General features: G+C 36.0%; 102 protein-coding genes and 2 riboswitches (1 of these 104 only partly in view). Of the genes, 86 read left to right on the top strand and 16 right to left on the bottom strand.

The window, feature by feature from the left end:
- The 10 genes from ATZ35_RS15190 to ATZ35_RS15145 form a co-directional block, all read left to right on the top strand.
- Positions 1 to 720 carry the 3' portion of a phosphotriesterase family protein gene (locus ATZ35_RS15190; protein ID WP_208927981.1) on the top strand. The gene continues 168 nt to the left of window position 1, outside the view, so 720 of the gene's 888 nt are visible here — the last part of the coding sequence; its start codon lies off the left edge, out of view; it ends in the stop codon at positions 718 to 720.
- 2 nt (positions 721 to 722) lie between these two features.
- Positions 723 to 1817 (top strand): aminotransferase class V-fold PLP-dependent enzyme, encoded by a 1095-nt coding sequence (locus ATZ35_RS15185; protein WP_208927980.1) that lies wholly within the window; start codon positions 723 to 725, stop codon positions 1815 to 1817.
- A gap of 5 nt (positions 1818 to 1822) precedes the next feature.
- Entirely contained in the window at positions 1823 to 2746 is a 924-nt protein-coding gene (yhfZ, locus tag ATZ35_RS15180; RefSeq protein ID WP_208927979.1) for a GntR family transcriptional regulator YhfZ, read from the top strand.
- Positions 2747 to 2759: 13 nt separating this feature from the next.
- Positions 2760 to 3113: a PRD domain-containing protein gene (locus ATZ35_RS15175; protein WP_208927978.1), complete on the top strand. Its 354-nt coding sequence runs from the start codon at positions 2760 to 2762 to the stop codon at positions 3111 to 3113.
- A 13-nt stretch (positions 3114 to 3126) separates the two neighbouring features.
- Positions 3127 to 4278 carry a YhfX family PLP-dependent enzyme gene (locus tag ATZ35_RS15170; protein WP_208927977.1) on the top strand — a complete coding sequence of 384 codons (1152 nt, stop codon included), beginning with the start codon at positions 3127 to 3129 and terminating at the stop codon, positions 4276 to 4278.
- A 2-nt stretch (positions 4279 to 4280) separates the two neighbouring features.
- Entirely contained in the window at positions 4281 to 5492 is a 1212-nt protein-coding gene (locus tag ATZ35_RS15165; protein WP_208927976.1) for a phosphopentomutase, read from the top strand.
- Positions 5493 to 5745: 253 nt separating this feature from the next.
- Positions 5746 to 6099 carry a hypothetical protein gene (locus tag ATZ35_RS15160; RefSeq protein WP_208927975.1) on the top strand — a complete coding sequence of 118 codons (354 nt, stop codon included), beginning with the start codon at positions 5746 to 5748 and terminating at the stop codon, positions 6097 to 6099.
- A gap of 31 nt (positions 6100 to 6130) precedes the next feature.
- Positions 6131 to 7855 (top strand): metallophosphoesterase family protein, encoded by a 1725-nt coding sequence (locus tag ATZ35_RS15155; RefSeq protein ID WP_208927974.1) that lies wholly within the window; start codon positions 6131 to 6133, stop codon positions 7853 to 7855.
- 371 nt (positions 7856 to 8226) lie between these two features.
- Positions 8227 to 10908, top strand: coding sequence for a P-loop NTPase fold protein (locus tag ATZ35_RS15150; protein WP_208927973.1), 2682 nt, complete (start codon positions 8227 to 8229; stop codon positions 10906 to 10908).
- Position 10909: 1 nt separating this feature from the next.
- Positions 10910 to 13456, top strand: coding sequence for an amidohydrolase family protein (locus ATZ35_RS15145; RefSeq protein ID WP_208927972.1), 2547 nt, complete (start codon positions 10910 to 10912; stop codon positions 13454 to 13456).
- A gap of 871 nt (positions 13457 to 14327) precedes the next feature.
- Here the strand turns inward: ATZ35_RS15145 and ATZ35_RS16845 are convergent.
- Together ATZ35_RS16845 and ATZ35_RS15135 are read right to left on the bottom strand one after the other, a co-directional pair.
- Positions 14328 to 14705 carry a hypothetical protein gene (locus ATZ35_RS16845; RefSeq protein ID WP_244148177.1) on the bottom strand — a complete coding sequence of 126 codons (378 nt, stop codon included), beginning with the start codon at positions 14703 to 14705 and terminating at the stop codon, positions 14328 to 14330.
- Positions 14706 to 14709: 4 nt separating this feature from the next.
- The gene (locus ATZ35_RS15135) at positions 14710 to 14970 is read right to left on the bottom strand and encodes a hypothetical protein (protein ID WP_208927971.1); all 261 of its coding nucleotides are present in this window, start codon (positions 14968 to 14970) and stop codon (positions 14710 to 14712) included.
- Positions 14971 to 15500: 530 nt separating this feature from the next.
- On the opposite strand from ATZ35_RS15135, the gene ATZ35_RS15130 reads away from it, so the two are divergent.
- From ATZ35_RS15130 to nox, 22 genes are all read left to right on the top strand, one after another.
- The gene (locus tag ATZ35_RS15130) at positions 15501 to 16358 is read left to right on the top strand and encodes a MerR family transcriptional regulator (protein ID WP_208927970.1); all 858 of its coding nucleotides are present in this window, start codon (positions 15501 to 15503) and stop codon (positions 16356 to 16358) included.
- Positions 16359 to 16881: 523 nt separating this feature from the next.
- Entirely contained in the window at positions 16882 to 17157 is a 276-nt protein-coding gene (locus ATZ35_RS15125; RefSeq protein ID WP_208927969.1) for a BMC domain-containing protein, read from the top strand.
- Between the two features lie 29 nt (positions 17158 to 17186).
- Complete coding sequence (locus ATZ35_RS15120; RefSeq protein WP_208927968.1) at positions 17187 to 18191, top strand: DMT family transporter; 1005 nt, start codon at positions 17187 to 17189, stop codon at positions 18189 to 18191.
- A 1-nt stretch (position 18192) separates the two neighbouring features.
- Positions 18193 to 18477 carry a hypothetical protein gene (locus ATZ35_RS15115; RefSeq protein WP_208927967.1) on the top strand — a complete coding sequence of 95 codons (285 nt, stop codon included), beginning with the start codon at positions 18193 to 18195 and terminating at the stop codon, positions 18475 to 18477.
- A 12-nt stretch (positions 18478 to 18489) separates the two neighbouring features.
- A complete protein-coding gene (locus ATZ35_RS15110; RefSeq protein ID WP_208927966.1) occupies positions 18490 to 18786 on the top strand; it encodes a BMC domain-containing protein in 297 nt (98 codons plus the stop codon).
- 17 nt (positions 18787 to 18803) lie between these two features.
- Positions 18804 to 19124, top strand: a complete 321-nt coding sequence (locus ATZ35_RS15105; RefSeq protein ID WP_208927965.1) for a BMC domain-containing protein — start codon at positions 18804 to 18806, stop codon at positions 19122 to 19124.
- A gap of 3 nt (positions 19125 to 19127) precedes the next feature.
- Positions 19128 to 20564, top strand: coding sequence for an aldehyde dehydrogenase family protein (locus tag ATZ35_RS15100; protein ID WP_208927964.1), 1437 nt, complete (start codon positions 19128 to 19130; stop codon positions 20562 to 20564).
- A gap of 24 nt (positions 20565 to 20588) precedes the next feature.
- Entirely contained in the window at positions 20589 to 23129 is a 2541-nt protein-coding gene (gene cutC, locus ATZ35_RS15095) for a choline trimethylamine-lyase (RefSeq protein WP_208927963.1), read from the top strand.
- Positions 23130 to 23146: 17 nt separating this feature from the next.
- Positions 23147 to 24097 carry a choline TMA-lyase-activating enzyme gene (gene cutD / locus ATZ35_RS15090; protein ID WP_208927962.1) on the top strand — a complete coding sequence of 317 codons (951 nt, stop codon included), beginning with the start codon at positions 23147 to 23149 and terminating at the stop codon, positions 24095 to 24097.
- A gap of 18 nt (positions 24098 to 24115) precedes the next feature.
- Positions 24116 to 24460 (top strand): BMC domain-containing protein, encoded by a 345-nt coding sequence (locus tag ATZ35_RS15085; RefSeq protein WP_208927961.1) that lies wholly within the window; start codon positions 24116 to 24118, stop codon positions 24458 to 24460.
- A complete protein-coding gene (locus tag ATZ35_RS15080) occupies positions 24457 to 24888 on the top strand; it encodes a EutP/PduV family microcompartment system protein (protein WP_208927960.1) in 432 nt (143 codons plus the stop codon). The genes ATZ35_RS15085 and ATZ35_RS15080 overlap by 4 nt, the downstream gene beginning before the upstream one ends.
- A gap of 14 nt (positions 24889 to 24902) precedes the next feature.
- Positions 24903 to 26045 carry a 1-propanol dehydrogenase PduQ gene (locus ATZ35_RS15075; protein WP_208927959.1) on the top strand — a complete coding sequence of 381 codons (1143 nt, stop codon included), beginning with the start codon at positions 24903 to 24905 and terminating at the stop codon, positions 26043 to 26045.
- Entirely contained in the window at positions 26045 to 26605 is a 561-nt protein-coding gene (locus tag ATZ35_RS15070; protein WP_208927958.1) for a hypothetical protein, read from the top strand. Before ATZ35_RS15075 ends, ATZ35_RS15070 begins: the two co-directional genes overlap by 1 nt.
- The gene (eutJ, locus tag ATZ35_RS15065; protein WP_208927957.1) at positions 26577 to 27416 is read left to right on the top strand and encodes an ethanolamine utilization protein EutJ; all 840 of its coding nucleotides are present in this window, start codon (positions 26577 to 26579) and stop codon (positions 27414 to 27416) included. Before ATZ35_RS15070 ends, eutJ begins: the two co-directional genes overlap by 29 nt.
- Before the next feature lie 372 nt (positions 27417 to 27788).
- Positions 27789 to 28082 (top strand): BMC domain-containing protein, encoded by a 294-nt coding sequence (locus tag ATZ35_RS15060; RefSeq protein WP_208927956.1) that lies wholly within the window; start codon positions 27789 to 27791, stop codon positions 28080 to 28082.
- On the top strand, positions 28076 to 28339 hold the full coding sequence (locus tag ATZ35_RS15055) for a EutN/CcmL family microcompartment protein (protein ID WP_208927955.1): 264 nt from the start codon (positions 28076 to 28078) through the stop codon (positions 28337 to 28339). Before ATZ35_RS15060 ends, ATZ35_RS15055 begins: the two co-directional genes overlap by 7 nt.
- A 15-nt stretch (positions 28340 to 28354) precedes the next feature.
- Entirely contained in the window at positions 28355 to 28963 is a 609-nt protein-coding gene (locus tag ATZ35_RS15050) for a EutQ-related cupin domain-containing protein (RefSeq protein WP_208927954.1), read from the top strand.
- Positions 28964 to 28966: 3 nt separating this feature from the next.
- Positions 28967 to 29500, top strand: coding sequence for a BMC domain-containing protein (locus tag ATZ35_RS15045; protein WP_208927953.1), 534 nt, complete (start codon positions 28967 to 28969; stop codon positions 29498 to 29500).
- A gap of 10 nt (positions 29501 to 29510) precedes the next feature.
- The gene (locus ATZ35_RS15040; RefSeq protein WP_208927952.1) at positions 29511 to 31031 is read left to right on the top strand and encodes an acetaldehyde dehydrogenase (acetylating); all 1521 of its coding nucleotides are present in this window, start codon (positions 29511 to 29513) and stop codon (positions 31029 to 31031) included.
- Positions 31032 to 31051: 20 nt separating this feature from the next.
- Complete coding sequence (locus ATZ35_RS15035) at positions 31052 to 31705, top strand: phosphate propanoyltransferase (RefSeq protein WP_208930508.1); 654 nt, start codon at positions 31052 to 31054, stop codon at positions 31703 to 31705.
- A gap of 27 nt (positions 31706 to 31732) precedes the next feature.
- Positions 31733 to 32014: an ethanolamine utilization microcompartment protein EutM gene (gene eutM / locus ATZ35_RS15030; RefSeq protein ID WP_025868624.1), complete on the top strand. Its 282-nt coding sequence runs from the start codon at positions 31733 to 31735 to the stop codon at positions 32012 to 32014.
- Between the two features lie 216 nt (positions 32015 to 32230).
- Positions 32231 to 33562, top strand: a complete 1332-nt coding sequence (gene nox / locus ATZ35_RS15025; protein WP_208927951.1) for a H2O-forming NADH oxidase — start codon at positions 32231 to 32233, stop codon at positions 33560 to 33562.
- Positions 33563 to 33707: 145 nt separating this feature from the next.
- On the opposite strand, the gene ATZ35_RS15020 is transcribed toward nox, so the two are convergent.
- A complete protein-coding gene (locus tag ATZ35_RS15020) occupies positions 33708 to 34472 on the bottom strand; it encodes a MurR/RpiR family transcriptional regulator (RefSeq protein ID WP_208927950.1) in 765 nt (254 codons plus the stop codon).
- Positions 34473 to 34737: 265 nt separating this feature from the next.
- On the opposite strand from ATZ35_RS15020, the gene ATZ35_RS15015 reads away from it, so the two are divergent.
- From ATZ35_RS15015 to ATZ35_RS14970, 10 genes are all read left to right on the top strand, one after another.
- Positions 34738 to 36156, top strand: coding sequence for a PTS transporter subunit EIIC (locus ATZ35_RS15015; RefSeq protein ID WP_208927949.1), 1419 nt, complete (start codon positions 34738 to 34740; stop codon positions 36154 to 36156).
- Positions 36157 to 36170: 14 nt separating this feature from the next.
- Positions 36171 to 37667: a sulfatase gene (locus tag ATZ35_RS15010; protein WP_208927948.1), complete on the top strand. Its 1497-nt coding sequence runs from the start codon at positions 36171 to 36173 to the stop codon at positions 37665 to 37667.
- A 100-nt stretch (positions 37668 to 37767) separates the two neighbouring features.
- Positions 37768 to 38607: a formylglycine-generating enzyme family protein gene (locus ATZ35_RS15005; protein ID WP_208927947.1), complete on the top strand. Its 840-nt coding sequence runs from the start codon at positions 37768 to 37770 to the stop codon at positions 38605 to 38607.
- A 32-nt stretch (positions 38608 to 38639) separates the two neighbouring features.
- Positions 38640 to 39746: a radical SAM/SPASM domain-containing protein gene (locus ATZ35_RS15000; RefSeq protein ID WP_208927946.1), complete on the top strand. Its 1107-nt coding sequence runs from the start codon at positions 38640 to 38642 to the stop codon at positions 39744 to 39746.
- Between the two features lie 185 nt (positions 39747 to 39931).
- Positions 39932 to 40924, top strand: a complete 993-nt coding sequence (locus ATZ35_RS14995; protein ID WP_208927945.1) for an alpha/beta hydrolase — start codon at positions 39932 to 39934, stop codon at positions 40922 to 40924.
- 513 nt (positions 40925 to 41437) lie between these two features.
- A complete protein-coding gene (locus ATZ35_RS14990; RefSeq protein WP_208927944.1) occupies positions 41438 to 41884 on the top strand; it encodes a MarR family winged helix-turn-helix transcriptional regulator in 447 nt (148 codons plus the stop codon).
- The gene (locus tag ATZ35_RS14985) at positions 41884 to 44265 is read left to right on the top strand and encodes an ABC transporter ATP-binding protein (protein ID WP_208927943.1); all 2382 of its coding nucleotides are present in this window, start codon (positions 41884 to 41886) and stop codon (positions 44263 to 44265) included. Before ATZ35_RS14990 ends, ATZ35_RS14985 begins: the two co-directional genes overlap by 1 nt.
- A gap of 15 nt (positions 44266 to 44280) precedes the next feature.
- A complete protein-coding gene (locus tag ATZ35_RS14980) occupies positions 44281 to 46122 on the top strand; it encodes an ABC transporter ATP-binding protein (protein ID WP_086279139.1) in 1842 nt (613 codons plus the stop codon).
- A 271-nt stretch (positions 46123 to 46393) separates the two neighbouring features.
- Positions 46394 to 46561: riboswitch (M-box (ykoK) riboswitch) on the top strand.
- Between the two features lie 256 nt (positions 46562 to 46817).
- Positions 46818 to 48398 carry a phosphatase PAP2/LCP family protein gene (locus ATZ35_RS14975; protein ID WP_208927942.1) on the top strand — a complete coding sequence of 527 codons (1581 nt, stop codon included), beginning with the start codon at positions 46818 to 46820 and terminating at the stop codon, positions 48396 to 48398.
- Positions 48399 to 48492: 94 nt separating this feature from the next.
- Positions 48493 to 49464, top strand: a complete 972-nt coding sequence (locus ATZ35_RS14970) for a diaminopimelate dehydrogenase (protein WP_208927941.1) — start codon at positions 48493 to 48495, stop codon at positions 49462 to 49464.
- Between the two features lie 237 nt (positions 49465 to 49701).
- On the opposite strand, the gene nrdI is transcribed toward ATZ35_RS14970, so the two are convergent.
- A complete protein-coding gene (nrdI, locus tag ATZ35_RS14965) occupies positions 49702 to 50154 on the bottom strand; it encodes a class Ib ribonucleoside-diphosphate reductase assembly flavoprotein NrdI (RefSeq protein WP_208927940.1) in 453 nt (150 codons plus the stop codon).
- A 220-nt stretch (positions 50155 to 50374) separates the two neighbouring features.
- Between nrdI and ATZ35_RS14960 the strand changes: the two genes are divergently transcribed.
- Positions 50375 to 50836 (top strand): DUF8821 family protein, encoded by a 462-nt coding sequence (locus tag ATZ35_RS14960; protein WP_208927939.1) that lies wholly within the window; start codon positions 50375 to 50377, stop codon positions 50834 to 50836.
- 104 nt (positions 50837 to 50940) lie between these two features.
- Here the strand turns inward: ATZ35_RS14960 and ATZ35_RS14955 are convergent, their stop codons facing one another.
- Positions 50941 to 52032, bottom strand: a complete 1092-nt coding sequence (locus ATZ35_RS14955; RefSeq protein WP_208927938.1) for a zinc metalloprotease — start codon at positions 52030 to 52032, stop codon at positions 50941 to 50943.
- Positions 52033 to 52182: 150 nt separating this feature from the next.
- A riboswitch (TPP riboswitch) is annotated at positions 52183 to 52281 on the top strand.
- A 53-nt stretch (positions 52282 to 52334) separates the two neighbouring features.
- On the opposite strand from ATZ35_RS14955, the gene thiT reads away from it, so the two are divergent.
- From thiT to ATZ35_RS14925, 6 genes are all read left to right on the top strand, one after another.
- Positions 52335 to 52937 (top strand): energy-coupled thiamine transporter ThiT, encoded by a 603-nt coding sequence (gene thiT, locus ATZ35_RS14950; RefSeq protein WP_208927937.1) that lies wholly within the window; start codon positions 52335 to 52337, stop codon positions 52935 to 52937.
- 123 nt (positions 52938 to 53060) lie between these two features.
- Positions 53061 to 53600: a sigma-70 family RNA polymerase sigma factor gene (locus ATZ35_RS14945; RefSeq protein ID WP_208927936.1), complete on the top strand. Its 540-nt coding sequence runs from the start codon at positions 53061 to 53063 to the stop codon at positions 53598 to 53600.
- Positions 53593 to 54519 carry a hypothetical protein gene (locus ATZ35_RS14940; RefSeq protein WP_208927935.1) on the top strand — a complete coding sequence of 309 codons (927 nt, stop codon included), beginning with the start codon at positions 53593 to 53595 and terminating at the stop codon, positions 54517 to 54519. The genes ATZ35_RS14945 and ATZ35_RS14940 overlap by 8 nt, the downstream gene beginning before the upstream one ends.
- A 37-nt stretch (positions 54520 to 54556) precedes the next feature.
- Positions 54557 to 55225 (top strand): hypothetical protein, encoded by a 669-nt coding sequence (locus ATZ35_RS14935; protein ID WP_208927934.1) that lies wholly within the window; start codon positions 54557 to 54559, stop codon positions 55223 to 55225.
- 245 nt (positions 55226 to 55470) lie between these two features.
- Entirely contained in the window at positions 55471 to 56772 is a 1302-nt protein-coding gene (locus tag ATZ35_RS14930; protein ID WP_208927933.1) for an MFS transporter, read from the top strand.
- Positions 56773 to 57008: 236 nt separating this feature from the next.
- Entirely contained in the window at positions 57009 to 58430 is a 1422-nt protein-coding gene (locus tag ATZ35_RS14925) for a hypothetical protein (RefSeq protein ID WP_208927932.1), read from the top strand.
- Between the two features lie 76 nt (positions 58431 to 58506).
- Here ATZ35_RS14925 and ATZ35_RS14920 read toward each other — a convergent pair whose 3' ends face one another.
- A complete protein-coding gene (locus tag ATZ35_RS14920) occupies positions 58507 to 58905 on the bottom strand; it encodes a VOC family protein (protein WP_208927931.1) in 399 nt (132 codons plus the stop codon).
- A 238-nt stretch (positions 58906 to 59143) separates the two neighbouring features.
- Here ATZ35_RS14920 and ATZ35_RS14915 point away from each other — a divergent pair, with 238 nt between their 5' ends.
- The 3 genes from ATZ35_RS14915 (at position 59144) to ATZ35_RS14905 (ending at position 62890) form a co-directional block, all read left to right on the top strand.
- The gene (locus ATZ35_RS14915) at positions 59144 to 60682 is read left to right on the top strand and encodes a zinc ribbon domain-containing protein (RefSeq protein WP_208927930.1); all 1539 of its coding nucleotides are present in this window, start codon (positions 59144 to 59146) and stop codon (positions 60680 to 60682) included.
- 233 nt (positions 60683 to 60915) lie between these two features.
- Positions 60916 to 62106, top strand: a complete 1191-nt coding sequence (locus tag ATZ35_RS14910) for a glycoside hydrolase family 3 N-terminal domain-containing protein (protein WP_208927929.1) — start codon at positions 60916 to 60918, stop codon at positions 62104 to 62106.
- Between the two features lie 10 nt (positions 62107 to 62116).
- A complete protein-coding gene (locus ATZ35_RS14905) occupies positions 62117 to 62890 on the top strand; it encodes a zinc ribbon domain-containing protein (RefSeq protein WP_208927928.1) in 774 nt (257 codons plus the stop codon).
- A gap of 51 nt (positions 62891 to 62941) precedes the next feature.
- On the opposite strand, the gene ATZ35_RS14900 is transcribed toward ATZ35_RS14905, so the two are convergent.
- From ATZ35_RS14900 to ATZ35_RS14885, 4 genes are all read right to left on the bottom strand, one after another.
- Positions 62942 to 63793 (bottom strand): MurR/RpiR family transcriptional regulator, encoded by an 852-nt coding sequence (locus ATZ35_RS14900; RefSeq protein WP_208927927.1) that lies wholly within the window; start codon positions 63791 to 63793, stop codon positions 62942 to 62944.
- Positions 63794 to 63900: 107 nt separating this feature from the next.
- Positions 63901 to 64740: a Cof-type HAD-IIB family hydrolase gene (locus ATZ35_RS14895; protein ID WP_208927926.1), complete on the bottom strand. Its 840-nt coding sequence runs from the start codon at positions 64738 to 64740 to the stop codon at positions 63901 to 63903.
- Positions 64741 to 64766: 26 nt separating this feature from the next.
- A complete protein-coding gene (locus ATZ35_RS14890) occupies positions 64767 to 65150 on the bottom strand; it encodes a VOC family protein (protein ID WP_208927925.1) in 384 nt (127 codons plus the stop codon).
- A gap of 167 nt (positions 65151 to 65317) precedes the next feature.
- A complete protein-coding gene (locus ATZ35_RS14885; RefSeq protein ID WP_208927924.1) occupies positions 65318 to 65947 on the bottom strand; it encodes a hypothetical protein in 630 nt (209 codons plus the stop codon).
- Between the two features lie 367 nt (positions 65948 to 66314).
- Between ATZ35_RS14885 and ATZ35_RS14880 the strand changes: the two genes are divergently transcribed.
- The 17 genes from ATZ35_RS14880 to ATZ35_RS14800 all read left to right on the top strand — a co-directional run bounded on the left by ATZ35_RS14880 (position 66315) and on the right by ATZ35_RS14800 (position 86608).
- A complete protein-coding gene (locus tag ATZ35_RS14880) occupies positions 66315 to 67814 on the top strand; it encodes an Lsa family ABC-F type ribosomal protection protein (protein ID WP_208927923.1) in 1500 nt (499 codons plus the stop codon).
- Between the two features lie 330 nt (positions 67815 to 68144).
- Positions 68145 to 70223 carry a hypothetical protein gene (locus tag ATZ35_RS14875; RefSeq protein WP_208927922.1) on the top strand — a complete coding sequence of 693 codons (2079 nt, stop codon included), beginning with the start codon at positions 68145 to 68147 and terminating at the stop codon, positions 70221 to 70223.
- A gap of 270 nt (positions 70224 to 70493) precedes the next feature.
- Positions 70494 to 71195, top strand: a complete 702-nt coding sequence (locus ATZ35_RS14870) for a DUF969 domain-containing protein (RefSeq protein WP_208927921.1) — start codon at positions 70494 to 70496, stop codon at positions 71193 to 71195.
- A complete protein-coding gene (locus ATZ35_RS14865) occupies positions 71192 to 72136 on the top strand; it encodes a DUF979 domain-containing protein (protein WP_208927920.1) in 945 nt (314 codons plus the stop codon). The genes ATZ35_RS14870 and ATZ35_RS14865 overlap by 4 nt, the downstream gene beginning before the upstream one ends.
- Positions 72137 to 72423: 287 nt before the next feature.
- Entirely contained in the window at positions 72424 to 73068 is a 645-nt protein-coding gene (pcp, locus tag ATZ35_RS14860) for a pyroglutamyl-peptidase I (protein WP_208927919.1), read from the top strand.
- A 153-nt stretch (positions 73069 to 73221) separates the two neighbouring features.
- Positions 73222 to 74394: a hypothetical protein gene (locus tag ATZ35_RS14855; protein WP_208927918.1), complete on the top strand. Its 1173-nt coding sequence runs from the start codon at positions 73222 to 73224 to the stop codon at positions 74392 to 74394.
- A complete protein-coding gene (locus tag ATZ35_RS14850) occupies positions 74391 to 75008 on the top strand; it encodes an MptD family putative ECF transporter S component (protein ID WP_208927917.1) in 618 nt (205 codons plus the stop codon). The genes ATZ35_RS14855 and ATZ35_RS14850 overlap by 4 nt, the downstream gene beginning before the upstream one ends.
- Positions 74983 to 75678: an energy-coupling factor transporter transmembrane component T gene (locus tag ATZ35_RS14845; protein ID WP_208927916.1), complete on the top strand. Its 696-nt coding sequence runs from the start codon at positions 74983 to 74985 to the stop codon at positions 75676 to 75678. Before ATZ35_RS14850 ends, ATZ35_RS14845 begins: the two co-directional genes overlap by 26 nt.
- The gene (locus ATZ35_RS14840; protein WP_208927915.1) at positions 75678 to 77105 is read left to right on the top strand and encodes an ABC transporter ATP-binding protein; all 1428 of its coding nucleotides are present in this window, start codon (positions 75678 to 75680) and stop codon (positions 77103 to 77105) included. Before ATZ35_RS14845 ends, ATZ35_RS14840 begins: the two co-directional genes overlap by 1 nt.
- 13 nt (positions 77106 to 77118) lie before the next feature.
- A complete protein-coding gene (locus ATZ35_RS14835; RefSeq protein ID WP_208927914.1) occupies positions 77119 to 77454 on the top strand; it encodes an antibiotic biosynthesis monooxygenase in 336 nt (111 codons plus the stop codon).
- A 241-nt stretch (positions 77455 to 77695) separates the two neighbouring features.
- A complete protein-coding gene (locus ATZ35_RS14830) occupies positions 77696 to 80323 on the top strand; it encodes a glycoside hydrolase family 38 N-terminal domain-containing protein (RefSeq protein ID WP_208927913.1) in 2628 nt (875 codons plus the stop codon).
- A gap of 21 nt (positions 80324 to 80344) precedes the next feature.
- Positions 80345 to 81667 (top strand): PTS sugar transporter subunit IIC, encoded by a 1323-nt coding sequence (locus ATZ35_RS14825; RefSeq protein ID WP_208927912.1) that lies wholly within the window; start codon positions 80345 to 80347, stop codon positions 81665 to 81667.
- Between the two features lie 87 nt (positions 81668 to 81754).
- Positions 81755 to 82552, top strand: a complete 798-nt coding sequence (locus ATZ35_RS14820; RefSeq protein WP_208927911.1) for a MurR/RpiR family transcriptional regulator — start codon at positions 81755 to 81757, stop codon at positions 82550 to 82552.
- A gap of 14 nt (positions 82553 to 82566) precedes the next feature.
- The gene (locus ATZ35_RS14815) at positions 82567 to 83838 is read left to right on the top strand and encodes a glycoside hydrolase family 125 protein (RefSeq protein ID WP_208927910.1); all 1272 of its coding nucleotides are present in this window, start codon (positions 82567 to 82569) and stop codon (positions 83836 to 83838) included.
- Positions 83839 to 83849: 11 nt separating this feature from the next.
- Positions 83850 to 85223 carry a glycoside hydrolase family 1 protein gene (locus ATZ35_RS14810; RefSeq protein ID WP_208927909.1) on the top strand — a complete coding sequence of 458 codons (1374 nt, stop codon included), beginning with the start codon at positions 83850 to 83852 and terminating at the stop codon, positions 85221 to 85223.
- A gap of 107 nt (positions 85224 to 85330) precedes the next feature.
- Entirely contained in the window at positions 85331 to 85693 is a 363-nt protein-coding gene (locus ATZ35_RS14805) for a hypothetical protein (protein WP_208927908.1), read from the top strand.
- A 156-nt stretch (positions 85694 to 85849) separates the two neighbouring features.
- Complete coding sequence (locus ATZ35_RS14800) at positions 85850 to 86608, top strand: class I SAM-dependent methyltransferase (RefSeq protein ID WP_208927907.1); 759 nt, start codon at positions 85850 to 85852, stop codon at positions 86606 to 86608.
- 85 nt (positions 86609 to 86693) lie between these two features.
- On the opposite strand, the gene ATZ35_RS14795 is transcribed toward ATZ35_RS14800, so the two are convergent.
- The 3 genes from ATZ35_RS14795 to ATZ35_RS14785 form a co-directional block, all read right to left on the bottom strand.
- Positions 86694 to 87128, bottom strand: coding sequence for a universal stress protein (locus tag ATZ35_RS14795; RefSeq protein WP_086444286.1), 435 nt, complete (start codon positions 87126 to 87128; stop codon positions 86694 to 86696).
- 127 nt (positions 87129 to 87255) lie between these two features.
- The gene (locus ATZ35_RS14790; RefSeq protein WP_208927906.1) at positions 87256 to 88557 is read right to left on the bottom strand and encodes a murein hydrolase activator EnvC family protein; all 1302 of its coding nucleotides are present in this window, start codon (positions 88555 to 88557) and stop codon (positions 87256 to 87258) included.
- Between the two features lie 257 nt (positions 88558 to 88814).
- A complete protein-coding gene (locus tag ATZ35_RS14785) occupies positions 88815 to 89642 on the bottom strand; it encodes a helix-turn-helix domain-containing protein (protein WP_208927905.1) in 828 nt (275 codons plus the stop codon).
- A 284-nt stretch (positions 89643 to 89926) separates the two neighbouring features.
- Here ATZ35_RS14785 and ATZ35_RS14780 point away from each other — a divergent pair, with 284 nt between their 5' ends.
- From ATZ35_RS14780 to ATZ35_RS14715, 14 genes are all read left to right on the top strand, one after another.
- The gene (locus ATZ35_RS14780) at positions 89927 to 90490 is read left to right on the top strand and encodes a hypothetical protein (protein WP_208927904.1); all 564 of its coding nucleotides are present in this window, start codon (positions 89927 to 89929) and stop codon (positions 90488 to 90490) included.
- 181 nt (positions 90491 to 90671) lie between these two features.
- Positions 90672 to 92738: a heavy metal translocating P-type ATPase gene (locus ATZ35_RS14775; RefSeq protein ID WP_208927903.1), complete on the top strand. Its 2067-nt coding sequence runs from the start codon at positions 90672 to 90674 to the stop codon at positions 92736 to 92738.
- Positions 92739 to 92848: 110 nt separating this feature from the next.
- Positions 92849 to 94327, top strand: coding sequence for a helix-turn-helix domain-containing protein (locus tag ATZ35_RS14770; protein ID WP_208927902.1), 1479 nt, complete (start codon positions 92849 to 92851; stop codon positions 94325 to 94327).
- Between the two features lie 60 nt (positions 94328 to 94387).
- A complete protein-coding gene (locus ATZ35_RS14765) occupies positions 94388 to 95299 on the top strand; it encodes an aldo/keto reductase (RefSeq protein ID WP_208927901.1) in 912 nt (303 codons plus the stop codon).
- Between the two features lie 309 nt (positions 95300 to 95608).
- Positions 95609 to 98254 carry a DNA polymerase I gene (gene polA / locus ATZ35_RS14760; RefSeq protein ID WP_208927900.1) on the top strand — a complete coding sequence of 882 codons (2646 nt, stop codon included), beginning with the start codon at positions 95609 to 95611 and terminating at the stop codon, positions 98252 to 98254.
- Between the two features lie 97 nt (positions 98255 to 98351).
- On the top strand, positions 98352 to 99188 hold the full coding sequence (mutM, locus tag ATZ35_RS14755; RefSeq protein WP_208927899.1) for a DNA-formamidopyrimidine glycosylase: 837 nt from the start codon (positions 98352 to 98354) through the stop codon (positions 99186 to 99188).
- 3 nt (positions 99189 to 99191) lie between these two features.
- Positions 99192 to 99785 carry a dephospho-CoA kinase gene (gene coaE / locus ATZ35_RS14750; RefSeq protein ID WP_208927898.1) on the top strand — a complete coding sequence of 198 codons (594 nt, stop codon included), beginning with the start codon at positions 99192 to 99194 and terminating at the stop codon, positions 99783 to 99785.
- 317 nt (positions 99786 to 100102) lie between these two features.
- Positions 100103 to 100588 carry a transcriptional regulator NrdR gene (nrdR, locus tag ATZ35_RS14745; RefSeq protein WP_086279183.1) on the top strand — a complete coding sequence of 162 codons (486 nt, stop codon included), beginning with the start codon at positions 100103 to 100105 and terminating at the stop codon, positions 100586 to 100588.
- 12 nt (positions 100589 to 100600) lie between these two features.
- Positions 100601 to 102007, top strand: coding sequence for a replication initiation and membrane attachment family protein (locus tag ATZ35_RS14740; protein WP_208927897.1), 1407 nt, complete (start codon positions 100601 to 100603; stop codon positions 102005 to 102007).
- Positions 102007 to 102936, top strand: a complete 930-nt coding sequence (gene dnaI / locus ATZ35_RS14735) for a primosomal protein DnaI (protein ID WP_086279185.1) — start codon at positions 102007 to 102009, stop codon at positions 102934 to 102936. Before ATZ35_RS14740 ends, dnaI begins: the two co-directional genes overlap by 1 nt.
- 144 nt (positions 102937 to 103080) lie before the next feature.
- The gene (locus ATZ35_RS14730) at positions 103081 to 103557 is read left to right on the top strand and encodes a hypothetical protein (protein WP_208927896.1); all 477 of its coding nucleotides are present in this window, start codon (positions 103081 to 103083) and stop codon (positions 103555 to 103557) included.
- 543 nt (positions 103558 to 104100) lie between these two features.
- A complete protein-coding gene (clpB, locus tag ATZ35_RS14725) occupies positions 104101 to 106704 on the top strand; it encodes an ATP-dependent chaperone ClpB (RefSeq protein WP_208927895.1) in 2604 nt (867 codons plus the stop codon).
- Between the two features lie 170 nt (positions 106705 to 106874).
- Positions 106875 to 107321 (top strand): MarR family winged helix-turn-helix transcriptional regulator, encoded by a 447-nt coding sequence (locus tag ATZ35_RS14720; RefSeq protein ID WP_208927894.1) that lies wholly within the window; start codon positions 106875 to 106877, stop codon positions 107319 to 107321.
- Between the two features lie 171 nt (positions 107322 to 107492).
- Positions 107493 to 107897 carry an organic hydroperoxide resistance protein gene (locus tag ATZ35_RS14715; protein WP_086444292.1) on the top strand — a complete coding sequence of 135 codons (405 nt, stop codon included), beginning with the start codon at positions 107493 to 107495 and terminating at the stop codon, positions 107895 to 107897.
- Between the two features lie 43 nt (positions 107898 to 107940).
- On the opposite strand, the gene ATZ35_RS14710 is transcribed toward ATZ35_RS14715, so the two are convergent.
- Genes ATZ35_RS14710 through ATZ35_RS14700 form a run of 3 tightly spaced genes read right to left on the bottom strand, consistent with a single transcriptional unit; the run spans position 107941 to position 110416 of the window.
- Positions 107941 to 108618, bottom strand: a complete 678-nt coding sequence (locus ATZ35_RS14710) for a DUF2238 domain-containing protein (RefSeq protein WP_208927893.1) — start codon at positions 108616 to 108618, stop codon at positions 107941 to 107943.
- A 42-nt stretch (positions 108619 to 108660) separates the two neighbouring features.
- Positions 108661 to 109140, bottom strand: coding sequence for a nucleoside 2-deoxyribosyltransferase (locus ATZ35_RS14705; RefSeq protein ID WP_208927892.1), 480 nt, complete (start codon positions 109138 to 109140; stop codon positions 108661 to 108663).
- Positions 109141 to 109195: 55 nt separating this feature from the next.
- On the bottom strand, positions 109196 to 110416 hold the full coding sequence (locus ATZ35_RS14700; RefSeq protein ID WP_208927891.1) for a GNAT family N-acetyltransferase: 1221 nt from the start codon (positions 110414 to 110416) through the stop codon (positions 109196 to 109198).
- Positions 110417 to 110815: 399 nt separating this feature from the next.
- Here ATZ35_RS14700 and lepA point away from each other — a divergent pair, with 399 nt between their 5' ends.
- The 3 genes from lepA to arcA all read left to right on the top strand — a co-directional run bounded on the left by lepA (position 110816) and on the right by arcA (position 115167).
- Positions 110816 to 112651, top strand: coding sequence for a translation elongation factor 4 (lepA, locus tag ATZ35_RS14695; protein ID WP_208927890.1), 1836 nt, complete (start codon positions 110816 to 110818; stop codon positions 112649 to 112651).
- Positions 112652 to 113274: 623 nt separating this feature from the next.
- A complete protein-coding gene (locus ATZ35_RS16890) occupies positions 113275 to 113397 on the top strand; it encodes a hypothetical protein (protein ID WP_279614912.1) in 123 nt (40 codons plus the stop codon).
- A 546-nt stretch (positions 113398 to 113943) separates the two neighbouring features.
- Positions 113944 to 115167, top strand: a complete 1224-nt coding sequence (arcA, locus tag ATZ35_RS14690) for an arginine deiminase (RefSeq protein ID WP_208927889.1) — start codon at positions 113944 to 113946, stop codon at positions 115165 to 115167.
- Positions 115168 to 115343: the final 176 nt, after the last annotated feature.

The following is a 115343-nucleotide window of genomic DNA, read 5'->3' as shown; positions in this document are numbered from 1 at the left end:
GATATGAAAAGAAATCCCTTATATGTTCAAAAAGTGGCAGAAGCATCAGGCATCAATATCGTGCAAGCGACGGGCTTTTATACTGAAAAATTTCTACCTGATATTGTGACAGATTGGACAGTTGCAGAACTAGGGAAATTAATGATCAAGGAGATCCAAGACGGTATCGCAGATACAGAGATCAAAGCTGAGATCATTGGTGAAATCGGTTCAAGTAAAGACGGTTGGACGGAAAATGAGAAAAAAGTTTTTGATGCATCTGTGATTGCTCATAAAGAAACGGGTATCCCGATTACTACTCATACTACACTTGGGACAAATGGGCATGAACAAGTTCAGTTTTTTAAAGAAAATAATGTTGATTTAGCTTCAGTTGTGATTGGACATGTTGATTTAAGTGGCAATCTTGAGTACATTTTGAAAATGTTAGACCAAGGTGTTTATGTGGAATTTGATACAATAGGAAAAGAAAACTATCAACCAGATGCACTCCGTGTATCGATGTTAAAGAAAATTGAACAAAGAGGATTGGCAGATCAAGTCTTTTTATCAATGGATATTACCCGAAAATCAAATATGAAATATAAAAATGGCATTGGTTATTCGTATTTACTAGATACGTTTGTACCAATGATGAAAGAAGCAGGGATTTCGAACGATACAGTTGAAAAAATGCTGATTCATAATCCGCAACGTTTCTTTAGACAAGGAGTGAAATAAGTATGAAAACTTTTCCTTTAGAAACAATGAATTTGGAAGAGGCCACTAAAAAGCAATTTCAAATTGTTGATTGTGTTACGAGAAACTTTGAAGGTTCGGAAATCTTAACACGTGGCGATTTAGGTGTTGTGCCAGGCTTTAATCAACCAATCACGACGAATAAAGTAGAACATGTCTTGCAAGATATTTTTGCAGCTGAAGCTGCTATGTTAGTGCGTGGCGCAGGAACGATGGCGATTCGCTTGTCCTTGCATGCGGCGAGTAAAAAATATGGAAAAACGGTACTGGTTCATGATGCACCTGTTTATCCAACGACTCAAACTTCTATTGATATGCTAAACTTGAAAACAGTTGTAGCAGATTTTAATCGACCAGAGAGACTGGAGTCTGTGATCGCCGAAAATGACATTCAACTAGCAATCGTTCAATTTACAAGACAAAAGCCGAATGATTCTTATCAACCAGAAGCCGTTATTGAACAAATAAAAGGACAAAATAAAAATATCGTAATCATTACAGATGACAATTATTCAACTTTAAAAGTACCAAAAATCGGTGTAGAGTGTGGTGCTGATTTATCTTGTTTCTCAACCTTTAAATTATTAGGTCCAGAAGGAGTAGGCTGTATTGTAGGCAACGCTGAGTTGATCAAAGAGTTACGCAAAGAAAATTATTCTGGCGGATTACAAGTACAGGGGTTTGAAGCAATCGCTGTGTTGCAAGGCTTGATTTATGCGCCAGTTGCTTTAGCGATTTCATCTCAAGTATCAGAAGAAGTGGCAATACGTTTAAATACAGGTGAAGTGAATGGGGTCAAACAAGCTTTTATCGCTAATGCCCAATCTAAAGTGATCATTGTAGAATTTGATCAGCCGATAGCCGCTGACGTGTTAAAACAAGCAGAAAAACGAGGAGCAGCCCCAAATCCAGTGGGAGCTGAATCAAAATATGAATTTGTACCGATGTTTTATCGACTTTCAGGAACCTTTCGAGCAGCGTCGCCAGAAAGTACAAAAACGATGATTCGAATCAATCCGATGAGAGCAGGTGCAGATACGATCATTAGAATTATAAAAGAGTCAATAGAAGGGAATTAAAGCCAATGCAAGAGGAATTTCTAAATAAAACGGGAAAAGCAATTCAACAACTATCAGGTGAGTTGATTTTATTATCTGAAGGTAGCCGTATGCCTGTGATTTCAGAGTTTCAAGAAAAATATGGGATGTCACGGGGAACGGTTCAGAATGCTCTGAACTACTTGAAAGAGGAAAAAATAATTCGCACAGTAAGTCAAGGGCGTCAAGGAACAATTTTGACCACAATCGACTACCAACGATTACAAAAAATTGTGATCGAAGGACCGATTCGGGGGACAATGCCGTTACCATATTCCAAGACATACGAAGGGTTTGCTACCGGTTTATATGAAGTATTTCATCATGCAGAAATTCCTTTAAGCATGGCTTATGTCAGAGGTTCGAAAGACCGAATGGATTTGACAAGTGAAAAAACAATGCATTTTTCGATTGTCTCAAAATTAGCTGCGATCCAAGCAATAAAAGCAGGTAGTGAGCTGGAGATCTTTAAAGATTTTGGCCCACGCAGCTATTTGTCCAATCATGTAATGATCTTTTCAAATCCGAAAAGCTCTACAATTGAAGATCAAATGCGAGTGGGCATTGATCATAATTCATATGATCAACAGATTTTAACTGAAAACGCAACTGCTGGTAAAAAAGTTGAATTTATTGAAGTCCCAAGCCATCAATTGATTTATTCTCTAGAGCAAGGAATGATCGATGTGGGGATTTGGAACTATGATGAAATCAAGGATCGGAAATTAGACCATCTGAATTATCAGTTTCTTGAAGGCAGTGTGGAAGATGATTTAGCCAGCACAGCAGTTTGTGTCGTTCACAAAGAGAATCTACTATTAAAAAAAATACTGATGAGTGTGATAGATGAAACAAACATTTTATCGGTACAAAAGCAAGTATTGGACGGTAAAATGATCCCTCATTATTAAAAGGACGTTTAAAATGATTGGAAAAAAATTAGGAATTTTAAAAGAGTCAAATCTGATAGATGAAGAGACAGAGCGATTTGTGTTAGCTGTGAATAGCTATTTGCTGGAACAAAATGTCATTGATAGTGAAGAGCATCTCGATATGTTTTTAACTCATATTGCTATGGCTGATGCGAGACAGAAAAAGAACGAACCTGTAATCAGCATGGATGAGTTTATCTTATCTGAGATTCAACAAGATGAGAAGCTAGCGGAGTCAAAGGCGTTATGGCAAGAATTGTCTCGGTATTCTTCAACAAATTTTAGTTCAGATGAGCTGTGGTTTGTCTATATGCATATTATTAATATATTGAAGAAAGAGCAGTAAGGGAGGGATTCATTTGTTTCTACCGATGATGAAACAAGCTAATCCTGAGTTGATCGACGCAGGAATTTATTTACACCAAACAGGTCAGATTCTTCCCGATACCTATGTTTTAGATTTAGATACGATTCGTGTAAATGGTGCAGTAATGTTAGAACGTGCCAATGAAATGGGTATTGACCTATTTTTTATGTTGAAGCAAATGGGTCGAAATCCACTGATTGCAAAAGAATTAATGGCGATTGGTTATCGTGGTGCAGTGGTAGTTGATTTTAAAGAAGCTTTGGTTATGATGGATCATCAGATTCCGTTATGTAACGTGGGACACTTAGTTCAAATACCAGATCAGCTTTTAGAAAAAATTATGGTCTATGGGACAGAATATATTACCGTTTTTTCCATTGAAAAATTAGAACAAATCAATACCATAGCTAAAAAAATTGGCATTAAGCAAAAAGTCTTGTTAAAAGTAGTTGCAGAAAATGATCAAATGTACGACGGGCAGTTTGGCGGTTTTTTATTAGCAGATCTTGCCGAACAAAGTAAAGTATTTCATAAGTTCTCGGCAGTCGAGTTCAGTGGTATTACTTCTTTTCCCTGTTTTTTATTCGATGAAACGTACACGACATTATCGGAAACAAATAATGTGAAAACGATTGAACAGGCTAGAGTGATTTTGCGGCAAGAAGGGTTTGCGGTGCCAGAACTAAATGTTCCGTCTGCTTCATGTAGCGAAACCTTTCCATTTATCAAAGAAATCGGTGGAACACAAGCAGAGCCAGGCCATGCGCTAACTGGAACAACACCGTTACACGCGTATAAAGTACAACCAGAGAAACCGGCCTTAGTATATGTAAGTGAAATATCCCATAATTTTAAAGGGAAATCGTATTTCTATGGTGGTGGTTACTATCGTAGAGGACATTTACATTCAACCTTAATTGCTGACACTAATGTTCGTGTAGAGGACAAGGTCGAGTCGTTTTCAGATGAAAGTATCGATTATTATCTTTCTACTTCAACAGAACATACTATTGGAGCAACTGTGATTGCCGCTTTTCGTACACAAATTTTTGTCACGAGAAGCAATGTAGCAGTTGTAAAAGGAATTAGCACAGGTAAGCCAGAGATCGTCGGAATTTTTGATAGTCAAGGAAGAAGGATTTAAAAATGAGTCGATTTATTATTAATGTTTTAGATAGTTTTGGTGTAGGGGCAATGAGAGATGTACCGCTTGTCAGACCGGCAGATAATGGCTCAAATACAGCAAAACATATTATAGAAAAAATTCCTACCATTAGCATTCCTACCTTAGAAAAACTTGGATTGATGAATATTCTTGAATTTGAAACAGAAGAACTAATATTTTCATCAAAAGCAAATTATGGAAAAGCAAATTTAACTCATCATGGTGCAGATTCATTTTTAGGACATCAGGAGATTTCTGGAACGACACCAAAAGAGCCATTGAATCAAGCATTCAATGAAGTGATCGATGAAGTTTTCAATCATTTGAAAACAAAAGGGTACCAAGTTCGCTATGTAGGCAAAATAGATGAACCTAAGATTTTAGTCGTGAATGAAGTGGCGACTGTTGGCGATAACTTAGAAACAGATTTGGGACAGGTTTTTAATGTGTCGGCAGCGCTAGATGATATTTCATTTGAAGAGGTGATCGCTTTAGGAAAGGCAGTTCGAGAAGTAGTCAAAGTCTCTAGAGTGATCACTTTTGGTGGACATGGTATTCATTTAGAGGACTTGTTAGCTGCTCGAACAGTGATTGGAAAATTTGCTGGAGTAGACGCACCAAAATCAGGTGTTTACAATAATGACTATCATGTTATTCATCTTGGCTACGGGATCAATCCCAACGTTCAAATTCCTACGATATTAGATCAAGCAGGTATTCCAGTAGCCTTATTTGGAAAAGCAGCGGATATTATTCAGACCTCCAGTGAAAAGCTTTTTCCAGGGGTGAATACAGAAGAGTTATACGATAAGCTGATTGCAGAAGTAAAAGCAAATGAAAATGGATTATTCTTTATCAATATCCAAGAAACGGATTTGGCTGGACATGCAGAAGATGTCGAACGGTATGCTGATCGTTTAGAAGTCAGTGATAAGAAATTAGGAGAGTTGCTCACTCTTTTAAATGAGGGTGATTTATTGGTTGTGATGGCTGATCATGGAAATGACCCAACAATCGGTCATAGTCAGCATACCAGAGAATTTGTTCCGTTATTGGTTTATAGTCCAGCAATTGAGGGAAAAGTGATTGGTGAACGAGAAACAATGGCGGATGTTGCAGCAACAGTGGCAGAGTTTTTTGATGTTAGAATGCCGCAAAATGGACAGTCGTTTTTGCAGAGATTGTACGACTAATTTTCCATTGGGAGACGATTTCCTTCTAGATGATTGTTAAAAAAACTGAGTGATGTTCTAAATAAGGACATGCTCAGTTTTTTTCTATCCATAGCGTAAGGAAGATAGAGCGAAAAACACTAGATATAGCAAAAATGATTTGATTTGTTCAATGATGCATACTACAATTAGAGTAATAGGATTTAATGCGTTTTCTTTTTTTGAGACCAGTTTGACTTATAACGTGTTTGTATTCATTGAGGAGGGAATTTATATGGAAGTAAACATTGCGATGGGTATGATTGTTTTATCTTTTTTGTGTTTTGTTTCATCTTATTACCCTGATCGTCATGGTCAACTAGGGTATAAAGGAATTCTTTTTTTAGTATCAAATCAAAAGGATCGCCCTTTCGTCTATAAATATTCCAACAGAAGTTTTGGAGCAACAATGTATATTGGGAGTTTGATTTTTCTGATTCTATTTACATTACTTGATAAACAAATGATAAACTCGGTGACTATGCATACTATACGTATCGCTTATTTAGTATATGGATTGAGCTCTATGCTTGTAGCTGAGCTAGTTGTTATTGATAAAAAAAGGAAAATCGTAAAATCGTTCAACTGAATGTATTAAAGTTAGAAGAAAGAGGCTGTAAATGACATCAAGTAAGCGTAAAAAGTCTTCATTAGTTGAAATACAAAGCACATTATCACCTGAAATAGATGAAATAGGGCTACCAACAGAACTTGCAACTCGCCTTGATTTGTACCCAGAAAATAAGCGACGACCAGTCAATAAAACGTTGTTTAAAAATGATTACTTTCAATTAACCTATAATATAAAAGAAAACTCGTTGAATATATCGTCAAAAGGTGAGCTTGTTTATTCGGCGATTCCATATGACACTGCTAGAAACTATATACAACGTGCCGCAATTCAGTATTTACTTTATCCAGAAGCAGCTCGTCAATATATCGAATCCCATCAAGAAAATCTAAAAACCTATCTTAAGTTAAGTATTTTCCAGGTAACGAACAAAAAGGTGGACGAGCATTCTTCTGAAGTGATTCAAGCTTATAATGCGATATTCGAAGATCCCTTATTCGAGATTCAAATTCTAGGACGTTTACTTCAACATGATGAAACAGGTGCTCTCTCTGCTAATCTGGCAGGGAAATTTTTATTTAGTGAAAATGTAAAAACAGGAATATCAGGCTATGTTTCAGAATACTTAAATTTTGTTGTTCAGTTGACTCAAACCTTTCCTATAATGACTGATGGGAAAGGTGTTCAACTATTAAAAACACAGGACCAAGAAGGTTTTATGTCAGATAGATACTTAACATTAGGCACGGATATTCAACCAGCTTTAGCTTTACTTCCTCAAGACGTCAAAGAAACGCTAGAAAGAGCGATCGTTACCACCAAGCAAACTGTATCGCCAAATAATAGACTGCTTTTACGATCAGAATTTGGTAAAGAGCTATCTGAAGTTCGGAAAAAATACGTGGCTCATAGTGTAGATCCAAGAGAGCTAGAACACTATTTTGAAAATGTACTTCCAACAGAAAATAACCATTTAATAAATGTTGTTTCTGACATTCATACAATTGATAGAGAATTTGCATTTACGAATGACCATTTTAATATTTTAGTGGGTGATATTTCTGACTCTCATGTTGTGAATGAAACTATTAAGGGGCTTTATGTTATAGGCAATCATGACTTAGCAAATGTACTGCCAAAAGATCAGAATATAGAAAATGAAGAAAGGGAGAAATGGCAACCGTTTTTCAAAAACAGGTGGTTTCAAGATCTTATGCAACATCCAGATGAGTCTTGGTCCAAGTTACCTATAGGCAATCATGTTTATTATGAACGTGTAAAAGTCGAACTTGAAAAACGGTTTCCCAAAATGCACGTGTTACATAATAATAGCATTATTCATAACGGTATTCGCTATATCGGACTGACGATCCCAGTTGTATTAGTGAGACGAAAAAAAGCACTACAAAAATTTATCTTTAAGGCATTGACTCAGTTACTAAACAACGAATATGATATACCCACTGTAATTGTTTCTCATACGCCATTGTTCAATGAACTAAGTATGCTTTCACCCAAAAGTACAGCTTATAATAAAGAATATAATTGTTCAGAATTGAAAATCGAAAAGCTGTTTGAGGAGTACAATATAATTGGCGCTATTCATGGTCATCATCATATACCAGCGTCTTCTGGACGATATAAGATGGTAACATTTGCAGGGAAAGAACTATTTGTTGTTTGTTCGATTTATTCTAAATTGAATACTGGATTTGAATTGATGAATCTTATAAATGCTAGTTCTATGAAAGATGAAAATTTAGAAATAGAGTAATAGTTTATTAAATGAAGTTTGAATAGAGATCTTAACACCAGAAAAAGAAGAATTTCACGAAAATGGTATTTCCATTTTTTGTGAAATTCTTCTTTTTTAAAAGGAATGGTTCTGTGCAATCATTTTTTTTATGTATTTTGGTGAATAATTTTGTCTCTTCAGATACTTTAAAATAGTGGTTTTTACTATGGAAATATAGGTGAACTAGCAATAATTACAAATTCTTTTATTACATTAGAAGAAAAATGTTCACCCTATGTATTTTTCGATTTATAATGTTTTATTTACTTTTAGGCTTTTAATTGATATATTTGGAATGTATACAAATAATTGACTATTTTTTATAAATAAACTGAACGGAGAGAAAAATAATGTACAAAAGTTTCCAAGAAATTTCAATTGATTGGTCAAAAGCAAGTAAAGAATATCAACATCAAGCCTTTAAAAGTGTTAAAGAAATCGAGAATAGTGATTATCTTTATAGCATGCCATTTCAACAAACCATTAAGTGGCTTCAAGCATTTCGTTCGGATGAATGTGTTGACACTGAGAAACAGGATAGTAAGAATCAAGGAACAAATAATATTTTTAGTATCGTTGGTGAACGTGGGGTGGGAAAAAGTTCTTTTATCAATACTTTAAGAAATTCGATTGAAAGAAATATGATTTTTGAACAGACGCACACTAATTTGTATTGTTTTCCAACACTTGATCCTAGCCTATTTGCAGGGAAAATTAAGTTGATAGAGTCTGTTTTAGCAATGATGAAAAATAAAGTAGATCTTGCATGCCAAAATGATGGTCGTTATTCTTTGAAAGATCAATCAATTTATGGAAAAGTACGATTTGATAAAAAAATAAAAGAAATTGTAAAACTTTTGCAAGATATGCGTATCGAAAAGAGTTCTTATGCGGAAAATAAAACACGGGTAGAAGTCTTGGATAATTTACAAAATCAAATGGAATTTAGAAAAAATATTACTGAATTAATTGATCATTATCTAGACGTTATCAATATGACAAGTGAGAAAGAATATTCGCACATCTGTTTATTTATTGATGATTTGGATTTAGTACCTAATGAAATTGCATATGAAACATTGCAGGATATTTTCAAATTTTTACAGTATCAAAAAAAAGTTGTGCTATTTTTAGCCTATAGAGAAGAGCAATTAATTAACTCCGTAGTATCGAATTTATTGGTAGATAATAAAAATATTTTGGTAAGTCAATCGGAATTTTCTACGATATTTGATACTGGTAGAACACCTTTTATTACTGCAGAAGAAATTAAAGAGCAAGCTACAAACATGCTTGAAAAAGGATTGCCTCGTGCACAAAGAACCTACTTATTAATTAATAAACAAACAAAAATTAAAGATATACTTGGTCCTTTTATAGCTGAAAAACCACAAATAAACGATGTGTTTGGAAATAAGACTATTACGGATTTTATGAAGGAAGAGGTGCGAAAACAAACAAGATTGGTTATAGAACCAATGGATCAGATTGAAATCACTGATTTAGTTTATCCAAGACAGTTGAGAGGATTATTGCAGTATTTAGAAATTATTCATAATTTTCACCCATTTCAAGAAGCTATTGACCGTGATGAAAAATTGGAAGTTAGCTTGCCTCTCATGAGAAAAAACATTAAATCATTAAAATACTTTTTAATTTCAAAGTTTAGAGACAGTTTGAATAAAATTTATATGAATATAATTGACAGTTGGTTAGAACGTGACTATAGCTCGCGTAACAGTTTGGTGGTAACTGGCTTACTAGATTTGGTTGAAAGTAGTAAAGTCCAACATGAAGATATGCTTTTATCAGAATATGAGATGAATCTTTATCATAAGTCAGCTTATAATGTGACATTAGGAAATGTGTTCACGGTTTTTGAACGTTTTAAAACAAAATATTACGGAAATGTTCAAGCTTTGAATTTTCTTTATGCATTAAAAATACTATACTCAATTGAAAATTTACTGTTGTTAACAAAATCGCTTAATAAATTTTGTAGTAGTGAAGCAGTGAAGGGGATTTATGATGAGTCAATGCAAGAGCTTAATTTAAGTAATATAGTATCTGCTCCTAATTCTAATACTGTTGAGCATGATAAAAGTATCGAGCCACTGAGACAAATTATACAAGAGATTGGATTAGAACAGTATTTCATGCTGGTTAAAGGAAAAATCATGCCAGATACATTTTATTATAATGATAAATTAAATGGAAAGTATGCTGAAACAAATTTTAATTTATATTATGTTCAAAGACTGTTTTTTAGTGATATTTCAGCCTCAGGAGATATTAGAAAATTTGGGGAAGATCAGCCTGTCTATCAACCTAGTCAAAAATATTATAGTTTTAAATTTAGGAATTTTTTCGAAAAAAGAGTTTTTGTTAATGGATATAATTATTTAGTAGATCCTTTTGCTAGTTTGACTGATATGAGTTATGTATTAGAGGTATTTCATCATATTTGTTATGGGAAGGAATTAAAAGAATATTTATTTTATAATATGTTTGATTTGGACTTTTTTGTTCGCAAAAGTTATACACGACAAAATGAAAAAAATCCATTTAATTACGCTTTAGATAAAGTAAATGATATTTTTGTTAATACATTAAACACTAGTGACGAAATCAGTTTACGTGCTAACATGTCAATTCCTATAGTGGTGAAATCCAGTGCTGTGAGTTCTGTCTTCAAACCGTTAATTGACATAGAAAAATTAAAATTAGCGAAGGAAGAGGAAACGCTGATAGATGAATCTGAACTATTAGATGAAGCTAAACAAAATATTAATCGCTTTGTTGACATGTATAATGATGAACCGAATGCTTATAACATAAATGTTAATATAGTTAAAGACTTTTTGAGAAGCTATTGGGCTGTGTATAGAAATTGGCCAAGTTCAATGACTCACAGAGAAAAAGAACGTGCAACAGATACTATAAGACCAAGCAATCGAAACCAAATTTCGGGATTAGAAGTAAGCTATTTAGAAAAAATAGTGACAGAATTGGAACGCCAAGGAGACAGTTAGCATGGAGCAAGAAAGCACTGTATTGTACAAAGAAATTGATCGAATTATCCGTATTGTATACAAGGAATTATCATTTAATGATCATTTATATCAATCTACTATTTATGATAAATCGAGTTTAAGTCAGATAGATGAATGTTTTGATTTGAGTAGTACATCTTTGAGAACAACAATTAAAAATAAATATCTACTATTATATCCCAATAACTATAATACCAATGATTTAGATTTTATATTAAACTTGGTAACGCAACAGTTACTAGATAAGTATGATAGTAGTAATGCTCTATATTTAATCTTTTTAGTTACTGATTCAATCATTTGTCAAGGGATAGAAGGTATTTATATCCATTTTGATGATTTATTAGAATGGGATGGATTGATTAATAAAGTTGATATCAAGTTATTTATTGCGGCTTACCTTGTCTCCAATCATGTTAATAACGATACAAATTTGTTAACAAGTACATTGAATCATAATAACAAACGCCTTTATGATATATTCAAGCGGATTGGTTTATCAGAAAATCATATGCACCTAAAGGCTTCAGGTTATATTACGGATATTAACTGGTATTCTTTCATAAAATGCTCTTTATTTGCTGTGAATGACTATGCTGATTTTGTCAGAACTGAGGGTGTTTATGCGACACTTGTAAAGTCTGACAAAAATGTGTCTGAGAAAGTGCACTTTATATTGAAATTCAAAGTTATTCGTTTGATTTTAGAAGCAAAACTTGCGAAATATCCTCTATCAGATTTTGACTGGATTGATATTATTATGCAGGTTCTTTTATCCGATGATATGTTACAGACGATAATTGAAATAAGGCATCTTGTTGACTTGGAAATCTTGTTGGAAGAGTTTAAAGATGCGTGGTCAGATTTTGACAATAAAGGTGATGTAACAAATTATGCTTCTTCTGAATTACACTTCTTAAAAAAGATGATGATACTATTAAGTACGGATAGAAATTTAGAATATCATAAAGTATTCTTATTCATTTTCAATTTATATATTTGTGGTATGACTGATCTAAAGTTTCAATTCGTACAAGATAACTTAGGAATGGGATTTGCTAAATTTAAAGAGAAAGAAGACAATAAAAGCTGGTTTATTCAAGATAAGAAAAGTAAAGAAGATGTTATTCGTAGTGTATTTCATAAATACTATTGTGAGCGATATGTTAAACGAATTGAGTTTAGAATTGGTCCAGAAGAAACGCCAGATGACTATTTAAAAGAACTTAGCAGAATGATTAGATTAAATAAGAAGGAGCATCAGCTAGCAGAAAGTAGAATGAAAAAGCAAGGATTGGAAACACCAGCGGAAATTCAATTTGGTTTAATTATTCATTTTATTAAAACACTTGGAATAAGTGGTGAAACTACAGTAAAAACAGAAGAGACGAAGAGAGAGAGAATAGAACATCAAACCAATATACTATTAGAAACATTAGTTAAAATTAATGAATTAAGTTTAGTGTCAGAGGTAGACTCTTTTAAACATAGAATATTAGGAATAGATACTGCAAATTATGAATTAGAAAATAGACCGACATTATATTCTTTGTATTTTAGAAAAATCAGACAGTTAGCTGAAAATAGTGAAAGCTTATACGCTACTTATCATGTGGGGGAAGAGTTTTCAACGTTAAGTAATGGCATACGAGCAGTAGATGAAGTGCTAACTTTTTGCGATTATCGTTCTAATGATCGTCTAGGTCATGCGTTAGCATTAGGAATCAATGTGGCTGATTACTATGAAACCAAGCGAAAGAAGGTGATGTGTTCTATTGGAGATTATCTAGATGATTTAGTTTGGATGTACTCTGTACTAATAGAAGATAATCAGTATAAAGAAGACAGCAATTTATTATTTTTAAAAAAGGAATATACAAAATACAATCATTTACTATTTGATCAAAGTAACCTGGTATCATTTGCCGACTATTTTAATTTTTATTTTTTAAGAGGAGATTGCCCAGATGCACATATAGAATATAATGAGCAGATGTCTTATAAGAAAGTGTGCCGTCAATTTGAATACAAGCTGAATTATAAAAATCAATGGCATGAATCAGCCTTTATGAATGACAAGGCAAGGAATTTATTTTTGAACTATTCATTTTCTGAAGCGTTTAGAAATAAATTTGATCAGTCTATAGGGATGGTGGTCACTCCTGTTTTTATTCACTGTCTGGAGAACGTGCAACAAATAATTAAAAGAAAAGTATTGAAGATGAGAGTCTTTATTGAATCAAACCCAACATCAAATAAAAAAATTTCTTATGTTGATCAGTATATCAAGCTACCTTCACTGAATCTAAATCGTAAACATATAGAAGATAATAATGAAACTAGAGTATTTAATCTTCCTATATCCATTAATACAGATGATAGTAGCATTTTTCAAACGAATTTGGTGAATGAGTATTCACTAATAGCATCTGCCTTAATTAGGGAAGGGTATAATGAAGAATCAGTATATGATTATATTGAAAGTTTAGCCGTTGCTTCTAATATTCACTCTTTTGTTAAACATTAAACGGAAATGAGCTTAACTATTTCATGAAAAGTGCTGCAAGGTAATCGAAAAACAACGAGCAATCATTTTTTGTTTAAAAAATATGGAATCAGACTCTCATTATCCAATTATAGAAGAGCCGAAAAGTTTTTGCTGTTTCTTTTTGGGTGTTAAATAAAGAATGCGCATGAGGTTGGGATATAACTCTTCAAGTTATTCCTAGTCTCATGCGCATAAAATCTTAATAATGCTGGTAGTAAAAGGAGTAGTTTAGAAGAAAATGCAGAAATTCAAAATGGAAAGTACAAATTTTGTAAACCTCTTCTTAGCTTCAGAATAGTAAAAAAATTAACTTTCTCTGATCTCACTACTTTTTGAAGAACTATCAAGTTATTCATTAGTTTCAAAAAAAGCCCTGTATTTAATTGATAAATGTTTTCCAATTAGATAGTATGATTTTCTAGCAAGAAATTTTTTTCTCTCCGATTGTTTATTGTAAAGTCTTTGCTAAATTATCAGTAATCTCCTTCAGACTGTCTCGATAGTCAATTAAAAAGTCAACTAAAGAATCCTTACCAAATAGGCGTTTATTGCCATATTTTTCAAATTGCTTTCTTTGTTCGTCAAACGAGGTTTGATTATATAAAATCGTATCCTTTATCATACTTTCATAATCGGAGAAATAGTTATTGATGATTGCTTAGTACATATTTAAATAATCTTCATACGTTTTTATTGATTTTATCGTTTCGTCTGACACATCTTTAGCTTCAAAAGCCAGTGACTCTGATTCTTGAGAGGTAACGACTTCATTGTTTTTCTTACTGGAAGAGGAAGTAGATTCCTCCGTTGTACTTTCTTTATTTTGCGTTCCATCGTAGTCGTGATCCGATTAACCGACGATGATAGTTGCTCCTTTATCTGCGTAAAAGCCATGCTTATCACCAACTGCTTTCGTATCATAATAAGTAACAGCACCTTGGTCACTAGAGATTTGATCACACTCATCTTTTCTTAGGAATCGCTTATTGTATTGTGCAGCATCATCAAAATTGGCAACGACGAATTTTGGTTTTAGTCCGACAGAATCAAATTCAGCAGTCACTTGTTCTTTTGTTTTAAAATATGTTTCAGGAATTTCGACTTTTCCTTTTAAAACGGTTTCCGCTTGTTTAGTTAGTTCTTCATTTTTGCTCTTTTCAGACTGACCGCAAGCGCCAAGTAAAACTAACGCAGCTAATAGAGATAAAGCAATCGATATTTTTTTCACCTAATTACACTCCCGTACTAACTTTTTCTTTTTTGGGTAAAAGGAGTAATATAACAATTGGTACAACTAGAAATAGGATCATCGAATTCATCGCTCTGGCATCTGAATTCGATAGATTAAACAGATTATTTTGCCAATTACTAATAAAAATTCCTACAGCATCATATTTGTTCATTGCGTAAAATAAAGCGACACTACCAATAATGTCTAAAATAATTACAATAATGCAAAGAACTTTGACAAATTTACCAACCACATTTTTCATTTTTTCAATTCCTCTTTTCAAGATATAATTTTATTACAAAATGATTATACCATGACTTATTTTAGATAACTATATCAATTTACAAAACTAATTTTTAAAAATAGATTTAAGCTATGAATAAATAAATAACAGAGACTACGAACGAAAAAGTATTTAGGAGTTCCATTTATTGAATCACTGCTCAGCCAGACAAAAATGAAGATCAGGATGGGGTGAAAAAGGCTAAGTTAGTCGCTACAATCGTAAACATGTTTTGATACTCATTTCGCCAAGAAATCGATACAATTCAGTGAATTATACTTGTTTTATCACACATGTCCGCTTCTTTGTTAATCGTTTTTTCTTAGGTGCTTTTCTACAAGAAAAAATAAAAAATCCTGCATCAATAGTTATGAAAGAAAATGATAGCGTATCATAACATTCCGATTGTTATTTAAAATGCACTAAAATATAGATATCTCAGATATTCACTTGACAATTGTGCAGAGATTATCAATAATATAAGTGGCTGCGAGTAATGGAGATGTCTAATGAATAATACAAAAATATGTAAAAAGACTAATCAAATGTACTCAATTGGTGAAGTTGCCAAATTATGTAATGTTTCCCGCAAAACATTACGTTTTTATGAGCAATTAGGATTATTGAAACCAGATCATGTAAGTGAGGAAAATAGTTATCGGTATTACACAGAAGAAACAATGAACAGTATTCCTGTAATCAAATATTACAAACAAATGGGTTTTAAGCTACAGGAAATGAAAGGGGTTCAACATTCAGGGGACTATTTCTTTCAAGAAAATATATTCTTAACGAAATTAGAGGAATTAAAGCTTGAAGAACGAAGAATCCGTAATAGCTATACCGCTGTTTCAGATTGGCTAGGTTTGATTAGAGAAGGCACTTTAGCCAGTGAAAACAAATTACAGAGTGTGAACGTTAAATATTTTGAGCAGGAAAACTATGTATTTTTAGAGCAAGAGTTTTGCCATAACTATATGGATGCTGTGATCAATATTCCTTGGGTAAACTATTTAGAAGAACAAAACTGTGCGATTACTGGACCGGTCATTCTTCGATTTGAGGATTGTGAAGCAGGTGATTTTCAATGTTCAAAAATGATGATCATGCAAAAACCGATTGGTGTACCAAATCCTAAGATGCCAAGACGGAACATAGGTGGGCAAATGTTTTTATCCAGTTATCATATTGGAAATTTGGCTAACTTGGCACAACAATACAAAAAGATGCAAGCCTGGGCAAAAGAAAATAATTATCAATGCAAAAATGAAGTCTATCAACGCTATGTCATTGATTACTGGTCAACAATGAATGTCGATAATTTTGTGGTTGAGTTGTTGATTCCAGCAGAAAAAATTAGGGTGTGAGAGTGAAAAGGAACAGTAGTCTGAAGTGCGAAAGACTGTCGTTCCTTTTTATTGTGAATAAATTTTCAAAAGGTTGCCCTATGGGGTAACCTTTTATTTTTGTTATTAAATATAGAGTTATGTGACTATAATAATAGCCTTTCTGTCTATTGTTTACGTTATTGAATTTTAATAGAAATTGAAAATCATCGGAAATATAGACGCATTTAAAGTTCGGGTTGGGACACTTCATGTGAAAAAATGATCATGAGGTGTACTAGTGCACATACAGTTATTAAAGCAACGAATTAGAATAAGAATAATTCTCACTTCTGTTTAAATAAATGTTATCGCAACGATCTCCAATATTATTCTTAATTAGAGCAACTAAATGAGAATATGTCTTGTGTTAGTACAGATTGATCTGTGTTATACACAGAAAAGAATTGAAAAAATAGATTGACTACGCCCTTAAGGTCATCTGATACGATGGTTTTGTCAAAAAGAAAGCGTTTTTTAATTTGAAAATGAGAGGAAGAAAAACATGAAACATGATGCATTAGGAATGGTAGAAACAAGAGGAATGATTGGATCGATCGAAGCAGCAGATGCAATGGTCAAAGCTGCCAATGTTTCACTAATTGGAAAAGAATTTGTCGGTGGCGGTATTGTCACTGTTATGGTCAGAGGAGATGTTGGTGCGGTCAAAGCTGCAACCGATGCAGGTGCTGCGGCAGCTGAACGTGTTGGCGAGTTATTATCTGTACACGTTATTCCACGTCCACATAGTGAAGTTGAAAATATTTTACCAAATAGATAATTGAAAATAACGATTGAGGAGAAGTAAATATGGAAAGCGGAAAAAATATTTCTTGTACCAATGCAGACGTTAAGATGGATCAAGCAAAAAAAGGCTTCCGAGTGAAAGGAATCAGTAATGGGATTATTTCTGGTATCACGTATGGCATTTATTCAACATTAGTTGTTGTAGCTAGTGGTTATGATCCATTAGTTAGTGCAGCGGGGTTCTTGGCGGCACCTTTTGTTTGTTCTGGGTTAAATGATTTTTTTGCAGGAATTTTACTTTTATTTTATAACGCAAAACAAGGTAGATTAAAAGAATTGATGAGAACCTTGCATACAAAGCCTGGGAAATTATTAGTCATAGGATTTCTATTAGGTGGACCGATTGCGAATGGGGCTTATCTTGTCGGGTTAGCAATGGCTGGCGCTTATGCCATTCCTATTTCAGCAACTTGTAGTTTGTTTGGGGCTTTGTTTTCTTGGATTTTCTTAAAGCAGAAACCAACTGCCCGAATTGTTCTAGGAATGGTGATAGTCGTAGCTGGAGCAATTACGATTAATATGGTAAAACCAGAGGGAGCTCCTAACTTTACGCTAGGAATCATCTGTGCGTTGATAGCTGCAATTGCTTGGGGATTAGAAGGTGTATTTTCAAGTTTTGGTGGTGCAATGATTGATACCGATGTAGCAGTAAACTTACGTCAATTGATTTCTGGTTTGGTTGTTTTGATTATTGTCGTACCAGCAGTTGGTGCTTTTAACTTATTATTTGGAACACTTGCAGCAGTAACGCCTGTTTTATGGTTAGTGTTATCTGGATTAAGTGCAGCTGTTTCCTTCTTAACTTGGTACAAGGCTAATGCGATGGTGGGAACGGCGATCGGAATGTCATTGAATGTAACCTATGCATTCTGGGGTGTCCTATTTAGTGTCATTTTCTTAGGTCAAACGCTGACACCAACAATGGTGATGGGCTCGATTATTATTGTGATCGGTGCAATTCTAGTTACAATGAACCCGTTAGATTTACTTAAAAAGGGGGATGCATAAGATGCTTTTACCTAGTAGAACTGCTGTTTTAAACCAAATGTATGACCAAAGAGAAATAGATGTTGCTCAGATTATGGCGGAATTAGCCCCTCAATATGGGCAAGAAAAACAATTTAACGAAGCGATGTATCTAGAACATATGATGGCACTAGAAGCTAACGGAATGGTTGAGTTAGCAACTTATGATTTGGATGAGCATGATAAATTAGTCATTTACTACAGAATTACCGATGAAGGTAGAGCAACCGTCGATAAATATGTTGATAAAAAATATCGTTTAGTGTAAGGAGGGAACACATTGAGATATCGTGGCGAAGAAGCTTTAGGTTTAGTCGAAACAACAGGGTTAGTTCCAGCGCTAAAGGCTGCTGATGAAATGTTGAAAGCTGCAAATGTTGAACTGATTTCTTATGAAAATATTGGTTCTACTCTAGTAACGATCATGATCAAAGGAGACATTGCAGCGGTTGAAGCATCTGTTGCAGCGGGGGCCAAAGCGGCAGCAGAGATTGGTAATTTAACAGCACAAAATGTGATGCCACGACCAATTTCATATGTTGGTGATATTGTTTCAGTTCATGATATTGATAGCTAATATAAGGAGGAAGATGAGTGAAGACCTATGAAGCAATTGGTGCAATCGAAACATTTGGCTTAGTTTTTGTTTTAGAGGCTTGTGATGCAATGTGCAAGGCTGCAAATGTTGAATTGGTTGGGTATGAAAATGTTGCCTCAGGATACATTTCTGTGATCGTGCAAGGAGATGTTGCTGCATGTCAGTCGGCTGTTGAAGCAGGCATTACCGCTGTTGAAAAGCTCGGTGCGAAAGTTTACAGCTCAGTCGTGATTGCAAGTCCTCACGGCGATTTAAATAAAATGATTGACCGTTATCAATTAAGTAATCTTTTACCTGTTGAGGAGGGAGATGCATAGTAGATGCAATATGTAGACGAAGATCTATTATCAATTCAAGAGGCTCGTATTTTAGTTGAAACGGCACGTGATGCACAACAATTAGTGAAAGACTACGAGCAAAAAAATCTTGATGCTATTATAAAACAACTACTTGAGAAAATTAAACCAGAAATTAGCCATTTTTTAGCAGCTGAGGTCGAAGAAACCAATATGGGCTGCTACAAAGATAAAGAGCTACTGACAGCAGAGTTTTTGGAAGCGTTATCTAATGAGTTGGAGCCGCAGCTTTGTGTTGGAAATATCGTAGAAGATTCAGCGGGGAATGTTCTACAAGTTGGCGTACCATTTGGGGTAATTCCAGTTCTATTACCAGCAGAAAATGCGGCATTAAATGTTATCTATAGTCTAACGATCGGCATAAAATCAGGCAATGCGATGCTCCTGATCCCTCATGCTAAAGCCCAAAAAACAACTCAGCTAGTTTTTCAAAAAGTGAAAGAAATTTGCGAGAAGAATGGGTTGCCTAAAGGCTACTTAGGCTGTATCAGTTCATTAACAGAAAATGGTGTAAACGAGATCCTAGCCAGTCCAGACATTTCAATGATTTTAGCTATTGGTAATCAAAACTATATCAACGCAGCCAATTACCAACGGCCGATCATTTATGGCGGATCAGGTGCAACACCAGTTTTTATTGAACGTTCAGCAAATGTAAAACAAGCAGTTGAAGCAATTATAACAAGTCGTGCATATGACTGCGGGTTATTACCAGCGACAGAACAATATTTAATAGCAGAAGGAGTCATTGCATCTGAAGTTAAAGACTTGTTGTTGCAACAAGGTGCGCATTTCTTGTCAAAAGAAGAAGAACACAATTTACTAGAGTTGCTACAACCAGAAAATAATCAAATCAATCCAGCTTGTATTGGAAAAAATGCTCTTTGGTTAGCTAACGCAGCAAAAATCAATGTAGCCCCATCGACGAAAGTCTTGGTTTCAGAGCAACATTATATGTATGACGAAGATCCCTTTGCAAATGAGATGAAGTGTCCAGTTTTGGCTTTTTACTTAGAACCAGATTGGATGCATGCCTGTGAAAAATCGATCCGATTATTAAAAGAAAAAAATAACGGACATACACTAGCAATTCATTCGCAAAACAAGTCAGTTTTGAAAGAATTTGCCTTAAAAAAACCTGTAGGACGCATGATTGTGAATGCACCGGCGAGTACGGCAAGTTTGGGATTGAATTCGACTTTACCGGTATCAATTATTCTTGGTGGCTTTACCACAGGACGCGGGATTAGTGCCAAAAACATTTCTGCAAAAGATTTGACGTATGTTCGAGAAATCAGCTATCCAATGGATTCGATCGTAGAAGATAAGACAACAGAGCCCAAAAACGGCTTGGATACAGAAGTATTAGAAAAAATCTTAAAAAAAATAATGGAAAAATAATTTGTTGTAAAGTGAGGGAATAAAATGGATATTAAAGAATTTTCGGCAAAATTAGCCGAAGCAACCAAAGAACTAAGTTCAGAAGAACGTAGTGCCTTGATGAAAATGTTTGCAACCGTTGCAGATGATACAACAGAAACTAGTTCGACAAGTGGTGGCTTTGCTTCTGACAATGAATCGGCAATTCCCAATGGGATTACGGGTCGTTTAGAAGCTTTAAAGGCAAATTATTTAAAACAAAAACCGACGATCACAACGCATCGTGCAAGAGTAATCACTGAACTTGCCAAAGAAAATCCAGGAATGCCCAAAAATGTTTTAAGAGCAAAATCATTTAAACGATGTTGTGAAACAGCTCCCTTAGTTATTCAAGATAATGAATTGATCGTAGGAGCACCCAATGGCGCACCACGAGCAGGCGCTTTTTCTCCAGACATCGCTTGGCGTTGGATGGAAGAGGAAATCGATACGATTTCAAGTCGCCCCCAAGATCCGTTCTATATTTCCGATGAAGATAAACGGATTATGCGCGAAGAGCTATTTCCATTTTGGAAGGGCAGATCAATTGATGAATATTGCGAAGATCAATTCCGCGAAGCAGGGGTTTGGGAATTATCTGGGGAGTCATTTGTTTCCGATTGTTCATACCATCAATTAAATGGTGGTGGCGATTCTAATCCAGGCTATGATGTTATTTTAATGAAAAAAGGCATGTTGGATATTCAAAAAGAAGCGCAAGAACATTTAGCAAACTTAGACTATCAAAATCCTGATGACATTCAAAAAATTTATTTCTATAAATCATTGATCGATACAACTGAAGGTGTCATGATTTATGCCCGTCGAATGTCTGAATACGCAGCACAATTAGCGCAACAAGAAACAAATCCTAAACGTAAAGCTGAATTACAAAAAATTTCTGAAATAAATGCAAAAGTTCCAGCACACAAACCAGAAACTTTCTGGGAAGCGATTCAGGCAGTTTGGACAATTGAATCATTACTTGTTGTAGAGGAAAATCAAACTGGGATGTCAATTGGCCGTGTGGATCAATATATGTACCCATTTTTCAAAAATGATTTAGATAAAGGTAAAATGAATGAATTTGAAGCATTTGAATTAGCGGGTTGTATGTTGATTAAAATGTCTGAAATGATGTGGATCACAAGTGAAGGCGGTTCTAAATTCTTCGCTGGCTATCAACCATTTGTTAACATGTGTGTTGGTGGCGTGACCCGTGAAGGACACGATGCTACAAATGAACTAACTTACTTATTAATGGATGCAGTTCGTCATGTCAAAGTTTATCAACCATCATTAGCTTGTCGAATCCATAATCGCTCACCACGTGAATATTTGAAGAAAATTGTAGACGTTGTTCGTGCAGGGATCGGTTTCCCAGCTTGTCACTTTGATGATACACATATCAAAATGATGCTAGCAAAAGGGGTGTCAATCGAAGATGCCCGTGATTATTGTTTAATGGGCTGTGTTGAACCGCAAAAAGCAGGCCGCTTATATCAGTGGACTTCAACAGCTTATACACAATGGCCGATCTGTATCGAACTTGTTTTAAATCGTGGTGTACCGTTATGGTACGGCAAAGAAGTTTGTCCAGATATGGGGGATATTTCTCAATTTACCACATACGAACAATTTGAGGAAGCCGTTAAAGGGCAAATCAAATATATTACAAAATGGTCATCCGTTGCTACGGTCATTACGCAACGAGTTCATCGCGATTTAGCACCGAAGCCATTAATGTCATTGATGTACGAAGGATGTATGGAAAATGGTAAAGATGTTTCCGAAGGTGGCGCAATGTATAACTTTGGACCAGGTGTTGTTTGGTCTGGATTAGCGACTTATGCGGATTCAATGGCGGCTATCAAAAAACTAGTTTTCGATGACAAAAAATATACACTAGAAGAATTAAACCGTGCCTTGAAAGCTGATTTTGTTGGCTATGAGCAAATTCGTACCGATTGCTTAAATGCACCAAAATATGGCAATGATGATGATTACGCAGATTTAATTGCAGCGGAATTGATTCACTTTACAGAAGCAGAACACCGTCAATACAAAACGTTGTATTCAGAACTATGTCATGGAACATTATCGATTTCAAATAACACACCTCTAGGCCAAATGACTGGTGCTTCGGCAAATGGTCGTAAAGCTTGGATTCCGTTGTCTGATGGTATTAGCCCATCACAAGGAGCGGACTTTAAAGGACCGACAGCAATTGTGAAATCTATTTCTAAAATGGCGAACGACACAATGAACATGGGAATGGTGCATAACTTCAAGATCATGTCAGGTTTATTAAATACTCCTGAAGGTGAAGAAAGTTTGATCACTTTATTAAAAACAGCCAGCATTTTAGGTAATGGTGAAATGCAATTTAACTATTTAGATAATGAAACAATGTTAGCAGCTCAAAGACATCCAGAAGAATACCGTGATTTAATCGTTAGGGTAGCAGGATACAGTGCGTTCTTCGTTGAGTTATGTAAGGATGTTCAAGATGAAATCATCAGCCGAACAATGTTAACGAAGTTTTAATAGCAGGAGATGAAGAAATGAATACTCAAAACACAACGACAATTGAACGGCAAGCGATGATCTTTAATGTACAAAAATATAGTTTATACGATGGTCCTGGGATTCGTACGATCGTTTTTTTCAAAGGCTGTCCACTGAGATGCCAATGGTGTGCCAATCCAGAAGGACTTGAACGGAAATTCGAAGTAATGTACAAAGAAAGCGTCTGTAGTGATTGTCGTGCGTGCATCGATGTGTGTCCGATGGGTATTCATTACATGGATGAAAATGATCATCATCAAGTACGACGCGACATAGCCTGTAACGGTTGTCGCGCCTGCGTTGATGTCTGTCCGATGAAGGCTTTGAATATTACAGGTGAGATCAAAACCATTTCTGAATTGATGGAAGTGATTCATGAAGATGATGCTTTTTATGAACAATCTGGCGGCGGCGTTACGCTTAGTGGCGGTGAATGTACAGCTCAACCGGAAGCCGCATTAGCTTTATTGCAAGCTTGCCGTGCAGATGGAATCAATACAGCGATTGAAACCTGTGGTCATTCAAGAATGGATCGACTAATGAAAATAGCCGAATACGTCAACTTGTTTTTATTTGATTTAAAACATATGAATTCTGTTCGCCACAATGAACTAACAGGTATTAGTAATGAAAAAATTCTAGAAAACCTGAAAGAGGTTTTAGAAGCCGGACATCAAGTTCAAATCCGGATGCCAATGTTGAAAATGATTAATGATAGTCGTAAAGAGATTCAACAAATTATTGATTTTTTACTTCCATACAAAGACTATCCAAACTTTCTAGGAATTGATTTACTTCCTTATCATAAACTCGGGGTCAATAAATACGGACAGTTAGGGATGGAATATCCGGTAGCTGGTGATCCTTCATTATCTGATGAAGAGTTAGATCAGATTGAAGGCTGGATCAAAGAATATGAGTTCCCAGTTCGAGTTGTCCGTCATTAGAAAGGATGTGTCGTGAAAATGGAAGAAGACGCTCCAAGACGAGTCATTGAAGAATCTGTTCCAGGTAAACAAGTGACTTTAGCACATGTGATTGCGGCACCGATTCCAGAAGTATACGAATCATTAGGAATCGAAGCACAAGGAGCTATCGGTATTTTAACGATTTCACCGGTGGAAGCAGCTATTATTGCTGCCGATGTAGCGGGGAAAAGTGCGGGTGTCGAAGTTGATTTCCTAGATCGATTTACAGGATCTGTTTTGGTTAGTGGTGATGTTCAAAGCGTAGAAGTTGCCTTGAAAGCTGTCGTAACGATTTTAAAAGAAAAATTAAACTATGACATCGTGCCGGTGAGCAAAACATGAAGAAACGTATTTTAATTATTGGACCGAATCCTCGACATACGAATATCATCGCACAAGCTATTGAACAATCAAGCCAGCCGATACGCAAAGTGGCTAATATCTTGTTTACTGAGCAAACGATTATTGTTCCAAGTTCCTATTTAGAAAGTCCGTGGATGCACAAGCATATTATTTCATTGCAGCAAAAAGCTAGTAAAGTTCTTTTTTTGGTGCCCATTCCTAGTATGAAAAAAAGCTATCCACCTAACTTTGCTCAGGCGCAACGAGTGCCAGTGATCGGTGTTGCGGTTTTTGAAACGAAGGAACAGAAGATGAGTGAAGAAATAACTGCAAAAAATAGTTTAGAGGAAATTGGCTGTACAGAACGACAATTTTTCCTTCATTTAGACAAAGAAGAAATTCAGGGGTTTGTTGAAGAAATTAGGTGAAAGGAGGAGTGTATATGTTAAAACAGTTCAAAATGGCAGCAAAAATTATAACAGGAGTAGATGCATTAGCGACGATTCAAACTCTTTCACTTAAACGAGTCTTAATTGTGTGCGATCCATTTATGGAAGAAAATGGAATTGCTGAGAAAATTAGTCAGTCATTACAAGAAAAAAATGTTTGCTGCAGTATTTTTTCAGAGATCATACCTGATCCGACGATTGAAGTTGTTACAAAAGGTTTAATGGCGGCAATTAAATTAAAGCCAGATGGACTAATTGCCTTAGGCGGTGGTTCAGCAATGGATGCAGCCAAAGTTATTCGTCATATTTACACAATAGCGGAAAAGAATACTTCAATGCAGCTCATTTGTGTTCCTACAACAAGTGGAACAGGTAGTGAAGTAACCTCTTTTGCTGTGATTTCTGATCCAAAAAATCAAAGTAAATATGCACTAGTAAATGATCAAATGATCCCAGATTTAGCAATTTTAGATCCGACATTGATTGTGAGTGTACCAAAAAGTGTAACAGCTGATACTGGAATCGATGTTTTTACTCATTGCATGGAGGCTTTAGCGTCAACGGATGCGACTGATTTTACAGATGCTGCCAGTGAAAAAGCTTTAAAAATCATATGGAAAGACTTAGTTGCTGTCGTGAACGACGGGGAAAATTTAGCGCTTCGGGAACAAGTCCATAATGCATCTTGTTTAGCTGGAATTGCTTTTAGTGAGGCTTCATTAGGAATTTGTCATAGCTTAGCTCACGCCTTAGGTGGAACGTTTCATATTCCGCATGGTCGAGCAAATGCACTGTTATTACCACATGTTATTCGCTACAATGCAGGGTTAGAATTAGAAAAAGAAAAGCCTAGTTTAGCAACCTATCAAAGAATTGCGAATATTTTAGGCTTTCAAGCTGGAACACCCAAAGCAACAGTTCATGCTATGATCAACGGATTGAACCGACAATTGAAACAATTAGGCATTTCAAGTTTAATTACAGACTATGGGATTGATTCAGAAGAATTTTTAGCAGCGATTCCAGAAATGGCCGTAAAAGCGATGGATGATAAATGTACGATTACAAATCCACGAAAACCGAACCTACAAGAGTTAGAACAACTATATAAGAGGTTGCTAAGAGGTGGTTATTAATGCATTTTGTGACAGAAAGTGAGCTTCGAACGAAATTTGGAAAAGAGGCTTTTACACAATTTTATTTAAATAATCAATTACGGTTAACACCCGGAGCAAAGCAATTTCTTTTAGATAATAAAATTCCAATTCTATCTGAAGCGCAAATGCAGCAAAAAGGTGAAACACTAAAGCAATTAACAACCTTAGATGGGTATAAAGAAGTATTATCTTCAGAACTTTTAGAAGCGGCACTTTTAGCTATGGATCTGCAGTTGAGCATAAGTCAAAGGCTCTTCGACATAGAAAAAACATTGACCCAAGCTTTAGGACAAAGTAGTTCTGATGAAGAGACTAGCTTGGCTGAAATAGAAGAATTTCAATTGGAAGCTGTGCATATTTTCAGCGAACAAGGTTCATTACTGATCAAGCTAAAAAAAGTATGCGGCATCATTCATTTGATTCAAGCAGAATACCCTCAATATCGTCAGATACTTATTAAAGCAACGATTAAAATAATTGAACTAAAGAAACAACTAGCAGGAGAAACGAATGAAAAGACAATCAATGGAAGTATGTAATCAGTTTGTTGCAGATTTTGAAAAAGTGATCAAAAAACCCAAAAAACATCTTTCAAAAACCTACTATACTGGAGTCGATTTAGGAACCGCTTGTGTTGTGCTAGCTATTTTAGATGAAAACTATCAACCTGTGGCAGGCGCTTATCGTTATGCGGATGTTGTTCGAGACGGTATGGTCGTTGATTATATTGGTGCAGTTGAACTTGTTCGAGAACTTAAAGAAGAACTGGAACAAAAATTAGGTACGGAACTAATTTATGCGGCAGCGTCATTACCACCTGGAACAGATGAATTAGATGGCGGTGCAATCAAAAATGTGGTTCAGAGTGCTGGTTTTGAATTGACCAATCTATTAGATGAACCGACAGCAGCCAACCAATTGCTCAACGTTACTGATGGGGCAGTAGTCGATATTGGTGGTGGAACTACAGGGATTTCTATCTTGGAAAATGGTCAAGTTATTAAAGTAGCTGATGAAGCGACTGGCGGTACACATTTGTCTCTGGTAATTGCTGGCGCTTATAAATTTAGCTTTGAAGCAGCAGAAAAATATAAGCGAAATCAGAAGAACCATGATGAATTGTTGACCGTTTTGAAACCTGTGATCGAAAAAATTTCTTCAATTATTATTCAGCAGACACAAGGCTATAACGTCGAAGGTATCTATTTGGTAGGTGGTACTGCTTGTCTTAAAAATATTGAAACAATTATAGAAAAAGTGACTGGAATCCCAACATACAAACCAACAAATCCAATGTTTGTTACACCGTTAGGCATTGCTTTGAGTTGCACGGATCAAGTCTTAACTTAGCTAGCTATACAAATCAATCCTTATGAAAATAGATGAATCGTCAGTGAAACAAAAAACGTTTCAATGCCAATTTCCTCATTTTTTATAAGGTGAAGCGGAACGGAACGTTGTTACAATATCTAGCTGCACAAATCAATCCTTAGGAAAATAGATAAATTGTCAGTGAAACGAAGAGAGTTTCAATGCCAATTTCCTAATTTTCTACAGGATTAAGCGATTTGTTCCGCTTTTAGTGTTATCTAGCTTCACGGGTTAGTCTCTCGGAAAAAAGATAAAAATAGAGTGAGACAAAAAGCGTCTCAATCGATTTTTCCTATTTTCCTGTCGAGACTGGACGAGCCCGCTACGCTTTTAAAATAAGGAGGAAGCAAAATGGATTGTCGGATTATTAAGTCGCCCGGTGAAGGAACATTGGCTATTTTAAATCGTCGAAAAGGCTCAAAAGATAGTTTAGGGATTCCCGATGCGGTTGGGTTAGTTCAAGGGAAACTCATCGAAATGGTCTGTGCTGCCGACATTGCAGAAAAAGCAGTCGGTGTAACGGTAGAAGATATTCGCGGAAGTTGTCCTCAAAATATGATTTTATTGGCAATTTTTGGCGATACAGCATCGGTTACCGCTGCAATGGATGAGATCAAGAAAAAGGAACATGATCGCTTATGGTAACTGCTAAACTAATGGATACGATTTGGGCGACGCGAAAATCAGAAAAACTAAACGGATTAAAATTAATGCTAGCAGAAGTTTCTGGTGGTTCACGAGATGGCGAACGAATGATTGTTTGTGATGTGATCGGTGCCGGAATTGGGGATCGGGTCATCGTTGCCACAGGGACAGCCGCCAGACGTATGTTAGAAGATGATTCTATTCCTGTAGATGCTGCAGTTGTTGGAATCATTGATGAGAGTTGTGAATCTGTCTAAAGAAAGTGAGACAAAATGAAAAAGCTAATTTGTGCAGAAGATGTCGAAACGCTAAAGAGCAAAGGCGATCAAGTCATCTTGATCGATAATGACACGATTATCACACCTTCAGCTAGAGACTTAGCGGACGAATATCATATGCCCTTCAAAAAAGGGTTGTCAGAAAAATTTAATGATTTATCTGACACACAGAATATTACCAAAGAATATTTAGTGACCTTGTTAAAAAATCTTTTAAGCGAAGCAGGTATGTCTGGTTTGGCTGAGGCTCCATTTGAGTATCAAAAGCATGCAAGCGGCTTAAAAATCATCCGAGGTTCCACAGTGAAACTCTCACCCTTAAGAGCTGGGAATGAAGGTGTGAGTTATCAGGAAATTTTACTATCAGAAGAAAGTCATTTTCAGCTAGGGATCTTAGAAATTGATCATAGTCACTTTTGTGAAGAAGATATGCCGGAGTCAGTAAATTACGTAGTTAAGGGTGGGCTTCAAGTAACAATCGATGATATAACATTTGATGCCAGCCAAGGCGATATAATTTTCGTTCCAAAAGCGTCTACTATTAAGTGGTCTACTCCAAGCAAAGCCACTATTTTATCTGGAAAATTGAAACAAGGGGGCTAGCAAATGAATCAAGCGATTGGCATGATTGAAACCAAAGGATTATTGGCAATGATCGAAGCGACAGATACAATGCTAAAATCTTCTGAAGTTCACTGTATAGGGAAAAAGCAAGTTGGTGGTGGATTAAATACCGTGATTATCACAGGGGATGTTGCAGCAGTTGAAACAGCTATCCAAGCCGCTGTTGTAAGTGTTCAACGGTTAGGCGCAGGACTTTTAACTGCTTCACATGTCATTCCACGACCGGATATTGCAGCTGAAGCGTTTATCGATCAAGCGGGAAAACCTGAACCCATAGAGAGCCAACCCGAAGAGCCGGTGATCGTAGAACAGATCGAACTAGCAGAAGGTCCTGAAACAGTGGAAATCGATCCGAAAGAAACACTAATTCAAAAATTGCAGGAAATGAAAGTCACTGAGCTGAGAAAATTGGCAAAAGAACAACCCAATTTTAGCATTCCACAAAAAAACATCCATCGTACAAATAAAGAAAAACTGGTAAAAGCGCTGAGTGACAGTTTAATAATAAATGAATAGAGGAATCCACATGGAAATGTTCGATAAAGACTTACGTTCTGTTCAAGAAGCACGTGATTTGACTCGTAAAGGAAAAGTTGCAGCAGATCAAATCGCTACTTTTTCAGAAGAACAAATTGACCAAATTTTACAAAATATGAAAAATGCTGCAAGTAAGTATGCTGTAGGTCTAGCTGAACGAGCAGTAGAAGAAACAGGCTTTGGAAAAGTGTTAGATAAAACCTATAAAAACCATGCAGCCTCACAATTACTATATGAAGAAATTAAAAATAAAAAAACAGTTGGGATCATAGCAGAAAATATGGAAAAAGGTACCTTCGATGTTGCCGAACCAGTGGGCTTAGTCTTAGGGATTATTCCTTCAACTAATCCAACTTCTACAGTTATTTTTAAAGCGATGATTGCCTTGAAATCACGAAATGCTATTGTGTTCTCACCACATCCAACAGCTGTTAATTGTACCAAAAAAGCAGCAGATTTATTGAATCGGGCAGCAGTAGCAGCAGGGGCACCTGATGGAATTATCAGCTGTTTATCGATTCCAACGATGGCTGGCACTAATGAATTACTCCATGCAAATGAAGTGAGTTTGATTATTGCAACTGGTGGACCAGGGATGGTCAAAGCAGCGTACAGTTCAGGCAAACCAGCTTTAGGTGTGGGCGCTGGAAATTCACCTGCTTATATCGAGAGAACGGCGGATGTGAAAAGTGCAGTAGCTAAAATCATAGCTTCAAAAACCTTTGATAATGGTACTATTTGTGCTTCTGAACAATCGATCATCTGCGAAGAAATCAATAAAGATGAAGTTGTTCGTGAATTGAAAGCGCAAGGCGGCTACTTTATGTCAGAGGCTGAAACTGAAAAAGTTTGCCAATTACTATTTAAAAATGGTTATGCTATGAATGCAAAATTTGTAGGACGTAGTGCATTAGTCATTGCAAAAGCAGCAGGAATTACCGTTCCAGAAGGGACTAAAGTATTGATTGGTCCACAAGGCGGTGTAGGTGCGGGTTATCCATTGTCGTTTGAAAAATTAACGACCGTTCTAGCTTTCTATGTTGTAAACAATTGGGAAGAAGCGTGTGATTTAAGCATTGAACTATTACAAAACGGTATTGGTCATACCATGAGTTTGCATACTAATGATCGTGATATTGTCCTAAAATTTGCTGCTAAACCAGCTTCACGAATTTTAGTTAACACGGGTGGCAGCCAAGGAGGAACAGGGATCAGCACCGGTTTACCGATCTCCTTTACCTTAGGTTGTGGAACATTTGGTGGTAGCTCTGTTTCTGAAAATGTTGGACCAAAACATCTATTGAACATCAAAAAAGTTGCTTATGGCTTAAAAGAAGTCACCACTTTAGTTCAAGACGATCCAACCTTTACTTGTGAAAAGATAGAAGCACAAGAACGCACAGCAGTTTCAACCCAGTCGACTCAAACGATTGCTTCTGCGTCTGCAAATGATGTTGATGTAGAGACACTAGCAAATGTAGTTCGCCAAGTGTTAGCAAGTATGAACTAACAGAGAAAGAAGTGAGCAAGATAGATAATTATGAAGAGTTACTAACTAAACTATTGGAAAAATTGGCTCCAACAGATCAGATCCAACCAACAAAATTAACGGATAATCAGCAGATTCCAGTGGGGATTTCTAACCGTCATATTCACTTATCTCAGCAAGAAGTAGATAAATTATTTGGTCAAGGGTATCAATTGACCAAGCTAAAAGATCTTTCTCAGCCTGGACAATATGCTTGTAAAGAAACTGTGATGATTTGTGGACCAAAAGGTGCAATTGAAAAAGTTCGTATCTTAGGTCCAGTTAGAAAACAAACACAAGTAGAAATCTTACAAAGTGATTCATTTAAACTGGGCGTGAAAGCTCCGTTACGTTTATCAGGAGATCTTGCTGGATCGGGGAATATCACATTGATCGGGCCAAAAGGTTCTGCGGAAATAAGTGAAGGAGTTGTCGTTGCCAAACGTCATATCCACATGTTGCCGGCAGAAGCCGTTCGATTTGGTGTCCATGATGGCCAAGCAGTAACAATTGAGTTTTCAGGAGAACGTGGTGGCAGCTTATCCAATGTCATAATTAGAGCCGTTGAAAACTCTGGTTTGGAATGTCACATTGATACAGAAGAAGCAAATGCACTTGGGATAACACCCAATACTAAAATCGTGATCAAAAAATAACATATAGAATCTTAGGAGGAAATTATAATGAAATCAGATGCACTAGGAATGATCGAAACAAAAGGATTAATCGGTTCAATCGAGGCAGCAGACGCAATGGTCAAAGCGGCTAATGTATCATTAGTAGGAAAAGAATTAGTTGGCGGTGGTATTGTGACCGTTATGGTACGTGGTGATGTAGGTGCTGTTAAAGCAGCTACAGACGCAGGTGCAGCTGCAGCTCAACGTGTAGGGGAATTATTATCAGTTCATGTAATCCCTCGTCCACACTCAGAAGTTGAAAATATCTTGCCAATCACGCAAGCATAATAAAAAAACGGTTAGGATAAAAATAATTTTCAGATACTTTAAGTTGTGCAACATCGAATCATATTGTTCTTCATAATTCACAGTAATTTGCAACAATGTGATCGAAGCATAGCGTAGTCTGCTTTTTTCTCGCCATTTATTTACATTTAGAGCCCAAAATAAACTAATCTTTAGTTTTTGCTGGGCTCTTTTTTATTCAATAGAAGGAGGTACCAAATGAAAAAAACAATTATCATTGGATCAAACCATGCAGGAATTGCTGCAGCGAATGCATTATTAGAAAATTACCCAGATCAAGAAGTGACGATGATTGATAAAAATTCCAATCTTAGTTACCTAGGTTGCGGAACAGCACTTTGGGTAGGTCGACAAATTGAATCATATGAACAATTATTTTATACGAATAAAGAAGAATTTGAAGAAAAGGGCGCAAAAGTCTATTTAGATACAGCAGTTGAACGAATTGACTTTTACGCGAAACAAGTATTTTGCAAGACAAGTGATGGCAGACAATTCTGCAAAGAATATGACAAATTGATTTTAGCGACAGGATCGATTCCAATCACGCCACAGATACCAGGAAATAATCTAGAAAATATCCATTTTTTAAAGAAGTTTCAAGATGGACAAGCCGTAGATCAATTAGTGGCAATGGACTCAGTTAGGAAAGTTGCTGTGATTGGTGCCGGCTATATTGGTGTTGAAATCGCTGAGGCAATTAAACGACGTGGGAAAGACGTATTACTTTTTGACGGCGCTCCACGTTCCTTATCAAGTTATTATGATCCAGATTTTACAGATGAAATGGATCTGAATTTATCTGAAAATGGAATTGAATTACATTTTGATGAAATAGCTACTGCTTATAAAGGGCTAAAAAAAGTAGCAGCAATCGTCACAAATAAAGGGGAATATCCAGTTGATTTAGTGATTAATGCGATTGGCTTTTTACCCAACAATGAATTAGGTAAAAATCATTTAGAATTGTTTGAAAATGGTGCTTACCTTGTTGATGAATATCAGCAAACAAGTGATCCTGCTGTCTATGCTGTAGGAGATTGTGCTACTCTTTATTCGAATGCACTAGAGAAAACAACGTATATTGCCTTAGCAACCAACGCAGTCAGAACGGGCATTGTTGCTGGTCATATTGTTGGCGGAACAACTCTTGCTTCAATCGGAGTCCAAGGCTCAAATGGGATTTCTATTTTTGGTTTAAATATGGTTTCAACAGGAATTTCATTAGAAGCAGCCAAAAAATACGGGATAGACGTTTTGTATACAGACTATACGGATTTACAAAAGCCAGCCTTTATGACAGAAAATGATTCAGTTGCGATTCGAATCGTTTATGAAAAAGAAACTCGTCGAATTGTCGGTGCACAAATGTCCTCGCGTACAGATATTTCAATGGGCATTCATTTATTCTCACTTGCAATCCAAAAAAGCATGACGATTGATGAATTGAAACTACTCGACTTATTCTTTTTACCTCATTTTAATCAGCCGTATAATTACATTACGATGGCAGCCTTAAATGCAAAATAGTTATAAAATAATCAATAGCGTTTATGACGATCATTTTGTAATGTTAGTCTAAAAAAATCTGGTAGCGTTGAAACGAACGTTACTGGATTTTTTTGGTTTCAAAATGTTCTAATTTAAAAAGAAAAGCTCTATTACGATCGGTTAACTATTGTTCAATTAATAAATCTTCGATATAAAGTCTGAAACGAATCGCCAAAAAATCGATCAACAAATGACAAAATCCGGAAGAAAAGCCCATCATTAGTTCAGCATCTTTTTTTAAAATCGAAAAATTTAGATCAGAATGTTCCTGTAACCAATTTTTTTGTGTCACAGTGATCGACACAATAGGTGTTTTTTTCAAAAGTGGTATCGAGAGCAATTCATTGATTTGTACATTATTTCCTGAACCAGAAAAAACAATAATAAGATCATTTTTATTGATATTATCCAAAACAATACTAGCAAGTTCTATATTACTATTTCCAGGAATCAAGGTGCAGACAATATTCATCTTTAAAAAAGCGCGAGCAAAATTTTGAGCTTGAATTTGTTGATCTGTTCCAGTCGCTAAAAGATAGATTCTAGGAGTATTTCTTAATAATTCAAAAAAATTGCTTAAGCTCTTTTCTTCAATAGTAGAAAAGACACTGTTTAAATGTTCTGACACATCCTCAATTGAAAGGGGCTTTTTTAAATTATCTTGCACACCGTACCAATCAATCAAATATTTAAACTCACTAAACCCTTTAAACCCTAATTTTTGCACAAATCTTAAGACGGAGGATTTAGATGTATAACTGGCTTCAGCTAATATTGTAATACTGATTTCAGGAATCAACTCTTGGTGGTTGTATACATAAGCGCAAATCGTCTTATCCGTCTCGCTAAAATGGTTGATTTTATTTTGTAAAAGCTGCTGGAATCTCATGTTTTATCCTTTCCCAACAACTTGGGAACCTTCCCAAAGGTTGTATGAAGTATTTCTTTTTTATCTTACCATAGTTATGATAAATACGGGAAGCGCTTTCCGATGAAGGGTTTTTAAATTTTATGAGCATATAGAGTTGTCTAGCTTCAAGAGCTAGTCTTTCGGGAAAAAGATAAAAAATAAGTGAGGTAAAGAACACCTCAAGTATTTTTTCCTATCAAGACTAAACGAGCTCTTTTAGCTTTTAGATTGGGAGGGAATCAAAATGAGTTATGAACCATTAGCTAAAACGATTGTTGAACTTATTGGTCAAAAGGAAAATGTTAAAAGTGTCACGCATTGTGCAACTCGGTTGCGTTTCAAATTGAAAGATGAAGAGAAAGCTGATACTGAAGCGATCAATCAGTTGGATGGTGTGGTGACGGTCATGCAAAGTGGGGGGCAGTATCAGGTTGTTATTGGTACTCATGTCAGTCAGGTTTATGAGTATGTTTTATCAGAGTTAGCTCTAATGCAAGCGGATCCGCACTTGGGTACAGAAACAGAAGCGGATGATCAAGGGCAGGAAAGTTTATTCAATCGGTTGATTGATATTATTTCAAGTGTATTTACTCCCATTTTGGGAATCTTAGCAGCTTCCGGAATGATCAAGGGTCTTGTTGCCGTTTTACTCGTAACAGGTGTTGTTACACCAGATTCAGGGACTTATCAAATATTATGGGCCGTAGGCGATGCATTATTTTATTTTTTTCCAGTAGCTTTAGGTTATACGTCTGCAAAAAAATTCAATTTGAACCCACTTATAGGGATTGTGATTGGCTCTGCTTTATTGTATCCAAATTTAGCCAATTTGATTGGAACTCCCGCACCTTCTGTTATGTTTCAAGGAACACTATTTGAAGCGCCAGTCTACTTTAAGTTTCTAGGTATCCCAGTACTTATGATGAGTTATGGCCAATCAGTTATTCCAATCATTTTGGCGACATTTTGTGCGGCGAAGTTAGAAAGCTGGCTACAAAAAGTGTGTCCCGATGTGGTTAAAATGTTTTTTGTGCCATTTTTCACCTTAATCATTGTGATTCCGCTGACCTTTATCATGATTGGACCAATTGCAACTTGGGCTAGTTCGTTACTGAGTTCAGCAGTTCTTTGGATCTATAATGTAAGTCCACCTTTAGCAGGTGCGGTCATTGGTGGTTTGTGGCAAGTTTTAGTAATGTTTGGCTTGCATTGGGGTTTTATTCCAATCGGGTTATTGAACATTCAATCGTTTGGTTATGATCCTGTTATGGCGTTAATGTTTGCAGTTCCATTCGCCACGATGGGAGCAGTATTGGGAGTTATGCTGAAAACCAAGGATAAGAAGGTGAAGTCATTGTGTGCACCGTGTTTTATTACGGGTATTTTCGGTATCTCAGAACCCGCGATCTACGGTATTACGCTACCTAGAAAAATACCATTTTATTGTACGTTGATTGCTGGAGCAGTGGGGGGGACGATCATGGGATTTGCTGGATCTAAAACCTATACTCAAGGTGGAATGGGGATTTTTGCTTTGCCAAATCGTATTTCAGAAAATGGTTTAGATATGGGCTTTTATGGGAGTTTGATTGGGATCATTGCAGCCTTCATCGTAGCATTTATTTTAACTTTTGTTTTTTGGAAAGAGCATCAGACTAACTAAGGGAGTTGATAGAAATGAAAGCTATTATGCTTATGTTTGATACATTATCTAAAGCCTATTTACCAAACTATGGAAATAATTGGGTCCAGGCGCCTAATTTCGATCGACTTAGAGAAAAATGTATAACGTTTGACAATTTTTATGGTGGAAGTATGCCCTGTATGCCAGCAAGAAGGGAATTGCATACAGGAAAGTATAATTTTTTACATCGCTGTTGGGGACCATTAGAAGCGTTTGATTATTCTGTTTTTGAAAAATTAAATCAGGAAAATATCTATACCCATCTAATTACAGATCATTCTCATTATTTCGAAGATGGCGGCGCTACGTATCATAATCGTTATTCATCTTGGGAAGGATTTCGAGGTCAGGAAGGAGATCGTTGGATTCCTAGGTTGGGTGATTGGGCAGATCATAATACCCAACCATTGAATAAACCAGCAGATTCTATTTCAAGAATTCAACATCTTGCCAATCGTAGCCAAATAAAGCAGGAATCTGATATGTCTAGCGTTCAAGTGATTGATCGTGGGTTAGATTTTTTACAGAAAAATCACGAGAAGGATGACTGGTTTTTACAACTAGAGTGTTTCGATCCTCATGAACCATTTTTCGTGCCAGAAAAATATCGAGATCTTTATCGCCTGACAGAAACACAAGATATTCTGTATTGGCCAGTCTACCAGCATTTATCAGCTGAAGATAAGGCTCAATATCAAGGGGATATTGCTGAAATGCAGAAAGAATATGCCGCGTTAATCAGTATGTGTGATTATCATTTAGGGCGTGTTTTAGATTTTATGGATGAGCAAGAAATGTGGGAGGATACATTACTGATCGTTAACACAGATCATGGTTTCTTATTAGGGGAGCATAACTGGTTAGGTAAAAATGTTGCACCTATGTATGAAGAAATTGTTCACATCCCATTTTTTATGCATGTACCTCATCATGAATTAAATGGTCAAAGAGTTGATGGATTATGTCAAACGATTGATTTACCGCCCACCTTAGCAGAATATTTTGGAATTGAAGCCTTTGAAAATATGGATGGTCGCTCATTATTCGGTCTCATCAATCAGCAAAAGATTCCCCATCAAAGTATTTTATTCGGCACAAATGGTGGACATGTTAATTTGTTTGATGGACGATATACCTATATGAAAGCCTCCGCAAATAAAGAAAATCTGCCTTTAGTCAATTATACATTGATGCCAACAGTGATTAGAGGTTTTTATCCAGAAAATTCATTAAAAAATCTAGCGTTGTATGAAGGGGATTCGTTCACTAATGGTTTCCCCTGTTTAAAAGTTCCCTTGAACACTTCGTTTAGCAATTCTTACGAAATCGGCTCATTGATTTTTGATCATCAAACAGATCCAGAGCAAGATTCGCCAATAAAAGATCGAGAACTGCAAAAACAATTAGATCAAAAATTAGTTCAAAAAATGAAAGATGTCGGTGCACCGCTAGAAGAATTTATTAGATTAGGTTACGAGGACACTATTTAAAAAAAGAATTTGGGACAAAAGTCGGTTCTCTTTTTGTTAAACACGCTGATCCCGAATGAATGCTTTTGTCCCAAGCTCTTAGAATTTGGAGGAAATAAGAATGAAACGGATTCCAAGTGGTACCTTTGTCATGGGCAATACTAGCTTAGAAAATGGTTTTTTTGAAGATGCTGAAACGCCGGTACAGCTAATGACAGTCGCTTGTTTCGATATGGATGAAACAAGTGTGACAAATAAATGCTTTCAAACTTTTATTAACGAAACGGGATATCAGACTGATGCCGAACGATTTGGAAACTCAAGTGTTTTTTATCTACTGATTCCAGAGGTAAACAGAAAAGATTACCAAAGCGTCGGAAAAATGTTTTGGTGGTTGACCGTACCCGGAGCTTCCTGGAAGCATCCAGAAGGACCGACAAGTGATATTAAAGAAAGAATGGATCATCCTGTTGTTCATGTCTCTTATGATGATGCTATTGCATATTGTAAGTGGGCAAATAAACGATTACCAACGGAAGTAGAATGGGAATATGTTGCTAGAAATAAACAAGATGCTCTGTATCCGTGGGGAGAGGAGTTGCTAAAAGGAAATCAACATCATTGTAATATTTGGCAAGGAAATTTTCCGTTTGAAAATACGCAAGAAGATGGTTTTCTTGGGACGGCACCTGTCAAATCTTTTGAAGTAAATCAATACGGAATATATCAAATGATTGGCAATATCTGGGAATGGTGTGCGAATCCGAGTAAAATTCCGTTGTCAGAATTAGCAACTGGGCAGTCGAAAACTGGACCAATCAAAGATGAGTTCGCAATTCGAGGAGGCTCGTTTTTATGTCATCAAAGTTATTGTAAACGATATCGAGTGTTTTCCAGAAATGGATCTTATCGAGAGAATACAACAAGTAATATGGGTTTTCGCTGTGCCAAAGATTGCTGAGATAAAGCTGACTGAAAGGAGCAAAGAGGACAATGCGAAAAATAGCTGTTATGATCAAACCTGCTTCTGCCTTGTGTAATATACGCTGTAAGTACTGTTTTTATGCAGATGTAGCCGATAGTCGAGCGGTTAACTCTTATGGGAAGATGACGCCTGAAATCATGAGAAAAATGATTGATCATTTACTATTGGATTTAACCAATCAAGACCAATTAACAATTACGTTTCAAGGTGGGGAACCAACTCTGGCTGGATTCACCTATTTTCAGTCTTTTGTTGCATACGTGACGGAAAAAAATACGAAAAAAGCAATGATTCAATATGCGATTCAAACCAATGGTCTTTTAATCAATGAAAAGTGGTGTCGTTTTTTTTATGAGCATCATTTCTTAGTTGGACTGTCTATCGACGGCTATCAGTCGATCCATGATCAGAATCGCATTGATCCTAAAAGGAAAGGAACCTTTCACCGGGTGATCAAAACAAAGCAGCTATTTGAAAAATATCAGGTTCAGTATAATGTATTATGTGTGTTGACAAATGAACTAGCTCGTCACCCACAAAAAATGTATCAATTTATGAAACAAGAAAAGATTCAATACATTCAATTCATTCCTTGTTTAGGCGATTTAAACGGTACAAAGTCTGTTTATGCGTTAACCCCACAACGCTTTTATCACTTCTACCACGTACTCTGGGATTTATGGATAAAAGAATATGCAACGGGTAACTATCGTAGCATTAAGTTTTTTGATGATTTAGTCCATTTATTTAAAGCACAACGAGTGACAGCTTGTGGCTTGATCGGACAATGTCAGCCACAATACGTGATAGAGTCTAATGGAAATGTCTATCCCTGTGATTTTTACGTTTTAGATCAATACTTGATGGGCAATATCACAGAATACTCGTTGATAGAATTGTATAAAAGTTACGTAATGAAGCATTTTTTATTTGAACCAAAACAGTTTCCGCAAAAGTGCCAAGACTGTCCTTTTCGCTCAATGTGTATGGGTGGATGTAAACGAATGAAACATTCAATGTATCTCGATAAAAAAGAGACTTATTGTGGCTTCCAAACTTTTTTGAGTCAACATGGTCAAGAACTTATTCAATTTTGTCATAATCATCCTGTTTAAGTATCGGCGAGTTTGTGTCGGTTCGTTTATTTTTAGAGGACATTCATACTTAAATGATTATTTAGAAAGTTTTTTTAATTAAAATAGTTTCGGAGCAAAAAAATGTTCATTAAAACAGTAGCCCAATGATTGTTGTGATGCTAATTAACAGGTATAATTTAGCTATGATTATTATGGAGGTTAGAATGAAAAAGTTTGTATTAGTAATACTCGTTAGTATCTTCGCTATTCTTATTATTTGCCTTGGTACTTTATATTTTACTCCTAAGCCATTATTTAAGTTGGTCCAAGGCTTGCCAATCGAAGCTAAACTTACCAAACCGAATGGTTATCAACAAATTGAAGATCGTGTAAAAACGATCAATGACATTTCATACTCAAAGGAATATCCTGAAAGTACCTTAGATCTCTATCTTCCTAAAAAAACGAACTCAAAAATACCAGTGATTGTTTTTGTTCATGGGGGTGGCTTTTTTAAAGGTGATAAAAAGATGGCTCAGTACTTCGGGCCAACTGTATCTAATGGCGACTATGCTTTTGTCAGCATCAACTATCATCTAGTGCCTGATGCAACTATTTTTGATCAAGTAAGGCAAGTCAATCAAGCCTTAGCATTTGTGACCAAAAACGCTGAAAAGTATCAGTTTGATCCAACACAAATCAACCTATCTGGATCATCAGCAGGTGGATTCTTAGCATTGCAATTATTGTCAGCCTATCATAATAAAGAGTATGCTAAACAAATCGCAATTCAACCTGTAGAAAACCTTAGAATCAATAGTTTATTACTATATAGTGCAGTATTCGATTTATCCGAATTTCAAACATACCAAGGGAATCTAGCAACAAATTATCTACTAAGTAAAATGGGTTGGGGGCTGACAGGAGAAAAGAATTGGAAAGAGGATCACAGATTAGGTCAGTTACTTGATCTTAGAAAGCTGATCAGTAAAGATTTCCCACCCATATTTATTACGGATGGGAATACTAAAACATTTACAAAACAAGCCAAGCAATATGTTGGTGAGTTGAAAAAAGAAGAGGTACCAGTTGTTTCGTTATTTTTTGATGGTCAACAAACAGTTGGACATGGCTATCAATTAAACATGGAAACAAAGGCTTCAAGTCAAGCTGTCGAAAAAACAATTTGGTTTTTAGAGAATTATCATTCTAAATAGCAGTAGCGTTGAGCTAAAAAACTGTTGCAAAGAAGAAGGCATATAGGTCAAATCAGTTTAAAAAGAGTTTTAAATAAACGTGATTCTTCCCGTGACAATTGAGAGAGTCATCAATGAATTTAAAGGGATTGATGAGTTTTACAAAGTGAGTGGTCCCGCTTGTTATCTAGTAGTAGCGCATTTTAACCAACCTCGATTAAAAGTATTTATTGAAAAAATATCCAAATGGGCTCGTTGTAGCGTAGATTCAGTCTTGGGAAGTCGCAAAAAAATATAGTTTAGTAATGTTACTCTTTGACATTACTAAACTATATTTTTTTGCGAAAACTTAAGTCGTGGTTTCATTTTCAGAACACTTTTTTAAGATTTAGCAATAAAACCGTATTCATTATTTTTTTTGAACCAAGACTATTGACATCGAAAGCTATTTGCGTTAATATCAAACAGCATTAGTTACTAACGCTGTTAGCTATTAATGGTAGAAGTAATTATTTTGAAAAAAGGAGGAGTCACATGTCATACGCAGAAGAAGCCGAACAAGAGCTGATGCGTCTAATGGTTCAAAATCGACATAGCGCATTTAGCAGACTAGAAAAGAGTAATCAAGGTGAAAGTATTGTCATCAAATTTCTCGAGCGTTACGGCGAACCAACTAGTCCAAAACATCTAGCTGAGTCATTGAACCTGTCCAGCGCTCGGATTGCTGTTGTTTTAGGGAGTTTAGAAAAAAAGGGACAAATCGAACGTAAGATGGATCCAGACGACCGTCGACGCATTCATGTTACCTTGACCGAGTGCGGTAAGGAAGCTGCTAAGCTGCAAAAGAAAGAAATGCGTGATAAAATCGTGCAGATTTTTAAACTAATGGGAGAAGCTGATACAAAAGTCTTTATCGAGCTAACTGCGAAATTCGTGGACTACTCTCAACAAATTTCCCAGAAAGAGGAAGGTGACCAATAGTGAAGATTTTTAAATATCTTGGCAAATACTGGTATGCGGTCATCGCAGTTCTTGTGCTTTTAGTTGTACAGGCAAATAGTGATTTAAGCTTACCAAAATTAACATCGGGTATCGTCGATGTCGGTATTCAACAAGGAGGGCTTGAATATTCCACACCTGAAAAAATCAGGAAAACAACTCTTCAGGGAATAGAAATGTTCATGACAGATGATGAGAAAAAAACAATTGAAGACAACTATAAACTAACAACTGAAAAAATCGATGGTAAAGAAGTTGAAGTGTATAAGTTAAATCTTCAAGACGGGATGACAGAAGCAAAACTAGCAGATATTTTTAATCTGCCAATGATGATGCTAGCGTCTTCTCAATCAAAAGATTCATCAAGTGGTAGTGAAGCCAAAGCAATTATCGAAGACTATAAAAAAGTTGGAGAAGATGCTGCAAAAGCCAAACAACTTGGAGAAGAAGCTACAACTTTAGGGGAGCAAGCCAAAGCGGCTGGAAGTACAGCGGCATCTGCAACAGATGCGGCAACTGCAATGGAACAAGGACAAAAAGCACAGGATCTAGCTGCTCAAGCACAAGCCAAGGGGGCTGAAGCAAAAACCTTAGCTGATTCAATCAAAACAACGACTGATGCTATGCCGGCTAAAGTTGAAGCAGCTCGTAAAGCAACTAAAAAAGGCTTAGGTGATCTAGGTGCAGATTCAATGAAAACCGTGGGGATTCAATTAACACTGGCTGAATATAAAGCACTGGACATGAATACCCAGCAAATCCAAACTGATTATATGGTTAAAACAGGAACAAAAATGGTTCTTTTAACACTTGTTTCAGCTGTAGCTGCGATCATTGTCGGATTGATTGCTTCATTAGTAGCAGCATCAGTTGGTCGGAATCTACGTGTTGGACAGTATGAACGTACGTTACAATTTTCAAATACCGAAATGGAAAAATTCTCTCCTGCTTCGTTGATCACACGTAATACTAATGATATCCAACAAATGCAAATGGGGATCGTGATGATCATGCGTATTGTGTTATATGCGCCGATCTTAGGTATTGGCGGGATCTATAATGTTTATCAAACAGGAACAGGTATGGGCTGGATCGTAGGTGTTGCTGTAGCGGCTGTTTTAGTTTTAGTCCTAAGCTTGCTATTAACAACGATGCCTAAGTTTAAAGCTTTACAAAACTTAGTGGATAGAGTGAACTTGGTTTCTCGTGAAATCATCACAGGATTGCCAGTTATTCGAGCTTTTTCTCGTGAAAAATTTGAAGAAAAACGCTTTGATCGTGCCAATACTGATTTAATGAAAACACAATTATTCGTGAACCGAGCAATGTCGATTATGATGCCAGTAATGATGTTATTGATGAATGGTATTTCTGTTTTGATCGTTTGGGTCGGCGGACATAATATGAACAACGGGCAATTGCAAGTCGGTGATATGATGGCCTTCATCACATACACAATGCAAATTGTAATGGCCTTTATGATGTTATCAATGGTTTCAATTATTTTACCTCGTGCCAATGTCGCAGCAGGTCGAGTTGAAGAAGTGCTTGAAACAGAACCAACTATCAAAGACCCAGAACATCCAAAAGATGATTATGACTTTAAAGGTGAAGTGAAATTTGAAGCAGTTGAATTCCGTTATGGGGATGCTGATGAAGATGTCTTGCATCATATCAATTTCACAGCCAAACCAGGTCAAACGACCGCTTTGATCGGCTCAACCGGTTCAGGTAAATCAACGATCGTTAACTTGATTCCTCGACTGTTTGATGTAACAGGCGGTAGAATCACGATCGATGGGATCGATGTACGTGAAATGAGCTTACACAAATTACATGAAATCATTGGATTTGTCCCGCAAAAAGGTGTTTTATTCTCAGGGGATATTGCCTCAAATATTAAATTTGGCGATGCAGATATAACGGATGAACGTATGAGAAAAGCAGCTGAAATTGCTCAAGCAGAAGAATTTATCGATTCTAATGAAAAGGGGTATGACCGAGAAATTTCTCAAGGCGGAACCAATGTTTCCGGTGGACAAAAACAACGTTTATCAATTGCCCGTGCCTTAGCAAAAAATCCTAAAATCTTGATCTTCGATGATTCATTTTCAGCACTGGACAATAAGACTGATGTGGCGTTACGTAAAGCTTTATCTGAAAATATCAAAGGTGCAACTCAAATCATCGTCGCTCAAAAAATCTCAACGATCCTTCATGCGGATAACATCATTGTATTAAATGAAGGACGTGTAGTCGATCATGGAACGCACGACGAGTTAATGAAATCATCCACTGTCTATCAAGAAATTGCTCAGTCACAATTGAGCAATGCTGAATTAGGCATAGAAGAAGCTGAGTAGGGAGGAGCGAAAATAATGGCAGAACAAACACAAAATCGCCCTCGTGGCGGACGCGGACCTGGACAAGGCGCTCCAGTAGAGAAAGCCAAAGATTTTAAAGGAACACTAAAAAAATTAATCTCCTATATTGGTGCTTATAAAATACCTGTTTTCTTTGTAATGATCTTTGCGATTGCTTCAACCGTCTTCAACATTTGGGGACCAAAAATCTTATCTAGTGCTATTACAGAATTATTTGATGGCTTGATCAAAAAATATCAAGGAACTGGCGGGATCGATTTTAATAAAATCGGCGGGATTTTACTATTCATGCTAGGACTGTACTTGGTGGCATCTGCTTTTGGGATCATCCAAGGCTGGATCATGTCAACGATTTCGCAAAAAATCACGTATCGGATGCGGAAAGAAATTTCAGAAAAAATCAATCGCATGCCAATGAATTATTTTGAAAGTCGGACAACTGGTGAAGTATTGTCACGAATAACCAATGACGTAGATACCTTAGGCCAATCGCTAAACCAATCGATCACACAACTGATCACTTCCGTATTCACGATCATCGGGGTTATCGTCATGATGTTATCGATCTCGGTGCAAATGACAGGTATCGCTATTTTGATCGTACCTATTTCAATGATTTTGATTATGATCGTTGTAAAAAATTCACAAAAATATTTTAAAACACAACAAGAATACCTTGGTGTAATCAATGGTAAAGTGGAAGAAACAATTGGCGGTTACAATATCGTCCGTCTATTCAACGATGAAGAAAATTCTTTAAAAGAATTTAAAACGCAAAATGATGTTTTATTCAAATCAGCTTGGAAGTCTCAATTTCTTTCTGGTTTGATGCAGCCAATCATGAACTTTGTTGGAAATCTAGGCTATGTTGCTGTTGCGATTTTCGGTGGGATTTTAGCCTATAATGGTACGATTACGGTTGGGGATATCCAAGCTTTTATCCAATATGTACGTAACTTGACACAACCAATTGCGCAATTAGCTCAAGTATCCAACTTGCTGCAATCAATGGCTGCGGCGGCAGAGCGTGTCTTTGAATTTCTTGAAGAAGATGAAGAAGCACAAACTGTACCAAATCCAGTTAAAATCGATAAAGCCAAAGGTATGGTTGATTTTGAACACGTACGCTTTGGTTATACACCAGATAAAATTATTATTAATGATTTCAGTTCACATGTTGATCCAGGCCAAACTGTCGCAATTGTTGGACCAACGGGAGCTGGTAAAACGACGATGGTTAAATTATTGATGCGTTTTTATGATGTAACATCTGGAGCGATTAAAATCGATGGACACAATATTAAAGACTTCAATCGTGCAGATTTACGTAAAAATATTGGCATGGTTTTACAAGATACATGGTTATTTAAAGGAACTATTATGGAAAACCTTCGTTATGGTCGTTTGGATGCAACAGATGAAGAAGTTTACGAAGCAGCAAAAGCGGCTCACGTACATCATTTTATTCAAACCTTACCTGGTGGTTATAACATGGAATTGAATGAAGAATCTTCCAATATTTCACAAGGTCAAAAACAACTATTAACAATTGCTCGTGCAATTTTAGCAGATAAACCAATTTTGATCCTTGATGAAGCAACATCATCGGTTGATACAAGAACGGAAGGGTTGATCCAAGGCGCAATGAATAACTTGATGGCAGGTCGTACGTCATTCGTTATCGCTCACCGTTTATCAACCATCAAAGATGCAGATAAGATTCTTTACATGCAAGATGGCGATATTAAAGAACAAGGAACACATGAAGAATTACTCGCTGAAGGTGGCTATTATGCCTCACTTTACAACTCACAATTTGAAGAGTTGGATGAGTAAGCAAAGTAATTTAGTCATTTAAGTTAAGCGAAATTCGATTGTCTTATAAAAAAAGTTAGAAAAGGCGTAGTTAGTCTTTTCTAGCTTTTTTTCGTTGCTGGAAGTGTTTAAATAGTTAAAGCCTAACGACAGCTATCTCTTATAGTTGGAGAAAGATGATAACTGTTTGTCAGTTTAAAATAATTGATTTTAAATTAAGAAAAGTTAAAGAGTCATAAAACAACTTGAAAAAGTTTTATGCTAGCGTTATTATTTAAAAAAATAAATAGAAAAATAACCTTGTTAGGTGAGGCTCCTATACAAACACAGGCTATTGCGCAGAAACGTCGAAAGACGCCAATGTGTAAAACAGGAATTGTCGAATTAAGGCTTTTCATAAAATAGCTAAGAGATCTTCTTTACGTTGTATAGTGCTAAAACTCAGACGATGAGATTGATTAAAAGTCAAACGTCTAGGAAAAAAATGTTTGGCTTTTTTTAGTTGAGTAAATGGCTTGCCTGTTTACTTCATTTTTACCGTCGTAGTACCTGCTTGTGTATTTTAGGAGTGTAGTTTGACGGAAATGACCGCTAGATGTTTCGCTGCTATTTTACTTAGGAGCGTGAGTTTAGTGGTTTTTTCTTTGCTCTAAGGGGGGAAGGAATAACTTTGAGCCAACGACCAGCTTGATTATGAAAATGAAGGGATTTATTACATGAATACGTTGAAAGAAAAGAAATTCACGCCAGCTGTTTTAAGTATCATATTGTTTACAGCGCTAACTTTTTTAGTTGTCAGGAATGTTCAGTGGTTTCACGATTTAGATTCAGCAATCTATCGATTTGATTGGAAGCCTAATGGGCTTATCACGAATGTTGTGGCGTTGATTGCTAAGACTGCTACGATCATTCCAGTTTTTATCATAAGTTTACTGGTTTCATTTGGGTTGTGGCGAAATAAGCATAAATTGTTGGCAGTCTGGATGAGTAGCAATGTTTTAGTCGTTAGTGCATTAGGATTTGTGCTGAAGCATTTCGTTGCACGGACAAGACCTGATGTTGCACAATTAGTGGAAAAAACGTCTTATAGCTTTCCTAGTGGACATTCACTTTTAGCAATGTGTTTGGCTTGTTCGCTTATTTTGAGTGTCAAAACCATTTACTCTAGGCAAACCCTAAATGATAACAGAGAAAAAAAAATCCTAATTATTTATGTTCTTTTGATTGGTTTAGGCCGGATCTACCTAAGAGTACATTATCCAAGTGATGTGATTGGTGGTTTTCTTTTAAGCTATGCTTGGGTAAATCTTTCGTATGTTTGTCTTCAACGATTTTTCCTGAATAGAACATTTGCAACGCCAGACTCCAAAAAACGCTTTATCCAAAAAACAATTTTAAGTTCTTTAACATTACTTTTACTTATCGTTGCAGGTGCTTCGGTTTATGGTGCTACGGTTTTTAATAATGTTCAAAAAACAGCAGATAAGATCTATCAACCTTTAAATCGAAAAAATAAATCTGTGGAATTAGATAAAAGTGAGCCAGTGAGCTTTTTACTTTTAGGAATTGCGAATGATTCAAAGCGTAAAACTGATTTTCGGGCAAATACGATAATGGTTGTCACGGTTAATAATCAATTGAAGAAAACAACCATTACGAGTATTCCCAGAGATGCTTATGTAGAAATTATTGGAAAAGACGGTGTGTATGACAAAATCAATCATGCACATTCATTTGGTGGTGACGAAATGATGATCGAGACTGTTGAGCACTACTTAGATATCCCAATCAATCATTATTTTGTGATCAATATGGATGGTTTGGCTGCGTTAAGTGATGCAGTTGGCGGTGTTACAGTCAATAATGATTTTGAGTTTGATGCAGAAGGAATTCATTATCCAAAAGGGGAGCAGCATTTAGGCGGTTGGGAAACATTACAATATGCAAGAATGCGCTATGAAGATCCGTTAGGTGATTACGGCAGACAAAAAAGGCAGCGAGAGGTCACGATTCAGCTGACGAAAGAATTAACTTCAATGAAGAGTGTTCTTCGATATCAAGAATTATTAGATGTCATTGGCGAAAACGGACAAACGGATATGACACTCGATCAAATGATTTTATTGATGAAAAATTATCAGAAAGCCTTAAACAACATTGAAAGTTATCAGATGCAGGGCGAAGGTTTTACTGGAGATGGTTATACAGGTGAAGAAGGTATCTCCTATCAAAGTATTTCAGAGGAAGAAAAAGAGAAAGTGACAACAGAATTAAAGCAACAATTGAATTTACCGTAAAGATAGTTGGTTAAATGCTATTTCTAAACTTCCGATTGTCAGACTACTTTCTCCTTTGGTATAATCTGATTTATAGAAGTGGAGGAATGTAAGTATGATCAAAGTAGCGATTATCGGGTACGGGAACCTGGGACGTGGGGTTGAACGATCACTAAAACAACAAAAAGATATGGAACTAGTAGGTGTTTATACAAGAAGAGCGCCAGAGACGGTTCAAACAGAAGGTGCACAAGCCTTCACCATGGACCAACTCAAGGATAAAAAAGGGGAGATCGATGTTTGTATTCTATGCGGTGGTTCAGCAACGGATTTACCAACGCAAACACCAGAATGGACGCATTTATTTAATACAATCGATAGTTTTGACACGCACGCGAAGATTCCAGAACACTTTGCTAAAGTAGATCGCGTAGCAAAAGAAAATCAGACGACCTCAATTATTTCAACGGGATGGGATCCAGGCTTATTTAGTTTAAATCGTTTATACGCACAAAGTATTTTGCCAGTTGGAGAGACGAATACTTTTTGGGGAAAAGGCGTTAGCCAAGGGCATTCTGATGCATTACGACGAATCGAAGGCGTAGCAGATGCCGTGCAATATACGATTCCTAATAGTGAAGTGATCGAGAAACTTAAAGCGGGGGAACACTTAACTTTAACCACTCGGGATAAACATTTTAGAGAATGTTTTGTGGTTTTAGAGGATGAATTTGATCCAGAAAAAATTCGAGAAGAAATTGTTTCAATGCCAAATTACTTTGTTGAGTATGATACAGAAGTTCATTTTATTTCCCAAGCAGATTTAGACCAAAATCATAAAGCAATGCCCCATGGAGGGACTGTTTTGCATACTGGAACGACACATGAGAATACGAAACAAGTCATTGAATATAACTTACAACTGGAAAGTAATCCAGAATTTACAGCAAGTGTCTTAGTTGCATATGCTAGAGCTTGTGTTCGGTTAGCAAAAGAAAAACAATTTGGGGCCTATACTGTTTTAGATATTGCCCCTAAATATTTGTCTGATCGAACAGATGAAGAATTAAGAAAAGAGTTATTGTAATTTTTTACAGTGAATTTAAAGAGAATGTTGATCAGAACATTCTCTTTTTTGCACTTGCTTAACGTGAAGATTGGATGGGTAAACTCAAATCAAAGTAAACGGTCGATTACAAACATAACAACGACAATGCTGCTCTTTTTTTGTGGTGGCATTTTAGATCATATCGATCTTGGTGAAGCAAGTGGTTACAATCAAACAAAGCGCCAGTTCAATAAGAATAAAAAAAATCCGCCAATCTCATAAATCAGAGACTGGTGGATTTTTAATGGTTTCGGCCATTACAGTATAAACACGCTCTAAATCTTCTTGCGTTCCACGTAATTCATAGTCTGCTAAAAAAGGAAAGCCGAATTTTTGAGCATATTGTTTTGCTGTCAAACAGTATTGATGATTAAAATTCTTATTCCCACTACCAACAACACCAAGACAATACCGATAGTTACCATGATACTCTAAATACTCCCGCATTGTTTCAGTCAGTATTTCTGTATCACCATTATCGACCCCGTTCCCGCCATCTAAATAAGTTGGGACAAAAGTGAAAAAAGGAGCATGCTCGTCTTCAAAAACTGAATTTTCATGGAGTTCTTTGATGTTGATCTGTGTATTATATTTATCAGTAGCATATGTCGCTAAACGCTGGACAAATGAACGAGTGTTACCCGAAATTGAAATATAAAAAATGTTCATTTTAAAACCTCCTTAAAATAAGAACCGTATTAGATTATCTAGAGTTATAGTAGATGAATTGAATCTATTAAGTTCTTGGTTATCATTTTACACCCTAATCATAGTGAATGGAAAGTAAATTCCCACATTTTTGTGAAGAATATCATTTAATCTTTATTGTTTGTCACTAATTCCTTCATCCCCTATAATAGGCCTATACAAGAAGAAAAGAGGAGCCCAAATGACTTATAAAGTAGAGTTTAAAGAGGTATCAACCGTTGGTCTTGAAACGTCTCCAGTGGCCGTTGCACTGGCCGGATTACGTGCGAATGAAGCTCGCTATTATTGGAATAAATACAAACATGAATTTGTAACTGTACCAGCAAGTGATGATCCTGAAACCTTAGCTTGGGTCGAGAAGATTTTAGCAGAACGTGAGATGAACTTTCCGTATAAACCATTAGAGGTTTCTAGCTTTGAAGTCGATGGTATCAAGATGGCTTATGTTTTTTACGAAAATGGCTTAGCGGTAAATGTTATGTATACCCTTGAAAAAGGTGGGAAACGTGCAGTTGGCTTTAAATTATCGGATGGTATGGACATTCCAGCTGAGTTTGAAGGGAAATTCAAATTTGCTCGACAAAAATCAAAATTAGCAGGTACCATTCGTGGGTCATTCTTTGTGATTAAAGGAGAGTATTAAGCGTTCTTTGATATCTAAATGAAGGACAAGTTTGGATATACTCTAAATAAAAAAGTGATTAGAACGATTTTTCAAGATCGCTCTGATCACTTTTTTTGATCAAATTATTTATTATGATTAGCTAAAATTTCATTGTAAAGCCAATCATTTAACGTCAGCTCGGCTTTGGCATCCCCAAGATTCGGTGCTTTATTAACGAAAGATTTCCCTTTTTTTAAGCAATCTAAAGCTGTTTTAACATCATTTTCTACAAAATAGTAATAGGTAGCTTCGATACGCTTATTCCCCATCAAAGGTTGCTTCAAGCTCATTTGTACTTTTTTATCAGACCATAACTCAGTCAGTCGTGAATCGTCTGGTTTAGTAATCGCCAGCGAAAAGATCATCTCTTTTTTCACTTCAATTTGATAGATAGAAATCAACTCATCTTTACGATGCCATAACGATTCCATCGCTTCATTTAAGCTTTTCCAATCCATCTCTTCTGAAAAACGAGCCATTTTTAAAAATTGTTGGTAGTCATTAGAATACGTTTGCTTAGGAATAGCTGGAACTAATTCAAAATAGACCTTTGGTAGTTCAATGTAACTAAAGCCTTGATTTAAAAGAGAGTTCACTTCAAATTGTAAGTATAATAAATATTGCTGTTCTTCACTAGAGGTAGCTGTTTTTAAGCTCATACCATCATTAAATCCCATTGGAATAGCATTTGTAAGAACCGTAAACAGCCCAGTAACAATAAATGCCATAGCAATCAGCGAGTGAAATCCAAATGAAATCAAAACGATACCAGAAATAATCACATTTGCTAAAACACCACCTAATAAATATAGGCGAAAAGGAAACTTCCCCTTTTCATAGGTTGGAGGTGCCATCAAGCATTGTCCAAGGGTACCGGGAACGTTGAAGCGTCTAAACACAACTCCACCATTCGTTTGCCAAACCCACATAAAAGAGAAAATTCGGTAACTCACCATTTTATAACCAGTTAATTTCCCAAAAATGCCATGACCTGCTTCGTGGATAATGATATGAAGGATATAAGAAAGAATCAGCGCAAAGACAAAAATAAGTATGTCTAAAACAGATAAATCAAGATTATTTTTTGCAATTAGATATCCCCCAAAATAGCCACCTATGCCTCCTAACCCTAATGAAATCAAAATAGAACCAACTTTTTTTACCTTTTTTTTCATACGATACCTCCTTAGTTTAATTCTATTTTACCGTATTGATATAGAGAAAGCTCACGCTTTTTTATTAAAGTCGCTTCTTTACTTTTTTTGAACAACATGTTACTCTTTTAGTGTTGTCAGAAAATGATGACCACTAAAAATTAAATAGAACCCATCACAAAGGGGAGCCATGGCTGAGAATGAGTAATAACTCTAAACCCTTCGAACCTGTTCGTTAGTACGAGCGTAGGAATTGTGATGGAGTAAATAGCAACTTTTACTCCTCCTTTGTGAATCGGTCGTTCTAGAGGGAGGATTTTTTTATGCAAAGAACATCAGAGTTACGAGTTTGGATCGAAGGAACGATCGTGGCAGCTATTGCAATGGTGTTGTCCTTTATTCCAACGAATATTGGTAGTAGTTTTTCAATATCATTAGGGATGATCCCTATCACGCTTTATGCTTTACGGAGAGGAACCAAAGCTGGCTTCTTTTCAGCATTTATTTGGGGATTGTTACACTTTCCTTTAGCACAAGTCTATTATTTAATGCCAGCCCAAGTGATTATTGAGTATATTTTAGCTTTTGGTTTTGCAGGGGTCGCAGGCGTTTATAGTGACAAGTTGCAACAAGCAATTCGAAATGAAGAATATAAGAAGAGTAGCCGCATCATTATCTATGCTTCATTTTTTGGCACACTGATGCGTTATATTTGGCACTTTATAGCCGGCGTGATTTTCTGGGGGAGCTTTGCACTTTGGGGAATGAATCCATGGTTGTTTTCATTTGTAATGAATGGGTTAAGTGGGGTAGCAACTGCAATTGTAACATCAGTTGTGCTGCTATTGCTTCTTAGAATCGATCCTAAGCTATTTACCCCTACAACGATGACAGGAATTCGTCGTCATCATAAAGAAATTGAATAAATGGGTATCATTTAATGTAATTCTAGTATCTGGGCTAAAACTTAGAAAGTTTTAGCTCTTTTTTTATTTTTATTGAAACCTAAATACAATTTTTTTACACTATTAGGGTGAAGAGGTGAGGAAATGGGGAAGTTTAGTTATTCAGAACGTTTATTGGTCAAAAAAGCGATCAAAGGAGATGTCCAAGCATTAGGTAAACTATTACAGAAAAATCATGAATATCTATATAAAATGGCGTACATCTATATTGGGAATAAGGAAGATGCGTTAGATATTATGCAAGAGGCCACAATCCAGTCGATAAAATCGATTCACTCATTAAAAGAACCAAGCTATTTTTTAACTTGGTTTTGTACGATTATGGCAAGACAGGCAAGTAAAGTGATCGATCAAAAAGTTAAAATCCGAGCATTACAGAACAATCCCGCGTATACGGAACCAAAAGATCCATCGTTCAATAAGAACCAAAGCATTGACGTATTAGAAGCGGTAATAAGCTTAGATGACAACTATCGTTTGGTTTTACAGTTATTTTATTATCAGGATCTGTCAGTCAAAGAAATCAGCGAAGTTTTAGCGATGCCGCAAGGTACAGTCAAAACAAATTTAAAACGGGGACGTGAAGCACTTAGACAAACACTAGGGGAGGATTATTATGTCTGATAACGAGAAGAAAATTCTAGAAAAAGCGATGAAGCAAATAAAAGTACCATATGAAGATACACTCGCGGCTTTAGAGACACATTCAAACCGAAGGAAAACGAAGTTCAGTAAACTGAAATATAAATGGGGGGAGCTGATTCTATCAGGCGTCATCATTGTCTGTTTAGTTCTTGTAGGAGCATTAATGTGGCCAAAGAAAAATGAGATAAATAAACCCAGTGCTTCGATTTCTACTTCTTCTACATTGGAAAATACAAACGAAATACCAGCGACTATTTTACAATCCGTAAACTATTGGAAAGTCAAGAACGAAGAGAAGTATTACAGTTTTAGTGAAAGTAAGATTCGGATGATTGTCCAGTATTTCACGCGAATGGAGCCTGAATATACATTTAAAGAAGACCAGTTAGTGATATTTGCCAAAGTCATCAATGATCAAGGGGAGGACGTGGCTGATACCTATTCATATCAAGTGAAAAGAGATGGCGCGAATTTAGTATTAGAACCAAATTCTGCTGAAATAGAACGTCTTATTTTAGAGCCACATAACGAAGAAATTTTTCCATATACTGAAGAAAGTATCAAAAAACTTCAGCCAGCTGTTGAACCAGATTTCACTAAATATGCTTCATGGACATCAATTATAAAAGGAAATCATGGCTTAAATAGTACGGTTACGTTTGATGGATTTCTTAGAAAAGAAAAAATTGATGGTGAAGAAAGGTGGATGACAACCACTTATGAAGTAAAGGATAATCGAATTCTGGTGAATTATGGTGGTTATACAATTGGCAGTGATATGTATTGGGATGGAGAGAATATTGTTTTATGGCCGGCCTCAAGTACACTTCCAAAATCAGAAGACAGAGAAGAATATGATGAGGAGAGCGTTGTGCTCCTTAAGCCAAATAAAGAATAGACTTTATTTTAGATCATATAATTGAAAGGATGAAAAAATGAAAACTAAAAGAGTTATTCGTTGGGTAAATGCACTTGCAGTCTTGATTGGTTGTACAGCAATAGGTTTTTTCGCATATGAATTGGTTAAACTGACGCAAGAAGTTCAAGCAGATGAGTCATACGGAGCAAAAATGACTAAAACGTCCGATAAACCAAATGAATTACCCAAAGAAGCGAAACAAACGATACAAGTCAATACCTTTAAAGAAAATAGCATCGTTAGACCGATTAAAGTAGAACATGGTGAGGAAGTAACAAAAGAAGAATTGATGAAGTATAGTTGGGTTGGCTTAGATCAGGGAATGGATGAAGAGTTTTTGCAAAATAAAGAATTTGAATCAGTGCATATTTTTACAGAACAAAAACGGAAAATCATCACCTTCGATAAAAAGTCTGGTAAGGCATTAAACGGTTTAGATAAGGAAACTGGGAAAGAATTACCACCAGGCGAAGATCTAAGCATTATTGGTTACACAATGACTGGTAATGAATTTCGAGAAGAGGTCAAAATGCATGATAAAACGTTAAGCTCAACGTTTAAGGTTTATTGGGTCGAGGATAAAATAGTCTTCACGCCATTTGATGAATACGATCATAAGGAAGAACGGCAAACTATTTATCAACCAGTGGAATTTATTGAAGAAAATGAATTTGTGGAAAAGTAGTAGCCTAGCAAGTAGCTCATAAATTCTGTATTTGGCTTCCGCAAATTCGCATTTAGGGTGTGAGACAAAAGTGCTTTTTACTTTTGTCTCACACCCACCTTTTTGGTTGGATTAATTAGTTGTAGGAAAAGAATCCATAAAGTAGAATCAATGTAGCTAAAGTGATAAATCAAGGAAACCATTAAATGATATACATATAAAAAAGAGGACATTAGAAAATAAATCATCATTCGAGGAGTGAACATATGTCTAAGCATCCTACTACATCTGACACGATTCATTGGAAAAAGAACTTCTATTTATTCCTAACAGGGCAATTTTTATCAGGAATTACAAGTATGGCCGTCCAATACTCGATAATTTGGTATTTGACTAAAACAACGGGTTCAGCAACCGTCTTAAGTTTTGCTATGCTACTGGGGATGTTGCCAATGGTTCTATTAAGCCCATTTGCCGGACCACTGATCGATCGTTGGAATAAAAAAGTGTTGTTGATCGTGACAGATATTATTGTTGCAATCTTTGCTTTGATTTTATCGATTGTTGGAACGATTTCAGCGGATTTTCCTTTATGGTTAGTGTTCGTCTCATTATTGGTTCGTTCTGTTGCACAAACGTTTCAAATGCCAACGATTCAATCCATATTACCAACAATGGTACCTGAAGATGAGCTGACAAAAGTCAATGGACAATTTAGCATGGTTCAATCAGCCAATTTTATTATTGCTCCAGCATTAGGTGCAGTGCTGTATTCTATTGTTCCAATGAATTTTTTGATTTTATTAGATGTACTTGGAGCTGTCTTTGGTGTCGGGTTATTACTTTTTGTGACCATTCCCAAAGTCACCTCGGAAGGAGAGACCATCCATCTTTTAGCAGATACTAAGTTTGGCTTTAAAAAATTATTTGAAAATAAAGGCTTGTGGTATATTACGATCGTTGGATCGATTTTCATGTTATTATTCATGCCGGCTGCAAGCTTATATCCATTGATGACGATGAATTATTTTAATGGATCGGTTGGGCAAGCTGGATTGGTCGAAGTGGTTTACTCTGTAGGAATGCTGATTGGTGGGGCTGTGATCGGAATTTTTGGGAAATGGAAAAATCGTATGACGCTGATCTTTTGGGCTTATGCAGTGATTGGTGCTTCAATTGGGTTAAGTGGATTGTTACCTGCTACAAGTAAGGGATTTATCTATTTTGTTTTGTTAAATTCAATTGCAGGCTTTGCGACACCATATTTCAATACTTTACTGATGGCGATGATTCAACAAAGTTATGATCCAAATGTGTTAGGTCGTGTGTTAGGAGTGCTAAATTCCTTAATGAGCATCACAGGACCCGTTGGGCTAATCTTTGCAGGGCCATTAGCGGATAGAATTGGGGTAGAGAAAATGTTTGTGATCGCAGGTATCGGTGCGTTGGTGTGTGGTCTGATCAATTTTATGATACCAGTATCACGTAATTATGATAAAGAATTACAGAAACGATTAGCGAAAGAAGAAGTAGAAGAGGATAAAGAAGTGAGTCATGTAGAAAGTTAGAAAAATAACTGGAGAGACGGACGAGTAAATTGTTTGTCTTTCCAGCTATTTTTAGTTCAAATAGACTATGGTACAATTAGTATAAAAAGGAAAAAGTTAAAATGAAAAAAATGGGGTATTCGTTGTTTTTAATTTGTTTCACAGGTATATTTTTTTCACAGAGTAGCTACGCACAGTCATATATTGAAGACCAAACGGGAAAAGTCAATCAAGAGACCAAAGATTATGTTTCTACGTTGAATAAAGAAAAGTTTTCAATTTTAGAGGGAGAGCCTAAGTATGGTGTAGCAATCACACAAGATGTGGAACCTGAGGGCAATCGAATCGATCTGCATATAGAAAATAAATTTAGAAATTTTGATTTTAAGACTAGAGAAGCACCAGTGAACATAGTTGTCGTCTTTGTTTTGGCGCAAAATGAAATAAGCTTTGCTCATGGAGAAAAGCTCACGTCTATTTTTGATCCTTTAAATAAAGACCTTGAATTAAAAGCACGATTGCTAGACCTAGTTAAGTCTGGTAACTATAATGAAGCAATCATAGAAGTATCTAATATTGTTTATCAACAGGTCGAACAGGCATATTTGGAAAAAGGTCTAGCAACTATTTCCAAAGAAAGTGATAAATTAAGAGACGAATATATTAAACAACAAGAGTATGGCAAGATACGTTATTTACTATTGTTTACTTCTATTCTTGTTATCGTCTTCCTTGTTTATAATTTTTATTACCGCTACAAGAATAGTCGTGTTAAGCAGGACTTTTACACGCATAGTATTCTCCCCGACAAGTTACTAAAAGATGCGCTTTACGATCAAAAGGATTTAGATCATTGGTTACAAAATAATCGGAAATTTTACCACGATTACACTAACAAAAACGAAGCAATTAGAGCCTTAAAATATTATTGTCTTTATAATTATTTTCCTAAAAAAATCAATCAATATAGAGCAATAACCGATCAGCAAAAAAGTCTATTGAAAAAATCATTGATGAATCGAAAAATTGAGGACTATTTTTTTACGAACTATTTCTCAGATGAAGAATATACATTTTTGATGTTTAACACAATGATAATAGATGCTCAAAAAGTGTCAGAAGCATATACTGAAAATCTTCTTAGCAGTTTAAGTAAGGTTATTTCTGAGAAGTCTATCGAGGATGAGATTCTGGAATCAAAGTGGCTATTATTACCACAATATAAAATGAGTATGTATGAAGAAGCCAAATCAGTGATAGAAGCTAGACACGAAAACGGAGACTACTTGACTGAAAATATGATTGCAAATCTTAGTTACGAGCAGTTACTTGATGGATTGTCTGATGAACTTGAAAAGGTTTGTTCAAATTCTTTTAAAACAGCCATTTTCAAAGTGGATTTAGGAGAAGTTTATAAATTAGAACCAATTTATAAAGAGATTATTGAAAATGATTTCTCAGATGAAGATTTGTCAGAAGTTATGTCTAGTATAAGAATCGGTTATAGAGCGGATCTTACCTCCATCCCTAAGTTGAAAGAAGTAGTGAGAGTCACCATTATTAACATTCAAGAAACTATTAGAGATAGAAAGAAGCATCAGAAAACGGTAGTTCGTTTCGATTTTGTTGAAAGAGAAGTTAAAACAATTTTACGGCCGAAAAGTAAAAATCGATTTTAAATCAGTAAAAAACAAGCGGGTAATTGCCCGCTTGTTTTTTAGACTATTTATTTTTTCTTCGGACTCTTCTCTATTCCTACATTTTCATCCAAGTCGGTTCCAAAGAGTTTCCATCTGGATCTTGTACTTCTAACCCAAGCATAACATCTTCTGGAATCCCCATATCAACTTTATAAAAATCTCCGCCATTAGCTTTAGCTGTTTCAGCAAATTTCTTAACAGCATCAGCACTTTCCATACTGAATGCAACTAAAACGCCGCTAGTCGATTTTGCATCGGCAATTTTTTTGTCTTTGATAAATTTACTATAGAAGTCGTGATTTAGTAACATGATCCAGAAACTGTCATCCCAAACCATTGAACTGGTATCTTCATTTGAAAATTCTTGATTCTTTTTAAAGCCTAATTTTTCATAAAACTCTGTAGAACGTTTTACATCCGATACTGGAAAATTGACAAATACCGTTGTTGTCATAAAAATCCAACCTTCTTTCTTTTGTTGTTTAATACGCGTAAAGCATCTCATGTGGCTATTTTTTTGTCAAAAATAAAGAATTAAATTAAAAATGTTATTTAAATAGCAAACCAGCCTTTCTATTTGTGGATAAATTATAAAATATAGTTCGTTTTAATCTAAAAATAGTTGACTTTTTGTTTTTAAAATAGAATGATAGTAGAGGGGATAAAAATGAATTTAAAAATAGGAGAGAAAAATGAAACTTTGTCGATCATGTCGTCATGAAAATCAAGAAGAGGCAGTATTTTGTGAAAATTGCGGAGAAAAATTTGAGCAAGAGTCAATTCAATCAGAAACACTTGGAGAAGCAAAAGAAGCTAAAACAACCTGTTCCTGTGGTGCACAATTAGAAGCGGATGATAAATTTTGTTCTGCTTGTGGAAAAGCGGTTGCTAACAAGAGGAGTGACCAAGCACAGACTGTTCCAAAAACACCAATGAGTAAAAAGCAAAAGCTCATACTTGGTATAGTTGCTGTCCTTTTGTGCATCGCTTTCGGTAGTTATTTTGCTACGAAGAATTATTATAGTCAGGAAAATCAGCTCAAAAGAATGGTAGAAACGGTTCAAAACAAAGATGTAAATCAAATGGAAAAATTGACGTTTTCAGCCGATCCAAATTATTCTATAACCAAGAAAGAATTAAAAAAATATTTTGATTATTATAGTCAGAACGAACACAAAGCAGCCTTTTCTCAGTTAATCACTCAATTAAAAACGAATGACAATCAAAACAGCGAGCTAGCATTCGTAAAAAAAGGAAAAAAGCTTCTGTTATTTGATGATTTTCGCTGGGAACTAAAGCCTAGATATATTACCATTACAGCAAATCAAAAAGATATGAAACTTTTTTTGGATGATCAAGAAAAAGAGACAACCGACAAAAATCAGTTTCAAACGGTATGGGGCCCTTTAACACCGGCTGAGTATAGGATCAAAGGGGAGTTAGCAGGAGAAAAAAGCGAAACAACAATTGATTTAGTCCAATCTTCTGATTCAGATCTGCAGCAGATGGGTCAAGTTAGCTTAGATTTTAGGAAAATCTCATTTAAGCTGAAGTCGAATATCTCAGATGCAGAAGTATTTCTTGACGATCAAAAAATCGGTCAACTCACAGCTGAAGAATATGAAGTGAAAAATCAGATATGGCATCAAGGAATGACTGTTCAATTGAAGAAAACATTGGACGATAAAAGCATCATTGAAACAAAACAGCAAGTAATCACAGATTCTTCCTTTGCAGCTGATCATTATGATCCAGAATCTTATTCGTCGATGATCGAATTAAATTTTGCAGATATTCAAGGGAAATCAGAAGTTGAGTATTTTTTAAATGGATTCTACTCAGCAGTTTCAAATTATACAGGAACATACGCAACGTATGATGCAATCAATAAGCAAAAATTTTCTACTTATTTTACGGATGGAGAAAATAATGCTGAGTATCAGGATTTTAATACATTTATTCAATCTATCCGAGATAGTAAGGTTAAAAGCGTAGTCAACGGCTCACCAACCGTGGAAACGGTTAAAATGAACGGGAAGAATAGCTATGAGGTTCGCTATTTAATCAAATATAAGACCAGTTATCAAGATTACAAAACTAAAGATGTAACTCAAATTTTCCGCTATCAAAAAGCAACACTTATCTATGACGAAGAAGCAAAGAAATTCACCATTCAAAGTCTAGGTGGTAAAGAGAATTTTGAAATAGTTGATAATGGCGGGATCGAATGATGTAACAAATGAGCGCGTGATGTTTGGCAACTGATTTGGTGGACAAGCTAGTCTTTTTTTTAAAAAGCAATAATGATGGAAAACCTCATTTAGATCTTGTTGTGATAAAGCGATCCCCCTAAATTTTTAGTTTAAAATAGAGTGAATCCGACAGGTCTATGTTATATTGAAAAGGAAAAGCCAAACAAACATTGTGATCCATATGAGGAGGAAATACCATCAATAACAAAAAGATGATTGTCAGTGCAGTACTAGTTTTACTAGCGATTTTGGGTATTAGTTTAGTGATAATTTTATTTCTTAATCAAGATAAAAATACAGAAATCGCTAAAAGTAATGTTAATGAAGCGACATCAACTAGCAAAGGGACAAAGGATTCAACGAAAGAAACAGGGGAGAATAACATAAAAGATTCAGAGAAAATAATCAATGAAATGATCGCTACTATGAGTGTAGAAGAAAAAGTTGGACAACTATTTTTGGCACGAGTACCAATTAATCAGCAGTTAGAAAGTATCAAAAATTATCATCTAGGAGGCTATCTTCTTTTTGGGCGTGATGTTGAATCTGAAACACCAGATTCACTGAAGGACAAAATAAAGTCCTATCAATCTGCAAGTAAAGTACCATTGTTTATTGCCTCAGATGAAGAAGGTGGTACTGTTTCTCGTTTAAGCAGAGGAACAGGCTTGGTTTCGGAAGTTTTTAAGTCACCACAAGAAGTCTATCAGGAATCAGGGTGGCCGGGGATTCGTTCGGATATTCAAAAAAAAGCAGCAGTACTCCATTCGTATGGGATCCAAGGTGGCTTATTTCCTGATGCAGATGTTGCGACCGATCCACAAGCTTTTATTTATGATCGAACATTAGGTCTTGATGCGCAAGAAACAAGTGAGTTTGTGAAAGTCAGTGTTGAAGAATTAAAAAAACAAAAGATAACGTCCACGTTAAAACATTTTCCAGGTTACGGCAATAATCGTGACTCTCATGTGGAAATCGTTTATGACACTCGCAGTATCGATGAACTAAGAAGCAACGACTTTTTACCTTTTAAAGCAGGGATCGATGCTGGTGCAGATAGTGTTTTAGTTTCTCATAATATTATTACAAGTATTGATGGAACAATGCCAGCTTCAATTTCTCGCCCCGTTCATGATGTTTTACGGAATGAATTAGGTTTTGAAAAAGTTATTATGACAGATGATATGGATATGGCGGGTCTTGCCGATTTCATTTCTCAAGAAGAAGCAGGGCTAGCTGCATTAAAAGCGGGGAATGATTTGATTTTATCTTCCTCTTTTCAAGAACAGATTCCTTATGTTCTACAGGGAATTGAAGCAGGAACATACACAGAGGAAGCTTTGAATCAATCAGTTTATCGAGTATTAAAAATGAAAAATGATGTAGGGTTAATAAATTGGTAGAGGTGTAAAAATGAAGTATTGTATTCAATGTGGCAAAGAACTGAAGACTGGGGCAAAATTTTGCTCTGCTTGTGGTAAAAGGCAAAATCAAGAGCAAACAGAAACGACAACAGTAGAGACTGTTTTAGAAAAAGGGGCACAAATCCAATCCACAATAAATGAGCAACTGAAAAGCAATCAAACGGTCCAGCAGCTAACGAAAGAAAGCAAAAATTATTTTAGTTGGCTTAATAGCCAAATCAAAGGAAACAATACCAATACAGAACAAGCGAGTTCCATTTTTGGTGTTATCAACTTTTTAATTTTGAGCGTTGTGAACAGTCTAGCCATTAGTCGGAGCATGTTAAGGATGGATGGTTACGGGGCTGAAACGGTACTATCATTATTTATTGAAAATTTGTTCGTGATCGGCATTTACTTTACACTTTTTGGCTTGGTCTATTTCGTAGCAAGTACCAAAATATCAAAGAAAAAGGGCTCATTCATCGTTAAATTTTCAGCGTTGTTTCGTTCAACAAGCTTAGCGGTTTATATTAGTCTAGGCGCTTTCGTCTGTTCTTTTTTGATAAGAGATTCTTATATGATCGTGATGGGCTTGCTGTGTTTAGTAGCTTTGATGGTTAGTTTCTCATTTACGGATCATTTGTGGAAAAGAGAAGATATCTTAAGTCGTTTTGGGCTAACCTTACTAGTATTGTTAGGATCATTTGTAGTCATATTCTTATTATTTAATCTTGTAGGCGGTTCGAAATTGCTTGAACTTTTTTTGGAAAACCTTAAGTAATGCAGATAAAAACAGCTCATACTTTATTGGATGAGCTGTTTTTTTACTCAACTAAATCAAATTTGGATTCATCTTTTGATAGTTTTCTAGTTTATAAGCTAGATTTTTTTCATAATCTTGATTAAAAAAACTAAGATATAAACGATCGAAGAGATACATCAAGGACATCCGTGTTGAGAAAGATGAAATCTTGTTATAGTGGTTTTCCATTGAGGAAAATAGTAAAATACCATCGACTTTTTCTTTTAGAAGTGTGCTGTTTTGGGATGTGATCAGTAGAATCTGGCTATTATTTTTCTGCAAAATGTCTATGATTTTTTTTATGCTGGAGCCGCGTCCTTCGTAAGAGACAACAATCGCAAGATGATCAGACGTGCTATTGGCAGCGGATAAATTTTGCGTGTAGTCATCAATCGGAACGTTGATTCTTTTCCCGATTTCCAGCATTTGAAATTGAAAGTTTTGGGCAAAATAAATGTTTGCAGATGAAGCGTAAATATCGATAAACTTTGCCTTTTTAAGGAGTAAATTAGTAGAAGCGATCATTTCAACATTATTGATATCAATCGTTGACTGGAGCGTTTGTTCATAGACTGTCTTTAGTTTCTTAGTCATGGCATAATGATTATCTTCTGCTGAAATGGGGTAATCAATATCAATAATTTGATCTGTCATGTGCTCATTTAGATCATTGACTAAAGCTAGTTTAAGATCGTTCAAGCCATCAAGATCAAGTTTATTGATCAGGCGGTATATCGTTGAAATAGAGACAAAAGAATGTTCTGCCAATTCCTTTGGTGAAAAATGAATCACTTTGCCTGGATAATCGAGAATGTAGTCAACAAGTGCTTGTTCACTTGTGGTAAGTCGCTCTAGTTTTTTCAATTTTACGATTAAATTCATTCGATAAACACCTTTCAGTTAGGGTTGTATATATGCATTATAACTGATTATTGTTCAGGTGTGGGAAATAAAAAAGATCAGGATGATTTTCTCCTGATCTTTTTTATTTATAGTAAGTCAGCTAAGGCTTTCGCTATGCCATCTTCATTATTAGATAATGTGATTTTATCTGCAGCTTTCTTCAACTCATCGACCGCATTCCCCATGGCTATCCCCATTCCAGCATATTTAATCAAGGACAAATCGTTATGTCCATCGCCAAATGAAATGATATGTTCTTCATGGATGCCTAAAGGTTTTAATGTTTGCTCTAAAGCATTGGCCTTATCAATACCCTGATCCGTAAATTCAAAATACATTGGTGCTGAAAACATCCCGCTAACGGTTTGTTCAAACGGTGCAAGAATTTTTTGCCAGTGTTCTTGTAAATACTCAGGTTGAGCAGCAACCAAAATTTTGTGTAAAGGAAAATCAACAAAAGCCGCTAAATCATCTTTTTCACATAATTGAAAATTACCGCCACGCGATTCGTATTCGATAATGTTGAACAGCCCATCCGCTGAGCCTAGATCCAACATCCCATCAAAGACATTATTGACATACATATAGTCGTCTTTAGCAATCATTGGTTTTACATCATATTGTTTAAGATGCTCTAATATATTTTTACTACTTTCGATCGAAAGGGGTTGGCTGAATAGTTCTTTTTGAGTACTTACATCAAGGACATGGGCCCCATTATAAGAAACAAGCAGACCATTATAGCGATCCATCTCTAATTCTTCAACATATTTCAGCATACCAGGAGTTGGTCTGCCTGAGGCAAGAATGACTTTAATGCCATTTTTTTGCGCATCGATCAACGCTGTTCTGGTTTGCCTAGTCAGTTTTTTTTCATCATTCAAAAGTGTCCCATCAATATCTAAAACTATCGCTTTTACATCCATCGTATTTCCTCCGTCTATCCTTGATTTTAAACAGTTAATTCTAAACGATTTCCTTCTGGATCCGCAATAACAGATTCATAATAGCCATCTCCAGTAGTCCGAACTGGACTTAATAGCGTATAGCCTTCCATCACTAATATGTTGGTGAGATTATCAACGTTATCCTTAGTGCCTAAAGAAATCGCTAAATGAGCAAATCCAAGCATTTCGTTCTCTAAATTACGATCTATAACATCCTCTCGTTGCATGATTTCAAGCCTAGCGCCATCCGCAAACGTTAAAAAATAAGAATGGAAACTTGTTTTTGTGTTGTGATAAAGCTCAGAAGCCGTTGCATTAAAATAGGTTTCGTAAAATGTACGCATATTTTCTAAGTCTTTGACCCACAAACCTATGTGTTCAATTTTCATAATAAAATCTCCCTTTCTATCAAATACAGTAACTATTTTATTAATCCGATCCACTATAGTATAAAGGATAATGAAGCAGGAAAGAGTGATAACAGAGAGATTGACAGTTTTTTTTCAAAAATAATAACAATCAATGGATAAAAGTGAAAATTTTTATTCAATAACGACTAATTATAGTTAAAATTGTTTTTTATCCTTGCATCTAAAGAATCTAGGATCGTGAATACGGAATAATCAAGAGTCATTAGCTGTTCTTTTGAGAGGATCGACATGGAAAGTTGCATTAAGTAAATATCGCCTGAAAACGTATTGTTCATTGAGAATAAATACTCAAATAAGGCTTTTTGATAAGCTGTTTTCTGGTTTGTTAGAATCAAGTCAAAGGCATTTGGAACAATGAAAACCTCATAATCAAGTGCTAAACTTTTTTCATTGTAAAGAGTTTCAATTTTATTCACCGTCTGATCCACTGTTTTAGGGTTTGAAAACACCAACTTTTTTTTGTGAGGATTCGTCACAATATGAGCAACAAGCGGGTCTTCTACCCGCATCACGGGTACATGATTGATGACGTTTGGCTTGACCAAATTAGAATACATCGTGCAGGTAATAAGGATGCCGATAACTGCTTCTGTTGTTTTTTCTTCAATAAAATGTATCAAACTTTTTGTGGTGATCTGTTCCAGAAAATCAGGTATAACATAATGTTCCAACACAATCGTCGGTTTATCTTGAAATAGTTGTGTTAAATAAGGAATATTAGAAAAGTGGGCATGAATACAGAGTATTTTTTTCAAATTGGTTCCTCCAAACTGTACAAAACAAATTCAATTTATATAAAATCTATTATACGTTACTCCTTTCATTTTACTAGTCTCCTGATGCAGTGCGATAAATGGTTGTTGACAAAACTAAAAGCAGCATGATATAGTGAATGCAATTAAAAACGAAGTGAGGGATCCGTGCGTTGAAAAATTAAGTCCATTTGTTGAAGCTGCATTCAGACTGTAACCTGAAGAATCATCAAGGGAGCAGTGTGCAGATTTTCAGGATTGGCTTTGATTTTTCAGCGTATGGGTCTTTTTGTGTACGCCTAAATAGATAGCCAGTTCTGAGAAGAACTGAAGGAAGTAGTCCTTCTGCTTTTCTTAACGAGGTGATAGTATGTCAAAAATTGAAATAAAAAATCTTACCTTTGGATATGACACTCAAGGTACATTATTATTTGATCAAGCTAATTTAAATTTTGATACTCAATGGAAATTAGGGTTGATCGGAAGAAACGGTCGTGGTAAAACAACGTTGCTTAATATATTGCTGAATCAGTTAGCGTATAGTGGGCAGATCTTGCACCAATTAGACTTTTTGTATTTCCCGCAACCAATCAAAGAAAAAAAGCAATTAACCTATTATGTATTACAGGAAATCAGTGATTTTGAGCAATGGGAAATCGAAAGAGAGCTAAATCTTCTGCAAGTCGATCCAGAGATTTTGTGGCGTGATTTTGAGACTCTTTCTGGCGGCGAACAAACAAAAGTCTTATTGGCGCTATTGTTTATTGATGATTATCATTTTCCACTGATTGACGAGCCGACTAACCATTTGGATATTGTTGGACGCAAACAAGTAGCAGACTATTTAAAAAAGAAACGTCAAGGCTTTATCGTAGTCAGTCATGATCGTTCATTTGTGGATGAGGTTGTTGATCATGTCTTATCAATTGAAAAAAGTCAGTTAGAGCTTTATCAAGGCAATTTTTCAGTTTATGAAGAACAAAAGAAAATAAAAGATGAATTTGAACTAGCACAAAATGAAAAACTAAAAAAAGAAGTCAGTCGTCTGAAAAAAACAGCTGCTGAAAAAGCTGAATGGTCTCGTTCTAAGGAGCAAGATAAATATGGTAAAGCATCTGAAAAAGGCAGTGGCGCGATTTATGATACAGGCTTTATCGGCGCAAGAGCAGCTCGAACAATGAAGCGAGCTAAAACAATCGAACATCGGATGGATGCACAATTGTTAGAAAAAGAAAATCTCTTAAAAGATATTGAATATGTAGATCCGTTAACCATGAATTATCAACCAGCTCATCATAAACGTATATTGACAGTTGAAGATTTAGTCTTAAGTTATCAAGATCAACCATTGTTTCAAAAGCTCTCTTTTGAGCTAAATCAAGGGCAAAGAATCGCCTTAGCAGGACAAAATGGTTCTGGAAAATCATCGATCATTCGTTTTTTACTCAATCAGTTTGAGGGAGAAAGCCAAGGCGAAATTCTTCGACCAACAAACTTAAAAATCAGTTATGTTCGTCAGAATTATGAAGATAACCAAGGAACGTTACTAGAATTTTCTGAAGAACAGGGTCTAAATCATCAAGAATTTCTTAATAATCTGCACAAATTAGGAATGGAAAGAACTGTCTTTCAAAATCGTATCGAGCAAATGAGTATGGGACAACGCAAAAAAGTTGAACTAGCAAAATCATTAGCTCAACCAGCCGAGCTTTATATTTGGGATGAACCATTAAATTATCTGGATGTGTTTAATCAAGAACAATTAGAAAAGCTGATTATAGCAGTAAAACCAACCATGTTAGTAGTAGAACATGACCAAGTTTTTTTGGAAAATATCGCGACACAAGTGATTAGTTTGGATAAGAATTGATAAATAAAACGATCAACTAATTCAGAAATTCTGAGTTGTTTGATCGTTTTTTTTCATAGATTTTAGTCACAGTGAATAAGCAGTAAATGTCGATAAAGGAGAAGTAGTCGAATTATCTGGAGCACATTATCTCCACCCTCATCACTCTCTAAGTGTCAACGTCACTAAGAATTGTAGGACTGACTTTTTGAATCTAAACGCATTCTTCTCAGTCTCTCTCTTTCTTGTATTGTTATTCTTAGTTACTTTTGTCATAATAGATTAAGAATGGAGCATCAAAAAAAGTATCAGAATAAACGAGTTGGGGAAATAAGAAAGTGAGTTGGGGTTATGAATTGTTGGGAAATTTTGGAGTTGGAACCAACTTCAGATAAAAAGAGAATCAAAATGGCCTATGAAGAAAAGTTAAAAATGATTGATGAAGACGCAGAACCATTAGCTTTTCATTCATTAAAAGAAGCCTTTGATTCAGCATTATTTCTGTCAGGAACAATTATCGAGAGTAATCGACCAGTTGTACGTGTTGAGGGTGAACAAGTCAAGGAAGAGCAAGCTAAAGCAGATAGAACTGAAGTAGCTAAAGAGACACCAGAACAAGATATAGAAGAAGTTGAACCACAGCAATTTAATGAGAATGAAACATCAGAATCTATCTATGAAAAAAAGCCAACAAATCATGTTGCGCTTTTCGATCAGGAACTAACAGAGATTTTTGAACAGAAAGACTTTTTTGCAACTATTGAAAAATGGACGCCGTTATTTTCTAATCAATTAGCATGGTCGAGCGATGAACATAATCAAATCAAAGATCGAATGCAAGAGTTTTTATTGGCAAATTATCGTGTATTATCGCGAGAAGTAATTACCTATATAGGTAGTTTTTTTGATTTTGATTCCTTGGTTAAAGAGTATAAATCTGGTGACTACTTTTGTTATTCGTGGTCAGAAATCAAGCAAGTACCGCTGTTTGCTTTTGACATTTACCGTGATATTTCAAAAGAACAACGTATCCAGTATTTTACGAATCGTTATGAATTATTTCAGATAGTGGATAATGGCGTTGTAAATCAGAGCTCGTGGCAAGAGCGCTTAGATTGGTGTGGAAGTGTGACAACTAAAGATTATGATGTTGTTACCTTAGAAATCTCCTATCTATTACTCAATGATTTTAGAATGGAGCAGGAGCGAACCGTTACAACGTTTAAAAAACTGTTAAATGAAGCCAAAGCTTTAAAAGAAGGTCAAGAACTTGATTTTTTTAGAACGTACTATGAATGGGTGAAAAATGACGAGGCAACAAATGACGTACTGACTTTTGATAAAAGTGAGCTTACGTTATCGATAACAATCATTGATTTACTGATGGGCTATGTTTATTTTAAGTTGCGACGCTATTCTTGTGTGAAGGAATGTTGGGCAGAATTAGCCCAAAAAAATCCTTCCTTATTTAGAGAAAATGAATTAGCTCTGTTGCAACCGGCGGAACCGGTCCAGATTCTTCCAAAGAAACAAAAAGGGGTGGGCAGTTATTTAGGGGCTATTTTCTTATTGATCGTGGCCGTAGTTAAAATAGGTGGCGTTATTTCAAGAAATAGTGAGGATAAAGCATACACGACACCCTCTGAAATTCAAAATCTATTTAGTGGAGAGCGAAATGTGAATAACAATTTTGTTACAAGTAGCGCTTCGGCGCTCAAAGAAAGCGAAAATTTGTATGACCAATTTGTTTATTATTTCTATGTTGATCGTGAAGATCCAGATCGAGCTGATTTTGTTGAGACAAATTTAACGGGACATGCAAAAGAAATGGCTCAAAAATTGACTATTTCTGATCTGCCTGAGCTTGCGATCGATTCCAAATATGCTTTTCATTCTTCACCAGATATTGTGGCTGAGTATGGACCTGTAACGGCACTAACGCTCTTAGAAAAAGAAGAACCGTTTATTATTTTGCAAGAAGATCATGATGAAAAAATTTCAACTATTTTTGGAACGGGCTGGGAAATTTTGCCTAAGGATAAATTTGATGCATTGTGGGCAGATATACAAGTGCGTCCAATGATGTCACAAAAATTCTTTGTTATTTATTATTTATTATCAGATGAACGAAAAGAAAATCTAAAAGACAATCCAGAGTATACAACAGAAAATGTTAAAAAGATGTTGGAAAAGAATAGCTCAATGCCAACAGCCGTTGAATTTGAATCAGGTACTTGGCAAATCAGCCAAGATGAAGAGGATAAATTGTATACGATCATCAATGATGAAAATAACGAACATCGTTTTATCTTATCGTATGATGATTATGGTCGCTTAGAGCATATTTATGGCGATAAATGGGAAAAAATGGAGGAAGTAAAACAAAAATTAATTTATGATAATGCAGAAGAAACGATAGGTGTTTATTGATCGTTTGAGATAAAAGGATGGACAGTAGGATTCGTTCCAAAGGGCTTGCTTCTGTTTCAATCGTTTATTGGGATTCCGTATAATTGGGCAAAAATACAGTTGATTCTGAAAAAAATCGGCTGTATTTTTTATTTTTTTCAAACGGTACCATTCTTTTTTTAATGAATTTTATCGTAAAAATTAAACATAAAACAAATTTTGTGTATAATAAAGAAGTCATTATTTTTAATATGATAAATGAAATAAACTAAAAAGAAAGAAGTGAACGCAATGGAAAATATTCTTAGCTTATTAGGTGTGTTGATCGTGATTGTCGGATTTGCTATGAAATTAGATTCGATTTTAATTGTTATGATCGCCTTAGTAGTCACTGCCTTAGTCGGCGGTATTGGTTTAGAAGGCATGCTGGATATTTTAGGAACCAGCTTTGTAAGTAATCGTGGTATGGCTATTTTTATTATTATTATGCTAGCAACAGGAACATTAGAAAGAAATGGTTTAAAAGAGTCAGCGGCTTCTCTAATTCGTCGTTTCAAAAAGGTTTCAGCGGGCTTGATCATCGACATCTATGGTGTTTTTAGAATGATTTTTGCAGCATTCAATGTTAGTTTTGGTGGTGTAGCTGGTTTTGTACGTCCAATTATTTTACCAATGTCGATTGGTGCTGTTGAATCACAAAATTTAGAATTAAATGACGAGTATGAAGAAGAACTTAAAGGAATGGCCTCAGCAATGGAAAATATTTGCTGGTTTTTCGGTCAAGTATTGTTTATCGGTGGCGCAGGTGGTCTCTTAGTTCAATCCACCTTAAAAGAGTTAGGCTATGAAGTAAGTTTAGTAGAATTAGCTGCAGTTGAAATTCCTGTGGCACTTGTTGCGTTGATTACAGCAAGTATTTATTTTTATACTAAAGATCGTCGATTGATGAAAAAATACTATGGTACTATCGAGAAGAAAGGAGACCGCTCATGAGTTATTTTATGAACCCAGAGGTCTTGCTTGGTGAAAAATTATTAGAAGTTTTATATATCTTGATGGGCTTGATTTTGATTTATACTGGAATTAAGAATTTTCTAGATAAAAGTAATCCTCATCGCTATGGAACTGGCTATTTTTGGTGTACATTAGGAGTAGTGATCTCAGGTGGACGCTTTATTCCATCACTGATTAGTGGGATCCTGATTTTTTCAATGACGATTCCAGCTGTTTTGAAAAAGGTGAGTAAAGGAAAAACTAAACTACCATCTAAAGAGTATATGCAACAAATGTCAGATAAATTAGGTATGAAAATTTTCATCCCTGCTCTAAGTATTGGTGTCTTTGCGATCATCTTTGCCTTATTTACTAAACTTGGTGCCTTAGTTGGTGTCGGAGTGGGTGTTTTCGTCGCAATTTTGATCTTGATGTTTTATTCTAAAAATAATAAGCCTACGACATTTTTGGATGATGCAGCAGATATGCTTGGGACGGTTGGTCCTTTGAGTATGTTGCCAATGCTCTTAGCTTCATTAGGAGCGGTGTTCACGAGTGCTGGTGTTGGCACGGTGATTTCTTCTGCTGTCGGAAAAGTTGTACCACAAGGAAATGTAGTAGTCGGAATTATTATTTATGCTTTCGGGATGATGCTATTTACGATCATCATGGGGAACGCTTTTGCGGCGATTACTGTGATGACAGTCGGAATCGGTGCACCATTTGTCTTTGCACAAGGCGCAAATCCTGCTTTGATCGGTATGCTGGCACTAACTTGCGGCTACTGTGGAACATTACTGACACCGATGGCAGCAAACTTTAACGTGGTTCCTGTTGCGATGTTGGAAATGAAAGATAAATATGGAGTAATCAAAAATCAATGGTTTATTGCGATTTTTATGTTTGTATTCCAAGTTGTTTATATGATTTTATTTAAATAATTGTTGAGTTGAGACTATAATTAATGTTCTCTAGCTATGCGGGCTAGTCTCTCGGAAAAAAGATGAAAATGGAGTGAGGCAAAAAGCACCTCAATCAATTTTCCCTATTTTTCAGTCGAGACTGAACGAGCCCGCTGCGCTTTAAATGTTATCTAGCTACACGGGCTAGCTCTTCGGAAAAAAGATAAAATCTGCTTGTGGCCAAAAGCGCCACAAACATATTTTCCTATTTTTCTGTCAGAGCTGAACGAGCCCGCTGCGCTTTTAAAATAAGGAGGTAATTTGTAATGAAAGTTTTAATCACAGGTTTTGATCCATTTGGTGGAGACACCGTTAATCCGGCTTATGAAGCGGTAAAATTGATCCCAAATGAGGTAGCAGGAGCACAAATTATCAAAATAGAAATACCAACTGTTTTTGAAGAGAGTGCTAAGGTGTTAGAGGCTTCAATGAAAGAGCATCAGCCCGATATTGTTATTTGTGTTGGTCAGGCTGGCGGACGTAGCGCTGTTTCTTTCGAACGAGTAGCAATCAACTTAGCCGAAGCGAGAATTCCAGATAATAAAGGCAATCAACCAATCGGAGTCAAACTGGAAGAGGATGGTGAGACTGCTTATTTTACATCGCTACCAATCAAAGCGATGATGAAAAATGTTCAGGATCATGGCTTGCCAGCGTATATTTCATATACTGCCGGCACATTTGTCTGTAATGATATCATGTACCGTTTATTGTACATGATCGATAAAGAATTCTCAGGTGTTAAAGGTGGATTTATCCATGTTCCGTTTGAACCAACACAGGTGATTGATCGACCTGTAGGAACACCTTCTATGCCAATCCAAACAATTGCGGATTCATTGATTTATGCAGTTGAGGCAGCAGTAACAACAGAAGTGGATATTGAAGAAAATACAGGAACGACCCATTAAAATAGTGATTATCAAAAATAGAAGGACAAAGTAGTAGGTTTATTTTGTCTTTCTATTTTTTGTTATTAAATTGAAACATTACATTTTACTGATAATGATTCTCATTATCATCTTGTTATGCTATACTAACTCAATAAGTAAAGGAGTGATTCAATGAACGAAATAAAAATCAATAACTTTTTTATCAGGTATGATACAGTACAAACGGAACAATGCCCGTTAAAACTTGCTGATCAAGTATATATTGAAAACAAACCATTACCACGTTATCTTATTGGTGAAGCAACCATGTCTTTTTATGATTTTTATCGCGCAGATTGTCCAGATCTTCAAGAATCTGATTATCGATTATCAGAAAAATTCCAACAGATCATCGGCCGATTTCCTCATACAAATCAGCAAAAAATCACGTTGAATGAGCACGGTAGCTACAGCATCCTGGATGTACCTGTTTATGTTGATACGAAAGATTTTATCCTTGCTGAAAGTAATCCTGCAATTTATCCAGAGTTTCATGCAAAACGGGTACCGATCCAATCGTTGATTCCTATAGAGGAAGTTGAGGCCGCACCAGTGATTGGTTATAAACGAAAACGTCTATATTTGGATGGTACATATGGTTCTAGAGTCTTACTTGAAAATGGGCTGGAAACGAATGTTCAATCGATTCAAGCGAAGTTAGAATATGTAAACGAGATGTATTATTTTGCTCATTATAGTTACGCTGCCATGGTTCAGTTTTTACCAGAATATGAAATCGCTTCTTATGATCAGTTTCACGAAGCTTACGGGAAGTATATTTATAGTTTTACTATTACAAAAAATGGACAAACAATGCCACTGTTATGGCCAGATTACTTATACCATAAACCTGAAAATCATTTAGAGTTTGGCCTATTGGCAAATACTGATGAAGCAAGATATCGCTTGTTTGACCGATGGGAAGCTAATGACCCCATAACAATCGAGATTTTGGCCGAAGGTTTTGAAGATGTCAGATTTGAAACGCACTTAAAACAACCAATGAGTTTTCCGCCAAAACTTTCAAAATCAGAATATGGCTTAGGAGAAGAGATTTGTCTATCGCTTGATCAAGGACTAATCAAAGAATTAGCAGAAGAAAGAGTACTATTTGAATTATTCAAAACGAAAAAAACTTCTGTAAACGGCTATTCACTAGAGTATAAATTGACAGAAAATCAATTGGTGCTATCAGGTGAACAATTTGAAAAGCCAGGCCGCTATCAGTTGAAAATTAAAAGTGACACTTATGGACAGCTATTATTATTAGTGACAATTAAACAAGAAGGGTTAGTACAAGAATGAAAAAGTTAAAAATCCAAGATTTTATTTCAATTGGTATTTATACCGCCATTTATTTTTTAGTCGTAACTATTGCAATGCTGATCTTACGTTTTACAATCCCAGCTTTTAATTCTATTTTGATTCCTAGCGCAACAGCACTTTTTGCGGGGATTGTCTATTTATTGGTGATTCATCGTATTCCTCGTTTTGGTGCAATTACGATCATGGGCAGTGTGATGGGGTTATTCTTTCTCGTTTCGGGGCATTTTCCATTATCATTTTTACCAAATATTCTGTGTGCGATCCTTGCAGATTGGATTCAATATCATACCAAGCTATCTCAAAAAATCCGGACGATGCTTAGTTATACTGTCTTTAGTTTTGGCTTGATGGGTCCCGTTTTACCATTGTGGTTTATGAAAAATGCCTATGTCGATTCATTGGTGGCTCGTGGTAAAGATGCCGTATACATCGATAAAGTCTTTGCACCGATCACAACCACAACTTTTTATGTGTGTGTGTTGGCTGTGATCATTTGTAGTATTTTAGGGATAATGATTGGACAAAAGATTTATGAGAAACACTTTGATAAAGCTAAAGGAAAAAATTATGGAAAAAACATACGTAACGTTTGATCCCAGAAGTAAATTATGTACGATTTTATTTGCTAGTTTTTTATTGATGTTTCCTCTACCATTTAAAGCAGAAATGCTGTTTGTAACGTTGTTGTATTTTTTGTTTATTCTAAATGGTAGTTTAAAAAAAGGAACGATTTTCTATGGTCTTTTTTGGTTGCTTGTTCTGGGCGATTATCTACTATTTCCTCATATTGAGAATGGTTTTGCTGCTTTTTTTGATTTTTTATTTGTCGGAAATCGTCGAATGCTACCAACGATCATGGCGGCAGCGTTTGCGATGAATCGAACTAAAATCAGTGAATGGATCGCAGCGCTAAAGAAATGTCATGTGCCTTTTGGGCTGATTATTCCATTAACTGTCTTGTTTCGTTTCTTTCCTACACTATTTCAAGATTTTAAAAGTATTCGTAATGCGATGAAATACCGTGGAATCGCAGTTTCAACTGTTGAGTTATTTCTACATCCATTTCAAACGATGGAATATATTATTGTACCAATCTTGATGTCAGCAGAGAATACATCTTTGGATCTATCAGCTGCAGCTCTGGTTCGAGGCTTAGGCAATCCTAAAGCACATACAAGTGTTTATGAGATTCGTTTAAAGAGTCAAGATTATGTATTGATTGGTATATTGATTCTGTGTGGAATCGTAGGGAGGCTGATTTAATGATTGATTTACATGATCTGACATTTGCTTATGAAGATCAGGAAAAGGTTATCCAAAATGTGGAGTTGGAAGTTAAAGCTGGCGAATTCATTGTATTGTGCGGCAAAAGTGGGTGTGGTAAATCAACATTACTAAGAATTTTAAACGGGTTGATTCCTGAATTATATCTGGGTGAATTAACGGGTTCTGGTTCTGTTTTAGAACAAGAGCTATTAACGAAAGAATTTAATGAATATGTTCGAGAAATTGGCGTGGTATTTCAAAATCCTAAAACCCAATTTTTTACGAGTGATGTCTATTCTGAATTAGCATTTGCAATGGAAAATTATGGTGTATCTAGAAAAGAAATGATTGATCGAATCAATGAGATAACAAGTTTGTTTTCTCTAGAAGAATTTTTAGAACGAAGCATGTTCCATTTATCTGGTGGACAAAAACAATTGATCGCATTTGCTTCTGCCAGTATGTTGCAGCATCGATTATTCTTATTAGATGAACCTTCAAGTAATTTGGATGAAGCAACGATCGAGCAGTTAAAAGCCTATTTACAGGTCTTGAAAAGCCAAGGTATGACAATTATTGTTTCTGAACATCGCTTATACTATTTGACGGATTTGGCAGATCGCTATTTAGTGATGGAAAAAGGTCAAATTGTTGAAAACTATACAAGTCAAGAAATGCGAGAAAAATCTGCTGCTGATATTCAGGCGTTGGGGTTAAGATCACTTAAACCAACGCATCTTACAAAAAAAGTGACACAGGCTGAAGGACCTGCAAAACTAGTATTGACCTGTGATGGACTGGATTTTCACTATCGCAAGCAGCCTTCCGTGCTCAAAATCCCTTCATTAACGTTGACTAGCGCTGATATTATCGGAATTGTGGGGCATAATGGTGCAGGAAAATCAACCTTTTCTAAACTGTTGTCAGGATTGATCAAGCCAAAAGCAGGTGTCATAAAACTAAATCAAAAAGTGATGCGACCAAAAGAGTTGATTAAGGAAAGTTTTGTTGTGATGCAAGATGTCAATTTGCAATTGTTTTTTGAAACGGTAGAGAAAGAAATAAGTTTAAATGCACAAAACACAGCTGAGTTTGACAAAGTTGTCGCCATGCTGAATTTAGAACCGCTTTTAATGCGTCATCCCCAAACCTTATCCGGTGGCGAAAAACAACGTGTGGCAATTGCTAGTGCTTTGTTATCAGGGAAAAAAATCATTATTTTTGACGAACCAACCAGCGGTTTAGATTTAGTGCATATGGAAGAAGTCAGTAATACGATTCGTTGGCTGCATGAAGAGAATATTTTAGTTTTAGTGATTACCCACGATAAAGAATTTCTCAGTCAAACTTGTCAGCGCGTGCTTCAGTTCGATCAAGGTCAAATCATTGCAGATTACCATATCGAAACAAGAAAAATAGAATAGTGGAGGAAAAAATATGTATATTGTAACGAATACGATTCAAACAGAAACGGCTCACTCGCAAAAAATTATTCAACAATTTACAGCAGGGCATACGAAAGAAAGTATGGAAGCTGTAGATGGATTCTTGAACTTTCAATTAATGCAGCGGGCATTACCAGATAATCCGGAAGTAACGGAATTGGTTGTTTTAAGCCGCTGGACCTCAAAAGAACATCAAAAAAATTGGGTGCAGAGCCAATCATTTAAAAAGATGCATCAAAGAAAAGAATCAACGGATGAAACGGTGGAAAAGAAAAAACGCCCTGGTATTATTTCAAGTACGATTGCTGAATATGAAGTGCTAACTTAATTGATTGGTGAGAATGATTATTGAAAATAGTTTCTTCATTTTTTGATTGACTATAGAAAGTAAATTAGCTGAGTGTGATGTGTAAAGCATTTTATACTCAGCTTTTTTCTATATTCCAATGGTAATATTTTCATAATTAGTGAGTAAAAAAGAAAATACTTGAAAATATTACCGGATGCGTTTTCTTTTTATAAAATCAGAGGTATATTAAATAAGAACAGTGATGGAAGGAGAATAAACAATGAAGAAGATACATGTCGTAGCACATACTCATTGGGATCGTGAGTGGTATTTTAGTGATAATGAAGCATTTATCCAATTTTCTTATCATATGGATGAGGTGATTTATGCCTTAGAAAATAACGAACTGGATTACTATTATTTGGATGGTCAACTTAGCATTCTAGATGATTATTTAAAAATTTATCCAGAAAAAGAGACTAAAATCAAAGAATTAGTGGAAGCCAATAAATTATTTATTGGACCTTGGTATACTCAAATGGACGAATTCGTGGTGGCTGGTGAATCGGTCGTGAAGAATTTGCAAATTGGGATTAATATGTCAAAACGCTTAGGTGGTCATACATCGTTAGGATATTTACCTGATTCATTTGGACAGGGGAAAGATATGCCGAAAATCTATAATGGTTTTGGAATCACAGATGCCGTGTTTTGGCGAGGAATGCCGAATGAAGTGACGAAAAGTCGAGAATTTTACTGGACAGCTGAAGATGGTTCAAAAGTATTAACAATCAATATTCGCAATGGTTATTATGCCGGGGTAACACTTGTTGAAGGTGACCTATATCAGAAAAAAGCGATGCTGGATCTTGTAGCAGAAGACAGCACTACTGAAGTTGTAACATTGCCGGTTGGTGGAGATCAACGAGCAGTCGATCGAGATTTAAAAGCGATCATTCAAGAGGTCAACGAACAATTTGGTACCGAATACAAAATCGAAGAAAGCAATTATCCGCATATATTTAATTTATTAAAAGAACAAGCAACGGACCTTCCAACGGTACAAGGTGAGTTTATGAGTGGCAGTGTTTCAAAAATCCATCGCTCCATTTATTCATCAAGATATGATTTGAAAAAGTTAAATGATACCATCGAAAATCGCTTGATTTTCCAACTGGAACCATTAATGTTTATGGCAGATGATTTAGGGATTCCTTTTAAACGAGAGCTTTTGGATTATATTTGGACCTTATTATTAAAAAACCATGCTCATGACAGTATTGGTGGCTGCAATACGGATAAAACAAATGAAATGATCTTAGCGAGATATAAAGAAGCGGACCAATTATCCTATTCAACGATCGACTATTTAGTAAGAAAAATTTCAGAATCCATTAAAGGTATCCAAGAAAATGATTTGATTCTATTTAATACCTTACCTTATACCAGAACGGATCCGTATATAGTAGAGGTAAGCACAAAGCATGCAAGTATCAAACTACTCGATGAAAATAACCATGAATTGGCTAGTCAAATTCTATCAACTGAAAAAGTTTATGCTGGCGAAGTTAGACGTTCAGAAAGCGATTATGATGAAGCGAAGTATTACTATATTCACAAAGTAAGTTTTATCAAAGAAACCCCGCCACTTGCGTATACGATCATAACGGTAAAAGAGCTATCAGAATCAAATGATAGCGCTAAAACATCAGTTCCAGCAAGTACGCTAATTGAAAATGAGACGTACAAAATCACTTTCTCAGATGGACAATTTACTATTTTGGCGAAAGAACAAGGCGAAACCTATGAGAACTGTCTATACGTGGAAGAATCAGGTGATGAAGGCGACACGTACGATTATTCACCTGCCTATCATGATAAAGTTCATCAATTGGCTTTCGATACAAACGATGTATCTGTTCAAACAGGACCGTTTTTATCTACTATGACATTGAATGGCAATTGGACATTACCAAAAGATCTACAAGCTAGGAAATCTGAGGAATTGAATGCAACAGTTAACTACACCTTGAGCTTATCATTAAGCAAAAAGTCTAAGCGAATTGATATGAAAATCAAGATCAATAACCAAGCAATGGATCATCGGATGCGTCTGGTTGTTAATACACCAGTCAAAAACAACGTCAGTTATGCAGATACCTTATTTGGAATCGTTGAACGACAAAATCAAGATCCCCATATTCAGGATTGGAGAAAGCTAGGCTGGAAAGAAGAACCAACGGAGATTTATCCAATGATCCACTATGCAAACATTCACGATTCTGCCGCTAGTTGGACGATTCTGAGTAAAGGAATCAAAGAATATCAAGTGATTGATGACCAAATCTATATGACTTTATTTAGAGGAGTAGGCTTTTTGGGCAGACCAGAGTTATTAAGAAGACCTGGAGATGCTTCAGGGAATCAATACCGTTATATTCCGACTCCAGATAGTCAATTATTAGGTGAATTAGAGATGGCGTTATCTTTAATCATTTCAGCTGACTTTAATCCAGTGAGGATCCAAAAGGAATATCAAACCTATTCTGTCACAAGCCCATATTATCAAGTTCAAACCTTAAATCGATTTACGAATCCAATCCAATATTTCCAAAGTAATAAAGTCGATCATTTGAATGAATTGAAAGAGTATGTTGATTTGAATAACTCCAATTTGGTGTTTAGCGCATTAGAATTAAGCCGCGATGGTCAATGGGTCAATCTGCGTCTGTATAACCCATCACTTGAAAAGAGCGTCACCAATGAGAAAATCATATTAGCAACGGAATGCAACGTTCGTTTTGTTGATTTAAATGGTGACTTGATTGAATCAGTTGGTAAGTTGAAGGAAGTTTCGTTAGGTATAGTGAAACCAGGAGAAATTAAAACCGTTTCAATAGAAAGATAACACGGGAAAGGTCGAGTTAAGATGAAAATAAATATCGAGAAAATTCAAGATCCATTATTAAAAATTGCCAATAAAGTAGATAACAACAGCGTTTTACAAGCTATTAAAAATGCATTTATCAGCAGTATTCCGTTTACTGTGGTAGGATCGTTTTCCAACTTGATCAAAATGCAGATCGATGCCTTTTTTGGAGAAACAGCAATCGGTCAAACAGCATCAGCAATTTTTGGCAATGTTTATCTAGGAACGTTAGGAATAGTGGCTTTATTAATTGTTTTTTCAACTGCTTATAACTATGCAAAAGAATTGATGAAAAAACATCCGGAAGCAAACATCAATCCACTACTGGCAACGTTATTAGCCTTTGCAGCCTATTTTGTAATGGTACCGAACAATGTGAATTTCGCTGATAATTCAGCGGAAGTTATTCAAGGCTATGCGAATAATTTCTTTAGTTATGAAGGAATGTTTACCGCTTTGATCGTAGGCTTACTTGCTGTTTTCCTTTATTCAGTTTTAGCAAAACATAAGATTGCTATCAAGCTACCAGGGAATGTTCCGCCAAATGTTTTTGATTCCTTCTTTGCTTTGATTCCAATTTCAATCGTATTATTGATCTGTTCTGTTATGAAAGTCGTGATTGAAGCGTTTGATTTCAATTCCTTTATGGATCTGGTCAGTCAATTATTTGTTCAACCGCTAACATCTGTTGGAACGGGGTTACCTGCTATTATTGTAGTGATCTTATTGGAACAAATATTATGGTTCTTAGGATTACATGGTTTTAATATCGTTTGGGGCGTTGTATCTGCTTTATGGCTACCGATTTTCTTAGAAAATGTTGCGAAATTTGCTGAAACAAAAAGCTTTGCAGACATTTCTATTGCACCAAATACAATGACGAATGTGTACGCTATGATTGGTGGATCTGGTGCCACTTTTGGGTTGATTCTAGCGATTTTGATTTTTACACCAAAAACGTATAGTGGTCGTGAAGTAGCAAAACTATCATTTATTCCAGGATTATTCGGGATCAACGAACCCATTATTTTTGGGTTCCCGATCGTTTTAAATCCATTGATGTTTATCCCATTTGTTTTTGTACCAGTTTTCAATGCAGTAGTCGCTTATATTGTGACTAAAATTGGTTGGGTCGTTCCCTTAGTTGTCTTAAATTCAGGAAATGAACCAATTTTCATCAGCACCTGGATCTTAGGCGCATTCCATCTTAGCCCGGTGATCTTAACAGCCGTTTTAGTTGTTTTAGATGTCTTTATTTATGCACCGTTTGTACGTATGAACATGAAATTTGATGAAAGCCAATTACTGAACGCACAAGACTAGTAGTTGGAAATCATAACAAGAGGTAAACTGGACTGAGAACGGGTCCAGTCTCTTGTTTTCTTTACTATAGCGAAAGGAGTGCTAATCATGGAAAGTTACATCGAACTAATCATTCAAGCAAATCAAAAAAAGTTTACGGATGTCGAACGAGTGATCGCTCAATATTTTCTTGATGGTAATAAAGAATTAGGCATTCAAGAATTGGCTAAAAAGCTTAGTGTATCTAATTCTTCAATCACGCGCTTTTGTAAAAAAATTGGTTTAGCTAATTATAAAGAACTGATTTATTTATATAAATATTCAAGTAAAAGCACTAAAAAGCAAACAGATTCTAGTATTAGCTACGTCAATCTAAATTACTCTTTGTTGCTCAATGACATTATCGAAAAATTAGATAAAGAGGAAGTTAAAAAAGCAGCTTTAATGATCGATAGCGGGCGGATCATTCATTACTGGGGAACAGGTTACAACGCTTTTTGCGGTGAAGATTTTCAATTTAAATTCTCAAGGCTTGGAAAAATCGTCAACGTGATCAAGGACGAACATTCAATTGTGATGATGGCTCATGGTGTGCAGCAAGGCGATCTTGTGGTTGTCTCATCTATTTCTGGCAATAACGAAGCAGTCCAAGAAGCAGTAAAAATAGTTTCTGAAAAAAATGCAAAGGTAATCGTAATTACTGCCAACGAGAAAAGTCCATATAAAGAGTTCTCTGAAGCGTTCTGTGTAACAAGCTCAATGGGAAAGAAGGATATGGGGGGGATTTCACCACAAATTCCAGTATTAACAGTGATCGATATCTTATATACAGAAATTTTAGCCATGTACCATGAAGACACGATCAAGTCTTGGATTAAATCAGAAGTGATTTTAAAAGGAAAGTAAAAAGGGGAATCATCATGAGTGTAAACTATTCAAAATCAGTCATCGAAAAAGTGAAAACATTGGTATCAGAGCAGTCCAGTAATCCTAGATGGAGCGAAGTATTTTCAAATTGTTTTGACAACACTTTGGAAACCACAGTCAAAAACACAGAGGATGATGTGTTTGTAATCACTGGCGATATTCCAGCAATGTGGCTGCGAGATTCATCCGCTCAAATCAAACCCTACTTAGCAATTGCAAATGAAGATGAAAACATCAAACAATTGATACGGGGATTAGTTGACCGCCAAATAAAATGTATTTTGATCGATCCATATGCAAATGCCTTTAACGAAACTGAGAATGGTCATTGTTACCACCAAGATCTTACAGAGATGAATGGTTGGATCTGGGAACGGAAATATGAAGTGGATTCGTTATGTTATCCAATCGAATTAGCTTATTTGTTATGGAAACAAACAGGTGAGACCAAGCAGTTTTCAAAAGAGTTTAAACGTGCTGCAGAATCTATTATCAAGGTTTTCAAAATAGAGCAGCAACATGAAAATTCTTCTTATCGTTTTGAGCGTTTTGATGAAAGACCAGAAGACACACTTTCAAATCACGGCTTAGGAGAGCCTTGTGGGTACACAGGGATGACTTGGTCTGGTTTTCGTCCAAGCGATGACAGCTGTACATATAATTATCTAGTTCCTTCTAATATGTTTGCTGTTGTTATTTTAGGTTATCTTGAGGGAATTTTTACAGAGATTTACCACGATAAATTACTGGCTGAACAAGCAAATCAATTAAAAGATGAAATCAATCAAGGCATAAAAAAATGGGGTATCGTTGAACATCAGGGGCAAAAAGTTTATGCCTATGAGGTAGATGGATTAGGAAATTATCTTTTAATGGATGATGCCAATGTACCTAGTCTATTAGCAGCTCCTTATTTAGGGTATTGTTCGATTGATGATGAAATTTATCAAAATACACGTGCCTTAATTTTATCTGATGTTAATCCATATTATTATAAAGGAATAAAGTTAAAAGGAATCGGAAGTGAGCATACGCCAAAAGAGTATGTTTGGCCGATCGCATTATCTATCCAAGGCTTAACGACGACTAGCCAAGTTGAAAAGGCTGAGTTGTTAGACATTTTAGTTAAAACCGATGCTGGCACTAATCATATGCATGAAGGTGTTAATGTGAACGACCCCAATCAATATACCCGTGAATGGTTTTCCTGGGCGAATATGATGTTTTGTACGTTACTGTTAGATTATTTAAAAATAGGAAAATAGGTGTAAAACAAATGAAAAAATTTCCAGAACATTTTTTATGGGGCGCAGCGACATCTGCTCCTCAATCAGAGGGGCATGGTTCACAAAATGGAAAATCTCCTTCAACCTGGGATAAATGGTATGAACTGAATCCAGAAAAATTCCAATTAAATCAAGGTCCAGAAGATACGACTAAGATGTATGAGTATTTCAAGGATGATGCTAAAAGGATGAAAGAGATCCATATGAATTCTTTTAGAACATCTATTGCTTGGACTCGTTTGTTGCCGGATGGACAAACAGTTAATTCAGAAGCTGTTACGTTTTATCGTCATTATTTCTCTGAATTAATTGCAAATGGTGTTAAACCAATCATCAATTTATTTCATTTTGATATGCCTTGGTGGTTGATGGAAAAGGGCGGTTGGGAAACGAGAGAATCGGTGGAGGCATTTGCTTTTTATGCCAATACTTGTTTTGAATTATTTGGTGATTTAGTTGAGCAGTGGACAACCTTTAACGAGCCGATGGTCCATGTGGAGTGCGGCTATCTATATGGGTATCATTATCCTGCAATTCATGATCTGAAAAAAGCAGTTCAAGTTGGGTTTAACACGCTGATGGCTCATACAATGGCTGTTAAAAGCTTTAAAGACGGAAAGTATCAAGGCTCAATCGGAATCATTTTAAACGTTTCGCCGTGTTATCCCAAAAGTCAGTCACCAGAAGATTTAAAAGCGGCTGAGTTCGCTGATTTATTAAATACCAAAAGCTTTTTAGACCCTACAGTTTTAGGAACCATTCCAGCAAAATTAATTGATCGTTTAGCTGAAAATGAATTATTGCCTGATGTTGCAGAGAATGATTTAGAGTTGATTAAAAAGAACACAGTTGATTTTATTGGCATGAATTATTATCAGCCACGCCGTGTTCAAGCGCCTGCTAACGTCAATAAACCTGCAGTTTCTCCTGCTGATTTTTACGATCATTATGATTGGCCTGATAAAAAAATCAATCCGTATCGTGGTTGGGAAATTTATCCAGAGGCGTTATATGATGTTGCGATGATGATCAAAAATGACTACAACAATATTGCCTGGTACGTTTCAGAAAATGGTATGGGGGTGGCAGAAGAAGAGCGGTTCTTAGATCAAACAGGTATGATTCAAGATGATTATCGGATTGAATTTATGGAAGAACATCTCAATCAGTTGCATAAAGGAATTGAAGCAGGCAGTAATTGTTTTGGCTACCATTCATGGACGTTTATCGATTGTTGGTCTTGGTTGAACGGATATAAGAATCGCTATGGATTTTATCGCTTGGACTTAGAAAATGATCAACGCTCTTTAAAGAAAAGTGGTATTTGGTTTAAAGAGTTGATCGATCGAAATGGCTTGATATAACTAGTGAAGGAAAGAATAGAGTCAGAAATAAGTCTGGCTTTATTCTTTTTTGTGATGCTATAATAGTCTAAAGACTAACGGGACTAAAGAGAAAAGAAGTGATAAAAGTGAATCAGCGAGAACAACAAAGAAAATTTGCTGAAAGAAGTAATATCAACAATAGTACGTTTGATGCAATGAATACAAATCAAACACGTTACTCCAATGGTCAAGGGAAAAATGTTTTGCCTACTGAGAGAGATCAAGTTAGAGGCTCTGGGGGCTATGTTTCAAATGGGGTACTTTATTTTACAGGTGTAGTCGTTGCAATTGTATTATTCATTTATGTGATTCCTTTAGTTGAGCTGATTGTTTCGCCAACATTTTATAAAGGTCCACTATTTCTGTTATGTGCTTTGTCTTTTTGCGTGTTAATGGGGTATTTATGGGTATATATTGGCTCAAAAGTAATGAAAAAAAGTAGGAGATGACTGACATGATTTTCAAGGTGATGCAACGAAGTAACAACTCGATACAGTTATAATGCTCTGATAGGGCTGTATTGAGTAAAGTTATGACTATCGGATCATCCATAACTGTATCTAACATTTAATCAGACAACGATTAAGTATAAAGGAGAGTTCGTTATGGAAAAAATAGCATTAAAAAAATATTGGCAGACTATTGAAGCGTTGGAGTTTAAAGGTTGGGATTTTTCATATTTGGAAGGACGTTGGCGACAAGAGGTCTTACCGTGGCGTTATGATGAGCTTGTTCGTGCCAATTTGTCTAATGAGATGCATTTGTTGGATATGGGGACTGGTGGTGGAGAGCTGTTGTTGACATTTGCTCATCCGTTTGCTCAGACGTCGGTTACTGAAGGCTGGAAACCTAATTATGAACTGCTAAAAAAGAAGCTGCAGCCACAAGGTGTAACGGTTACTTTTGTCGATAAAACGGGTCACTTGGACTTTTTAACTAACTCATTTGATATTGTATTGAACAGCCATGAGTCATATGACCCAAAAGAAGTTTCTAGAGTATTGAAGCCAGGCGGCCTATTCATTACACAGCAAGTTGGTGATCAAAATGGAAAGCACCTCTCAGAGAAATTAGATACAAAGCGTCGAAGAAATTCTTTTGAATGGTCAAAAGGAGTAGCACAAGAAGCTTTGGTCAAAGAAAATATGGATATCCTATTTGCTGATGAGTATTTTCCGTATCAAGACTTTTGGGATATGGAAGGGTTGATTTATTACATTAAAAGAATTCCGTGGGAGTATCCTGATGTTTCAGTAGAAACGCATTTTACTCAATTACTTGAGATTCAAAAGGAATTGTCAAAAAAAGGTTACCTTCGGAATCAACAACATCGATTTGTGCTAATTGGAAAGTTAAGAGAGTAATTAAAAAAGAGCGGATGAACGGTGAGAAAAAAGCAGCTCCTTTGGAAATAAGAAGGGGCTGCTTTTTTTAGTATATAGTAACTAATTATTTTACGACAAGCACGTTACAAGGAGCATATTGTACGACATAACTTGTTGTGGTACCTAATTGGTTTGATTGGATCATCCCTTTACCCGTTGCACCCACGATAATCAAATCGATTGCTTGATTTGTTGGAACAATTGTAGAAATCATTTCTTTTGGATTGCCAATTTCAACAAGCGGTATAATGTCATCCAATCCTTGCTCAGTAGCATAATAAATATTTTTTAATAACTCTTTTTCGATAGCTTCCTTTTCCTCAGCAAGCACTTTTGAATAGGCATAAGAACTATGACTGATTGCATTTTCATCAACGACAGACAACAAGTACAAAGTAGCATTTTTTTCTTTTGCAATCGCAACGCCATGTTGTAAAGCCAACTCAGCATTTTTTGAACCATCGACAGCAACAAGGATATTTGAGTAGTTATTGATCATCTTAATCAGCACCTTTCTTTATCTATCCTTATTATAACATGTTCGCCAGTAGAGGGTAAACGAATTGACAGGTGCAAAAAAAGATAGTAAGTCAAAAAGTGCTGACTTGCTATCTTTACTAGATTCTCTATAATCCGATGAATGGTGCGGGGTTAACAAAACCGCTCCACAGACCTGTTGAAATACTAAAATGTAAATGAACGCCAGTTGAATTACCTGTAGTCCCCATACCGCCTAACATTTGTCCGGCACTAACGCTTTGTCCAGCTGCAACGCTTAAGCTGCTCATGTGTAAATAATAGGAATAATAACCATTATCATGCTTGATCACAACGTGATTTCCAGCCATACCACTATAATTTGCGCTGACAACTTCACCAGAACGGGCAGCCATAATTGGTGTGCCACTGGCTCCACCAAAGTCAATACCGTCATGGAAAGATCCTGAGATACCTGTTGGGTCTTCACGGCCACCAAAACCACTAGTGATCGTCATACTTGCCACAGGAGCAGACCAACCTCCAGATGATGCTGGTGGAGTAGGTGTTGGGGCATTTGCAGGAGCGTCGTTATTACTAGTACCTGTATTTGTATCAGGAACAGTTGTCGCTTGTTCTTTTTCTGTTGTTTTTGTTGGAGCCGTTGCCGCTTGTGTTTGTTTGGTTTTAGCCAGTTCTTTCGCTTGTTTTTCAGCAGCAGCTTTAGCTTCAGCTTCCTTTTTCTTTTCTTCAGCAATGGCTTTTAATTGTGCTTCTTTTCTTTTAGCTGCTTCTTCTTTTTGTTTTACAAATTTATCTTTTTCAGCTTTTTCAGTTGCAAGACTTGCAGCGATTTCGTTGATTTTTACATTTTGCTCAAGTTTAGCTTCTGCCAAAGCAGCTTCTTTTTCTTCAAGTTCCTCAGTTTTCTTCTCAAGTGCTTTTAGAGTTGCGGTTAAGTTGACTTTTAACGTATCCAGTTCTTTTTTATCCTCTTTTTGAGCGGTTAAAATATCATTATTTGCAGTAACCAATGTATTTACTGCCAAAGCTTTTGAAATAGCGTCAGAAATTGAATCGGCACTTAACAAAACGGCTAGCATGGATTCTTGTTCATGATTCGTTTGTGTAACTCGTGCTTGCGCTTGTAATTGCTCATTTCTTTTTTCAATTTTTTCTTCTAAATTAGCAATGTCAGTATTTAGCTTGTTCATTTCTTTTTCATGTTTCTGTTTCTCAGAAAGGACTGTTTGATACTCCGTTTCAATTGTCGCGATTTCTGTTTCTAGAGTTGCTAAATAATCTTTCGCATCATTTTCATTTTTGACGATATCTTCAATTTTTTTTGTTTGAGTTTCTATTTTTTGATCGATATCATCGGCTAATGCGCTCAACGGCGCAGCATTTACTAATAAAACAAATGAAAGTGTAATGAGTAGTTTTTTCTTCAAGTGACGTTCCTCGCTTTTTATTTATCATTTTAAACGGATGCTTTTGGTGAAAAAGTCATCGTTACTATTCTTAAATAACACAAGACAAAGTATACCATAGTCTAAGAAGAATAATCATGTTTAAAGAGTAAGATTAATGGGAAATGGCGAAATTTAAAATCTGGCAATAAAGGTATCATCTAATTGTAATATATGAAACTTACTTTTAATAAGAAAATACGTTTGTAACAGGAAATAAAAAGCGGATAGACAGGTAGCTATTGAGGATTATTATACTCCGAATAAAACGCATCTAAAACATCGATCAACTCTTTTTTTGTTTGTAAATATTTTTTTAGTACTGTTTTCCCAGATAAAGGCTTTCCTTTATTAGCCGTATGTTTTTTTGTGAGATCATCATAATTCACTATTTTCGCTATTGGTTTATTGCGATAAGTAATATCATTTGTGACGATATCACTGACCATTTTAAAGAGGGGGAGAATGCTTAAATAATGTTTGTTTGATTCAGTTCGTTTCAATAAGTCGAATACTAAAAACAAGACAGAAGCATTGACTTCTTTTTGGTCAGAGTCATACAACAAGGCTTCGATCATTGGCAAAAAGCCAGTTCTGTATCGATCATTTTGCTCAATGCTATACGTCGTTGAGTCTTCTGAAATAATTAAAGCATGAGGTTTAGAAAGATCGAACTGATAGTTTTTTTCAAAATAAACTGGAAACAGTTTGCTTGCAGTAGTCAATATTTTTAAATCTTGAGTATAGCTGATTTTTTGTTTTTTTAAGGTGAGCATCAATTGTTGCTGTTGTTCTATGTTAAGTTCATGCTGTAAATTAGCTTCGTTTAATAATTGAGTTACATAGTCTTCAAAATCGCCATAGCGTATCCAATCAGCTGTTGTACTTCCTAGAATCGCTATTTTTTCTAATCGATCTTGCTTCGGTAAATTATTGCCTTTTTCCCAATTGTTGACAGTGCTAGCACTCGAATTTCCAACTAAATTGGCAAAACGAGCCATTGAATAGTTATGCTGGTTTCTGATTTGTTTGATTCTTAGTCCAACAGCTTTTAAATTTATTTCCAAAAATTTTACCTCCTAGTTTTTCAAATAGATAGAGCTTGCGTTGTATGATTGGTAATGGCTCTGTTTTTTTCATGGTAGTTTAGATGTGTTTCTTCTATTATATCATTTTTATCGTTAATTTTGTATTGTTATTTATTCTTTTTGTCATTGTTTTTCGTTGTTCTCAATGATATTATAAGTTTACCGAAATGCATTCATTATACTGTGTTTTATTAAGTATTCATATTGTTTTATTTAGTTTTGAAATGCCGAAATTTATTCATTATTTAAGGAGGAGAAATATAATGAAAAGGATAATTAGAATTGAAGAGCAAAAAAATGATCTTTTATATCAATTTTTAGCAAGGTTGAACAATGAGATTCCTTATCAGGAAAATAAGCAAAAAATGGCAGAAAGCTGTGTTCATCAGTATAAGTTATTAGTAAATATGTCTTTTAGCGCAAATGTTTTACATAGAGGACTGGATTACGCAAGCAAAGTGTATAACCATGTAGCTAAAATCGAATATACAAGACTTTGTAAAATGATCATCAAACAAAATTTCGATAAAAACATTACAGAAGAATTACTGAAGCGATTAAAGAAAACACAAAATGAATTATTTCTTCAGTCACCTATCACTAAGGAGTCAGGAGGTATTGATATTTTCTATGAATTTACTGGAGGCAAACGAAAAAAATACCAATCGAATCGTAAAGCAATTCAGCAGATGTATCTGGAAATAAAACGTGAGTCAAAAAAGAGCCTACAAAGATATTTTAAAGATTCTTGTATAAGAAAAATGAATAGAATCAAAGAAAAAAAGAATCACGCATTATGGTTGTTAAAGAGCTATACTTGGCATTGAATCAGCCTGCTTAGTGTTAAATACGCAAAATTTTCTTATTTCCATGAATTAAGAGACTTTATTTTTCCCGAAAGATTTGTTGTGCTATGCTTGAATGAGGATAGCACTTTCTTCTGTACTTCGTTGTTTGAAAGTCAGCATATTTTTAAACATTCTATAATTCGAGAAAGAAGGAATTCAAATGAATCATAAGGAAGAAAAGCATATGAATCATCAAGCTCATCAAATGGAAGGGATGGATCATGGTGCAATGCATGGTGACAATCAGATGAGTGGGATGGATCATACTATGCACATGGGAAACTTTAAACAAAAATTTTGGTTTTCACTAGTTCTGGCCATTCCAATAATTTTTCTATCTCCGATGATGGGCGTTGATCTTCCATTTCAGTTCACTTTTCTAGGTTCAGATTGGTTAGTATTGATCTTGGCTTCGATTCTCTTTTTTTATGGCGGAGAACCTTTTTTAAGTGGGGCTAAAATGGAGCTTAAACAAAAAAGTCCAGCGATGATGACATTGATTGCGATGGGGATTTCTGTTTCATATTTCTATAGTATTTATGCTTTTATTATGAATAAAATGATGCCACAAAATCATGTGATGGATTTTTTCTGGGAGCTTGCAACCTTGATCGTTATTATGCTGTTAGGACATTGGGTCGAAATGAATGCTGTATCCAATGCTAGTGATGCGTTACAAAAAATGGCGGAATTACTACCTGACAAAGTGAAACGCTTAAATAAAGATGGAACTGAAGAAGAAGTATCATTAAAGCAAGTCCAAGAAAATGACCATCTAGTTGTACGTGCTGGTGATAAGATTCCGGCTGATGGTGTGATTATTAAAGGAAGCACTTCTGTAGATGAATCGATGGTTACGGGAGAATCAAAAACAGTCACAAAAAACGAAAAAGATAAGGTGATCGGCGGGGCTGTCAACGGCAGTGGAACAATTGAAATAATCGTTACGGGGACTGGAGAAACTGGGTATCTTTCAAAAGTGATGGAGATGGTTAAAAAGGCACAGACTGAAAAATCAAAACTTGAATCACTTTCTGATCGAGTGGCTAAATGGTTATTTTATATTGCACTTGGTGCTGGACTTTTAGCCTTTATTATTTGGTGGATGGTCGATAAAGATATCAGTATTGCATTTGAGCGTATGGTAACAGTTTTCATTATTGCGTGTCCTCATGCATTGGGGTTAGCAATCCCGCTAGTTATAGCTCGTTCGACGTCTATTGCAGCAAAACACGGTTTATTGTTAAAAAACCGAAATGCGTTAGAACAAGCCAACGATATTCGCTATATAATGTTAGATAAAACTGGTACCTTAACAGAAGGCAAATTTACAGTTACTGGAGTTGAAATGATCGATCCAGATACAACTCAAGAAGAAGCCTTAAAAGTGATTGGCGCTTTAGAAAATAATGCAAATCATCCCTTGGCAATTGGAATCATGAACTATTTGGCGGAGAAAAAAATTTCACCTTATAAAGCTGAAAATCTTCAAAGCCTTGCTGGAATAGGTTTGACAGGTGTGGTCAACGGAAAAAACGTCAAAATTGTAAATGAGAAGGAAGTAGAACATCTTGCGTTTTCGTTTGATGAGTCAATGAAACGACAATACCAAGAACAGGGAAATACATTAAGTTACTTAATTATTGATAAGAAGTTAGTCGCAATGATTGCCCTAGGCGATATAGTGAAACCAGAAGCAAAACAATTCATAACGGATTTAAAAGCGCAGGGAATCGTGCCGGTAATGTTGACCGGTGACAATAAAGTTGCTGCGGAATCGGTCGCTCATTATTTAGGAATTGATGATTATCATGGTGAGTTATTACCAGAAGATAAAGAAAAAATCATTCAAACGTACACAGCAAAAGGTGAGAAAGTAATGATGGTTGGTGATGGAATCAATGATGCACCAAGCTTAGTCAGAGCCACAATTGGTGTTGCTATTGGAGCTGGAACCGATGTGGCCATTGATTCAGCTGATGTTGTTTTAACTGATAGTGATCCAAAAGATATTCTTCGATTCCTTGATTTAGCAAAGCAAACACGACGTAAAATGATTCAAAATCTTTGGTGGGGAGCGGGCTACAATATTATTGCGATTCCACTTGCTGCAGGTATTTTAGCTCCATGGGGAATTTTGTTGAACCCCGCAGTAGGAGCGATTTTGATGTCTCTAAGTACAGTGATTGTGGCAGCTAATGCAATGACATTAAGAATCCACAATTAAAAAAATGAAAAGTAATGAATTATGCGTATACTTTCTATGCATAACTCATTGCTTTTTTTGTACAGCTAATGAATAAAATACTACTTTAATCTTTATGGTGGAGGTTTGGAATGGATTATAATGAAATTTTTGATGTTGAATCAAAGAAATTACTTGGCCTGTTTAATGCGTTAAGATCTACGGATAATAGCAAGTCACTAGATACACTGTCAAAAGAATTAGGAATAAATTCAAAAACAATAATAAGGGCAATAAAAAAATTGAAAAAGCTGTTCAAACGCTATCAATTAGAAAAGCAATTAGCAATTGGCTGTCGTGATAGAAACCAATTCTATTTGAAAAGGCAGGATGACCAATATTTGGAGTTTTTTTTAGTTCAATATTTAAACGATCTTCCAGAAATCATTTTTCTAAAAACAATTATTGAAGAGAAAAATGTCACGACAAAACAACTAATAGATAAAATGCTAGTGAGTGAATCTAGCCTTAGAAGGCGAGCAAAGAAAATAAATTGCTGGTTGAAAAAATTTGATTTACATTTAAAACGAGGATCCTGGGAGCTTGTGGGAGAAGAAGAACAAATCAGAGCATTAGTTTTACCTTTTTATTGGTTTGCTTACCAAGAAATGAAACCACATTTTTTTTTAAGGACAATAGAAAACAGTCGCGAACTTGCTATTAAATTTATTTCTTTTTTTAATATGAAAATCAATGATCTGCAAAAAGAAACGATAGCTCGTATCACTCAAATAGCTTTTTGGCGCTATCAAAGTGGCAATAAAGTCTGGATCAAAAAGAGTTGGAAGCAGTATATCGAAAATAGCGCTACTTTTTCTAAATTCTTGGCTGTTATGGATTCAGAAAGCAGTGCTACTAATTTAGATTTTGAAGAGCTGGTCTATTTGTATTTAGTGATTCAAGCCTATTTTTTACCATATTTTGGATCAAGCAACCAGATATTTCTGATTGGGGAACACTATTTAAAGAAAACGACTTGTTATTTACTGACGCTGACAGCAAATCGTAAATTGAGACACATCTCTTTCGGAGGAAAATTAAGTCACTCAAAAGAGAGCCTGGTGGCATTTTTAAGCTTTCATTTATATTATGAAATACTTTCAGGTTTTCCCTTTGAAAAAAAATATCTAAAAGCGCTTTTTACAGAGAATTACCCTAATTTTACTAGTAAACTTGATGTTGCTATAAATGAGTTGATGCAAGAAAATGACTATTATCAGCGGATTCCTAAAGCTACAATATGGTATCGCTATTTTATGATTGTAAGTTCACTCGTTTCCCCAGTTTCTTGTGAAAAAAGAATTTTTATCTGTTTAATGACTGATTTGCCACTTGAAATGGAAATGAAACTAGGGAAAAGAATCACTCACTTTTTTATGCATAAATTCAATTTAACTGTGATCTACGCAAGAACTTCGAAATCTATCTCATATGCAGATATTATTTTAACTACAGTTGTATATCAATCTTTACATCGGAAATATCCTCAGCCTACGTTATTAATTGAAGCAGGTTTTTCAGAAAAAACACTTTACCAGATCGAAAACCTAATAAAAAAAGTGACGAAATGAAGCCCTTTCAAGAAAATGTGTTAAACTAAATAAGTGAATACAATTTTAGGAGGGTTTCCTGTGAAAAAAATTCAATTTGGGACAAGTGATTTACAAGTAGCATCAGTGATTCTTGGTTGTATGAGGATGAACGCAGCCGAAAAACCAGCAGAAATTATTGAGACAGCGTATGAGCACGGTATCGATTTTTTTGATCATGCAGATATATATGGCGGTGGCGAGTGCGAAACAATTTTTGGTAAAGCATTAAAAGAAACATCGATCAAAAGAGAAGAAATTATTATTCAAACAAAATGCGGGATTCGTAAAGGCATGTTCGACTTTTCAAAGGAACATATCATCTCTTCCGTTGAAGGCAGTTTAAAACGTTTAGGTGTGGATTATATCGATGCGTTATTACTTCATCGACCAGATACACTTGTTGAACCAGAAGAAGTTGCGGCTGCTTTTAATCAACTCGAAGCACAAGGCAAAGTGAAATATTTTGGTGTCAGCAATCAAAAACCAATGCAAATCGATTTATTGAAAAAAACAGTAAAACAACCATTATTAGCAAATCAGTTGCAATTTGGGATCAAACATACCGAAATGATCGATCAAGGCATCCATGTAAATATGACAGACGAAGCAAGTGTAGATCATGATGGCAGTATTTTAGATTATTCTCGTTTAAATCAAATGACGATCCAAGCTTGGTCACCTTATCAGTACGGTTTCTTCGAAGGCGTTTTTATTGGAAATGAAACATTTTCAGAGCTGAATGCCACGTTAGATAAAATCGCTGAGCAACATAATTGTACAGCTACGGGGCTTGCAACTGCATGGATTTTACGGCATCCAGCCCAAATGCAGGTGATCGCAGGAACAATGAATAAAGGAAGGATCGCAGAAATAGCGAAAGCATCAGAGATTGTTTTAAGTAGAGAAGAATGGTACGAAATTTATCGTGCGGCTGGAAATATCTTGCCTTAGAGTTAAAGATTTCGGTGTAAATAGAAATATAGGTCGATTTTTCCTAAAAAAAGTTACATTTTAGAAATCTTTCGTTCATACAATGTTCACAAATTCCTTGTACTATAAGGACATAGAAGAAAGACAATTGCTACAAAAAACAATTTCATTTGTGTGAACTCCTAATTTGACCCGCTCTGAGTGTGCAGAGCGGGTTTTCTTTTGTGTTTACTGAAGCTTTGCGAACTTTAGTTCCTTCCTACTGCAAAGTTGACAGTTTTTTGTTAGAATAGATAGGAAACCAGTTTGCTGAAGATGAGGAGAAAAAAGATGACAAAAAATAAGTTATTATTAGTTGATGGAAACAGTGTTGCCTTTCGAGCGTTTTTTGCTTTGCATAATTCCCTAGAACGATTTAAAAATAAAAATGGGTTACATACCAATGCAGTTTATGCGTTTAATAATATGTTCGAAAACGTCATGGCTAAAGAAAATCCGACGCATGTTTTAGTCGCATTTGATGCTGGGAAAACAACCTTTAGAACCGAATTTTATCCAGAATACAAAGCAGGTCGTTCAAAAACTCCAGGAGAATTTAAAGAGCAAATGCCTTATATTCGCGAATTACTGACTGGTTTAGGCGTGAAATATTATGAGCTAGATAATTATGAAGCAGATGATATTATCGGAACATTGGCTACTAAAGTGCCAAAAGACCAATTTGATGTCGTTGTGTTGTCTGGAGATCGAGATTTAACACAATTGGCGACAGATTCTGTCAAAGTCGACATTACGATCAAAGGCGTTAGTGATCTCGAAACTTATACACCAGCGCATGTAGCTGAAAAATATGATGGCCTAACACCTAATCAGATCATTGATATGAAAGGTCTTGCTGGAGATACATCGGATAATATTCCTGGTGTTACAAAAATTGGTGAGAAAACAGCAATCAAATTATTGAAAGAATTTGGTTCAGTTGAAGGGGTTTATGAAAACATCGACAGCATGAAACCAAGTAAAATGAAAGAAAACCTAATCAATGATAAAGAGCAAGCCTTCATGTCTAAGCGCTTAGCGACAATCAATGTTGATTCTCCAGTCAAAGTCGATATCGATGAATTGAAATATGAAGGAAAAGATCTAGAAAAACTGATTCCCTTCTATAAGGAAATGGAATTCAAGCAAATGTTAAGCAAATTAAATGTTGAAGAAGAAGCCGTTGAACTTGAAGATGTTCATTTCAATGTAGTGGATACGTTCACTGAAGAAATGTTTACTGATGATATGGCCTTATATATTGAAATGATGGAAGAAAATTACCACACCTCTCCAATCGTAGGAGTTGCTTGGGGCAATAAAGAAAAAGTATACGTGACAAATAGTTTAGAGCTATTTGAAAGTAAACCGTTTGTTGATTGGGTATTATCAGATAAATATAAGAAAACTGTATATGATGCAAAACGGACCTATGTATCACTAAATCGCTATGTTGGAAAACCACAAGGGCTTAAGTTTGATGTTTTATTGGCTGCTTATTTACTAGATACAAATGATAATAGTGCTGATATTGAAGGCGTGGCTCAACATTACGGCTACACAGATATTCATTCGGATGAATCAGTCTATGGAAAAGGTGCCAAAAAAGGTCTGCCAGAAGACGATGAAGCATTTTTCAGTCACTTGGCTCGAAAGGTTAAGGCTATTCAATTTCTTTCCGCAAAATTGGACACAGAATTAGTTGAAAAAAATCAAGCTGATTTATTCTATAAAATGGAGCTACCACTGTCAAAAATTTTAGGTGACATGGAGATTACGGGAATTCGTGTAGATGCAAATCGATTAAAAGAAATGCGTATTGAGTTTTCAGATCGACTACGTGAAATCGAACAAAAAATCTATGCTGAAGCGGGTGAAGAATTTAACTTGAATTCACCGAAACAATTAGGTGTAATTCTGTTTGAAAAAATGGGCTTACCTGTTATTAAAAAAACAAAAACTGGCTACTCAACGGCCGTTGACGTTTTAGAACAGTTAAAAGAACAAGCACCGATCGTAGAAGATATTTTAGTTTACCGTCAGATTGCTAAAATTCAATCGACCTATGTTGAAGGTCTCTTAAAAGTAATTCAGCCAGATGATAAAATCCATACAAGGTATGTGCAAACGTTAACTCAAACGGGTCGTTTAAGCTCTGTTGATCCTAATTTACAAAATATTCCAATCCGTCTAGAAGAAGGGCGTAAAATTCGTGAAGCTTTTGTGCCAAGAGAAAAAGACTGGTTGATTTTTTCATCCGATTATTCTCAAATCGAACTACGTGTATTAGCTCATATTTCTGATGATCAGCATTTGAAAGAAGCGTTTATTGAAGGACAAGATATTCACTCAAGTACAGCGATGCGTGTGTTTGGTATCGAAAAACCAGAAGATGTTACGCCAAATATGCGTCGCCAAGCCAAAGCGGTCAATTTTGGGATCGTTTATGGAATCAGCGATTATGGCTTATCCCAAAATTTAGGTATTACTAGGAAACAAGCACAAGAGTATATCGATACTTATTTTGAGAAATACCCAGGTGTTAAAAAATATATGGAAGATATCGTTCGCGACGCTAAAGATAAAGGATTTGTAGAAACCTTGTATAATCGTCGTCGTTATTTGCCAGATATCAATTCACGTAATTTCAATCTTCGTTCGTTTGCAGAACGAACTGCAATCAATACACCGATTCAAGGTAGTGCCGCTGATATTTTGAAAATTGCGATGATCAATATGGATCAACGATTAAAAGAAGAAAAAATGCAGGCAACGATGTTACTGCAAGTTCACGATGAGCTTGTTTTTGAAGCGCCAGAAGCTGAATTAGATCAGCTAAATGCTTTGGTTAAAGAAGTGATGGAAAATGCTGTTTCATTACATGTACCATTGCTGACAGATAGCAGCTGGGGTAAAACGTGGTACGAAGCAAAATAAGCAACTAAAATAAGCTGAAAAAGACTGACCTAACGAACAAGGTTGTAAAACCTTGATGTGTTTGTTTCGGTCTTTTTCTTCAAAGGAGAGGTGAGTTATGCCTGAATTACCAGAAGTTGAAACCGTCAGAAAAGGGTTGGAAAAGTTAGTTGTCGGCAAAACAATCGAAGAAGTCACGATATTATGGCCGAGAATCATTGAATCACCTGAAACAGATATTTTTGCGCAACAGTTGATTGGTCAAACAATCGAAAAAATGGAACGACGTGGGAAATTTTTGATTTTCAAATTAACGAATTACGATATGATTTCTCATCTGCGGATGGAAGGAAAGTATGAAACCCATAAGCCGGAAGAAGAGCGAACAAAACACACCCATGTGATTTTTACATTTACCGATGGAACTGAACTCCGTTATCTTGATGTTCGGAAATTTGGTCGTATGGTTTTAGTGCCTAAAAATCAAGGTGAACAGTATAAAGGTATCTTGGCTTTAGGTCCTGAACCGATTCCTACTCAATTCAAATTAAAGGAATTTCGAATGGGGTTAAAAAAACATCATAAAGCCATCAAACCGTTATTATTAGATCAACGACTAGTTACCGGTTTAGGGAATATTTATGTAGATGAGGCTTTGTGGGAAGCGAGTATTCATCCAGAACAACCCGCTGATTCATTAAAACCTAAAGAGGTTGAAGGGCTGTATTATGCAATCATCGATGTCCTAGGCCGAGCGGTCGAAGCTGGCGGAACAACAATCCGTAGCTACTTAAATGCGCTAGGCGAAGCAGGAACCTTCCAAATTTCACTAAATGTTTATGGCCAAACGGAGAAACCATGTCCACGATGTGCTACACCAATCAAAAAAATCAAAGTTGCACAACGAGGAACCCATTTTTGTCCGAAGTGTCAAACCTTAAAAGTGAGAAACTAAACGATGACTAAGATATTAGGACTGACTGGTGGGATTGCTACAGGGAAAAGTACCGTTGTAAAGGTCTTTAAAGAACTGGGTTTTCCAGTTGTTGATGCTGATGTGATCGCTCGAGAAATTGTTGAAGTGGGCATGCCAGCGTTAGCTAAAATTGTGTCTACGTTTGGAACAGAAATATTGCAGCCAGATGGTTCATTGGACCGTAAAAAATTAGGAGCGCTTGTTTTTTCAGACGAAGAAAAAAGACAAAAACTAAATGCATTACTCTCTCCTTTTTTAAGAGAAGCAATCTTGTCGCAAATTGAAAAGAAAAAAGACCGAGCGTCATTAGTCGTTGTTGATATTCCCTTGCTTTATGAGGGCGGATATGAAAATGACATGGATCAAGTAGCAGTTGTCTATGTTCCAGAAACGATTCAACTGGATCGTTTGATGAAAAGAGATCATCTGACGGAACAAGAAGCGTGGCAACGAATAAACAGTCAATTATCGATCGAACAGAAAAAGCAAAGAGCAGATATCGTATTTGATAATCAAAAAACGATCCAAGAAACTAAGAAATTGGTGGAAAATTGGGTGTTAAAAAATCATTTTTAATTACTCGATCTGTAGTAAGAACTATTTTTCAGATAAATGAAGACAAGGGAGGCAGCGAATGTTAAAGCCGATTTTGTTTTCATTTTTTTGTTACAACTTATTTAGATAAATTGATAAGAGAAATAACCAGCTCAGTGAGAGTCTGATTCATTTTATTTAAAAAACTGTTATTAAATAAACGTTAAACAAATGAAAAAAAATGGTTAAGAAGTAATCGCTAATGTCTGGTTTCTTAAGCATTTCATGTTATAATATAGGAAGTAAACTTAAAATTAACTGTTAAAATAGATATTATTAGATAAAATGAGGTGAATACTATGCGTTGTCCAAGATGTCATCATAATAATTCTCGTGTAATTGATAGTCGTCAAGCTGACGATGGTCGTGCGATCCGTCGTCGTAGAGAGTGTGAAAATTGTAATTACCGTTTTACAACATTTGAACGGATTGAAGCTGCACCATTATTAGTCATTAAGAAAAACGGTGACCGAGAAGAATTCAATAGAGAGAAGATTTTACGCGGGTTGATTCGCTCAGCAGAAAAACGTCCAGTTGCCATGGAACAAATGGAACAAATCGTTGATAATGTTGAAAATCGTGTTCGTAGCTTAGGCGAGAATGAAGTTTCAACGACATTAGTCGGAGAATATGTAATGGAAGATTTAGTCAATCTAGATGAAATTGCCTATATTCGTTTTGCCAGTGTGTACCGTCAATTTAAAGATATGAGTGTGTTCTTAAAAGAATTGCAAGGAATCGTTGATAAAGCAAAGTCTTCAAACGCTGATACAACCAATGAATAAGGAGGTCTTTCCTTGAAAGACAAGTGGAAAGAAGTCCAGCCAAAAAGCATATTTCAAGCAACCATTGCTTATACTTTATCTGACCAAGAACAAACTGTTTTAACGCTTTTATATCAACCGATAATTGGCGCAAAAGCGTTTAGTTTATATTTGACACTGTTATCAGAAGTTACAGAAACAGGTGTTAGTGAATCACTTTTTCATGCAGAGCTGATTACAATGTTGGATATGAGTATCAAAGAAATTCAAACTGCTAGAAAAAAATTAGAAGGTATTGGATTACTAAGTACCTTTGTCAAAGAAGATAGTGAACTAGGGATTTACTTTTTGTATCGTTTAAATCATCCTGAAACGGCCGAACGTTTCTTTAAAGACGAAGTGTTGTCACTGACTCTGTTAAACAGCGTTGGACAAAGAAAGTTGGATAAATTATTTGAGCGATTCAAACCCAAATTTATTAGTTTGACAGGTTTTGAAGAAGTTTCAGCTAGTTTTAAAGATGTCTATCTGTTCAAAGAGGAGCAAATCATTGCACAAAGTGGTCAGCTAGGTCAGCTGGCGCAAGCATTCACTGATCCAAGACCTGTGAAAAAACCAAGTGCAGTCAGTGAAACCTTTGATTGGGCCTATTTTGTTCAAGGAATTGAAAATTTAGGAATCAAACTTCCTGATAATAGTGCTGGTTTTAAGGAAGAGGTCTTTATCTTCCACAATTTATTTGGGATCACAGAATTAGATATGATCGAGTTTTGTTCTAAATCATTTGATTATTATACGAGTAAGATCGACGTCAAAGACTTTGAACGAGCGGTGTATCGTACTTATGATCCTGATAAAAAACAAAAGGCAAGCCAATTCCAAACTAACGAATCAGTGGAATTATCTGCTGCAGATCAGCAAACATATCGTTACAACTCATTAAAAATGAATGGTTTTTCAACACAAGATATTCAAATGATCATGGATAGTGAGAAGAATTTTCCATTGAACTATTTGGAAGCCTTGAAAAATGAACGAGGCGGTTATACTACGCCGCAAGAGCGCTCTTTAGTTAAATACTTAGTGAGTAAATCCGGACTGCCAAATAGTGTGATCAATGTCTTGATCAATTACGTTTATAATATCCAAAAACAACCAACACTAAAAGCGGACTATGTTAATCGAATCGCGAATGAATGGGCACAAAGTGGTATTTTTTCCCCTGAAAAGGCGATTGATCATGTACGTGAGTTAGCCAAAAAAGGCAAAGAACAAAAACAAACGAGACAGCGTTATGGACAAAACAACCGTCCGATTCGTCAGGAAACACTACCAGATTGGGTAGAAAATCCGGTTGAAGAACAAAAGCTATCGAAAGAAGAACAAGCACGATTAGATAAAGAAATTCAAGATTTTCTGAGTAAAGGAGGCGGCAACTAATGGAAGACGTAGGAAAAGAAATGTCAAAAATCATTCAAAACAGAGATATGAACGAGCGCTATAATGAACTGGTCGATGTTGTATTAAAAGATACGGATGTCCAAGAATTTATTCAAGAACATCGCGAGCGATTGACGGATGATGACATCCGTAAAAGCTATTCAAAACTGTATGAATTTGTACAAGAAAAACGTAAATATCAATTGAATGATCCATCAATGATCGCTCCTGGCTATGAGCCGAAATTAACCTTGAATTTTCACTATATCGATGTTACTTATGTACCAACTGAAGCGTTGATTGCCAAGCAAAAAGAAGATGAGATTCGTAAAAGAGTTCGCGCGATGGATATGCCTAAAGATGTACGAGAAGCTAGTTTAAGCCGATTTGATACAGCCTCTCAGGGTCGAGCACAGGCGATGGCTGAAACGATGAAGTTTTTGAATGAATATACTTCTGAACCAAAAGAATTTCACAAAGGACTGTATCTTCAAGGGACATTCGGCGTAGGAAAATCATTCCTATTAGGTGCCATTGCAAATAGTTTAGCGGAACGAGGATTTGTGACGACTATTGTACATTTCCCAACCTTTACAGTTGAAATGAAACAGGCAATCGGTAAAGATATGGTTGGACCAAAGCTAGATGCTGTTAAAAAATCACCCGTGTTGATGATTGATGATTTGGGTGCAGAATCAATGACTTCTTGGATCCGTGACGATGTTTTAAGTGTTATTTTACAATACCGCATGCAAGAACAATTAGTGACATTTTTCTCCTCTAATCTTGATTTAAAAGAGTTAGAAAAACATTTGTCTGTCACGCAACGTGGGGAACAAGAACCTTTGAAGGCCCGTCGGATCATGGAGCGAATTCGTTATTTAGCACAAGAAATCACGATGTCAGGAAATGATCGAAGAAATGGCTAAAAGCTGTCTGATTATGTATTGACCCCAAAAAATAGTTTGACCTCCAATCATATGATTGGAGGTCAGTATTATTGCGGTTAATACCGTTTCGAATTCAAACTGAAAAGGGTTCAAGAGTATCTTGAAGGGAAAGGTGGAACTTCAATGAAAAAAACGACGAGTATTACTTTAGGAATAATTTGTGCATTGTTCGTTTTAGGCGCTTGTACAGCTAATAATAAAGATGAATCGAAAGGAAGTACTGAAACTTCTATGATGAGTAAGAAAGAGGAATCGACTGAACAAACTTCTAAGAGTTCAGACAAGACGCAAGAGCAATCCATTTTTACTGCTCTCCTAGTGGAAGATGGAAAGAAAAATGAGACAGTTGACCAATCGATTCGCTTGGTTTTAAATGAGGTGGAAGCAGTAAAAGACCCTGAAGAAATCCTCAATATGATGAAAAATGATGGTGTGATCCTAAATGTATCGACCGAGCAATTAGCAGCTGGATTAACAGAAGCGGACTTAAGAGCGGGAGATAAAATTCAGTTTACCTTAGTAGGGTTACCAGCTATGACAATGTCGATACCGCCTCAAGTTGCTGGAAATTCAGTAATAAAAGTTGAAAAAATTCAATGATCTAGAGATGATTTAAAACGTTCAATTGGACGTTTAGATCATCTTTTTTTGTTACTAAAACTCATATTATTTTGCTAAAATAATTAGTTGGAGTATCATAAAAATAGGTAGGGGGGGAATTGGTCAAAAAAGAGAAGTTTTCGTTTGACCTTTGCTGACCAATTGAGTATAATTGATTTATAAGGTCAAAGTTAATCAGACTTTAGACCTTATCAAAAATAGTCCAAAAGACGTAATGTTTTTTTAGGAAATAAAGGATACTATTTATATAGAAGGTAATTTTAGTGTTATCTAGCTTTACGAGCTAGCCTTTCGGAAAAAAATAAAAATAGAGTGAGCCAAAAAGCGTCTCAATCGATTTTTCCTATTTTCCAGTCAAGACTAAACAGGCTTATTACGCTTCTATCTATCTAGCTCCATAAGCCAGTCTCTCGGAAAAAAGATAAAAATAGAGTGAGCCAAAAAGCGTCTCAATCGATTTTTCCTATTTTTCATTCGAGACTAAGCGGGCTTATTACGCTTTTAATTTTAGGAGGTAATGTTATGAATATCGAAAAAATGACAACAACTTTACAAGAGGCCATTGCTGAGGCACAACAGGTCGCAGTAACTCGCCACCATCAGGAAATCGATATTGCTCATTTATGGAAGATTTTTTTACAACCGAATCACTTTGGTCGTAATTTTTATACAGATGCAGGCGTTGACGTCGAGACTTTTGAACGGGAAATCGACCAAGCAATCGATGAATACCCTAGTATTCAAGGAAGCAATATCCAATATGGGCAAAGTATGAGTCAAAATCTGTTTAACTTATTAGGTGAAGCAGATAAGTTGAGAGAATCATTTCAAGATGAATTTCTAGCAACTGAAATCGTGATTTTAGCGTTGATGAAATTGAAAAATTATCGCTTGACCAAGTATTTGACTAGTCAAGGAATCACAGAAAAAGAACTACGTAAAAATATCGAAGACATGAGAGGAGGAGATCATGTGACTTCTCAAAATCAAGAAGAACAATACAAAGCATTAGAAAAATATGGTGTTGACTTAGTACAGCAGGTTAAAAGCGGCAATCAAGATCCGATCATTGGTCGTGATGAAGAAATCCGTGATGTTGTTCGAATTCTTTCACGAAAAACAAAAAATAACCCTGTTTTGATCGGCGAACCAGGCGTTGGTAAAACAGCTATCGTCGAAGGCTTAGCCCAACGAATCGTGCGCAAAGATGTACCGGAAAACTTAAAGGATAAGACAATCTTTTCGTTAGATATGGGAGCGTTGATCGCTGGAGCCAAATTCCGTGGCGAATTTGAAGAACGTTTAAAAGCTGTTTTAAAAGAGGTTAAAAAGAGTGAGGGGCGCATCATTTTATTCATTGATGAAATCCATAATATCGTTGGAGCAGGAAAAACAGAAGGTAGTATGGATGCTGGTAACTTATTGAAACCCATGTTGGCTCGTGGTGAATTACATTTGATCGGTGCAACAACATTAGATGAATATCGTCAATATATGGAAAAAGATAAAGCGTTAGAACGCCGTTTCCAAAAAGTTTTGGTAAAAGAGCCGACTGTTGAAGATACGATCAGTATTTTGCGTGGGTTAAAGGAACGTTTTGAAATCCATCATAGTGTCAACATCCATGACAATGCTTTAGTTGCTGCAGCAACGTTATCTGACCGTTATATCACGGATCGTTTTTTACCAGATAAAGCCATTGACTTAGTTGATGAAGCAAGTGCTACGATTCGTGTGGAAATGAATTCAATGCCAACAGAGCTTGATCAAGTAACTCGTCGTTTAATGCAATTAGAAATCGAAGAAGCTGCCTTGAAGAAAGAATCTGATGATGCTAGTAAAAAACGTCTAAACGCGTTGCAAGAAGAACTGGCTGATCTTCGTGAAGAAGCGAACGCCATGAAGATGCAATGGGAAACTGAAAAAGAAGAAGTCAATGCTGTTAGCAATAAACGAGGCGAAATCGATAAAGCAAAACATGAGTTAGAAGATGCTGAAAACAATTACGATTTAGAACGAGCAGCTGTCCTTCGTCATGGCACAATTCCTCAATTAGAAGAGGAATTAAAACAACTTGAAGCAAAAAATGACGAAGAAAATGTCCGTATGGTGCAAGAAGCCGTGACTGAAAATGAAATTGCTCAAGTAGTTGGTCGCTTAACCGGAATCCCTGTAACGAAACTGGTTGAAGGGGAACGAGAAAAACTAATGAAGTTGAACGAGACTTTACACAAACGTGTGATTGGTCAAGATGAAGCGGTCGATGCTGTTAGTGATGCCGTGATTCGCTCTCGTGCTGGGTTACAAGATCCAGATCGTCCTTTGGGATCATTCCTATTCTTAGGACCAACTGGTGTTGGTAAGACAGAACTTGCTAAAGCGTTAGCAGAAGATTTGTTTGATTCAGAAGAGCATATGGTGCGGATCGATATGAGTGAGTATATGGAAAAACATAGTGTCTCTCGTTTAGTCGGTGCACCTCCAGGCTACATTGGTTATGAAGAAGGTGGGCAATTAACAGAGGCCGTTCGTCGTAATCCTTATACCATCGTGTTGCTAGATGAAATTGAAAAAGCGCATCCTGACGTATTTAACATTTTACTCCAAGTGTTAGATGATGGTCGTTTGACTGATTCTAAAGGGCGTGTGGTTGATTTCAAAAATACTGTATTGATCATGACGAGTAATATTGGTTCTCAATTGTTGCTTGAAGGGGTTACACCAGAAGGTACGATTCCAGAATCAGTAGAGGAACAAGTAATGACCATATTACGCGGTCATTTCAAACCAGAATTCTTAAATAGAATTGATGATACGATATTGTTCACACCATTAAGTTTGGATAATGTCAAAGGGATCATTGGCAAAATGACAGCTCAATTAGCGCGACGTTTAGAACAGCAAGAAATCGAATTAGTGGTTTCTGATGAAGCAAAAACTTGGATTGCGGAAAGTGGCTATGATCCAGCTTATGGTGCTCGTCCACTGAAACGTTTTATTACTAAAGAAGTAGAGACGCCTTTAGCGAAAGAAATCGTGTCAGGACGTGTATTACCAAAAACAAAAGTAACGATTACGTTATTAAATGGACAATTAGTATTTAAAAATGAACCGATAGCAGAATAAGTTAAAGCTAATTGAGGCTGAGACAGAAGCAGCTATTCGGATTCCGTGTGAAGGGATATGACTCGTAGAGTTATCCCCTTCACACTTTTTTTATAAGTGAAAAAAATTGATTTTAAAAACGATATTGTGTAGAATCTAACTATTATAACAATTGCCAAAAGAGGGATCTAGTGGATAAAAAAAGTAGAAGACTAGAAGAACAACTATGTTTTTCTTTACAAAGTGTCTCCAAACAATTTAATAGAATGTATGCTAAAGCATTAAAACCATTTAATTTAACGTATCCCCAATATTTAGTATTGCTTGTTCTTTGGGAATATTCAGATCAACGGATCTCGGATATCGGCGAAAAACTTGAATTAGATACAGGGACGTTGACACCTATGCTGAAAAGAATGGAAAAAAATGGTTACCTCAATCGTGACAGATTGCCAGATGATGAACGGATTGTGATTATTTCCCTTACAGAAAAGGCAATTCAGCTGGAAACAGAGATTTATGACCAAGTGGAAGGCTGTTTGACTCAGTTAGATTTTAGTGAAACAGACTATTTTTCCTTAATCAAACAAATCAATGCTTTAAGTAAACAGGTAAATGATATTACACAGTTAAAATAAAATAGAACACGACGTTAAAAAGTAGGATGCTCGTTACTAGATCCTACTTTTTGACGTTTTTTCTTTGGAAAGAATAAAAAGCTCAAGCAAACTAATGTACTTTTGAATAAATGTTGTGTACAATTTAATTGTACGATATAGTCCTATGAAAAAGAAGCGGAGGAATGAATCATGAAAAAAATCTATTCAACAACCATTATCAATACAGGCGGAAGAGAAGGGGAAGTATTTTCACCTGATAAATCATTTAGTTATCAAGTAACCTCTCCTGGACCTCATCAAGAAAATAAAACAAATCCAGAACAATTATTTGCGGCAGCATACAGTTCTTGTTTCAATAGTGCGTTGGAACTTGTTATGGCACAAAAAAAGATTACGTCTAAAAGTACTGTAAAAGCAACTGTTTCTCTATTTAGCGATGAACAGTCTGGTTTCCAAGTAGGGGTTGTCTTATCTGTGAAAATCGATGATGTTGATCGTGAAACTGCGGAAGAATTAGTCAAAGCAGCTCATGAAGTATGCCCGTATTCAAAAGCGACAAGAGGCAATATTTCAGTAGAGTTAGAAGTAGAATAGCACAAAAAAACAAGCACTTTAGGCTTTCTAAAGTGCTCGTTTTTTATTTTTTAACTTTTCTAAATGCATAAGCTTTAAAATAATCAGCTTTATGTCGTTGAGTAAAGCTATAAACGGTTAATATCAAGGCACCGATCGTATTTGTAAATAGATCGCCCATCGTATCCATCAATGCTGCCCGACCAATGTATGGTTTACCTGCTTCCGTCATATAACGCTGCAAATTCATGTTACCAAGCGAATCACAGAGAAACTCCCAAAACTCCCAGAAGACACCAGCTAATCCAGCAAAAGCAAAGCCCATAATAATAAACAACCAAGGACTAACTTTGGTAAAATCAGCGTCACGTAAACAATAGCCAATGATTGCATAACCTACTGCGACCAATAAAATCGGGCTAACTGCGTGTAAAATTTTATCCCAAAATGGTACGATAATAATCAAACGTAGCCCAGTTCCAAGAAATACTGCGATCCAAATGAAAAACCAATAATAAAGGCGGACCATTTTTGGAAAAACTAATCCAGTAAATTTTGTAAAAACGAACGGTAGAAAGATTACTGCAATCCCAGCAATCATTTCAAAGGTTAACAGCACATATTGTTCAGTTGGCTGAACCACAAAAGTTTTAACGATATTGACGAGTAATGTAATAAAACCAAATACGAGTAAAAAGTAAAAGGCATTTTTTTCTTGTTTATCTTCAAATTCTAACTTCATATAAAAGCCTCCAATTTTCGTATTTTATAAAGTACAACTGAATTATTTAGTGAATTGTTCTTTGATCAATTCTAAGAAATCTTGTTCATTCGTAGCAACAGTTCCATTTAACTTCAGTAAGCCGACTGTATACAAATTAAGATAATGGAATTGATTTTCAGCAGTCTCACTCAAAGCCGCTAATTTCTTTTGGTTATCGGCTCCTTGTTGGCGTGTATCAGTATACAAACCAATCATCGGGATGTTTTTTGCATAAGCGACCCCAATTTCAGAAGCCACACCAGCATCGATCGTAATACCATCCAAAACAGCGACTAATAGATCACTTTCAAGTACTCGTTCAGTATCAGCTAATGCGATCATCGTGCTGTCTGCATAGGCTGTTTTATCATTGATTGCACCGTTTTCTTGCGGTAAGTAAACCTCTAATGAATCATCCAGCGCACGAATTTGTTTGACTAAAAATTCGTTGTAAAGTAAGTCAGCTTTCGCAAACATTGGTCCTGCAAAGTAAATTTTCATGTGTTGTTTCCTCCAGTGAACGTTATCTGTTGTAATGTTAAAGTGTTAATAATGATCAAAAATAATCGCTAAAATAAGCTTCTTGATCAGGGAAAATTCGTTCTAATGAATTTAAGGTTTCTTTATCTGTCTCTAATCGTTCGATCCGATGTAGATAGGTTGGGCGACGATAGTTCATCAGTAGACAAGTCAACGTTTGAATATCGATCTGCACAGGTTGTCCCAACGGTTCATCGGTCACAGAAACCTGATCGTCTTCATCCCATAAAAGACTGAATACACCATTATTCCATTCCGCCACAGGATCACTTACGACAAAATGAAACGGTTTTGCGGTACTGGCATAGGGATAAGCTAGCAACATTTCTTTTACGTCCACGATTCTAGCCATGTAATAAGGTTCGATGGTTTCCTTGATTTGACTGTCATCTAGTAAAAAGGCTAACGGTTCATTTTTATAAATATCGCCTTCAGCCCAATCGATCATAGAGAAATGAGCTGAAATGAAATTCCATAAGCCATTACGAGCTTCCTGATTGATATAAAACATTTCTTTAATATGAAAGACATCTTCCGCTACCCAGTAAAAGAGTACACCTAACGGCTCTTGATTCGCGCCATAATAGACAGCTGCGGTCCGTTCATCTTCATTTTCAAAGCGCCAATATTCTTCCCAGTTAAATTCACTGCGGATCAAGGCACCATGATTTTGTCGGGCAAATTTGGCATAGACAGTAAAGACATCTTCATGATCAACACTGACACGTTCCACCATTCCAGGTACTTCAACTTGTTTCGGTAGTTGGGTATCACGAATTTTGAACGATAGTTTATCGGACATGATCTCCCAGCCTTTTCTACGGTAATAAGGAATACTGTAGGGATAAAGGTAAGAAATCCACTGTTGATCTTCCCGCATATTTTTCAGGGCAAGATGAATCAAATCCTGCATCAAACCATGGTTGGCATATTCCGGATATGTCCCCACACCCGTGATCCCGCCCATTTTGAAAAGGGTACCGTGAATATTGACCTCACAAGGATAAATGGCAATTTGAGAGATCAATTGATCTTCATGGAACCAACCAAAAACTTTTGATTGCTCTAAAATCGGTTGTTTCGATTTGATCAATTCTTTTTTACTTTCATAGCCGCTTTCTTCTAAATCAGCTTCTGTAAATTGAAAGACATAACTCAATAACTCATTAAATTGATCGACATATTTTTCATCTACGGCTTTTAATTCTAAACTATCTCTGAACTCTTTTTGGTCCATTTTTCCATCTCCAATTATTTTTTCTACCTTCAGTATATCAAAAAAAACGGAATAAATAGAGTATTACTTCCTAAGAAATAGTAAAGAGGGGTTTCTAGACCTAATGGAGTATGCGAAGCTTCTAGTTAGAGGTGGCAAATGAATCGGAAAATTTATTGATCAAGACACAGTGAAATCAACTATAACTAGCAAGAAATCTATCAAGGAAGATGAAATTTACCTTTAATAGTCAAAGGAGAGTACTAGATTCTGGTAAACATAGGAAAGTTCTTTAATTCTAGGCGAAATCTTGTTATAATGAAAAGTGCTGATTGAAAATGATCTGAGCGATGAGCGACGGAGCCAAAATTAAAAATCACCTGCTCATTCAGCTGTTCATAAAAGAAATGAGGACTATTAATGAATATAAATGAAATGAAGCAAAGACAAGAGAAAATTCGTAACTTTTCCATTATTGCTCATATTGACCATGGAAAATCCACTCTAGCTGACCGGATTTTACAAAAAACAGAAACAGTTTCTGATCGTGAAATGCAAGATCAGTTATTGGATGCGATGGATTTAGAACGTGAACGTGGCATTACGATTAAATTGAATGCTGTTGAATTGACATATACAGCGAAAGATGGGGAAGATTATATCTTCCATCTAATCGACACTCCAGGGCACGTGGATTTTACCTATGAGGTATCAAGAAGTTTGGCGGCCTGCGAAGGAGCTATTTTAGTCGTTGATGCAGCACAAGGGATCGAAGCACAAACGTTAGCCAACGTTTATTTAGCCTTAGATAATGATTTAGAAATTATTCCAGTCATCAATAAAATCGATTTACCAGCAGCTGATCCAGAACGAGTTCGTACAGAAATCGAAGATGTGATTGGGATCGATGCTAGTGAGGCTGTTCTAGCAAGTGCTAAAGCTGGAATTGGGATCGAAGAGATCTTAGAACAAATCGTAGATCTAGTGCCAGCCCCAACTGGGGATCTTGAAGCACCATTGAAGGCGTTGATTTTCGATTCAGTTTATGACAGTTATCGTGGGGTTATTTTAAATGTCCGGATCATGGATGGTGTCGTAAAACCTGGCGATAAAATCATGATGATGAACAACAATAAAACCTTTGAAGTAACCGATGTCGGTATTTTCTCACCAAAACCGATCAGCCGTGATTTCTTAATGGTTGGGGACGTAGGTTACATTACAGCCGCAATCAAAACGGTTCGCGATACCCAAGTAGGGGATACTGTGACATTAGCCAATAATCCTGCCAAAGAGGCATTAGCAGGCTATCGCAAAATGAATCCGATGGTTTATTGCGGATTGTACCCAATCGATAACTCTCGCTATGTTGAATTACGTGAAGCCCTAGAAAAATTACAATTAAACGATGCGGCTTTGCAGTTTGAAGCGGAATCTTCTCAAGCTTTAGGATTTGGTTATCGTTGCGGATTTTTAGGCTTACTGCATATGGACGTGATTCAAGAACGGTTAGAACGAGAATTTAATCTTGATTTGATTACGACAGCGCCGTCCGTAATTTATCATGTGACTAAAACAGACGGGACGAAAATCGTAGTAGATAATCCAGCTGAATTTCCGGATCAAAGCAGTGTTGATTTTGTAGAAGAACCATACGTTAAAGCAACGATCATGGTGCCTAATGAATATGTAGGTGCTGTAATGGAAATCTCACAACGCAAACGTGGTGAATTTGTGACGATGGATTATTTAGATGAATACCGAGTGAACGTTATTTACGATATGCCTTTATCAGAAATCGTATATGATTTCTTTGACCGTTTGAAATCTGGTACAAAAGGCTATGCTTCATTAGACTATGAGATGATTGGTTACCGCAAGAGTAATCTGTCTAAGATGGATATTCTGTTGAATTCAGAGAAAGTCGATGCATTGAGTTTTATTGTGCATAAAGATTTTGCTTTTGAACGTGGCAAAGTAATCGTTGAGAAGTTGAAAAAATTAATTCCACGCCAGCAATTTGAAGTGCCAGTTCAAGCTGCAATCGGTCAAAAAATCACTGCTCGCTCAACAATCAAAGCGTTGCGGAAAAATGTTTTGGCTAAATGTTATGGTGGAGATATTTCACGTAAACGTAAGTTGTTGGAAAAACAAAAAGATGGTAAGAAACGAATGAAACAAGTCGGTTCTGTTGAAGTACCGCAAGAAGCCTTCATGGCTGTTCTGAAAATGGACGAGGACGAACCGAAGAAGTAGCAAGGGTTTGAGAGCTTTAGTTAAAAATAAAAATTGGATTTTCCCACATGTATCCCACGAGCGTATAAACTCGTGGGATTTTTTTCTAAAATAGATTGTAACGCCTGTTCTTGAGTCCTATAGATAACTTGAATTTAAGGAATTAAAAACTAGGTAGATAGACCCAAAAAAGCTCAAGCATGCCAATCAGCCCTTTCTGTAATGAAAATGAAGGATAATAAACTACTGGAATCACTAAACAAACAACCTTACCACTGCTGTTCGCTAGTAGTTTACCTATTGGGATGTCTTGAATGCTTCTGCCGGTGGAGTTGCAGGGACCATTGGGGCGAAAAAGCGAGAAAATAATAATGTTGTTGCATGAGTTGTGAGTGCGACGGCCTTGATGTCGCCGAATTGTACAATAGGCTATTCCTTTTCACACTGGAACATTCCATGTGAGAAATAAAAAGTGGAGCGGAATTTGGGGATCAATTGAAAGTGCTTATTTTGCTTAAGACTGAGTAGTAATCAAAATAGAATTTTTTTTCCCTATTTAAAGAGAAAAATCATAGTAATTTTTCGGTTATCCTGATAACAGTCGCAAAGCTACAAATGTTTATAAAAAAAAAAGGGAAATGACCATGGATCCATCACAGCTTAAAGAATGTTTACCGTTGATTGAAAGAAAAAGCGATGTTGCAGAACTAATTTCAAAAATCAAGCAGGATGACTTTCTATTTATTATCCAACTGGAAATAGCATGACGGAAATCAGTTTAAACCATGATGAAGCAAAACAGGCAGATTTTAAATTTACGCATATCGTTTCGACTAACCCTCGTCTAACTTGTTCGTATTTAAAAATGAAAAGGACGCGATTGAACAATTATGGAATGACCGTAAATATTATCACTCACATAAATAGAAGCAAAACATAGAAAATTTTATATAGATGAATAAAGTTGTTGGTCTTTTTTAGGAAGCTAAAAAAGATTAACAGCTTTTTAGTGTACCAAATTTCTCTAGGATGAGAAAATAAGTACATTAAAAAAATAACAAATCACACCTGAAATCAAACAAAATTGAAGAGGTAGAAAATATTTTTAAATAAAAACCATGTATATTCTCGAAAAAAAAGGATAAGTATAAATTCACCTTGTCCATGTTGAACTATCAATTTAAATGTATGAAAAAATATGCATCATTTTTGCATAATGTGAGGATCATTGCCTTTTAAAGTCGAAAAATATCAAGAAGAGAACGCTATCATTTTGTTACGCTAATGACGAACCAAAAGAAGGAGGTATTTTGATGAACAATCCAATTAATGTTTTTTCTGAAATTGGGAAATTGAACACGGTAATGCTCCACAGACCAGGAAAGGAATTAGAAAATCTAATGCCGGACTATCTGGAATCACTTCTTTTTGATGATATTCCCTTTTTAGAACAAGCTCAAAAAGAACATGACTTTTTTGCGGAAACATTAAGAATGAACCAAGTAGAGGTGCTTTACTTAGAGGACTTGGCTGCTGAATCTTTAACAGATAAAGAGGTTAAAGAACGTTTTATTACAGAGTACTTAAACGAAGCAGATATTAAAGAAGAACGAACCAAACAGTATTTGCAGGAATTTTTAGCGTCTATCACGGATGGGCGAGAATTGATTGATAAGACAATGGCTGGTATTCAAAAATCGGAATTAACGGCTTTGAAACAGAATAGTCTATCTGATCTTGCTGATACCCATTATCCATTTATTATCGATCCAATGCCAAATCTGTATTTTACTCGAGATCCGTTTGCGACGATTGGGCATGGTGTTTCCTTAAACCGAATGTATTCGGTTACACGGCGTAGAGAAACCTTATATGGTAAATATATTTTTGGTCATCACCCAATGTTTAAGGATGCTCAAGTCCCGATGGTCTACCTTCGAGATGAAAACACTCGTATTGAAGGCGGTGATGAACTAATTTTATCAAAAAAACTGATTGCAGTTGGCATTTCTCAACGAACAGATGTAGTTTCTATTGAAAAACTAGCTAGAAATATTTTTGAGCAAGAGTTGGGCTTTGAACGAGTTTTAGCCTTTGATATTGGTGAAGAGCGTAAGTTCATGCATCTGGATACCGTATTTACCATGGTAGACCACGATAAGTTTACGATCCATCCTGAAATTGAAGGGAACTTAACGATTTACTCAATTTCTCAAGGGAAAGATGGTTTAGTCATTTCTGAAGAAACAGATACATTAGAACATATTCTATGTAAATATTTAGAGTTAGATCATGTGACTTTGATCCGTTGTGGTGGAGGAAATCTTGCTGCTGCAGCACGGGAACAATGGAATGATGGGTCTAATACACTCGCAATTGCACCAGGTGAAGTAGTCGTATATGACCGTAATACCATTACCAATCAAAAATTAGAAGAAGCTGGAGTTAAGCTAAATTATATTCCTGGCAGTGAGCTGGTTCGTGGACGTGGTGGTCCTCGTTGTATGAGTATGCCGTTTGATCGGACGGATATTTAATTGAGCTTATTACGCTTTTGCTTTGAAACATGCCAAGAAACACAACGAAGAAATGAGTTGATGTTGATTGGTACAAGGTGACTGAAAGGAACGTTGCTTCCATTAGTTGTTTTTATGTTGAAAAGTACAATGTGAAGCAAAGCGGAATGTTGTTACCATATCTAGCTTCAAAAGCT

The organism is Enterococcus rotai (genome assembly GCF_001465345.1).
GTDB classification, from domain to species: Bacteria; Bacillota; Bacilli; order Lactobacillales; family Enterococcaceae; genus Enterococcus_L; species Enterococcus_L rotai.
Note: the sequence above shows the minus strand (reverse complement) of the source record. Positions and strands in the feature narration are given on the sequence as shown.

Coding starts and splice junctions, on each gene's coding strand:
- eutJ (WP_208927957.1), top strand. CDS start 26,577: ATGAAAAGACAATCAATGGAAGTATGTAATCAGTTTGTTGCAGATTTT.
- ATZ35_RS14715 (WP_086444292.1), top strand. CDS start 107,493: ATGAAAAAAATCTATTCAACAACCATTATCAATACAGGCGGAAGAGAA.
- ATZ35_RS14830 (WP_208927913.1), top strand. CDS start 77,696: ATGAAGAAGATACATGTCGTAGCACATACTCATTGGGATCGTGAGTGG.
- ATZ35_RS15150 (WP_208927973.1), top strand. CDS start 8,227: ATGTACAAAAGTTTCCAAGAAATTTCAATTGATTGGTCAAAAGCAAGT.
- nrdI (WP_208927940.1), bottom strand. CDS start 50,154: ATGAACATTTTTTATATTTCAATTTCGGGTAACACTCGTTCATTTGTC.
- ATZ35_RS14960 (WP_208927939.1), top strand. CDS start 50,375: ATGACTTATAAAGTAGAGTTTAAAGAGGTATCAACCGTTGGTCTTGAA.
- ATZ35_RS15000 (WP_208927946.1), top strand. CDS start 38,640: ATGCGAAAAATAGCTGTTATGATCAAACCTGCTTCTGCCTTGTGTAAT.
- ATZ35_RS14890 (WP_208927925.1), bottom strand. CDS start 65,150: ATGAAAATTGAACACATAGGTTTGTGGGTCAAAGACTTAGAAAATATG.
- ATZ35_RS14940 (WP_208927935.1), top strand. CDS start 53,593: ATGTCTGATAACGAGAAGAAAATTCTAGAAAAAGCGATGAAGCAAATA.
- lepA (WP_208927890.1), top strand. CDS start 110,816: ATGAATATAAATGAAATGAAGCAAAGACAAGAGAAAATTCGTAACTTT.
- ATZ35_RS14800 (WP_208927907.1), top strand. CDS start 85,850: ATGGAAAAAATAGCATTAAAAAAATATTGGCAGACTATTGAAGCGTTG.
- clpB (WP_208927895.1), top strand. CDS start 104,101: ATGAATATCGAAAAAATGACAACAACTTTACAAGAGGCCATTGCTGAG.
- ATZ35_RS15155 (WP_208927974.1), top strand. CDS start 6,131: ATGACATCAAGTAAGCGTAAAAAGTCTTCATTAGTTGAAATACAAAGC.
- ATZ35_RS15100 (WP_208927964.1), top strand. CDS start 19,128: ATGCAATATGTAGACGAAGATCTATTATCAATTCAAGAGGCTCGTATT.
- ATZ35_RS14905 (WP_208927928.1), top strand. CDS start 62,117: ATGAAGTATTGTATTCAATGTGGCAAAGAACTGAAGACTGGGGCAAAA.
- cutD (WP_208927962.1), top strand. CDS start 23,147: ATGAATACTCAAAACACAACGACAATTGAACGGCAAGCGATGATCTTT.
- ATZ35_RS14990 (WP_208927944.1), top strand. CDS start 41,438: ATGTCATACGCAGAAGAAGCCGAACAAGAGCTGATGCGTCTAATGGTT.
- thiT (WP_208927937.1), top strand. CDS start 52,335: ATGCAAAGAACATCAGAGTTACGAGTTTGGATCGAAGGAACGATCGTG.
- ATZ35_RS15175 (WP_208927978.1), top strand. CDS start 2,760: ATGATTGGAAAAAAATTAGGAATTTTAAAAGAGTCAAATCTGATAGAT.
- ATZ35_RS14795 (WP_086444286.1), bottom strand. CDS start 87,128: ATGATCAATAACTACTCAAATATCCTTGTTGCTGTCGATGGTTCAAAA.
- pcp (WP_208927919.1), top strand. CDS start 72,424: ATGAAAGTTTTAATCACAGGTTTTGATCCATTTGGTGGAGACACCGTT.
- yhfZ (WP_208927979.1), top strand. CDS start 1,823: ATGCAAGAGGAATTTCTAAATAAAACGGGAAAAGCAATTCAACAACTA.
- ATZ35_RS14930 (WP_208927933.1), top strand. CDS start 55,471: ATGTCTAAGCATCCTACTACATCTGACACGATTCATTGGAAAAAGAAC.
- ATZ35_RS14935 (WP_208927934.1), top strand. CDS start 54,557: ATGAAAACTAAAAGAGTTATTCGTTGGGTAAATGCACTTGCAGTCTTG.
- ATZ35_RS14780 (WP_208927904.1), top strand. CDS start 89,927: ATGAAAAGGATAATTAGAATTGAAGAGCAAAAAAATGATCTTTTATAT.
- nrdR (WP_086279183.1), top strand. CDS start 100,103: ATGCGTTGTCCAAGATGTCATCATAATAATTCTCGTGTAATTGATAGT.
- ATZ35_RS15020 (WP_208927950.1), bottom strand. CDS start 34,472: ATGAGATTCCAGCAGCTTTTACAAAATAAAATCAACCATTTTAGCGAG.
- ATZ35_RS15070 (WP_208927958.1), top strand. CDS start 26,045: ATGCATTTTGTGACAGAAAGTGAGCTTCGAACGAAATTTGGAAAAGAG.
- ATZ35_RS14855 (WP_208927918.1), top strand. CDS start 73,222: ATGAACGAAATAAAAATCAATAACTTTTTTATCAGGTATGATACAGTA.
- ATZ35_RS14825 (WP_208927912.1), top strand. CDS start 80,345: ATGAAAATAAATATCGAGAAAATTCAAGATCCATTATTAAAAATTGCC.
- ATZ35_RS14810 (WP_208927909.1), top strand. CDS start 83,850: ATGAAAAAATTTCCAGAACATTTTTTATGGGGCGCAGCGACATCTGCT.
- ATZ35_RS15055 (WP_208927955.1), top strand. CDS start 28,076: ATGGTAACTGCTAAACTAATGGATACGATTTGGGCGACGCGAAAATCA.
- ATZ35_RS14895 (WP_208927926.1), bottom strand. CDS start 64,740: ATGGATGTAAAAGCGATAGTTTTAGATATTGATGGGACACTTTTGAAT.
- dnaI (WP_086279185.1), top strand. CDS start 102,007: ATGGAAGACGTAGGAAAAGAAATGTCAAAAATCATTCAAAACAGAGAT.
- ATZ35_RS14850 (WP_208927917.1), top strand. CDS start 74,391: ATGAAAAAGTTAAAAATCCAAGATTTTATTTCAATTGGTATTTATACC.
- coaE (WP_208927898.1), top strand. CDS start 99,192: ATGACTAAGATATTAGGACTGACTGGTGGGATTGCTACAGGGAAAAGT.
- ATZ35_RS15005 (WP_208927947.1), top strand. CDS start 37,768: ATGAAACGGATTCCAAGTGGTACCTTTGTCATGGGCAATACTAGCTTA.
- mutM (WP_208927899.1), top strand. CDS start 98,352: ATGCCTGAATTACCAGAAGTTGAAACCGTCAGAAAAGGGTTGGAAAAG.
- ATZ35_RS15160 (WP_208927975.1), top strand. CDS start 5,746: ATGGAAGTAAACATTGCGATGGGTATGATTGTTTTATCTTTTTTGTGT.
- ATZ35_RS15050 (WP_208927954.1), top strand. CDS start 28,355: ATGAAAAAGCTAATTTGTGCAGAAGATGTCGAAACGCTAAAGAGCAAA.
- ATZ35_RS15145 (WP_208927972.1), top strand. CDS start 10,910: ATGGAGCAAGAAAGCACTGTATTGTACAAAGAAATTGATCGAATTATC.
- ATZ35_RS15130 (WP_208927970.1), top strand. CDS start 15,501: ATGAATAATACAAAAATATGTAAAAAGACTAATCAAATGTACTCAATT.
- ATZ35_RS16890 (WP_279614912.1), top strand. CDS start 113,275: ATGGATCCATCACAGCTTAAAGAATGTTTACCGTTGATTGAAAGAAAA.
- ATZ35_RS15165 (WP_208927976.1), top strand. CDS start 4,281: ATGAGTCGATTTATTATTAATGTTTTAGATAGTTTTGGTGTAGGGGCA.
- ATZ35_RS15080 (WP_208927960.1), top strand. CDS start 24,457: ATGAAGAAACGTATTTTAATTATTGGACCGAATCCTCGACATACGAAT.
- ATZ35_RS15040 (WP_208927952.1), top strand. CDS start 29,511: ATGGAAATGTTCGATAAAGACTTACGTTCTGTTCAAGAAGCACGTGAT.
- ATZ35_RS14970 (WP_208927941.1), top strand. CDS start 48,493: ATGATCAAAGTAGCGATTATCGGGTACGGGAACCTGGGACGTGGGGTT.
- arcA (WP_208927889.1), top strand. CDS start 113,944: ATGAACAATCCAATTAATGTTTTTTCTGAAATTGGGAAATTGAACACG.
- ATZ35_RS15185 (WP_208927980.1), top strand. CDS start 723: ATGAAAACTTTTCCTTTAGAAACAATGAATTTGGAAGAGGCCACTAAA.
- ATZ35_RS14870 (WP_208927921.1), top strand. CDS start 70,494: ATGGAAAATATTCTTAGCTTATTAGGTGTGTTGATCGTGATTGTCGGA.
- ATZ35_RS14945 (WP_208927936.1), top strand. CDS start 53,061: ATGGGGAAGTTTAGTTATTCAGAACGTTTATTGGTCAAAAAAGCGATC.
- ATZ35_RS15135 (WP_208927971.1), bottom strand. CDS start 14,970: ATGAAAAATGTGGTTGGTAAATTTGTCAAAGTTCTTTGCATTATTGTA.
- ATZ35_RS14880 (WP_208927923.1), top strand. CDS start 66,315: ATGTCAAAAATTGAAATAAAAAATCTTACCTTTGGATATGACACTCAA.
- ATZ35_RS15060 (WP_208927956.1), top strand. CDS start 27,789: ATGGATTGTCGGATTATTAAGTCGCCCGGTGAAGGAACATTGGCTATT.
- ATZ35_RS15085 (WP_208927961.1), top strand. CDS start 24,116: ATGGAAGAAGACGCTCCAAGACGAGTCATTGAAGAATCTGTTCCAGGT.
- ATZ35_RS15125 (WP_208927969.1), top strand. CDS start 16,882: ATGAAACATGATGCATTAGGAATGGTAGAAACAAGAGGAATGATTGGA.
- ATZ35_RS14705 (WP_208927892.1), bottom strand. CDS start 109,140: ATGAAAATTTACTTTGCAGGACCAATGTTTGCGAAAGCTGACTTACTT.
- ATZ35_RS15015 (WP_208927949.1), top strand. CDS start 34,738: ATGAGTTATGAACCATTAGCTAAAACGATTGTTGAACTTATTGGTCAA.
- ATZ35_RS14865 (WP_208927920.1), top strand. CDS start 71,192: ATGAGTTATTTTATGAACCCAGAGGTCTTGCTTGGTGAAAAATTATTA.
- ATZ35_RS14975 (WP_208927942.1), top strand. CDS start 46,818: ATGAATACGTTGAAAGAAAAGAAATTCACGCCAGCTGTTTTAAGTATC.
- ATZ35_RS14875 (WP_208927922.1), top strand. CDS start 68,145: ATGAATTGTTGGGAAATTTTGGAGTTGGAACCAACTTCAGATAAAAAG.
- ATZ35_RS14820 (WP_208927911.1), top strand. CDS start 81,755: ATGGAAAGTTACATCGAACTAATCATTCAAGCAAATCAAAAAAAGTTT.
- ATZ35_RS15045 (WP_208927953.1), top strand. CDS start 28,967: ATGAATCAAGCGATTGGCATGATTGAAACCAAAGGATTATTGGCAATG.
- ATZ35_RS14845 (WP_208927916.1), top strand. CDS start 74,983: ATGGAAAAAACATACGTAACGTTTGATCCCAGAAGTAAATTATGTACG.
- polA (WP_208927900.1), top strand. CDS start 95,609: ATGACAAAAAATAAGTTATTATTAGTTGATGGAAACAGTGTTGCCTTT.
- ATZ35_RS15115 (WP_208927967.1), top strand. CDS start 18,193: ATGCTTTTACCTAGTAGAACTGCTGTTTTAAACCAAATGTATGACCAA.
- cutC (WP_208927963.1), top strand. CDS start 20,589: ATGGATATTAAAGAATTTTCGGCAAAATTAGCCGAAGCAACCAAAGAA.
- ATZ35_RS14980 (WP_086279139.1), top strand. CDS start 44,281: ATGGCAGAACAAACACAAAATCGCCCTCGTGGCGGACGCGGACCTGGA.
- ATZ35_RS14700 (WP_208927891.1), bottom strand. CDS start 110,416: ATGGACCAAAAAGAGTTCAGAGATAGTTTAGAATTAAAAGCCGTAGAT.
- ATZ35_RS14835 (WP_208927914.1), top strand. CDS start 77,119: ATGTATATTGTAACGAATACGATTCAAACAGAAACGGCTCACTCGCAA.
- ATZ35_RS14840 (WP_208927915.1), top strand. CDS start 75,678: ATGATTGATTTACATGATCTGACATTTGCTTATGAAGATCAGGAAAAG.
- ATZ35_RS14995 (WP_208927945.1), top strand. CDS start 39,932: ATGAAAAAGTTTGTATTAGTAATACTCGTTAGTATCTTCGCTATTCTT.
- ATZ35_RS14770 (WP_208927902.1), top strand. CDS start 92,849: ATGGATTATAATGAAATTTTTGATGTTGAATCAAAGAAATTACTTGGC.
- ATZ35_RS14710 (WP_208927893.1), bottom strand. CDS start 108,618: ATGAAGTTAGAATTTGAAGATAAACAAGAAAAAAATGCCTTTTACTTT.
- ATZ35_RS14955 (WP_208927938.1), bottom strand. CDS start 52,032: ATGAAAAAAAAGGTAAAAAAAGTTGGTTCTATTTTGATTTCATTAGGG.
- ATZ35_RS15075 (WP_208927959.1), top strand. CDS start 24,903: ATGTTAAAACAGTTCAAAATGGCAGCAAAAATTATAACAGGAGTAGAT.
- ATZ35_RS14815 (WP_208927910.1), top strand. CDS start 82,567: ATGAGTGTAAACTATTCAAAATCAGTCATCGAAAAAGTGAAAACATTG.
- ATZ35_RS14920 (WP_208927931.1), bottom strand. CDS start 58,905: ATGACAACAACGGTATTTGTCAATTTTCCAGTATCGGATGTAAAACGT.
- ATZ35_RS14915 (WP_208927930.1), top strand. CDS start 59,144: ATGAAACTTTGTCGATCATGTCGTCATGAAAATCAAGAAGAGGCAGTA.
- ATZ35_RS15010 (WP_208927948.1), top strand. CDS start 36,171: ATGAAAGCTATTATGCTTATGTTTGATACATTATCTAAAGCCTATTTA.
- ATZ35_RS14730 (WP_208927896.1), top strand. CDS start 103,081: ATGAAAAAAACGACGAGTATTACTTTAGGAATAATTTGTGCATTGTTC.
- nox (WP_208927951.1), top strand. CDS start 32,231: ATGAAAAAAACAATTATCATTGGATCAAACCATGCAGGAATTGCTGCA.
- eutM (WP_025868624.1), top strand. CDS start 31,733: ATGAAATCAGATGCACTAGGAATGATCGAAACAAAAGGATTAATCGGT.
- ATZ35_RS14910 (WP_208927929.1), top strand. CDS start 60,916: ATGATTGTCAGTGCAGTACTAGTTTTACTAGCGATTTTGGGTATTAGT.
- ATZ35_RS14900 (WP_208927927.1), bottom strand. CDS start 63,793: ATGAATTTAATCGTAAAATTGAAAAAACTAGAGCGACTTACCACAAGT.
- ATZ35_RS14775 (WP_208927903.1), top strand. CDS start 90,672: ATGAATCATAAGGAAGAAAAGCATATGAATCATCAAGCTCATCAAATG.
- ATZ35_RS15120 (WP_208927968.1), top strand. CDS start 17,187: ATGGAAAGCGGAAAAAATATTTCTTGTACCAATGCAGACGTTAAGATG.